Below are 115,343 nucleotides of genomic sequence, written 5' to 3' on the forward strand. Positions count from 1 at the left end.
GTGGATTATAAACCAAAAGGTTATGATTACAAATAATTTCTATAAAAAAAAGCCGGTACAACGTCCGGCTTTGATATTTTTATAAACTAGTGCTTAGTTCAATAACTCAGCTAATTTTGCTTCAAGTTCTTCACCTCTTAGGTTTTTAGCAACAATCTTACCTTCTTTATCTAATAATAAAGTAAAAGGAATGCTTTGAATACCGTAAGTGTTAGCAACGTCACCTGTTCCGTCAATTAATTGAGTCCAGCTTAAACCATCCTCATCAATAGCTTTTTTCCAAGCTTCTTCATCTCTATCTAAAGAAACGCTTAACACATCAAACCCTTTAGCTTTGTATTCATTGTAAGCTTTAACAACATTAGGGTTCTCCTCGCGACAAGGCTTACACCACGATGCCCAAAAGTCAACCAATACGTAGTTTCCTTTTAAAGAAGATAAAGCAATATCAGCGCCATCAGCTGTTTTAAGCGTAAAATCTGGAGCAACAGCACCTATTTCAGTAGCTAATTTAGCTTCAGCAGCTTTTTCCATTGGCTCAACAATATCTTTAAGAGCGGCCACATATTTGTGCTCTCCTAGGCTAGCTTCAAAAGAAGTTATTAAAGCTTTGAATTCATCTAATTCAAACTCGCTAGCAGCTTGCAATGCCATGTTAGCACCAACTACGTTAGTGGTATTGTTTTTAACAAACTGAATGAAATAAGCTTTTTGCTTTTCCATTATTTCTTCAACTTCTTTTTGAATAGCAGCAATGGCTTCTTGGTTTCCAGAACCCATAGCTTGTTGGTATTCTCCTTGAATTACTTCCATTCTGTCTTTAGAAGGAATTCCATCAATGAAAGAAGTATAGATATCGGTGTTTTTAGAACCTGTTATTTTAGCTTTGTTAAGCTCTTTTGCATCAGCAGTAATTGTAATATTCGCGTTTTCGCCAAAAAATACAATTGGAGCTCTATTGTCATCAATAAAAATTAAATACAATTGAGCTTCATCTTCAACGCCTGTAAAAGTAAATTTACCATCAGTAACAACTGCAGTATCTTTTGGAGCAGGACGACCACCTTCAATTGTTTGAAGAATAGCTTGTCCTTCAGCAACGCCTTCAATAGTACCGTTAATTGTGTAATTTTTTTGCTGACAAGCTACAAAGCTAATTGCAGCAATAGCAATAATTAATAATTTCTTCATTTGTTTTTTTGTTGTATCAAGTAAAATTACTTAATCGTTTATTTTAGTTATTTATTTTTTTAGTCGTACAATAATAGTCAGATTTTTACATTCTGCCACTACCTAGCCACAATATCTTTTACGTGATTTCCTTTAAAATATTGCCTTATATGTGGGTTTTATCCCTTATAGTATAGTTCGAGTAGTTTATGTGCTGCCGCAAAGGAGCTAATTTCATCATTAAGTACCTGATTTTTAAATTTATCAATTTCAGGTTTAATCTCATTATTGGTGTAAAAGTTGGCCTTAAGTTGTTCATTAATACTCTCAAACATCCAATACTGACTCTGGTCTTTACGTCGTGCATCAAAGTATGAATTGGCCTTGGTGTTATTAACGTATTCTTTAACCATATCCCATAAATTGGCAATGCCCTCGTGGTATAATGCAGAACAGGTTTCTACCCTCGGCGACCAACCTGATTTTGTAGGCGGAAATAGGTGTAGTGCACTGGTATATTCGGCTTTTGCCATCGATGCTCTTTTTTGATTGTCGCCATCGGCTTTATTTATAGCAATGGCATCAGCCATTTCCATAATACCACGCTTAATGCCTTGTAGTTCATCGCCAGCTCCGGCAAGCATAATCAGTAAGAAGAAATCGACCATTGAGTGTACCGCCGTTTCAGATTGACCCACACCAACGGTTTCAATAAATATAGTATCAAAGCCTGCCGCTTCGCATAAAATAATGGTTTCTCTGGTTTTACGAGCAACTCCTCCAAGCGATCCGGCCGAAGGGGAAGGGCGTATGTAGGCATTGGCTTCGCCCGAAAGCTCTTCCATGCGGGTTTTATCGCCTAAAATACTTCCTTTTGATCGTTCACTACTAGGGTCAATTGCTAATACAGCAAGCTTGCCACCGTTTTTCACAATGTGCATTCCTAGCGATTCTATTAAAGTACTTTTTCCGGCACCGGGTACACCTGTAATCCCCAATCGAATTGATTTACCCGTAAATGGCAAGCAACGCTCAATAATTTCTTGGGCAATTTTTTGATGCTCAGGTTTAGAACTTTCTACTAATGTTACTGCCTGACTTAACAGAGTGATATCTCCTTTGCGGATACCTTCAAAAAAAGTATCAACACTCGGTAGTTTTCGTTTGCGTTTTAAGAATCTTTCAGCCGCAGCTTTATTTACTATTTCAATATTTTCAACTCCCTTATTAACATTGAGGTTTTTAAAATTTGGGTCGTTTTCTATATGATGATCGTCGTGCTTAAATCCAAATTGATCGTTATTCGCCATAATATACTTTACGGATTAATTGATTTGCAGCAAAAATACTGCTTTATTTTGGTAATTTATCAGAAAGCAAAACGGAATTTAGTTGAACATGTTCAATGTGTAGCGTTAAAATTAAAACAAAAAGAAAAGCTTAGCTTAATAACTTGGCGTACTTAAAACTGTAGTTTAAAATATTCTTTAATTTTTGGTTACTAATTATTTTGTAAGGAGCAGTACTTTCTTCTTCTAGTTTGTGGTTTTCTCTGCCTACTTTTTTCATTTCTTGTATGTAATATTCGCCGCGAGTAGGGTGCTCGTCTGCGCAAGCATTTAAAACTTGTCCGAATATATTTTTAGTGATGATTAGATGAAGAATAGCTAAACAATCATCGCGATGAATCATATTTACATATCCCTTGGGGTTGCGTATGATATTATCGGGTCTGATAAAATTCCCCGGTTTGCGTGTATATCCAATAAGACCAGCAAAACGAATTATGGTTGTTTTAAAAATAGGGTTGTTAATAAACAGTTTCTCTATTTCGGCTAATGGGCCGTCGTTGGTAGGGGTTTCTTCATCTACAATACTATTACTTGCAGTATATACCGAAGTAGAACTGATGAATATTACTTTTTTAATAGTTGATTTTTCGATATGCTTTATCAAAGAACGATACGCCTCAATGTTTTTTGATGTAATTGCAATTAATAATACCTCTGAATCAAGAAAAGGCTCGATGTTATCATTAATATCTTCGGTGTTTATTACAAAAGCATTAATGTTGTTTTGCTTTAAAGTATCTAGTTTCGCAGTACTTGTGCACGAACCGTTTACTTTATAACCTTTTTTTAGGAGCTCTTTTGCGAAAGGTAAACCTAACCAACCACAACCCAGAATACTTATATTTTTTGTCATTTGTATTAATGTTTGATTTATAAACTAATAAAGTTACGCTTTGTTCCACTTCGTTTTTTATCTGGCCTATAAAGTTAATCTAAGTCAGATATATTTATATCTAAGCTGTGAAATTTAAGCACAAATTTAATGATGAATAATTAAATGATTAAATTACGTCGGTTTTAAACTTTTTAAAACCCTAAGAAAATCTATATCGTGGAAGCAGTATTAAATATTATAAAGCGCAAGTTGATAAATCCTCTTAAATATAATCATATAAAAATAGGGTTAAGGAGTAAGGTAAAATGGTACGGAAATAAGTATGGTGGTTTTTATCTTAACCCTGATTTATTAAGTGATCAATCTATAATTTACTCCTTTGGAATAGGGGAGGACATTTCATTTGACCAATCCTTAATTGAAAATAGACAATGCAAGGTTTATGGATTTGATCCGACTCCTAAGTCTATTGCTTGGTGCATGAATCAGGATTTGCCTGCTAACTTTCATTTTTATCCATTTGGTATTTCTAATAAATCGGGTAAAGAAATGTTTCATTTGCCTAAGAATAAAGATCATGTATCGGGTAGCTTGGTTTTACAAGATAATGTTTCGGATAAAGATATGGTAGAGGTTGAAATGCAGTCTTTTAGCGATATTGTTAAAATGCTAAAGCATGACCGTATTGATGTGTTAAAGATGGATATTGAAGGCTCAGAGTACAATATTATTACAGATATTTTACAATCGAGTGTAGAGATAGATCAAATTGCCATTGAGTTACATGAGCGTTTTTTTGATGATGGTAAAGATAAAACTATTCAATTAGTGAATGATATGAAGCACAATGGATATGACTTGTTTGCTATTTCAGATTCCTACGAAGAGGTTTCCTTTGTAAGGAGAGATGCTTTGAAAAATTAATAAAAACCACCTGTTTATATTACAATTATATAAACAGGTGGTTGATCCGTTTTATTGCAGATCGATGTTTAAAGAAACAAATACATTTCTGCCGGGAGCATAAATAGGGGTAGGGTCACTGCCCTTAACAGAACGACTCAAGTGTTCGTAATAAGCTTGATCGAGTAGGTTATGCACTCCAACCGTAGCGCTACAAAATTTCAAGAAGCGATAGGATATTTTGGCATCTAACAATGTAAATGAAGGTGTTTTAGTTTCTCCAAATTCTTCTGATATTCTATCTTGTTCAATAACATGGCGTATTGAAACTATTGGAATTAATGTGTTATTAAAATATTTACCCATCAAGGTATACCTTATATCCAGAGGTGCAATTTCAGGTAGAGGCTCATCTCGTTCTAAATCTTTACCATATGTATAAGCCAAGCTCAAATTATGCTGCACCCCCCATGCAATATCCTGTTGCCACGAAGCTTCGAAACCTGTTTTAAGCGCATTATTTATGTTTATATACTGGCGAACACCTGGGCTGCTCGGCATTTTCGGATCTATGTTAGGGTCGATAACTGAAGAAATGTAATCTTGAAGATAAGCAGCAAATACATCAAAACTAATTTGTGTTTTAGGTTGTTTAAATTCCCAAATTATATCTGCTTGATTGTTAATTTCCGGATTAAGATCTGGGTTACCAATCATTTCGTAAGGATCTAAACCTACAGGAAAAAAGTTAATGTAACTTTCCGTTAAGCTTGCACTTCTCTGCACTCTACCCAACCAAAAACTGAGGTTGTTATTGGCATTTAATGCTCTGTTAATACCTGCGCTAATGCCTGGGTTAACCTGCGTTTTTTCTAAATCATTATACAAAGATGCAAAGTTAGTATCGGGGTCGTTGGCTTTACGCTGATTCAATTCTAAACGACCAGATAAAGTGTACCTGAAGCTATTTTGAGTTATTGAATATTCTGCAAATAATCCTGTTTTACTAATTTGAGCATCTTGCCATACATTATCTTTGATTGTATTGCCTTGCATTTCACCCATAAGCATATTACGTGTCCGTTCACCATCGGCATTTTCAAAACGATAATCCGCCCCAGCGTACAAAACGCTATTATTAAAACTCCAGAAACCTTCTGTTCTACCTCCATAGGCTTTAGTATTAGCTTTGGTATCTGCATTAACCATTCTGGGGTCTAGTTTTTTACTATAATTATCCATAGTATGATCAACGAGAGATCCATAAACTAAAGTTTTCCAATGCTGGAGGTTTTTATTATTGAAGTTTAATTCGTGCTGTGCATTTAAAATCCAAGTATCATCCGACCTAAGATCCATTGCTAAAGCTGGGAAGTCGACATCTTTAGCAATATTATTAACAGCAGAAAAACTGAGGTTCTGAGTTTTGCTTATTGCCACCCGACCGTTAATGCCATAGCTGTAACGCAAATAATCGGCTTGCACAGTGTTGTTGTTTCCATTTTTATAGTCATTGCCTTCAGAATATGCGCCCAATATGCCAATATTATATTTTTTGCCCGATAAGCCAACCAATGCTTCCGTTCTGGTTTGATTTCCGTTGCCCTCATAACCCCCAGTAGCCCTTCCATAAACATCTGCTTTATCAGAGTACTTTAGTTTACTTTGCTTAAAGTTAATGGTACCACCAACTGCATTTCCATATCGCAAGGCGTAGGGGCCTTTTAATATTTCAATTTCACCAATTGTATTGGGCGAGATTTGGCTCGAAGGCGGATCCATTCTATTGGGACAGGCAGCTATTGCATTTTGACCACCATTAATAATAATATTGAGTTGTTCATATTTAAAGCCTCGCATTACAGGATCAATTCCATAACTACCACTTTTACGGATACCATTTATGGCAGGTATTTGGGTAAGTATTGAAGCACCATCATGTGATAAGTTATCTTGATAAGATAGTTGGATATTTTGTTCGGTATCTTTATGATCATGCATACCAATTACAGTTACCGGAAATAAATTCACTTCTAAGGGCGCACGTTTTATTGTACCTTTTTGAGCAGCAGTATTGAGCTCTTGTGCATTGAGCGACCAAGTTCCGTAACTAAGGTGCGAAAGTTGGAGCGTGCTATTATCATCGAGTTCAACATTAATTAATCCTTCAGAATCGGATGAGCCTTTAGCATTATTATATTGAAAGTTGAGGCCAGGTATTGCTTTATTGGTGTTGGCATCAATAACTTTAATTTTTGTTTGAGCCTGTGTAATCAAACTCCAAAGGCATAATAATATTATACCGAATATTTTAGGGTTTATGTTACTTTTCATGTGTTTAGAATTTACTTTTTAATAGTTACATGAAACTGTCAAATCAATTTTAATTTGGGCACTAGTGGCACTTTTATATTAAAATATCCATGTTCGTTTCATATTTCTGTTTACAGATGATTTATGCAAATTTTATCTATCTCGTAATTGGATAGAATGCTTCCATTCAGCATGCTAGCTGTTCTTTATTAATGCAATAAATATCATATTAACTACTACAATCCAGAAGATTGTGATTAAGAATGTAGTAAGTGAACTAATGTTAAGCCATCTGTGGCGGTCGAAATAATGAATGAAATCGAATGTAATTGTAGTAATTGTTTATTTCAATCCAAGTATGTAGACTGTCTTTACACATTGATGAAATTGAAATAATTTTGGTATAGAATAAATCTATGTTAAAGTCCTTTTTCTGATTAGGGATGTTTTGTTTATCCGTTTCTTTTTGTTGGTTTTGCTTTTTCTTTAGTTGGCAACAACCCTTACAGCTTGATTCCTCGATATCTTTCTCAATACAAAGGTTTTTTGCAATATAATCTTGATTCAATTTAAAGGAAAGGAATATTGTAGCATGCTTAAAAGTGCCAATTGCAACGATAAGAATTAAGAATATGGAAAATATTCGTTTCATGCTTCTGTAGGGAACTATTTTTTTTGAATATACGATTAATCGGATACAATTCTAATGTAACAAACCTCTAGCTTACTAATTTGTTGAGTAAGCCCTTAAAAATAATCCCATGAAATGGATAAACAGCAAACCAATATACTCTTCCCCATAAGCCATTCGGACGGAAAGTGGCCGTTTGTATTAAGGTATTTTCATTTGCATTAAACTCTAACCATGCTTCGCCCGGTAATTTCATCTCTGCAAATAATAATAAACGACCTTCTTCTTTATCAGCATAAATCACTCGCCAAAAATCAAGAGCATCTCCAACATATATTTCATCTTGGTTGGTTCGGCCTCTTCTTAAACCTACACCACCACTTAGCAAATCCATAAAACCTCTAATTTTCCAAAGCCAATTGGCATGATACCAGCCAGTGTTTCCACCTATCTTCCATACCTTATCAATAGTATTTGAGATGTTTGCAGAAGCTCTTTCTCGTTTATCAACAAAACAACCAAAAGTTGGAATATTTATAAAGTCTGAAACTTTAAATTCAAGAGTTCCGTTAACAATAGCATCTTTCCAACTAGATATAATTTCGTTTTGCTCAATTCTAATAAATGCTTTTTTAATGGCTGTTTTATACGATAGGGGTTTAATTCCAATAATTGAATTAATATTACTGTCCTTTGCAATCACTTCAACCTTCATACTATCAACCAAGGCAGATGCCAATTTATAAGTGGTTGTGGTAACAAAATACAGCCAGTAAGATGATAAACGAGGTGTCATTACAGGAATACTGATGATCGTTCGTTTTAAATATCGCACAGCAGCAAATTGCAGCAGCATTTCTTTATAGCTTAATACTTCAGGACCACCAATGTCAAAACTTTTATCATATACACTCTCATTATCTACAGACTGAGATAATATTTTAATTACATCAGTAATAGCTATGGGTTGGCATTTGGTTTTAAGCCACTTGGGAGCAACCATAATGGGGAGCTTTTCTACCAAGTCGCGGATTATTTCAAATGAAGCACTTCCTGAACCAATAATAATACCTGCTCTAAATGTAGTGAGTGCAAATTTACCTTTCCCGAGTTCTAATTCTACATTTTTGCGCGATTGCAAATGAGGGGATAAGTTTTTGTCATTAATAATACCGCTTAAATAGATCACTTGTTTAGCCTTAGTATTATTAATGGCATTGGTGAAGTTTCTTGCCGATTTAATTTCAAGTTCTGCATAATTCTTGGCTGCAGACATGGAATGCACAAGGTAGAATGCACAGTCAATATCTAATGGGATATTATTTAGTGAATGCGGATTGAGTAGATCAACTTCAATAATTTCAATTTTACTTTTGAGTGAGGCTATAGGTGTAAAGCGTTTCATATCTCTTACACAGCAAACTACTTGGTGACCTTGATTCACCAATACAGGTAATATGCGTTTACCAATATATCCTGTTGCACCTGTAAGAAGAATTTTCATAGTGTTTTTTTATAAAGCGTTTGAAAATGTGGTGATTGCTTTGTTGAAATCATCGTTTAGTTTATCGTCGATAATACCTTTTTGATCATCAAAGTTATCGTAAAAGGAAGGTAGTGAAAATGTTGCTATTGTATTTGAGTTGCTATGCGCATATGTTTTATGTGCTATGTTTAAAACCAACGATGCTCCATTGGGCCCCGGAGAGGTTGATAAAAGAAGCATGGGTTTGTTATTCCACACATTTTTATTGATTCTGGTAACCCAATCGAAAATGTTTTTATAGGCAGCGGTATATGCGCCATTGTGCTCAGCAAATGAAATAATATAAGCATCTGAGCTTTGGATTATATTGTTGATTTTGTGTGCTAATTCAGGTATCTCAACTTGTTCCTTATCGATGCTGTAAATAGGAAGTTCAAAATCATTTAGATCGATTAAGGTAATTTCGGAATCGTTAAAAAGTTTGGCTGCAAATTGACTGAATTTTTTATTAATGGAGTTTTTGCTACTACTTGCTCCAAAAGCTAAAATTTTTTTACTCATAATTTATTTAGTTGAAATGTTAGAATAAATCATTCTGATATCTAGGGAAACAAGCATTAAGCTTTAATAGTTTAGAATTATTTTTTGTTTAGCTGTAACTTATGGTCATAGGAAGGCGTCTCAAGTATATAATCTAAAAAAAATATTGATATGAAAACTTTAGCATCCTTAATTATACTTTTTAGCATAACAGTAACTCTAAGTGCACAAAATAAAAGGTTCGATATAAACGAGGAATTTTCTGGAATAAAAGAAATTGAAGTGGATATGGTTTTTTCAGATGTATTTGTTGACGAGTCAGGATCGGATAAAACTGAAGTTAACGGATACGTTGAATGGGAAAATGAGAAGAAAGAATACAGTATCACTACTAAGAAAAGTGGATCTACGTTAATTGTTAAACTGATACACCCAAATAAAACAAAAGGAAATTGTGAGGGTAAGTTGTATATAACTACACCTAAAAATTGCGAATTGCAAATAAATACCGTTAGTGGTGATATAAATGTTTCAGGAGTAGGTAATGATGAATTAGAATGCAATACTGTTTCTGGTGATATTAGATTGAATAATATAGCTTGTGATGTAGAATTAAATACGGTGTCTGGAGATATGAGTGTAACAAATATTGGTGGCGATGTTGATACCAATACTGTATCAGGTGATGTTGAAATAAATAAAGTGAAGGGTGATTTTGAGGGGAACTCTGTTTCTGGTGATTTTGTGATTAGAGAGTTGAAAGGAAAAAAGAGTATTAGCACCCTATCGGGTGATGTTGAGTAGTAGACAATTGGGTAATTAATAGTGTATTTAAAGAAAGGCATCAACAGTTTATACGTTGGTGCTTTTCTTTATTATACAGCTTAATTATTTTATTTTTATCTTAATTCTAATTGAACCACATTTTCAACATGGTGCGTATGTGGAAACATATCAACAGGTTGAACTTTGGTAACTTTATATTTATGATCCATTAATCCCAAATCACGCGCCTGTGTGGCTGAGTTACAGCTAACATATACTATGCGAGGAGCATTTGTTTTTAATAAGGTATTCACAACATCTTCATGCATTCCTGCTCTTGGAGGATCTACAATGATTGTATCAGGCATTCCATTTTCGCTAATAAATTGCTCATTAAGAATGTCCTTCATATCACCAGCATAGAAGCTTGTGTTGTCTATTTTGTTATTTGCCGAATTTAGTTTCGCATCTTCAATAGCCTCAGGAACGTATTCTATACCGACTACCTTCTTAGCCTTTTTAGCAACAAAATTTGCAATGGTTCCTGTGCCTGTGTATAAATCGTACACAATTTCATCCCCCTTAAGTTCAGCAAAATCGCGTGTTATCTTATACAGCTCATATGCCTGATCTGAGTTTGTCTGATAAAAAGACTTCGGTCCAATTCTGAACTTTAACTCTTCCATCTCTTCAGTAATGAAATCTTGACCATTATAGCAGATAATATCCTGATCGCCGATGGTATCATTTGCTTTCTCGTTAATCACATACATTAACGAAGTAATTTGTGGGAATTCAGTTTTTAAATGCTCTAATAAGCCTTCGCGTTTTTCAACATCTTCATGATAAAATGCTACTATAATCATTACTTCTCCGGTAGAAGTGGTTCTGATAATTAATGTTCTTAAAAAACCTTCGTGATTTCTGATATCGAAGAACGTAAGACCATTGTCAAGCGCATATTTTTTGATGGCCAATCTAATGCTATTTGAAGGCTCATCTTGTAGCCAGCATTTTTTCACATCGATAACTTTATCAAACATACGAGGTACGTGGAATCCTAAACCATAACGCTCAAGTGATCCCTCTTCCATTTGCATTTCGTCATTATCGAGCCATCTTTTATTAGAAAAAGTATATTCTAATTTATTACGATAGAATTGAGTTTTCTCAGAACCAACAATTGAATCAACTTCAGGAAGCTCAATTTTGCCTAGTCGTTTTAGGTTATTCTCAACCTCGCGTTGTTTGTATTTTAGTTGTTCAGCGTAGGGTAGTGGTTGCCACTTGCAGCCACCACATTTTCCAAAGTGCTCGCAAAATGGTTCTACTCTAATATCAGATAAGGTATGATATTGTGTTACATAGCCCTCAAGATAGTTTTTACGTTTTTTATTAACCTGCACGTCAACAATATCACCAGGTACAGCATGTTGAATAAATAGAACTTTATCATCTATCTTAGCCATTGCTTTACCTTCTGCAGCTACATCTATTACCTCAACCTTTTCAAATAGCGGTTTTCTTTTTCTTGATCTTCCCACAATATCATTTAATTATATTCGGCGCAAAGATAAAAAAAAGGTTACCACTTAGTAAGTGATAACCTTTATATTTTTTACTCTTCAGTTCCGAAGGGGTTGTGTTCAAATGAGCTTGAAGTCTCCGTTGGGCCAGAAGCAGCAGTCTTTTGTGGACCAGGCTTATCTGGAGGAGTAAATTCACTCATTAAAATCATTGATATCTCAGAGTCTACTGAAATAACTTCAATTTTTGGATTGGTATAAATTAGTTTGCTCATGATTATGTCAAATATATTATTTTTTTAGATATATCTTTTGTGAAAAGCTATTTTTTTCTGACGTGACCCTAACAATAACTATACCGTAATAATCAACAATAAAGTTATTCATAGTATCAGAGTTTAGTTGTTGCGCATGGATTTGACGTCCTGATATATCATAAATAATGCAGCTTGGGTTTATTAGCGAAGGTGTATTAATATATACACTGTTGTTTAACGAGTAAATCAAAGGTTTATTGTCGTCTTTTATTTCTTTATTATCAGTAGAAGTAGATGGTTTTATCTCAATTTCAAATCTTTCATTAAAAGTTCCATTCTTTGTGTAGAATTCATATTCAGACCCTTGAGTCAGGGTTATTTCTTGTTCACTTACCTTATCGGTTAGTGTAATATCAATTTCACCTTCGATATTTTTAAGTTCATTAAGTTGAATTTTATAGGTACCCTCTTTGCCTATTTTGTAACCAACATTTATTGTTTGTCCTTCGTTGTAACCTGAATAAACATCAATAACAAAGTTTTTATCTTCTGCGACTGTATATAATTGCAATATCTCCGCATTACTAGAGAAGCGTCTTTCGGCATGATGCGTATAGTTGTTATTATCTGCAGACTCCTTAAAAGCAATCAAATAATCATCTGCAATATTATTACTATTTATCCCTTTAAAGCGAATTTGTTCTGTAGTTCCGTTACTTGCAGTTGTTGATTTTAGATAAGAGTTGTTACTTATAACTCGTGAATTTAGAGGAATGGTTACTGTGCCTTGTGTTTCAGATTGGTTAACTTGTACCCAGAATGCGTGACATGACGGTATATAACTTGGCTTCGATCCTATTGTGTTAACATATAAAGGATCCCCTCCTAGGTCATCAGCAGGAGTGTATACAGCGAAAATACCAGTTAAATTGTCTAATATATAAACATGTGGATTCATTTCACTTGATAATTCAACAAAATCCCAATCAATACCACAAGGAAATGGGTTACCCAGTAAGTTCCATCCATAATTATTTGGAGAGCTTGTTCTATAGGTATCAAGAGGACCAACTTCAGAATTATTTATTGTACCGTTAAAACTAATGACTTCATTAGCGGATCCGTAAGCAATATAACCTTCTCCAGGAGTCATAGCTTCGTTACTTCCTAGCAATTCCCATGTTCCACCTGAATATGCATTTCTTCGGTATACGCTGTTGGTTATATTTGAGTTATTCATTGTGGCACCTGTAATAGGAGGTGATATGTAAAGCCCTTCAAGTTCTCTAGCAATTAGCTGTTGTATATCTACATTAGCATCAGTAGTTGTTAGCGTTCCGTTTAACAATAAGTTAGCATTTCCGATATTTTCATCGATTGATGAACCAAGTGTTAATTCTTTTGCTACAGTAATGCTAGCTCCGCTTGTTACTGTAAGTGCCGCACCTGCATCTATTTTTAAGTTTCTAACATAATGGCTACCGCTACTAACTTCGGGATTGTTCGTAGTAAGCGGAATATGTACACTAATCCCCTCTGCAAATGTTCCTGTCCAATTATCGTCATCTGAAATATCGCTTGAAACCGATCCATTCCATGTAACAAGGCCATCTGTGGTAAAATAAGAACTAAGCCAAGCTGTTTCACCACCACCTGTAATACCCTTTAAGGGAGCAATTGTGGTTGTTATTTTTTCATATTGAGGTAATGTGCTGGTTGGAGTTATTGTAATAGTTGTTTTGTCGTTACTGACTACAGCTGTATATGGAATATCGATACCTTCGTTCTGTAAAGTGATTAGTGAACCTAAATCAGCATCAGTTAAATCAGTACCATCGGTTTTTTGCACTCCTTCACTGTAAATTATGCTTACAATGCTATATACGCTAATCCCATCCGATTTATCTTCAGGACTGAATGTGGCTGTAGGCATTAAAGTCTCCGTAGTAAAATTCCAATCACTTGGATCGGAAATACCACCAAAAGCTACATCATTTGTATTTAGTATATATCCGTTTTCTATCACCACATAGTAATCGGTATTGTATTCGAAGTTGGGCGGGTTTATAGTTACCGTATTTCCAGAAACCTGTACAGCATTATTACTAGTTGTAAAAGTAGTAAAATCACTATCGTCGCTAGTATATCTAATGTGGATTGATCCTGAAGTCCCTTTTTTGATTTCTTCATTGAATTCAATTTCAAGACTTTGGTTTATTAGAACTCCAGTTGTATTTGGTATTGGGTTATATGAGATGATTGAAGGTGGTGGTAGTGAAGCTTCGGTTGTAAATATCCAATAATTATCGTCCCAAATTTCATCAAAATCAACATCATTTATTAATATATATCCAGTGCTGTGATAAACTGAGTATAATTTATTGTTTTTAAGACTGAATGTTGATAAGTCAATTGTTAGTAGGTTATCTTCAAATTGCATTTCGGGATCATCTAAACTAATGACATGAAAATCTTCGTCAGATTCTATGGTGAATTCAAAATTTCCTCTTCGGTCTCTCTCTAATACAATATCATCAACATCATTAAAAGATATTGTTAAGATGGGGTTTATAGTTACATCAGTAGCTCCTATGGCAGGATTGTATACTTGCCCCCCAGCACTTTCACTAATAAATAATATTAATAAGGCAACTAGAATCTTTAAATACGTCTTAGTCTTCATATAACCAATGGTTGAATTTGTGTTTTTATTAGTAGGTTTAGTTTTTATATTATAATAAGGTGAGTTTGGCTAGATAATCGTAATGAGGGCCGTCTGCAATCTTCTCAATTGCAAACCCATTCTGCTTTGCATGAAATTTTAATGATTCATCATCAATAAAAAGCCACTTAAAAGATTCACCTTCAGTATTCTTATATTTCATCTTGTACGCAACTTCTCCATAATAGTTATCATTAAGATTGATAAGCATACTCCCATCATCATCTTCAAATAGATAACGTAGGTCGCTACTGTCTATTATTACTGATCCTATGGGAGATAGTAGCTCTTTGCATTTGTCAAAAAATATTTTTAAGCCATCAATATCTCCTGCTATACCAATTCCATTCATTAGCATTAGTATGGTATCGTATTTAGTATCTGTTGGTAGCTGAAAAAAATCGTTATGAATAATATTTTTAATACCTCGTTGTTGCATTACTCTGCATGCATTCTCACTTATTTCATTGGCAGTAACGTCTTTGTTTATTTGCTGTAAATATAGTGCATGGCTTCCTGCTCCAGCTCCAACATCAAGAATCTTCCCCTTGCTAATAGTCAGTGCTTTCTTTTCAATATCAGGCATTTGGTTGAATGGTCGAAATAAATATTCAACAGGTAAAATATCGTCCTCAGTAATATTTGATTGTACAATTATTTCTGCATTTTTTGTTCCTGAAATGTAATCAAGGCAAGCGGTTCCCAAGGGATCTTTTTGAACACCCATATTTTAACTATAATTTAATGCTAATTTTGAAGTGTCAAAAATAAAAAAATACTATGATTTATCTAGCTCCTTTACAGTCTTATACCAATTTATTTTACATAAAAGCTTTTAGTAGTCATATTGGAGGTGTGGATAAATATTTCACACCGTTTTATCGTGTTGCCAAGGATGGGACTTATAGTGTTGAAAAAGAGTTGTTAGCAGAGGAAGGTGTGCGCATTGTTCCTCAAGTGTTATGTAATACAGCCAAAGATTTGAATAGTTTTGCCAAGTGTATGATTACCAGAAATTTTGACGAAGTTAATTTAAATATGGGTTGTCCATTTCCGATGGTGGTGAATAAGTGCCTAGGAAGTGGTATTTTACCTCATCCTGATTTGGTTGATGAAATGCTTTCTGGCTACTTTAAAGAAGGTTTTGATATTAAACTATCTGTTAAATTACGCTTGGGAAAAATAGATGCATCTGAGTTTAATAAAATATTAGAAACGCTTAATAAATATCCAATAAGTGAGCTTATTATCCATCCTCGTTTGGGGTTTCAAAAGTATTCGGGCACGCCTGATTGGGATACATTTGAGGAGTTCAAAGATCAATTTAATTTTCCCGTTATCGGAAATGGTGACCTATTATCAAACACCGATGTTGAGAATAAATCATCAGAACATGCTTGGGTAAATGGTTGGATGATAGGAAGAGGACTTTTAAGAAATCCTTTCTTATTGCAAGGAGTAGAATATGGAACGTTGGATTTTTATTTGAAGATGATGGAGTTTCATAAAAGTTTTAGCGATGTCATTAAAAGTTTAGATGATGTGAAAAAACTAAACTTACTGAAAGTGTTTTGGGAATATCCTTTAGCGGATACAGTTGAGGGAAAGCGTCTGTATCGTAAGCTTCGCAAGTTAGGGTCTTACTCAGATTATTCAGAGTGGCTCACCAAGTTTAAAAGTCAATTTATTTTAGGGTAAATCCTATCGGAATATAATTGTCCATACTCATGCAAACCGCAGAAGAAAATTGTTTGGCATTGCTGATGATGTAATCTACTTGCTTATCGTTTATAGTTGATATATTGTTCTTTAGGAGTCCAAGTTGAATGATGCTATAAATAATACCTGCATTAAAGTTATCGCCAGCACCAATTGTACTTATTGGGGTTATTTTATCGCTTAAGTAGCTTTTGCTATTGTCATTGAAAATAGCATCAATACCTAAAGCATTTTTAGTATAAATAAATAAGTGGCAATTAGGATTGGTATTTTGGTGAGACTCTATAATATCTCTGGCATTGAGGATATTTAGAAAGTCTTCGTTGCTTCCCCTAATTATATCTGCCGATAATAAGTTTTCTTTTACAAACAGAATTCTTTCTGAGTCATTGGCACCATCTTTTTGTCGGTAGTTGGGATCGTACATAATAGTTGCCCCTGCACTTTTGGCCCTGTTTATAATACTTTTAACTTGTTTTCGTATGTTTTTATCTATGGCATATGAAGACCCATAAAGTAAAATATCACCCTCTCTGAAGTCAGGCAATTCAATATCTAATCTAGTTTTAGGATAATTTTTGTAAAACTCATAGCTAGCATCATTATTCTCATTTAAAAATGCCATGGCTACTGCAGATTGGCCATTGTTATGCTGTTGAATATATTGAGTAGAAACGCCATTTTTATTTAAAAAGGAAATGATAATTTCTGAGATATTATCATTTCCTAATTCTGATATAAAATATGTTTCTACGCCCATGCGAGCTAAGGAGATCATACTATTTAAAACAGAGCCTCCAGGCTTTGCAGCTTGTGGAGTTCCGTCTTTAAAAATAATATCATAAACTGTTTCGCCTAGCCCAAATACACGCATGGTTTTTATTTAATTAGTTTTGATATTGTTTTGAAAGTATCACTTCCGGCAGCACGGCACAATTCAAAAAGAATCGATTCGGTGCTTGATACAATAATACCTTCTTGAAGCATTCTGTTAATTGCAATTCTTTTATTGTCGGGATTACGCGAGCCTATGCAGTCTTCTATAATAATTGGCTGAAAGCCATTTTCTTTTAGGTCAATCGCAGTTTGTAGGAGGCAAATATGCGCTTCAATTCCGAATAGAATTACAAAAGGAGCTTCTTTATTAAAGTCAGCTTTAAAAGGAGCGTCATCATAACAACTAAAAGCTGTTTTTTCATAACTATCACAATTGGCTAGGCGTGTTGCTAACGATTCAATGGTATTGCCTAAGCCTTTTTTATATTGTTCGGTAACTTTAATGGGTACACCAAGTGCTATGAGCCCATCAATTAATATTTCAGTATTTTTCTGAAGTACATTGTTTTCATGTATATGAGGGAACAATCTTTCTTGAATATCAACAGCGATAGCTTGTGTTTTGTCTTTTAAAATTCTCATTAGTATGCTTGTTTATTTGTGCTAATATATAAGTGCTTAGTGTGTTTATAATTCGATAATCTCGCTGGCATCGTACCTTGAGGTAAGTTTAACGTTGTGCTTACTTGAAAATCGGTCGAAAGCCTTTAATGCGATATCTCCTCTATTATTATCTTCTGAAATATGAGATAGTAGAATATATTTGAGTTTATCAGAAGCATGCTGGTCGATCAAATCAGCAGCTTGGTCATTTGATAAGTGCCCGTTTGATCCAGAAACACGACTTTTTAAATGAGGAGGATATTTGCCTTTTATAAGCATTTGTTCATCGTAGTTAGATTCTAAGAAAATGCAATCGCATAAGGCAGTATGTTGTTTTACATTGTTGCAAGCTTCTCCTATATCTGTAAAAACGCCAATGTTTTTATTGGCAACTTCTACTCTAAAGCTGCAAGGCTCAATAGCATCGTGTTGTTTTAGAAAACTATGTATTTTAAATGATCCTATCTCTACGGTTTTTCCAGCTTCAAATATTTCTACTGTATTAGGGCGCATCGTAAAAAAGCCGCGCTCAACAGTTTTACGCGTGAGGTATACTGGAATGTTTAATTTTGAATGTACCATTTTAGCACCTCTGTAATGATCAGAATGCTCGTGAGAAATAAATAAGGCTTTAAGCTTTGTTGGGCTGAGTCCTTTTTTTTTCATTCGCTCAACTATTTGTCTCCTGCTAATCCCGGCATCAATTATTATGGCTTCATCGCCAGATTCTATATAATAACAATTTCCGTTACTACCCGAAGCTAAGGCACATACTTTAATCATACAAATGGTAATGTTGTTTTAATATTGCCAACAAAACTAATAAATATTACTTCGGATCAACTATATCTCTAATGGGATTTTGAGCTAGGATGCTTTATGTTTTATTGTTAATGGTATTTGTTATGCGAGTGTAAGTGAAAACGGAGGTCGGGCATGAAATGCCGAGACCTCCGATACACACAGGAATTGTTGGGAGGAAAAAAATTATTGATATCGTATATAGTTTTTTAACTAATGAGTCTTTTTTCTTCGCAAGCAAAGATGTAGTATTAATACTGCCTCAACGTTACCCCTCTGTTACGAATATCTTAAATAATAAATTCGTGTAATTTGTTTGGATGTGACATAATGACTTGCGAAATGGATTTTACAGGTCATTGTGTCATATGTATTGTGTCTAGATATGTCAATTTTACATAAATATGATGTTGGTACGGCAATTGAAATAAATGAAGCAACAACATATTCAAATAAGTAAAAATTAAATAATAGGAGATTTTAGAGATGACACTAATTACAAGAAAACAAAGAGGACTAGATTCAAAGTTAAATGAATTTATGGGTGGAGATTTTTTTATGACTCCACAAGGTATGTATTCAGGAAATAAAAGCGTACCAGCTGCTAATATTTATGAGGATGAAAATTCTTATAGTATTGAGTTAGCCGCTCCTGGTCTTAAAAAGGAAGATTTCAGTATTGAGTTTAATAATGGATTGCTTAGTATTTCGGCTTCTGTTGAAGAGAATACTCAAGAAGGAAGAAAGCAGACCTTAAGAGAATTTAATTATTCTAGCTTTAAAAAGAGCTTTAAAGTTGCCAAACAAAAGGTAGATGATTCAAGCATTGAGGCAGAATATTTAAATGGAGTTTTATCAGTTTTACTTCCAAAAAAAGAAGAAGCAAAAATGAAACCTAAAAGAGTTATTGAGATTAAATAAGGTTTGTTTGTATTAGTTTGAGAAAAGTTAGCCAACCGATTTAGTTCGGTTGGCTTTTTTTATGATTCAAAAATAAAAATCGTAAACTTAACTAGTTCAGAATATATTGCTCAACAACCTCAGCAACACCATCATCGTTGTTCGAAGATACAATCGCATCCCCTTTATCTCTTAATTCGGGTGTTACATTATCTACCCAAACACCTAAGCCAGCATATTCAACCATAGTTAAATCATTACCAGCATTTCCTACTGCAATAATTTCCTCTTGTTTAATATTTAGGCGTTCGCCTAAGCGTTGAATACTTGCTGCTTTATCAATGCCTTTGGGCATTACTTCTAAAAAGAAAGGTTTTGAAATAGCCACACTCAAATCTGTTTTATCAGCTTTTAAAAGAGGTTCTATATTCTTTAGTTTAATAGGGTCTTCTAATAAAATACACTTTACAGCGGGTTCTTGCACTTCAGCTTTAAAACTTGGCACCTTATTAATAGGCATCCCTGTTAAATTTTTCTCAACATCAATATATTCCGATTCTGTTTCGGTTAATATTTCGTTGTTCTTATATGTTAGTATATGTAAGTTATTGTTCTTGCTATAATCGTACAGGTCGTGTATTTCTTGCTTGTTAAGGGTTTGTTCAAAAATAGATTGCCCATTTTTTATATCAGTAATAATAGCACCATTGTATGAGATGATGTATGAACTGTATTTAGCCAACTCTAATTCTTCGGCATATTGCATCATAGCCTGAGTCGGACGTCCTGAAGCCAATACAACAAATACACCTTGCTCTTGGGCTTTCATTAAACATTGCTTATTGCGCTCTGAAATACTATAATCGTCTCTTAATAAGGTGTCATCTAAATCTAACACCAACATTTTATATTGCATATCATCAAAATTTTGGAGCGACAAAAATATAAAACTTTGAGCAATGCTATTATAATTAGAAGGTTATGTTTTGTTAAAAGAGGCTATAATAAACCCTGTTTCTTTTTTTACCTTTGCGAAATCTAAAAATAAAGTATTGATGATTGATAATTTAGAACAAGGGTATTTTGGCATTGGAATTCAGAACGGGAAAACACCTGAAAATTTAGGCGTTTTATGGCGTTCGGCTCAGAATATGGGGGCAAGTTTTATTTTTACCATTGGTAATAGGTATGCGAAACAGGCGTGCGATACACATAAAGCGGTTGGAGCCATGCCTTATTTTCATTACGATACTTTTGATGAGTTTTATAAACATCTGCCTAAAAGTGCCATGTTAGTTGGGGTAGAGCTTGATGAAGCTTCGGTTGAGTTAGAAACTTTTGTGCATCCGCGCAGATGTGTTTATTTGTTAGGAGCTGAAGATCACGGTTTATCTAAATTAGCCATTGAAAAATCGCATCATTTAGTAAAATTTGATACGCCCTTGAGTTTAAATGTATCTGTAGCAGGAAGTATTGTAATGTACGATAGAAGAGCCAAATTGAAATTACAAGTCAAGTAGCGATTATTGGATTTTAATCTTTACTTAATTCTAATAGTTGTAAGCAAGTTTGCCAGTTACGCGTTGTAGTACTTGTTTTTAATTGCTTTTCGAAGAAATTATTGCCCATTTTAGATTTGTGGTAAGCGGTATGACAAAATAGATAAATGGCTTTTGGAGCTACGTGAAATTGATCGGGATTAAAATTGAAAGTATCTAGTTTTTCTTTTGTTGCGGAGTCTATTTTACCTTTCGAGAAGGTGATTAAATGCTTTTTAAGATCTTCATGAATCAAATAGGGGTATTGATCAATTGTTTCTTTTAATTCCGAATGGCGCATTACTATTGTAGGAACTTCAAAATCATAGTGGTTTTTAATTACAGTCTCTATTTTTAATTCAAGTTCAGAATTCGTAAGATCTTCTAGAATACTAAAAATAACATTACCACTTTGTATATAGCTTGTAACATTAATGAGATCGTTGCTACTTAGCAGCGTTTTAAGGTCGGCCATTAGTATCTTTTTATGACCTCCTACATTAATACCTCTTAACAGAGCTATGTATTTTTCCATTTTATACCTGTTATCCATTTGTATATAAAGGTAGGTTTTTATAGAATATTAAATGCACATCTTTTTATTGGTAGATAATTAAAGCCTTTTTGTAGATGAATTTTCTTGATTGGTCGTGTTTTATTATTCATCCTAGCTATTATCTGTATTATTGTATTTCAGAGCTATAATCTAAACGAAAAAATGGGCTTAAGAAAAGTAAATATCTATATAATTATAATACACTGTTTATTCTGGGCCTTGTTTATTTCAAGCCCATTACTTTTTTTCTTTAAGGTAAATTTTAATCTGTTTCTAAAACCTCAATTCTATATTTTACATTCCTTTATAATTGGGGTTTTTTATACCAATTACTACTTATTAATACCCCATCTTTTTTTTAGGAAGAAGTTTGTATTATACTTTATTTCAATAATCGCATTACTAGCGATAAATGTTTATTTCGTAAATCAAATTGAAGGTGATTTTTTTGGGCACCCGCCTTATATTGGTGAAGAAGCATTGGAAAAGCTGGGGTTGATAAATGATTTTAAGCCACATGGTAAGCCTCAGTTCTCCACGGTGTTTTCTATTATTTTAATAGCTGTAGGTTCATGCGTTAGAATTACAAGCCAATGGCTGCACGAGGAGAAGGAAAAAACGGCAATAAAAAAAGAGAAAATAAGTGCAGAACTGTCCTTTTTAAAATCACAGATCGATCCTCATTTCTTTTTTAATACCCTCAATAATATCTATTCGTTAGCACAACTTAAGTCTGATAAAGCACCGCAAACCATTCTTAAATTATCAGAGCTTATGCGTTATAATATTTATGATGCAGATAAGGAAACTGTTTTGTTAAAAGATGAGATAAATTACATTCAAAATTTTATTGATCTGCAGCGAATTAGGCTGGCTAAATCTGTTGATATTGATTTTTATGTAATGGGAGAAATAGGTGAAAAAGAAATAGAGCCCTTATTATTTCTTCCTTTTATAGAAAATGCATTTAAGCATGGAATTGATTATGCTAACAATTGTTCTATCGATATTGAAATTGTGGTTGAAGAAACAGAAATAAGTTTGTTGGTTATCAATAGTGTTTTAAAGGGAGAGAGACGCAGTTCTTCGCACTCAGGTGTTGGGTTAAGTAATATTCATAAGCGTTTGGAGTTATTATATAAGAACCGACATACATTGACTATTGCCGAAAATGAAAAACGTTTTATGGTAAAATTAAAACTAGATATTGATGAGAATTAATTGCTTAATAATTGATGATGAGCCCTTGGCTCAGGATTTATTAGAATCGTATATAAACAAAATACCGTTTATTAATTTGCTTGCAAAATGCTCATCTGCTCTTGAGGCTTTAGATTTATTACGAAATCATTCTATCGATTTAATCTTTTTAGATATTCATATGCCTAATATATCAGGTATCGAATTTATTAAAAGTATAGAAACAAGACCGTTGTTTATTTTTACAACTGCATACTCAGAATATGCCATTGAAGCCTTTGATTTAAATGCTGTTGATTATTTAGTGAAGCCAATTCCGTTTGATCGTTTTTTAAAGGCAACCAATAAGGTGGTTGATTATCACAATATCAAAAATAAAACTGCGCTTTCAGAGCAGCCTGCCCCTAAGCCAGCAATAAAGCCCGATTATTTGTTTGTAAAAGCTGATTACAAAGAGAAGAAGGTGAACTATAAGGATATTTTATACATTGAAGGATTAAAAGATTATATCAAAATACATTTAAAAAATAAGCAGCCTTTGGTAACGCACAAGTCATTAAAGAGTATGTTGGAGACATTGGATGGAATGGGTTTTGTTCGAATTCATAGGTCGTTTATTATATCTATTCAGCATATAAAATCTATTACTAAAAATAGGGTTGTTATTAATGAAGATTGGATACCAATAGGAGATAACTATAAAGAAGCTTTTTTGAGGCAGATTAAGGAGTAGGAATGTTGTTTGTAATTATAATTTGCGTAATCATTTTATGTGCAAAATTCTATTGTCGTTATCAATTTTCTACGCTGTAATTCTAATCAATTACAGCATAGAAGATTGTTGTTAATTTAATTTCTGCTTTTTAAACCATTGTTCCATAATTGATAAACTGAGGTTCATACCATAATAATCTTCGGTAATTAAGGTATTATCATTTGTGCCTCTTTTTCCATAATTAAAATTTAGGTTGAGGTAGGAGTCCTTATTTCTAAGAGGCACAGCCACACCTAGGTTTATTCCTCTATCAACAATGGATTTACCTTTTACTTTTAAATAAGTATCTTCATAATATCCCCCAAGTTGCCAAATATATGGTGCTGCCCTTTTGCTTTTCGTATTTGTGTACTCTAGTCCAGCGGCAAATTTATGACTGTCTTTATAGCTTACTTTTACACTGGTATATTCAATATTACTCCATTTCTGTAACCTATAATCTATAGCTAATTTAATTCCGCTTTTATTTACCCAAGCTACACCACCAGCCATCATACTTGGCAGTTCATAGTTATCTCCATCAATATCTTCAATTATGCCTGCACCACTTGTGCTAGATGTGGTAACGCTTCGCGAGGAATTAAAATTGACTTCGGGGCTGTATATTCCTCCAATACTAAAAGTATTTTTAGTAGTATTAATGTGATATTGAAATCCGGGTTCAAAATAGATTTGTTTTAAGTTATCGGCATAATTTAATTCAAGTTCACCACCGATTTCACTATCGTTATAGTATTCTGTTTTTTTAATTTGTCCGAATAAGTATGAGAACTTCAGACCTAGCGAGAAGTTTTTGAATATAGATATTGAGTTTGATATAAACACTTCATCAATTCCTCCGCTACCCTCGTAAGATTTGTTTATCTCGCTATTTCCACCATCAATATAAGTGCTAGAAGTAACATTGTAGCCTATTGATGAAAATTGAGATATCCCTATGCTTGTATTAATAATAGGAGAAAGTTTAAATGCCAAAGCTATGTTGTTTAAGCCTCCCGAAACGGCACTTGCATCTCCTGAAGAAGAGGAGTAAGTGGTTGAGTTTATTCCGAGGCCTATATCAAATAACATTTCTAAGCTATCTACACCTGATAATGAAGCAGCATTGAGAGCGTTTATTCGGTTGGTAGTAGGTAGGGCTATTCCTGCTCCTCCCATACCTTGATTATTGCCGAAACCTGAATTTTCTATTCTACCTACTCCAAATGATGAATATGGTGATAGTGAGTTGGTTTGAGCTATTGTTATTTGTACCCAAAGAATTGAAAAATATGCAATGTTTTTAAGTACCCTTATTGTCCTGTTATTCATAAATACTATTTAGTAGTAATAGGTGTATAGTTTAAATTTTGGTGTAAAATCGGTATTTTCGTCACCACCAATTGCTAAGTTTTTAACGGTTGATGCTTGGTCGCTTCCATTTAAACTCACCAATAAAGCAAAGTCAGGGTCGAAATATCCGTTTAATAATTCGTTGATAATATATTGAGTAATGTCTATTGAGTAGTAGTATGATTCTTCATAATCATGGGGAGTTTTTACTAACGAGAACGATAATTCTGTGATACCATCACTTCCTACTAAAAAACCGGTTGCTGCATTGGTGTTATTGGTAGTATAAGCTGATAAGGATAAGGGTAAATTGTAATCATTAGCTTCAATGCTTTGTTTTGTAGGTTCCAGAATGAGCTCAGCTTTTATAATCTGATTTAATAAAACAAGCTGAAATACGTGAGACAATCCAGGAAACATTACTTTGGTCATTACTCCTGTTCCGCCTTCCAGAAATACGGTGTTATTGGTCTGTAGACTGCCAATGTCCTCTCTCTGTGTGTTTAGGTCTTTTAATAAACTAGTGCTCCTATCTGATTGGATATGATTGAACTGATTGTTTGAAACTTCAATAGGGAAGGTAGCCGTAAATTCAAGTTTCTCGTGTTCTACTCTGTGGTAATACATTTTTAGTTTAAGATTCTCCTCATTTGCCAAAAATCCCACAATAGCATCGTTTTCATCACTTTTAAATACGATGCCTTTTAAATATTCAACAAAGGATGTTGCGTCCCCAATTTCGTCAGCATCCTCTAAAAATAAATTAAACAAACGTGTACTAAACTCATTTTTAAGTTTAAATTCATACTCATCGCCACTATTGGGCGAAGGATAATAACTGACCTCTCCAATAGCTTCATCAACAACAGAAAAAGTAGTGGTGTTATAAAAGATACTTTCGTCTAGATCATCCAAATCAGTTTCTAATTCGTGTATCTTAAAAGATAAAATTTGACTGGTATCACCTCTGTAATATTGGTTATGTTTAACGCATATTGTTATAGAATCTAACACATCCTCATCAGTAATGATTTCTGAGCAGAGACCTAACCTAAAAATGGCGTCAGCTTGGATTTTACCTGTTTCGTCGGAGTTGTAAGCTCCAACTAATGCTACACCTGTATTAGAGGTTTGTATAGAATCGATGTGTACGTTGCTTAATTTAATTGAAAGTGTATCTATTAAAACGATACCGGATTCTGAGTCGACGAAATCTTCGCCCAATCGAAGCATGCTCACATCATCATCGCCGCAGGCAAAACATAATTGTGCAATAATAATGCAATATAAAGTCAGTTTAATATTCATATTCTTAAGTTTTATGGAGGCAAAGGAAATTACTTTTGAGCTTAGGCTTCTTAAAAAGTAGCTTATGACCTGTTAAAATTCGACTAATAGCCTGTTTTGGTCGCTAACCACTTGTTTAAAAATCGAGGTTAAAAGGGTGTGAATTTTAGTTCGGTGATAATCAGTGATATGTATTTTCGGTAGACTGTTTTTGTCATTTCAGAGAGAAATTTAAATCAGATAGAACGAATAAAATTCCCTATTAGTCGATGTTTCTCGGCTTTATATCTATGTTATAGTTAGCCACAGTAAAGGGGGCTATATTTTTGTCATCAGTAAAACATAAACTAACTATTTAAAGAACAAAAGATGATGAGATACTCCTTAATTATAACTGCCGTTTTGGTAACATTCGGATTTGTTTTTGTGAGTTGTAGCGATGATGATGAAGATTACCTGGGTAACTGGATAGAGTTATCAACATTTGAAGGAACTCCGAGAACAGAAGCAGTCTGTTTTACCATTAATGATGATGCTTATATAGGCACCGGATACGATATTGAGAATAAGGATCGGTTAAATGATTTTTTTGTATATGATGCGAATAAAGATTCGTGGACTCAGATAGCTGACTTCCCCGGTGTGGCGCGTAATGGGGCAATTGCTTTTGCCTCTGATAAAAAAGGATATTGTGGTACTGGTTATGATGGAAGTGATAAGTTACAAGATTTTTACGAATATGACCCAGAGGCTAATGTTTGGACTCAGAAAGCCGATTTTGCTGGGACAGCACGCTATGGTGCCATTGCTTTTTATGCCAATGGTAAAGGTTACGTAGGTACTGGTTACGACTCGGGAAACGTTGCTGTTCGTGATTTTTATCAGTATGATAGTGAATCGGACGTGTGGGAGAAGAAAGCAAGTGTGAAAGGAACATCGCGTAGGGATGCAATGTGCTTTGTAATCAACAACGAAGGTTACGTTTTAAGTGGTCTTAGTAATGGGGGTTATTTAGACGACTTTTATAAGTACGATGCAGATAGTGATGAGTGGACTGCCTTAAATAGGTTATCAGATTATACTGATGATTCTTTTGACGATGATTATACTATGGCTAGATATAAGGGCAGTACCTTTGTTATGGGCGGACTGGCATATTTAACAGCAGGTATTCAAAGTAGCAATAGTGTTGAAACCTGGGAGTATAATCCTTCTTCAGACAGGTGGACTCAAAAAACGGACTTTGAAGGAGCTGGTAGAAATGGAGCTGTTGGCTTTACGGTTAATGGACAGGGATATATAGCCACAGGGGGTAATGGAAGTTATTCGTTTAATGATTTATACATTTTTAAGCCATATGATGAGTATGATAGCGCAGACTAGATATATTATTACAGTTATTGTTTTAACTCTTGTACTAGCGTGCTCGCCCCAAACACCAAAAGCTGCCGCAGATAATGTGAATTTAGAAGTTTTTGGCGAAGGTGAGAAATGGGGATATGAAGTATATGTGAATAACAAAGTATTTATCTGCCAGAATATTATACCTGCAATACCGGGCAAAATTGCTTTTAAAAGCAGAAAGGATGCTGAGTTAGTAGGTAATTTAGTAGCGGATAAAATAAGAAATAACGAAATACCAAAAGTAGAAGTAAGAGAGCTCACTTTATTAGGTATAAATGAATCACTATAGTTAGGTTTGGTTTTGGTTAAGCTGTTCTGATATGCTAGGTATCAGAGCAGCTTTTAACTAATAGGTTCCTGCCAATACCATTTCTTTAGCTAATTGAATTGCTTTTTGTTCTCCGCAAAGTTTTGTAACAATAGCTAACGAAAAATACATTGCAGCTCCAGGGCCTTTTGCCGTAATAATATTCTTATCAACTTCAACAGCCTCTCCTGTAATATTTGCACCTTCAAGTTCAGCTTCAAAACCAGGGTAACAAGTTGCGTTTTTACGTTTTAAAATTCCTAAACTACCTAATACTATTGGAGCAGCACAGATAGCAGCAATTGTTTTTCCTCTTTTGTTAAAACTAGCAACAAGTTCTTTTAATTCAGTATGTTCGTTTAGGTTTTTTGCTCCTGGCATTCCTCCTGGCAAAAGTAAGAGTTCCGCATCTGAGTATTTACTATCACTAAATAGTGCATCAGTTAAAAATGTAACATTATGAGCACCTGTTACTTCCTTTTTTTCGCTAATAGAAACAGTAACAACATCCAATTCAGCCCTTCTTAAAACGTCAAGCGGAGTAATAAGCTCTATCTCCTCAAAGCCATCAGCAACGAATATATAAACCTTTTTCATCTTAGATAATATTTTATGTTATGAGTAATATTTCCGAATATATAATATTTTATCCTTAATAAAGAGGTTTATAACCTTCTCCATTAAGAATAAGTGCAATTCTAATAAAAATAATACAATATCTTCAAGATTTAATCTCATAACAAATTGGCATTCTATGGTGTTATTAGGTATATGGCTTGGTATTTGATGTCAACTGAGTAATTATTGATATATTTGCCCAATTAATACGGAGAAATAATGTTTTTATATAGAGGTGATAGAACTGCTATTGTTGGTAAAGAGGGGAAGATTTCATATAACCTTTTAGGGAAAAAAATAAATGCTTTTAGTAATTTATTTAATGCAGATTCCACAAATAAGATTGCCATATACTCTGAAAATAGGGTAGGATGGATATATAGCTTTTACGCAGGTTGGATTAATAATGCAGTGGTAGTACCAGTTGATTTTATGAGCACCTCAAGTGAAGTGGCTTATATATTAAATGATTGTACTCCTGAAGTTATTTTTACTTCTGAAGAGATGAAAGCTGATCTTCAAGAAGCTTTGAAAGAAGTGAAGTATAAACCGACTATAATTATTATTGATGATTATGAAGCGGTGGTTGAAAATTCAGATACAGACTATCCGGTTATTGATCCTAGCTTGGATGCTACATCAGTAATTATATATACATCGGGTACAACAGGTAGTCCTAAGGGTGTTATGTTGTCATATCAGAATATTTTGGCAAATATTCATGCTGTTTCTGAGGATGTTAAAATATTTCGACCTCAAGATCGAATTTTAATGTTGCTACCATTGCATCACATTTTTCCTCTTTTAGGTACTATGGTTATGCCTTTATATTCAGGAGGTACAATAGCGATGTCTCCTAGTATGGCTTCTGAGGATATTATCAAAACTTTAAAAGAAAATAAGGTTACACTTTTAATAGGTGTACCACGATTATTTAGCGCTATACGTAAAGGTGTAAAGGATAAAATTAATCAAAGTAAGGTTGCAAAGCTGTTATTTTCTATTGCAGAAAAAGTGAATTCTCCTTCGTTTTCAAGATTTATATTTAAATCAGTCCATGATAAATTTGGAGGAAGCATTCGCTATATGGTTTGCGGAGGTGCAGCATTAGATTCCGAAGTTGGAAATGACTATAAGGCGCTCGGTTTCGAGGTTTTAGAAGGGTATGGTATGACTGAAGCAGCTCCAATGATTACCTTTACCCGACCAGGTTTTGTTAAAGTAGGCTCTCCTGGCTTTCCATTACCATCGTGTGAAATTGATATTAAAGATGGTGAGGTTACAGCTCGTGGTAAAAATATAATGCAAGGGTATTATAACCGACCAGAAGAAACGGCTGAAGTTATGAAAAATGGTTGGCTACATACTGGCGACCTTGGGCATTTTGATAAAGAGGGTTATTTACACATTACTGGTAGAAAGAAGGAAATAATTGTATTAAGTAACGGTAAAAATATCAATCCTGTTGAGATAGAAATTAAGTTAGAGCGATACGCAGCTTTTGTTAAGGAAGTAGGGGTTTATCAAAATGGTGATCAAATACGAGCTATTTTGGTTCCTTCGGATGAATTATTATTTAAAAATAATAATGTTGAGGAGCTTCAAAAACAATTAAAATGGGAGGTTATTGATAATTATAACCAGCAATGTGCACCGTATAAAAAGATAATGGACTTTACGGTTTTTGAAGGTGAGCTTCCGCGTACTAGGTTAGGTAAAGTGCGTAGGTTTAAACTAAATGAGTTAGAATCAGAGCTTGTAGCAGAGCCTATTGTAACAGAACAAGTTGATCTTAAAGAGTACAAAATATTATCAAACTATTTAGAGCAGGAGAAAAACAAAAAAGTATTTCCACACTATCATCTAGAAATGGATTTAGGAATGGATTCGCTTGATAAAGTAAGTCTTCAAGTTTTTATTCAATCCACTTTTGGTGTAAATATAGAGCCGGTAGATCTTGTTAGCTTTAAGGATCTTAAAGAGTTGTCATTTTACATAAATGAGCATAGAAGTAAAATGAGTGTTGAGAAAATTGACTGGACTAAGATTCTTAAGGAGAAAGTAAATCTCTCGCTACCAAAAACATGGTTTACAGGTCGTGCTTTGGTAAAAATGTCAAAAGTATTTTTTAAAGGATATTTCAGATTAAAGGGAAAGGGTTTAAATAATATACCTAATGAACCTTGTATTATAGCGCCAAATCATCAAAGTTACTTTGATGGCTTGTTTGTTGCCTCTTTCTTGAAAAGTAATATTATTAAAAACACTTACTTCTATGCAAAAGAAAAGCATGTGAGTAGTAGGTGGCTTAAATTTCTAGCAAATAGAAATAATATTATTGTAATGGATTTGAATAAGGATTTAAAAGAGTCCATCCAAAAAATGGGTGAGGCACTTAAAAAGAAGAAAAATCTCATTATTTTTCCTGAAGGAACCCGAACGAAAGATGGTGACTTAGGCGATTTTAAAAAGACCTTTGCGATATTGAGTAGAGAACTTAATGTACCCATTGTGCCTGTTTCAATAAAAGGTGCTTTTGATGCTTTACCAAGGGGAACTTATTTTCCGAAACCTTTTAAAAAGGTAATGGTAGAGTTTTTAGAACCGGTTTTACCAAGTGATAATACTTATGATAAAATTAGTCAGTTGGTATATAATAAAATTAGTTTTAAGCAGAAGCGTATTAAGGCTTAGCATAAAGATATTATAATAAAAAAGCGTTATAAGAGATTAGTTCTATAACGCTTTTTTTATGCTTTGAAGTTTGTATGATTTAACTTTCTTTTTCTGGTTGTTCTTTGTCCTCGTTAGATTTCTTATTGCGGCTAAAGAGGTTTTTAATAAGCTCTCCAAATTGCCTTAGCAAAGGTTTAGATATTTCAGTAAAAATGGTGGTAAGAATATTTGCAGGACTAAGGGCCTCTGAAATTTCCATCTTTTTAATGAGTAATTTCTTCTCTGTTAATTTAAGTTCATAGTACAAACGAACCTTTTCGTTTTCAAAATCCTCAAACGACTCAATATTTCTAAAATTATTAGGCTTCATAATCATCGTGTTTTTGGAAGAACATTCTAGTAATAGACTTGATAATTGGCTTCTGAACAACTTTTTTTCTCATTAAAAAGAATACCAAAGCAAGTAAAGCATAGATAGCTGCGATTATTAAAAAACCTAACTCAGTACTGCCCAATAAGCTGCTTAAAAAGTGACCTCCTGCCAATGATAACATCAATAAAGTGAAGAAGCTGAAGTAGGATAGTACTACAATTATTGCTGTAGAAGAGAATAATCTACTAATATCTTCCGCTATTTGAAGTTTAGTGAGGTTTATTTTATTTTGAACATATGATTCCACCTCTTCAGATATTTCACTGGCCTCATTACGTATCGTTTTTTTTAGATCCATCTAAATAAGATTTGTTTTAGCTTATGTATTGGTTTGGTATTTTTAAATAAGCCTAAATTGAATAATTCATGAAAAATAGAAAAATCAATTTAGGCTGCAAAAAATATTCATACGATATTAATTAGTTTGCACTCGTTTCAGAAGCTTCGGGGGCTTTTTTTGCTTGTGAGATAAGTTGTTCAATTTTAGATTCTAAATTGCCCATCTTTTCCTTTAATTCATCTTTTAATTCGCCGCCTTTACTTTTAATTTTTCCTTTAGTTACTTCTAATTCTTTCTCAAGGTCGTCTAATTTGTCCTTAATGTCTTTACGAGTTTCAGTTCCTGTTTGTGGAGCATAAAGTAATGCTGCAGCAGCGCCTAAAACAGCACCTGCAATAATTCCACCTAAAAATAAGCCAGTATTTTTCATGATTTAAACTATTTAATTGTTATAAAAATATAAAGTAATATTACGTATAATGTAATATGTTTAATATCGTAATTATTGCTTGTAATATCAAATAAAACATAAAAGCTTTTGACACATTTGTTTTGATTAAAGACGAATGAAGGTTATTTTTGAACGATGTACTAATATTAGCATTTAATATATTGGTCTTATAAATACCTGAAATCATAAATAAACGATATATATCCTAATGGAGACTCAAAATGAGCTAAGCGCTATAGAACGTAAAGAAGTTATAAATAAATATAGAAGTCTTCTTAAATCGAGTAAAAATATTTTCAATAAAGAAGATCTAAAAGAGGTTCGTACTGCAATGTTAATGGCCTTGTCTCGAAAAAAAGAAATTCGAAGAAAAACCGGTATTCTTTCGGCAGTACACTCTCTTGATGTAGCCCAAATAGTTGGTTCTGAAATAGGTTTAGGAAGAACATCAGTTACATGTGCTTTACTTTATGATTTGTTGCGAAACGACGATATGGAGAAGCACGAAATATCTGAGATATTTGGTGAAAACGTTGAGGCAATAGTTAGTGGTTTGCTTAAGGTTAGGGAGTTGTATGATAAGGATACATCCATTGAAACAGATAATTTCAGAAAATTATTACTCACATTTGCGCAAGATGTACGTGTTATTCTTATAATTATAGCCGACCGATTACAGGTTATGCGAACTTTGCATTTACTTGATGAGGAACGCCAGCATAAAATTGCTGCTGAGGTTGGTTATTTGTATGCCCCAATGGCACATCGTTTAGGTTTATACGCCATAAAATCAGAAATGGAAGATTTGGTAATGAAGTTTACCAATAGAGAAATGTATTCTTTCATTGCCAAAAAACTGAATGAAACTAAGCGCGCTAGAGATAAATATATTGGTGATTTTATTGCTCCCTTGAAAAAGGAGCTTACTGATATGGGATTGAAATTTGATATAAAAGGTAGAACTAAGTCCATACATTCCATTCATAATAAAATGAAGAAACAAAATACGCCTTTTGAGAAGGTGTACGATTTGTTTGCCATTAGAGTTATATTGGATAGTGAAGGAAATACTGAAAAGCCCGATTGTTGGAAAGTGTATTCTGTTGTAACAGATAAGTATCAACCCAATCCATCTCGTTTGAGAGATTGGCTTTCAATACCAAAATCAAATGGTTATGAATCTTTACATACCACGGTGTTAGGGCCAGAAAAAAAATGGGTTGAAGTTCAAATTCGTACCAATAGAATGAACGAGGTTGCTGAAAAGGGACTGGCTGCACATTGGAAATATAAAGGAGGCTCAGGTGAGAAGGGAATGGACGAATGGTTAAGTAATATTCGCGAAGTCCTTGAAAATCCTGAAAGAAACGCCGTAGATTTTATTGATGATTTTAAATTGAATCTTTACGATGAGGAGGTATTTGTTTTTACTCCTAAAGGAGATTTGCGTCGTTTACCCAAAGGAGCTACAATATTAGATTTTGCCTTTGATATTCATTCAGAAGTAGGAAAGAAATGTACTGGAGCTAAAATTAATGGTAAACATGTATCCATTAAGCATGAGGTTTCTAACGGAGATCATATTGAGATTATTACGGCTAATAATCAAGTGCCACGACCTGAATGGGTAAATATTGTTGCTACTAGTCGAGCAAAAACAAAGTTGAAGCAAACACTTCGAGAAATTGAATATAAGGAAGCAGAATTTGGTAAAGAAACACTGGTACGACGCTTGAAAAACTGGAAAATGGAGTTAACTGATCAGTTAACTCATCAGTTGGTAAAGCATTTTAAAACAAAAAGTATCAACGATTTCTTTAGAGATGTTTCAACCGGAGCCATTGATGTAATGTCTGTGAAGGAATTTATCCTTCATAAAGACGATAAGGAAAGTGAAAAGCCAATTGAAGAAATAGCTTCTTTGAAAAGTGCGACTAATTTTGTTGTTCAAGAGGATGAAGAGAGTCAATCTTCAGATGTTTTAATGATTGATAAGAATCTGAAAAATGTTGATTACTCATTAGCAAAATGTTGTAATCCGATATTTGGTGATGATATTTTTGGCTTTGTAGTAGCAATTGGTGGTATTAAAATTCACAGGAAGTCGTGCCCGAATGCTCCTGAGATGCGCACTAAATTTGGTTATAGAATTGTAAATGCACAATGGACCGATGGGGCTTCGGCTAGTTTTCAGGCCACATTAAAAGTTACCGGAACTGATGATATTGGTATAGTAAGCAACATTAGTCAGGTTATTACAAAAGATATGAGTATGAAGATGCGTTCTATTTCAATTGATTCCAATGAAGGAAGTTTTGAAGGGTCTGTTACCGTATTTGTAAACGATACCAATGTGCTTAATACTTTAATTAGGAAGATTAAAAATGTTAAAGGAGTATACGCTGTATCAAGGATTGATAGGGCATAGTTAATTGCTATTGTTGAAGATAAAAAAAGCGGCTATGCCGCTTTTTTATTATGTGTTAATTTAATTTATAAGTTTTAACCCAATCGATATCAAAAGAAAGTGGTAACCCATTTTTTGGCTCCTCTAAAAAGTGAGTGCTAAAGCTGAGGTACATTGGATCTGTTGGAATGTTATTGGTTTCTGTGTGAATTGTTGAACCATTAATTTTCCACTCTAGCTTATTTTTGCTCCATTCAAGCGAGTAAATTAAATACTTACTAGTTGAGGTTGGTGCGTTTAGTGTTTTCTCGTTAGCTTGAACTTCATTATTTTGTTGCCAAAAGTTTCCTACAATTGATTTGTTGCTTGATTTTCCAGACTTACAGATGTTAATTTGAGGTGTTACAGTTTCTGAGTGTAAACTAAAAATATGCTGAGCATCTTTATTATGGGTAAATTTAATTTTAGCTTCAAATTTACCATACTGTTGACGAAAACTTTGGCCAGTATTAATAATACCTGAAGTAAGGTTAAATTCTTGGGGTCTAAATCCAATAGCAGTATCCCATACTTTACCTGTACATTTCTCAGTTTTGGTAGTGATTTGCGCACAGTTATTTGAAGTGCTTACATTTTTATCGGTAAAGAACTGTTTTTCATTGGCCTGTACATAGTTATCATTCAGTAGAGTTTTACCCCAAAAGTAACCTGTAAGCCATTTGTTTTTATCTAATGTGTTAGTGCTAAATTGCTCTTCAAAAGTCAACGACCATTTGTTAAGCTCCTCAAATGAATTATTATTCTGAGTTTTAAAAAACCAGTTTAAATCATCGTTCTTTTCTAGGCTCGTAAACTCTTCTATAAGTTTATGTTCTTCAGAGTTTTTATAACGGTTTTTATCCGTCATATGAGCTTTTATTTCAGTGAACTCTTGTGATACAGTATATTCTTTTAGTTCATAATACTTAATAACTTCTGCAGTTGATTTTAATTCTTCTGCTTTTTCGTTATTGCCTTTACTTAAAAACTTATTATATCGCTTAACTATTCTAGATCGCTTTAAAGCTTTAAATTCTTTCTCCTTTGCAAAAGCTAGAGTGTCTTTGAAACGCTCTTTTTTTAACTTTTTCACTTTCGAGTTAAATTCTGGGCTGTTAACAATATCTTTTAATTCATTATACCTTAAAAGTAAGTCCGATTTTTCTATTTCTGTAAAGCGTTCAAAGTCTAGTTCTAATTGTTTAATTGAAGCTTCAAATTTATCGGTTGAAGGAATTTTGTTTCCAAAATTAATTCCAAATATACTGGCCATGAAGATTGATTTTGATTTAAATTATTAAAAGTTGTACGCTAAAAATGAAAAATGGTTTTAATAAAATGGATGAATAATTATTATTAGTTCTATAAGAAGCTGCTTTGTTATACTAAGTGTTTTATTATAAAATAGTTTAAGTAATGTATTGGTACCTACTCCGAGAAAAAAGTATTGAGATGTCTTATGACCCTCGTAATTATTCAGAATATAGTATTGCACCATTCATTATATTTTATACTTTTGTGACCGCTAATGCGAAAATAGCTCAGTTGGTAGAGCACGACCTTGCCAAGGTCGGGGTCGCGGGTTCGAGTCCCGTTTTTCGCTCCATTAATTTATTGAAAACAATTTCATGTTTTTAATTAATGCCCAAGTGGTGAAATTGGTAGACACGCAGCCTTGAGGGGGCTGTGCTCGCAAGGGCGTGAAAGTTCGAGTCTTTTCTTGGGCACTGAAAACTCCCGATTGATTTAGTTCAGTCGGGAGTTTTTTATTCAACTCAAATTTCTATATCCTGCATGGCTAATCCTAGTCTTTCTAATCCTAGTCTTTTTTCTTAATCATTTTACTAAAGTACTCGGATTATTAAAGTTAAAATTGTAAGCATATTTAATATGCTGAATCATTTGAAACTAAGAGTTTATACTTAGCTATTCAATAATATGATATTGAATGTAGCTTGTATTATTTTTGCAAGTGGTGTACACGTTTAATTACCTATTGGTAATTTTTGGGATTATATATTGTTGTGTTTTATAACAATAGCGATGCAGTAGTCCAATCAGTACAACGAAATAACTTTATTTAATAAAATGTGCTGAAACTGACATAAGTAGTGCATAAAACTAGATTAGTATATGCAAATCAATAATTCAAAAAAGAAATGTTAAATTTTTGGTAGGGTAGAATGTTTTTCGTGCGGATAGTATTAGGAACATTGAAAAAGGAAATGATGACATTTTATTAAAGGTATTGAAAAAAGAACTGGTTTAAAGGTATTTAAAATCTAATTTCTGTTTTTAGAAAAAAAACGTATAGTTATTGTACATGAATTCCGTTTGAATTCATATCAAATTTTCAAATATATTCAATTATGAAAAAGATTATAATCATAATGGTGTCTCTAGTTTTGTTATTGACACAATATTCAAATGCTCAAAACAGAAGGAATGCAAAGTATAATGCTAGAAAGAAGAAAACAATAGTTGTTCATAATAAAAGGCATGCTCATGCTCACCGAAAAAGAGTTAAAAGAACCAAGGTTGCGCATTATCATTACCGCCATTTGCCAAAAAGAGGAGCGATTGTGAAATCAATGCATGCCGATGCTCGGATAATAAAACATAACGGAATAAAATATCGATTTTATTCGGGAGTTTGGTATATGCCCAAAGGCAATAATTGGGTAGTTGTAGGTTGTAAAAAAGGTGTTAAAATACGTACACTGCCTGTGGGTTATCAAAAAATTGTAGTGGGTCCAAAAACATATTATTACTATTATGGTACGTATTATGTGATGCGAAGTAAAAAATATGAAGTAGTTGAAGCTCCGATAGGTGCGGAAATATACTCCTTACCTGAAGGAAACAAAACTGTAAAGCTTGAAGGAAGTGAACACTATGAGTTAGATGGTGTCTATTATATGCCAAGCATAAACGACCAAGGGGAAGAAATATTGATAGCTGTTAAAAATAAAGATTAACCAGAAAGACAATCAAAATATTACCCTAAATCTTCTTGATTTGGCTGTTTTTAAAAGATAAAACCCACATTAAAAAACGTTTTGAAATAACTGGTACAGATTCTGTGAAGACCTTATGGAGATTTTATCCATACTCACATAATGCTAAAAATATCAATGTAGCTATGGCTATACCTCGGTTTTATTCATTACAGAATCTATAAATAATTCATTTTCTTATCAATCATTCAATAATGGGTTCTAACAAAAAAAGGTATAAAACAATTAAGCTTTATACCTTTTAATTTTTTATAAAAAATATTAGTTATAAACTTGTGTTACATGCATTTTACCAGAAATAGTTTCAGTATACGTTTCTTCTTCTGAAAAATCGTAATCAAGATTAGTTCGAACAGCTTTAATATTAATTATGGCCGTTCCTTTTTCGGATTTTACTTCACCGTTTACATTATAGGTATAGTTATAACTTGCCTCTACTGTAATCTCAGTTTCCACCAATACAGGCTCTCCATCATCGCCAATCACGGGTTCTCCTTCTTCGTCTATTAAGGGCCACATAATTACTTCAGGTTCAGTTATGACTTCGATAGCATCAAAACTCATATTGTAACTTTCTTCATCCGTAAGATCCTCCCGTCCAGTTATATCTGCTGATCGAGTGCTAATACCTTTGGTGGTAATTACTAAATCTTTTGTTTTATAAATATTTAGTGTAGCAGTTAATTCAACAGGTGAGTTTTCGTCGTCAGGATCAGTTTTTTCGTATTGTTGAATCTGGTAAACGTCAACCAGTACGGCATCAGGAATGCTATTTTCATTACTTTCGCAGGCTATAAAAATCAATGCAATTGCTATTGTTGCTAAAATATTTTTCATGTTTTTAATTTAACTTTCTACAATATACTGAGGGACCTACAGATCCCTCAATAATAGAATTATTTATTCGGTAGGACGTACTTCGTATTCTTTAATACTAAAGTCATCAAAATACATTGTGGCCTTACCTGGATTTGTATCGTGGTTCGCCATACGCCAATCTAACCGACGGATTGAATTTGCTGAATCCCAATAATATGGTTCTCCATTGCCTTTGTCCTTTATCCAACTAAATTTAGCCCATTCATCGAGTACTTTATTAGAATCGTGCCAAGTACCTCCAGGTCCATTAGGGTTAAACCAAAACATATTATGATGAAAGTTGTTTGATTCGCTCTCGCGGTAGTACATGTAGGTTATTTCATAGTATTTACCTTCTTCAAATGCTAAATCTGATGGACTACTAAAAAGAGCCCACGTTTTAGCTTCGGAACCTGATTGTACTTTTAATGAGTAGTTACCACTTGCTTTTCGTTCGCTGGATATTTCTATTGATCCTTCATTAGCACTGCCTAGTACCCAATTGTCGCCAAGCGTTCCACTTTCAAAGCCATATATATCTTTGTCGGCAGTTAAATCAACAATATGCATTCGTACATTTTGGTCGGTAAAATCACCTAAAGTACGTTCATCTATCGATTTTATAGTTCTGCCTGACCATGATACTGTTATTTCATCAGTGTTGTAAATAGGTTCCGTAAGTGTTAGATCTATATAGAATTTAACATCCTCATTAACTTTAGCAGAAGCAACGTCAATTACTTTGTTAATTACACCAGCATCCTCATTGTTTATGGTAACAGTAAAGTTCTCTTCTTCATTTTCGAAGGGTGCAACTTCGCCATTTAGCGTAATCTGTATGGTTTCATCTTCCAATTCTTTAGGAGTACCTGAAATCATAAAGGGTGCAGTAGATGGTTTTACATGAACAATTAATGGCAGGTAGGTTAATTTACTAGCAGAGGGTATTTGTTGTCCTTGTGAATTATTCCCATTGCGGTTCACATTTATTGTTGTTTTATAATCGCCAAGTTGAAAGTAGCTAGCATTAATAGTTTGTCCGCTTGAAGATTCTGGAGTTCCCCCTTCAAAATTCCAGTAACGTCCAGTAGGTTCACCTAAAACGGTATTATCTACAAACTGAATGGATTCACCAGCTTCTATTTCTTGCACAGGCCAAGAGGCACTATCATTAATATCAATAGTTGCATCAGCAGTTAAATCTACAATAAGTTGATCGTTATAATAAACTTTTACTGCTGGCTGAATACTATCATATACCTTAATCATAAATGTAGTATCAATAATCCATAGTTTTTTTTCTTCATTAAAAATAGCTGGGAATGTGTCTGTTCCTTGATACTCAACATACTTTGTAAATTCGTTGTATAAACGTATACCTTGATTGCCTGGTTTGGTGAAAAGTAAATGAACGGTTTTGTCTTCACTTACAGTATCTTGCTCACTTTTTGCAAATTTGAAGTAGTCTTCTTCATGACGATCAATCTCTCCTTCTAATTGTATTATACCTGAAGAATCAGCATAGGACCATTGATGGGTTATATACCCTTGTGATAAATCGGCAAATGACATATAATCATTTATGCTTTTCATCTTAATGTATTGGTTGTTTGCATCCTTTGGTAAGAGCCAAACTGCGTCAGCAAAATCTGATAAAATGTCGGTCTCTTTATTGCAGCCTATTATTAAGGTGAATAGGGCGATAACTATTATATTGATATTTTTCATTAGTCTAAATATTAATATTTATAATCTAATCTACGTTAGGGTTGGTTTGAGACTCATCAACAGATATTGGCCAGTAAGCATGTATCTCTTTAATGTAGTTTTGAGCAGCTTGCTCAAAATCGATTAAGGTAGATCCATCGCCTGGGTTAGCGCCACGTTCGAGAGCTGCATATTTAGTTTTACCACCATAGGTATATGCTGCAGTATGATATCTTTCGCGAGATAAAAATTGGAATCTTTCTTTGGCAATACCCCAACGAGTTAAATCGCGTTGACGAATGGCATGTCCTTCTAAGCATAACTCTAGGGGACGTTCAATATACATAAGATGGTCCATTAGCATTGTAGCATCATATGATATCTCATCAAAGGCAGTGTAAGTGGGGTAGTTGTTGGATCGTAGGCCGATTAACTCTAAAGCAGAACGATCGCGAACTAAATTAATATAATCGATTGCTTCACTTGTACCACCATCATTATTTCCTCCTTCAATTAAACACTCAGCATACATTAAGTACACATCAGCTAATCGCATTAAGCGAAAGTTAACACCAGAGCGACGTAATAAATCATTTTCGTTTTCAACAATATCCCAATTTGAGTTTTTACGAAAATAGCCAAACTCCAAATTATTGAATGCTGATGTTTCAATAGGTTTATCACCATAGTAATTTAGATATAAATCATCAACGAAAGCGATTGAATGTGAGGCACGCAAAGAGTAGTTGCGGGTAACTTCAAATCCATCGTCGTTAATTACTTTATTTCGAGGATCTTCTTCACTAATTTTTTCTTCTTTAAAAGCCATTGCTAACCAACAGCTTGGTAGTATAGTTCTGAAGCCTCCGGTGCTTCCTCCTGAGAAACCTTGACCGTATTGGTTATACATCCTCTTATCTGCATTGGTTTCTTCTGTTTTTAAATCAGTATCGTATGATATTTCAAAAATAGACTCTTGATTAAATTCGCCATTCGTTGTCATATTCATACTTACATCAACTAAGTCATAAGGGCCATTTTCTATAATATCTTTAAGATATACTGCTGCCATTTCGTAATCAGCACCATTAGGAATATAAAGATAGCTTTGAGCTAAAGCCATTGCAGCTGCTCCTTTTGAAGCTCGGGCTGCAGCTTGTGGGTCATCTGCTAAACCATCGGAATAATCTGTTCTAACAAAGGGAAGGTTTTCGTATGCATATACTAAATCCTCAGTGAAGAATGCTCTAACGACTTCTTCTTTTTGTAGATTTTGGTAAAAATCTTCTTGTGTTTCGGGCACAAAATCGTACATAATTACTTCTCCTTTGTTAAAAGAGTTGTGAACCCAGAAGTGGAATAGGCCTCTGAAAAATCGAGCTTCACCCATTAGTAGGGTCCATTTTTCTATGTCTTCTTCTGTTTCCATATCTTCTCTAATTCCATTAAGGCCAGCAATTACTTGATTTGAACGGAAAATACCTTTGTAAAGGTTATCCCATTTGTTGCGTAAAGAAGGCATTGTATTGGTGAAATTTTGAGCATATACCATACCGTTGTCACCATTTAAATTTGGGCGTCCAAAGCCGGGCCATCCTAAATCAGACCGAAGTGTTTCTGTGTATACCTCTAAGGTATTTTGGTGACGTAATGAGGCGTACACAGATATCAATCCGCTTTCGCAGTCTTTAAGGTTTTTCCAATACTGGTCAGTAGTATTCTCATTTGGGTTTCCTTGGGTTAAGAAGTCATCGCAGCTTTGTAGTGTAAAAAGAGCGAGTATTGCTACAGCTATGTATTTTATTTTATGCGTCATATCTCTTCTAGTTAAAATTGGGTTGTTAAAAATCTAACTGAACACCGCAGCGGTATTGTGAGGCAATAGGGTAATTACCTTTATCAAGTCCTCTTGTAGCTAATCCATTACCACCAACCTCAGGGTCGTAACCTGAGTAGTTTGTGATTGTTAAAGGATTGTCAGTTGCTATATACACACGAAATTTTCGAATGCCAATATTGTTTAAAGTACTTTTAGGAAGTGTGTATCCTAAAGTAACATTACGCAAACGAACAAATGAACCATCCTCAACCCATATATCTGCCCAATCAGCAGAGTTTTGGTGTGAAGATCCACGGTGAGCAGGTATAGTTGTGTTTGTATTACTTGGTGTCCATTGGTATATCATATCTTGGTGGGTTCGTTCTTGCATGGCATATAAACGAGAACCATTTATGATATCGTTACCTACAGATGCATACCACTGCATAGAAATATCAAAATTTTTATAGGATGCATTCATATTTAGGCCTAATTCAAAATCGGGCATCCCGCTACCACCATATACTTTATCAGCTTCGGTTAGTTTGCCATCACCATCAGTATCAACATACATTAAGTCGCCTAGTTTCGCTGTAGGATCGAGTTGTTGATATTTTGCCAGTTTCTCTTCGGTATTGGCTATGCCATTAGTAGGCATTACAAAGAAAGCACCTGCTTCATAGCCTTCTTTTAATCCGGTAATAACATAGTTGTTATTCACTGCATATCCATTTGAAAATGGATAAATATCAGTGTCGCCACTCATGCGTGTTATGGTATTTTTATTTTTGGTGAATGTACCGTTTACTCCCCAACTAAATTTACCAGATTGACGCCAACCAGCAGCTAACTCTATACCTTTATTTACCATATCTCCAGCATTTAGTATTACACTTTCACCTCTACCTGCTCCTGTTGATGTTGGTAACAGTAGGGAGAATAACATATCGTTTTTATTTGATTGGTATATATCGGCAGTAAATGTTAATCGGTTTTTTAACAAACCCATATCGATACCAATATTACTCTGAATAGTTGTTTCCCATTTTACATCAGGGTTGGCAAACCCGGTTTGGATATAACCAAGCATCATATCATTGCCCATCGGATAATCATATCCGAGGCCTACGGTATTTGTATAACTATAATCTGCAAAATTTTGATTTCCGGTTGTACCTATACTAGCACGTAATTTAAATGAGTTTACTGTTTGGGATATTGACGACCAGAAATTCTCGTCAGCAATATTCCATGCTGCAGATGCCGAAGGGAACATACCCCATCGGTTTTGTTTAGCAAATCGTGAAGAACCATCTCTACGTAAACTTGCACTTAGCATATAGCGTCCTTTGTAATCGTATTGAAAGCGGCCAAGCATTCCAACTAGTGTATTTATTTTATCTTGATCGTAAGGACTGGTACCCGATCCTGCGTTAGGATCTGCAGTACCACCATTAATCACATACACGCCATCAAAGGCAAGATCCATTTTACTGGCCCAAAAGTGTTCGTTGGTATATTTTTCGGTTGAGAATACTCCTAATAATTTAAATTTATGATTATTAATTTTTTTGGTGTATGTTAATGAATTTTCCCATGTCATGGTAGTTTTATTGGTACTCCAATTTTGAATTTTTGAACGAAAATCGGGTCTAATTATTTCATCGCCATTTGCATCAAAAATATTCATTGGCGGATTCACTCGTTTTCTATTGCTATTATAAAAGCTAGCGCCAAACCTACTATTAAAATCAAAGCCTTTAGCAATGTTGTATTTAACATTTAGGTTACCATTGAATTGTTGCCCAGTTTCTACATCTGTTTGCAAAAACTTTTTCATCATGTTACCCATAGTGGTAGCATTTGTTTCGTTAGAACCTTCGCCTACAGTTTGGTCGGGATCAAGGCTTGGTTGAAAGGGTTTGTATTTATAGGCATCGTATAATAAATTACCTGCTTGTCGTTCGCGCTCATCAACTCGCATCCCTAGGCCTAATGTGAAGTTCCATTTTCCTTTTTTTATGTGGGTGTTTGTTCTTAAGTTAAAGCGTTCGTATCCAGAGTTTAATAGAATACCATCCTGATTAAAGTATGACCCAACTAAACTAAAACGTACATCATCTTTACCCCCTGAAATAGAAACACTATGATTTTGAACAATGGCATTGTCATTCTGTACGGTGTTGATAATATTAGTGTTATTGGTGAAATTTGCAGGGTTTTGTTGCAGTGCGGTCCAGATATCATCAGAATGTTTTGAATTATTATTCTGTTGAAATTTGTACTCAGAGTACCAATAATCTTCAAATCCCATTAATGGAATTCCTGAAGTAATTTTTTGAATACCCATGTAGCTATCTACTGATACTTTTACAGTGCCAGCTTCACCCTGCTTAGTGGTAATTAATATAACACCACCAGCACCCCTAGTACCATAAATGGCACATGATGCCGCATCTTTTAATATATCAAGCGTTTCAATTTCGTTATTACTTAGGCGTGGATCTCCTTCTTGTGGAATACCATCAACTACAAAAAGAGGAGCATTAGACCCTTCGATAGAACTAATTCCTCTAATTTGTATGTTAGATCCTTCGCCAGGAGCACCTGAAGCAGCTTGTACATTAACCCCAGCAACTTGTCCTTGCAAAGCAGTACCTAAATCGGCTGTTGCCATTCGCGTAATATCTTCTGATTTAACTTGGGTAACGGCACCCGATATTTCTTTTTTCTTTTGTGTACCATAGCCAATAGCTACTACCTCGTCAAGGCCAATGTATTCAGGTTCGAGAATAATGTCAATGCGCCCGCCCGTTATTACTTTCTCTGAATTTTTCATTCCAACAAAACTAAATACAAGCGTTTTCCCTCTGTTAGCTTTGATATTAAACTTACCGTCAAGATCTGTTATTGTACCATTTGTAGTACCCTTTACAACAACACTTGCACCCGGTATTGGCAAGTTATCTTCAGCACTAATAACAATACCTGTTATAAACGATTGCTGTGCAAATATTGATGTACTCAAGGTACTAAGCAAAAATAAGAGTAGCCATTTTTGCCGTGTTTTAAATAATTGTTTTAGATTTTTGTTCATGTCTTAAAATTGTAATGTTTTACATCTGAATTTTAAGAGCTACGAGAGTTTTGCTTTGTTGAGGTTAATTACAAAGCTTTTTATTGAATTATTAGGTTGAAGGTTGCTTAGTTTGTTAGTCGGCCATTTGTAGTAATTTTGTTTATTATTTATAGTTAGTGTTATAATATATAATTACAGTAGTTACATGTTTTACTATTGACTGGATAATTAATCAGGGTGTTTTTTTTCAATGGAATAACATGCGGATGATTTTTTGGTTTTATTTTTACAATGTTAAACATTTTTTCACATGTCAAATATATAATAACGGATCAGGATATTAAGGTGATAATGAATTAAAATTACGGGTATTTTTATATTAGTTGTATAATATAAGCGGGAAGTAAATATGTATTATAAGAGAGGTGGAGTTTTTATACTTCTGAATTTAAGTGAATTGTGTTTGTTTTGAGGTGAATTTTACACTTTGTGTAATATCCGTTATGGGTAATTTAAATATTGATTAAGCAAGCATATTAATCTTTAAGTTTTATCCTTAAGTAAGTATAAATAAAGCTATGCTTTTAGCCTTGTAATAAAGACTAAAAGAAGTTAATTGAATAAAGTGTATCTAGTAGGTTATCGATGTAAAATCTGCAATTTAATTTGAGTGTTACTTTTATATATATCTATAAAGGAGTATTTTAATGCTGTTAAAGATGATCAATCAAGTTTATAAGTCATGTTAAATTAAGAATATGACTATTGGGATTGTGTAATTTTGCATTTGCGGTATTAATAATAGTTTGACAGTATGATAAAGAAATTGATAAAATCACTATTAAATCATCACTTGTATGATACTATATTAGGTAAAAAGGAGTATGGGAAGTTTGTTGTAATTTCTCGCTCACGTACGGGGTCAAATTTGTTAGTATCTTTTTTAAACAATCATCGCAAAATTCGAGCTTTCGGAGAAAAGTTTGTATATCTGCATAATAGAGATACTAACTCTATCTATAATGAAATTTTCAGAAAGAAATCTACCAAGATAACCGGGTTTAAACTCTTTTACTATCACCCTTTAGATTCAGATGATAGATCTATATGGGAGTTATTAAAGAATGATCAGAGTATTAAAATTATTCACTTGCGCAGGCGAAATGCATTAAGAGCATATCTATCTCAGAAAATTGCTCAGAATACAAAAGTATGGGTAAACTCTGGGGATAATAATGTGGCAACAGATACTAAAAAAGTGCATTTAGATATTGATGAGATGTTTAATGATTTTGAAGATACCAATAATGATATCAATCAAACCAAAAGTACTTTTGATAAGCACCAAATGATTGAAGTGTTTTACGAGGATCTTATTCAGGATAGAATTGAAACAATGAACCGTATTTTTGATTTCTTAAATGTTTCGAGGATTCAAGTTAAAACAACAATGAAGAAACAAAATCCTGAAAAAATTAAGGATCTTGTTATTAATTATGATGCGTTAAAAGAGAGGTTAATTAACTCTGAATATTCATTTATGTTAGAAGAATAATTGACTGCGTATACTAATCATTCGTTTTTTGCTATATCCATATTAAAGTAAAAAACGCACATTTGTAAATAACAATATCTTATTCCGTTATCTCTAGTATTTCAGTATTAATTACTACTTTAATTAAGCTAATATTAGCGTATCGTAACTATCCTACTAAATTTATGCACACCCGGCTTAGCGATTGAAGCGGCATCCTTTGTGAGCCTTCGTTTTGGCGAGCAAAGATATAGTGAAAAGCGCGCCCCTTGGGGAAGCCCCGCTAATAATAACTTTTAATAAAGTTGTGTGTTTATAACTAAACAAGTCTCTTAAAGCTTAATTTTGGAGTCAGATATAAAAAGTATGAGCAATATAGAAATACGTACCATCGATGTGGTGCAATATATACAGCCTTTGCGAGAAGGAGGTTCGATGCCAGCCATTGTTATGGCCGATGATGGTTTTCAGTATGTGCTGAAATTTAGAGGGGCAGGACATGGAAAAAAGATGTTAGTATCGGAGTTGATTGGTGGAGAGTTGGCACGTGCTATGGGACTTAAAGTACCTGAATTAGTGTTTATGAATTTAGTGGATACCTTTAGTAAAACGGAACCTGATGAGGAGATTCAGGATTTATTAAAGTTTAGTGAGGGCCTTAATTTAGGTTTGCACTTTTTATCGGGTGCTATCACTTATGATCCCTTGGTTTCTATAGCTGATTCGATGAGTGCCTCGAAGGTGGTGTTGCTAGATAGTATGATTAGTAATATTGACCGAACGGCAAAAAATACCAACCTGCTGAACTGGCATAAAGAATTGTGGCTGATTGATCAGGGGGCAAGCTTTTATTTTCATCATAATTGGGAAACATGGAAGAGTCATCTCGATCGTACTTTTCCTTTGGTGAAGGATCATGTGCTTTTAGAGCGTGCTGAGCATTTAGAAGAGGCTGTTAAAGAGATTAAGCAAGTGGTTACAATTGATAAGATTACTGAAATAGTGAATACAATACCAGAGGAGTGGCTTACCGATGAGTCGGAACCGCTTAATGCCAGCGAAATGCGTGCGGCTTATATTCAATTTTTAACTACCCGATTATCAAAAATAGATATATTGGCAAAAGAGGCTGAAGATGCAAAATAGAGTGACTTTTGAATATGCCATTATTAGGGTGGTACCCAAGGTGGAGCGCGAAGAGTTTTTTAACGTTGGTGTGTTGGTATTCTCGAAACGTAAAAAGTTTTTGGGGATTAAATATTTAGTGAATGAGCAAAAGCTCAATTGCTTTGCTTGCGATTTAGATTTAGATACCATTAACAGCTACCTGCAAGCATGGGAGAAGGTTTGTAAGGGCGAAGCTAATACGGGCCGTATTTGCGATATGGAATTATCAGATAGGTTCCGTTGGTTGGCAGCAACACGAAGCACGGTTTTGCAGACCTCAAAAACACATCCGGGTTTAAGCGATAATCCGGCAGAGGATTTAGAGCGCTTGTTTACCGAGTTTGTTTTATAAATAACATTAATCCAATTATACAATCATGAATTTAAAGTTTCCCCTATTAGTGGCATTGATGATGTTTTGCATTGAAGCAATACATGCCCAAAACGTATTAAGTCCGGCAGATTTATTGAGCCTAAAGGCCAGTAGAACTGTGCAAATGCATCCTGATGGTAATCAGCTGATTTATGCGGTTTATACACCACGTACAGCCAATGAAAAACCAGGCGGTTCGCACGGAAAATATATGTTGGCCAATTTAAAAACAAGAGAATCTAAAGCCTTGTTTGCCGATTCGCTTAAAGCCTATTCTCCTTTATGGAATGCAGCAGGTGATGCCTTGGCATTTAAAATGGTGGTTGAAGGTAAGGTTCAGGTATTTGTTTCTGTTGGCGATGATTTTAATCCAATTCAGGTTACCAATGCTATTAATGGCGTTAATACTTACGCTTGGAATCCTGATGGAAAAAGCTTTGTGTACACTTCAACTTCCCTCACTACGGATAAAGAGAAAGAATTGAGAAAACGCGGTTATGGTTTTATATTTTATGAGGAAAATCTTAAAAACGATAATCTGTTTAAGGCTGATTTTGACGCAGATTACAAACTAATTAAAGAAACGCAGCTAAGTAAAGATGTAAATGTATGGGATTTTTCTTTTGATAAAGCAGGTAAGCAGTTGGCTTATACTGCTACGGAATTAAAGTTAATTGATCAGAAATATATGTTTCGTAAAATTCACATTTACAATTTAGAAACACAAAAACTTACTCAAGTAATTGATAATGTGGGTAAATTGGGTAATTACGATTTTAGCCCGAATGGCGAGCAGCTTTGTTATACAGGTGCATTTAATATTAACGACCATGGAGTGAGTACGCTTTATACGGTTAATGTTGATGATGGAAATATTACCAATGTAACACCAGAAAAATACAAAGGACATATTGCCTGGGCCAATTGGAAATCGGACAAGGAGTTGATTTATTTAGCGCACGAAGGTGTGTATCCTAAATTATTCTCTTATAAGCCTAAAGGCGATAAGCGCACATTATTATTAGACGCAAAAGAGGCTGGTGCTATTTTTAGTACGCCAGTGTATTCTTCCGATTTTAAAGCGATGGCATTTACCGGAAATACACCTTCGGATATGTCGAATATTTATACTTGGGATGGGAAGGGAAAGCCAAGCATATTGAGTAACATAAATCCAGAGTTGGCATCTAAAACATTGGGCGAACAAGAGATTGTTAGTTTCGAAGCTCGCGATGGTTTAAACATTGAAGGTTTATTAATTAAACCCGTTAATTATAAAGAGGGAGAAAAATATCCGTTGGTGCTTTATGTACATGGCGGACCAGAATCGCATCATTCTAATGGATGGCTATCACGTTATTCAACACCCGGTCAGGTAATGGCAGGTAAAGGATACCTAGTAGCCTATATTAATTATAGAGCAAGTACCGGTTATGGTGTTGATTTCGGAATGGAAGGATTTGGAGAGCCTGCAGGCAAGGAGTTTGATGATTTAGCTGATGCGATTGATTACTTGGTTAAAGAAAAAGGTGCCGATAGAGATAGAGTAGGTATGGCAGGTGGTTCATACGGAGGTTATGCCTCGGCTTGGTTTGCCACGTATTATACTGAGTATGTAAAGGCAGTAGCCATGTTTGTGGGTATTTCAAACATTATTAGTAAAAAGGGAACTACCGATATTGCCTACGAAGAATTATATGTTCACAGCGGAAAACAGCTTGAGGAGCAATGGGAAATGAACTTGAAGCGAAGCCCAATATATCATGCCCATAAAAGTAAAACGGCTACTTTAATTTACGGAGGTGCTGTTGACCCTCGTATTGATCCAGGCCAAAGTAAAGAGTTGTACCGCCGTATGAAAATGAATGGGCATCCTGCTGTGCGCTTGGTGCAATACCCCGGCGAAGGGCACGGTAATAGAAAACAAGTGGGACAAATTGATGTATTATACCGCCAGATTGATTGGTTAGATTGGTACGTGAAAGATTTGAAACCATTGGATGGCCCAATGCCAAACCTAGATATTAGCGATAAGTATGGCTTAGATTGGGCGTTTTAATGTTGAATGGAAAGTGCAGTAGGTGAAATAATTACGCCTACTATTTAAATAGTATTCTTAATCTCTAGATATAATAATTGATGAAAGAAATAGATAAATCAAAACCAGTTTTAGTAACAGGAGCCAATGGTTACGTGGCCAGTTGGTTGGTGAAAATGTTACTTAATGAAGGAATTACTGTTCATGCGGCTGTGCGTAACCCAAATAACGAAAGTAAAATTGCTCATTTAAAAGAAGCCGCTAGAGGTGCTGCAGGGAAATTACACTTTTTTAGAGCCGATTTATTACAAGATGGCTCATACCAAGAAGCTATGGAGGGTTGCGAGTTGGTTTATCATACGGCTTCGCCTTTTACAATGGATATTAAAGATCCTGTAAAGGAATTAATTGAACCCGCAGAAAAAGGAACGGCTAATGTGCTTTATTCTGCATCAAAGATTAATACTGTAAAAAGGGTAGTTGTTACCAGTAGTGTTGCCGCCATATATACCGATGCAATCGACTCGGTAAATGCACCTAATGGTACGCTTACCGAGGAGATATGGAATAAAACGGCATCGGTAGATTACCAACCTTACTCTTATTCAAAAACATTGGCTGAGCAGAAGGCATGGGAAATAGCTGGTGCACAAACGCAGTGGGATTTGGTTACTTTAAATCCATCTTTAGTATTAGGTCCGGCTCTAAACCCTAAAAATACTACATCAGAAAGTATGAATATATTAAAAATGCTTGGTGGTGGCGAAATGAAAATGGGCGCTCCACGCATGGGTATTGGTGTGGTAGATGTTCGCGATGTTGCCGAGGCACATTTTAAAGCAGGTTATACACCCGAAGCGAAAGGACGTTATATAACCTCAGCTCATAATACTGATTTCCTTGAAATGGGAAAAGTGCTTTTGCCTAAGTATGGCAATGCTTATCCACTGCCTAAGCGAGCAATGCCAAAATGGTTATTGTTGTTAATAGGGCCATTAGCAAATAAACTATTTACACGTAAGTGGATACGAAATAATGTTGATGTTCCTTTTAATGCAGATAACTCTAAAATAAAGAAAGAGTTGGGAATTGTTTTTCGTCCGTTTAAAGAAATGATGGAAGAATCGTTTCAGGTAGCTATCGATGAGGGGATACTTAAGTCGAAATAGTTTATTCTATATGCATATAAAACAAAAGGATGCTTCTTAATCATGAAGCATCCTTTGTTATTTATAATAGCTAGCTATATTCAGCTTAGAATATAAAACTCCTAAAAGTCTAAACTAGTGTAAAGCACAAAACTATTGGCTGGTATTTGAATAGTAATTTGTTTGTTGGCTTTAATATTGGTTTCAATTGCTTTTGGGAAACCATCTTCATCAAGGCTTCTTTCTCCATCGATATATAAAAAGCGTTGGAAAGTTGTATTGTTTGGAATAGCTATACTAAAAGTTTGTTCTGTTTCAGACGTGTTTACAAGCGCTATTGAAAGATCATCGCCAGAAATACCAGCAGTTAATCGTACGCCATCAATATCTAACTCTTCTGTTTTTAATATTGAACTACCTACAGGAAAATAACGACACATTAAAGACCAAGTATAAAACCAAGGGCGCATTTCCTCTTCTTGTGGATTGTTGCAAAGTTCAGTTCCTAAGCTATTCCACATTCCCCAGCGCTTTAATTTATTTTTGTCGCCAAGGTCGCCATCGGTATGCATTGCATCATCAAGTGCCCAAGCAGCCGTTCCAGAGTAACCTATGTTCATGGCTTGTATAGCAGCATCTGCCATATCAATACCGTAGCTATAGTCAAATATGTCCATCTGGCTGTCGATACCTGCATGTGGATCTTGTTCAATGCGTGCTTTGTTTTCTGGTTTTCCTGTGTGGCAACCTAATTCACCAAATATGATTTGCTTTCCTTTTTCGAGTGGATATTTCGCAGCGCGACTATTAAATTTAGCGAATTCTCCATTCTGTAACGATTCAGTACTGGTGTAATCATGTACCTCATAAATACCCATGTCAGCATCTAACTGTTTGGCACATTCATCAACCCACTCAATACCGGTGTACTCAGAGTCAGGATTGTCGTGAAGTGTAACAGCATCTGGGCCAGCTACAGATACATACTCAGCTAATCCGGTCTCTCGAATTTTGCTCGCCAACAATTGAGCACCCTCGCTCCACTCTTTAAAATTACCATTGGTGCTGGCCCACGTTCCATTGGGCTCGTTTACCAAGTTGTAATATTTAATACAGGTATAGCCTTTGTCAATAATAAAGTATTGTAATGATTCAATAATAATATCAATCCATTTAGGATCGTTAGCACCACTGAACTTATCCCCTAAATTTTCTGCAACATCATGCACATGAAAAGGCGTTCCCCATTCACCTAATAATACCGTCATGTTGTTTTTCTGAGCATAGCTTAAAATCTTTTCTAGAGCTTCAACTTCTGGGGTGTCAAAATTTACAATAGGATTGTTTGCTTTATCAAAGCCAACTAAATAACGCCAGTTTGCCTGATAAACAACCCTTAGTAATTTAGGCTGCATATAATCTAAGCGCTCGTAATTCATTTGCCACTTATCTTCAGTCATTAGCTTGCCCCAATCCGAGTTTTCGGTAGAGGCATGTGGGTAGGCATCCCATTGTACGCCATTGCCTATAAAGTTGTTTGATATTTCGTTATTAGGGTTAATGGTTATAATAGCTTCGTTTTTAGGTGAACAAGCATATTGCGAGAGTAAACAGGTGAGAAGGCTTAGTAATTGTATGATTCTCATAACACTGAAATTTATTTGTTTGTAGTAATTTATTCCTACAAAAATAGATAGCCTGTAAGATTGTTCTAGTGATATGGAGTTCAATATTGGTGATAAGATGAAAGTACTATAAGGTATAAAATAGAAAAGAGGGAGCCTATGCAAGACTCCCTCTTTCTGTCAGCGTTTAAAGCTGAACTTATTTTGTAAACTGATACAAGTAAACGGTATCTCCTTCTTTTAAAGCTAAGGTATAATCATTACCTTCTTTTAATTCAGAAATATCTACCTTATTAGTATAAGTCTTTTTGTCTCCTATATATTCTTCTTCAACGGCTTTCTTAGTATTTCCGTCATATATTCTAAGTTCCAAAGTTTCCTTTTTAGGATTAAAATGACTTACTACTAAGTTGTCATTATTCTCTTCCATAAAAACTTTAGAATTTTCAGGCTGATCTTTCTCAATATTTATAATGTTGTGCATGTGTTGCCCATCAATAAAAACCAATGTTTCTTCGTAAGCTTCACCATCAGAATCTAATTCAACTTTGTATACACTAGCACCCCATGGGTCGATGCTTACTTGTTCTTGAACAAAGTCTTTACCTTCCATCGATTCTGATAATATAACACCGCCAGTATAGGAGTCTTTAATTTCTAAAGACTGATATTTAGCGTCGTCATTCCATACAGATACCACATATTTATCATCAACTTGATTATGATACACCATAACTTTATTACCTGCTTGTGAACTAAATCCGAACACTACCATTGCTGCAATTGCTAAAAAATTTTTCATCGTATATAATTTTAAATTGATTATTAACTTCATAACAAGTAGTATAAATACTATGCCATGCTAGCAGTGGTAAAATGTTTATTAACAAGGCTTAAGGTATGTTAAGAGTATTGGGGTGTTTTTCTATTTTGTTAACAATATAAATGTCATTTATTAACAAACGGTATTAATTATTAGTGATTTAGGCATTCGAGTTGCCTAAAGTAGCGGAGGGTTACGAGAGTGAAGGAATCATTATTAGTGGAAAAGCTCAATGCCTGATTGCATAGCTGTAGTTAGGTAAAAAAAGATGAAGTCAATTAAATCATATCGGTAGCCGCAGAGTTTTAATACAGCTTCATTTGTAATATAGTTGGTTATCTTTAGTGTTGCTAAATTTTAACAGTGGACTTAATAAAGTGTGTTTCTTGTTCGTACATATCTATTAATTATCCTCAGCAACAGATGGGGTTGTTTAGCTAATTAGTATAGGTGTTTGGTACATAAGGGGATTTTATTTCTTTTGAAGGTTCTTTAATAAGCCAGCATTGTTTTTAATACCCGATTTTTTTAATCATTAGTACCCTTTTAGTGATAAGCGTTATTAATATTTTGGCACTATAATAATTCTTAAAAATTACTCGCTATGAAAAGCATGCTGAAACAAACTATTTATGTCATCCTATTTCTATTAATAGGAATGAATACATTGGCTCAAAAGACAATGCCGAAACATATTCAGAAAATACATGATAGAACCGAGGAGATGGCGATTATTATGGATCTTACTGAAGATCAGAAAGCTAAGATTTTAGAAATAAAAATGGCTACAGAGGCCGAAAGAATCACGAAAATTTTAAAGAAGTACGAAATAGGTACCGAAGAGTATATTAAAGCCATTAAGGAGTTGTATCGTAATAACTCATTAAAGATGAAGGCTGAAGTAAGTGTTGAACAGTGGAAGAAGTGGCAGCAGCGACCAAATAAAGGTTAAGATTTTTATGGAATTCTTTAACAAAACCTAATGCTGAATTGGATAGTGTAATTTTAAGTAAGGTGTGTTTTCACAAATTTGCGTTATCAATTCAATAGTATTAAAATAAGATTCTAAATAAACATTTTTAATTCGAAAGAACATTATGAAACATTTAATTAAAGGGATTGTGGTAGCCTTCGTGCTTATGGTATCAATTAATACATACGCGGAAGAGTTAAAACCGAAGCAAAAGCAAAAAGTAGAAGCTTCAGTTAATGAAATGACCGAGATTATGGGTTTAGATGCTGATCAAAAGGCAAAAATGCTTGTGCTTAAAACAGAACAAGAGAAAGCGCGTATTGCCATTGTTGCCAAATATGAAAAAGGTGAGGAGCGTACTGCTGCAATAAAAGAAATGTATGCACAATATGGCAAAAAGCAACGTGCTATAGTTACTCCTGAACAACAGAAAAAATGGAAGAACAGACCAAGAAACTAATTGTTACTATTATGTAATAATATTACGAAAAGGCCTAGTTGATAGGTCTTTTCTCTTTTAGTCTAGTTTTTGTTAGGGTTTGTTTTTGCCAAATGCCCCCCATTTATACTAACGTTATTAACCATTGTTTACATTGATGAATTCTATTTTTGGAATATTCATTAAACTATTAAAAAAAGTATATTTTATGAAACGAAAATTACACACTTTGCTTGCTGTATTATTTGCATTAAACTTGGGGTTAAGTGCCCAAAATATATTAAGCGATGAATTAGCAAATACTGATGGAACGATTGGAACTGATCAGAGTGATGCTAGCCTTTTGTGGATAGATGCTCCTAAGAAAACAGGAGGGGCAGCTGCTATTGTTGATAACCCTACTGGAGGAACCGATAAAGTATTGCACCTAACTTCAGATTCAGATGGACAAGCCAACGCCGTTAGTTATAATGAGTACGGAAGCTTTGATTTAATTGTGGGAAAAACCTATACAATGAAATTTGATAGATATTATGTTCCTACAGAAGAATCTAGCAATAGTACAGGGGAAAAATTTATTATGCATCCTAGTACATTTAGCGGTATTACAAATGGAGGTACTCAAGTAACGCCAAATGTGCTTTTTGAAAATGTTACACCAAATGTATGGTCTGCTAGTGAATATGAGTTCGTGTATACCGATGATACTAAAGCTGAAGGTGATGTTGTTACTCATTACATTAGAATGCAAATAAACCCAGGGGCTTGTGATTTATATTATGATAATTTTTATATCGAGGAAAAATTACCAACTTATGAAGTTACTTTTAATGTGAACCGTACTATTGATGCAGAAGATGCAGGAGACAATGTTTGGCTTACTTTTGATGAGACATCAATTATATCAAAAATGGATACAGATACTGAAAATTCAGTAACATATACTTCTGTTTTGCCAGGGACTTATAAATGTGTTGCACTCGGAAAAGGTTATTTACCACTATTTGATGAAGAAGTAGTTGTTGTTGATCAAAATATAACAATAGACCTAACTATTGAGCGTGATGTAGATAATGTAGATGGCCAATTGGTATTTTATCCTAATTATACTTCTGATGAAAGTATTGTTGATAAGGAAAATTCAGAAAAGAAAGATGAAAGAGCAGGTTCTACAATTGTTCTTAAAAAAGGTGATGATGTAATTTATTCTAATACAGGAACAGGATATTGGATTGGTAATTTGAATACTGTAGGGGCAACTGCTGGTCAAATTTACACTTATCGTATGGAGTACACAGGTACGCTTTTTTCAAGTCATCCTGAGGTGGATACTCCTCCTGCAGTTGGAAGCCTAAAACCACGCGAAGGTTTTATACCAGCAACAACTGATTTATCAGCCAACAATCTTAATTTTTATAAGTATTATGGGTGGTTTGATGCACATTTTATAGTAACAGATGTAGATGGAAATGCAATTAATGCAAAAATATCTATTACTGAAGTAGGCCTTACTGATGAAGCAACAGGAGCTAATGGTATTTATATGGCAGAATTAGAAGATGATGGTACTACTTATAATTATACGGTTACAGCTGATGGTTATCAAACTAAATCAGGTACTATATCACAAGATGTAGATGTAACTAGTGACAAATTAATTGAAATTACATTAGATACGGCTACAGGTCTTGATAATGATATCAAATCAGGCATTCAGGTATATCCAAATCCTGCCTCAACATTATTAAATGTTGCTGCGCCAGAAGGAAGTCAAATTAGTGTTATCTCAATTGCAGGTTCTAAAGTACGCTCTTTATCTGCCAATGCTACAGTAACTCAAATTGAAGTATCTGATTTGGCAAAAGGAATCTACTTAATTGAAGTAGTTAGCAACGGAACTAAGCTTGTTGAGAAAGTTCAAATAAACTAATGAAGGTTAATCTTTACTTTAAATTCATCGTTTAAAGTATCGTTATTTTGTATTACTTTAGGAAGGGCCTCGGAAACGAAGCCCTTCTTTTTTTTGCCTCTATATTGTGCATGTTTTCGGCGCTTAACTAATTATTACCCCATTTTCTCCGTTGTTTTTACCCATGTAAGTTTATTGTATATACATAATTTAACACTTGAAAAAAATAATTAAAAAGTATTAAATTATGAAAAGAAAATTACACTTATTATTAGGGTTAATTTTAATGTTAAGTGCAAGTATAAATGCACAAACTGTATTATTTGATCAAGGTTTTGAGGATGCAGCTGATATAGCTAGTAGTTCAATATGGGAGAATACTTCTAAAGGTAGCGGAACTGCTGATTACTCTTCAGAAGAATCTGCAACAGGCAGTAAAAGTATAAAAGGTATAAACCCTGATTCTAGTAATGGTAATCAAATGAGGTTTGCAAGTAAGGGTAGTTCAAATTTATCTTTTACAGCCGGAGTTACATACTTGTTCAAATACAAGAGGTTTTTGGCAGTAGGCACTGATTTAGCAGGAGGCGATAAGTTTTATTTGGGAGCTAATGTTACACAAGTAAATAATGCGACAAACTTACTTGACCCAAGTCGAAAATGTAATTCTTTTTCCGGAAATCCTACAGGAGAGTGGTATGAGATGGAGTTTGAGTGGACTGCCGATACTGATTACACTAATACATATATTCAGTTACAGGTAAACCCTAAAGAAGGAACATTTTATTACGATGACTTTTATATAGAGGAAAAAGCGTTTGAGCCATCTGTAACTTTTAATATTACACGTCCTGCCAGTGAAGCCCAAAATGTATGGATTTCAATAGATGGAAGAACACAATTAGTTAGCTCAAAAACAGACCCTGTTGAAACACAAACTGTATTTACAGGTATGGCGGCAGGTACCTACACGTACTATACTTTAGGGAAAGGTTATGTAATGAACTCAGGTTCTGTCACTATAGAAGCAGATGCTGATAAAACTGTTGATATTACAATAGAAGATGATGCCGACAATGTTGAAGGTCAATTGGTTTTTTATCCTAACTATAGTTCAACAGGGCCAGTTGGTAAACCTAATAGCGAAAAAGCAACAGAAAGAGCAGCATCTACATTTGTTCTACTAAAAGGCGACGATATTATTTATAATTATGCAGGTACAGGATATTGGGTTGGTAATTTAAATACATTAGGTGCAACAGCCGGTGAAATATATGCATACCGTATGGAATACACAGGAACGCTTTATTCAAGTCATCCAGATGTAGATAACCCTCCAGCAGAAGGTAGTTTAAAACCTCGCGAAGGTTTTCTACCTGCCTTAACTACGTTAAGTGCTAATTCTACCGGATTGTATAAATATTTCGGATGGTACGATACCTATTTTTTAGTTAAAAATGAGAATGGTGCAGTTGTTTCTGCAACTGTAACTATTTCAAATGGTGGTATCACCGATGAATCTACCGATTCTAACGGAATTTATAAGGCTGAGCTAGAAGACAACGGAACAGTTTATAACTATTCTGTATCAGCAAGTGGTTATGTCACTAAAACGGGTACATTAGAGCAGCTTGATGCAAGCGTAACTAAAGATATTCTTGAAGAAGTAATTTTAGAAGAAGACGGTTCCACAGCCCTTGATCCACAAAGCAAGTTACTCACTAATGTATATCCAAACCCTGTATCTAACCTTCTGAATATTCAAGCCCTTGAAGGCAGCCAAATTAACCTTATTTCGGTAGCCGGCTCAAAAGTACGCTCTGTAATTGCAACAAGTGCAGTGAGTACTATCTCGGTTTCTGATTTAGCAAAAGGCATTTATTTGGTTGAAGTAATTAACGGAACAAACAAAGAAGTACAAAAAATACAAGTCAAGTAATCACTCATTTACAAACATAAAAAATAGGCCATCGAATTTAAACGATGGCCTATTCTTTTTTGCAGCAAATTCCAGCTATTCACTATAGCCTTGTGCTTTTGTTTTAAGTATTGCTAAGCAGTGCGTGTGCTTCCTGCGGTCGCATCCGCCAGCCAAGCACCACTAAAAACAAAAGCCCAAGGGCCGCCGTTACTATCTGGGCTGCTCAGTACTAACAATGCGGCAGTAATGCTTATTAGAATATGTTTTTTTAGGCTTATTATTTATGCGCCTCGTTAGTTTGGAAAAATTTCTTTGCCCTGCCTTTGCCGGCAGGCAGGTTTGGGCAAACAGCCCAATGTTATAACTAACTATCCTTTATGCTCTCCTTAATTAGCTTTTCTATCTCTTCAAGCTTGCCCAGCGGAATAGAATTAATGGTTTTAACCAAGTTTACTTCTTCCGAAGGCAGTTTCATTTGATACAGCGGATGGTTATTATCCACGTTACTATCGTTATTAGGTATCCATTGAATAAAATCGTTGGGCGTGCATTTTAATAATAAGCACAAGTGCTCAATGTGGTGTAAGTCGATACGCAACACCTTATTGTTTTTAATACGGGTGGCCAAGTTGCCTGAAAATCCATGCTTAAGTAAAAAACTATAAGGTCTGGCTATTCCACGTGCCTTAAAAATGCGGTCAAAGTTATATTGTAACATAGTATATGGTTTTATGAAACCTTAATTTACTATAATTATTTAAACTATTATACTTCCTCTCTATATTTAGTTTGCTCTACTCTAATTAAATATACTTCTACTCTAGTAATAACACACCATATTCGGCTCTAATATACTTAGTCTCCATGATCATATACCTAAGACCTAGAATTGTATCCTTACGACATAGAGATTATCACTTAAGACCTAATATTATAAACTTCAGACTTAAGTTTACCGCCTTATACCTTAGTATTATACCCTTATGACTGAAAATTTATTTTAATTGCAAGGTTATTATTTCGCATTGAAAGTGAATTAGTAATGATTATAATGGATTTATATAAGTTAGACAATAATTAATAGAAGGTTAACAAGTTTATGGAGATAGTAATAGTGATTAAATAATAAAAGAAAGTGGATTTGTTTTAAGTATAGGTGGTTTTTATGTTTTTGTTAAAGGTATGCCATTTACTTACGAGCTTGCAGTGGACTAAACCTATAGTGTTTATGCAGGCGGTGTTTGCGTGAGCGATAGGACTGGCATCCTTTGTGAGCCCATTATGGCGAAGCAAAGATAGAAGGGATAGCGCGGCCCAGAGGGACACGCCCTAGGGAAAAAAAGAAAGGTTCAGCCTTAACTGAACCTTTGGTGATGTTTATTGGATGTGTGTATTGTGTTGTGCATTAAAATATGCATTTGTTTTTGCCTAAAGCGGACTTATATGAGCTACTTCAATAGTAGTTCTTCCCAATAAATTAATAAATCTTTATCGCTAATGTTAGGATCTAAGCCGCGTTTTTTAAGGCTAGTTTTTAAGTAGGCATCTGACGATTTTTTAGCTTTCAGAGTAGTTTCTGGGGCCTCAGCAATTCTGTTTTCTTCAAACTTTGGCATTTGGCTTTCTAGCTTTTTAAATAGTTTGTTTTTAATGTTGGCGTAGTCCTTTTTGTTGGCCAAGTTATTCAACTCGTTGGGGTCTTGGTTTAAATCGTATAGTTCAATTTCAGGACGAGTTGAGGCCATAAATTGGCTGTACGGAGCTTTTAATTTTCCGCTTTTGTAGTACTCGTGATACAATGTGTAGGCCGGATATTGTAATCTTTTGTAACTGCTCAGTTGCATGTAGGGCTGATTTGGCATTCTATTCCAAATTAATTTGTATTGTCCATCGCAAATACTTCTGATGTTATCTGGGGCATCGCCAGCTCTATCTCTGAAGGCATAAATGTATTTGCGCTTGTTGGGTTTTTTGCCCAAAAGATCGATGCCTTGCATGTGTTTGGGCTGTTTGATATTGGCCATGGCGAGGGTAGAGGCCGCAACATCAATCAGGCTAATTAATTGCTCATCAACAGTGCCTGCATTTTTGCCATCGGGGTAACGCACAATAAGCGGAATGTGTATACCACCTTCGTACAAAAATTGCTTGTCGCGTAGGTGCGGACGACCATGATCGCCAAATAATATGACAATGGTGTTGTTGGCCAATCCTTCTTCTTCGAGGCGTTTTAATATTTGCCCCACATAATTATCGGCATGCTGCACGCTCTCTAAATACCAAGCCCAATCGGCTTTCAGAAGTGGGTAATCAGGGTAGCACTTGGGCATTGAAACAGTTTTGTAATCTATTGGGTGCTCCTTGTCGTGATGAAAGGTACGGTGTGGATCGTTAATTTGAATTTGTGCAAAGAAAGGCTGCCCTTCAGCACGTGTGTTCCAATTAATATCGTCGTACTCTATTTTATTGGTAAAGTTGTAATCGCCCTTGCCCTTCACTTTAGGATTGCGGGCATTTCCGTTGATGCAATAATAACCAGCCTCCTGAAAGTAGGTAACAATGGGTTCAATGCCTTGGGGTAATGGGGTTTTGTCGATGGTGCGGTGATCGTGACTGTTAACGCTTGGCGGATACATACCCGTTATCATTGACGATCGACTCGCCGAGCACACTGCGGCATTTGAGTAGGCCTTGGTAAACCTAATGCCTTCACTGGCTAATTTATCCATGTGCGGCGTGTATACATCGGGGTTGCCATAGCAGCTCAGTTCGGCACCTAGGTCGTCGCCATTAATCCATAAAATATTCGGTCGGTTTTGTGCTTGTATTTGTATGCTAAGTAGCACGAGGAGTGCTACTGCTATTGAATTAAGTAATTTCATTGCTTTGTTAATTTAGTTTTGTTGTATGTTTTAATGGGCAGCCTATATTCTATTAGACTGCGCTATCTAGACTTACTTTTGTGGATATTCCTTAGTAATAATAAGTGGTATTTGAACATTAAATGAATGTCGTACTTTATTGGCATCTAAGGTATCGGCAGCGCAGAGTAGGGCTACGGGTTCACCATTTTCGATAAATACCTGAGGGCGTTCGAGGTGCGTGAATTGTTGCGTGCGCCCATCTTCCCAAGTGAAAATACGTTCTGATATTTCAAAATTCTTGGCTTTATTCCAGTGTATGCCATCTTCCGAATCGTAGTGAACCAATGAGAATAAACGCTTTTTGCCTTCGTGGCGGATGCGTTTCACAACGGCTCTAAAGCGGCCTTCTTGATACCAAATGTATGGATCTTCGGCAGGGAAGTGTTCTCCCGGAAAAGTAAATACCGGATCAGGAAACTTCTTAAATGGTCCGGTTGGTGTATCGCCAATGGCCACGCAATGTACAACGGGTCCGTAGTTCGGAGCGGGGCGTTTTTTGCTTACACCTTTATATACCATAAGAATTTTTCCATCGGGCATCTGACAAACCGAAGGGTTTGAAGTTACAGCTGCATCGTAGGCTAAGCTATCGTGTGTAATATCCAATACCGGTTCATCAAAGCGTTTCCATGGCCCGTTAGGACTATCGGCAACAGCCACTCCAATACGTTGATTGTTGCGGTGTAGCCAATTTATACGGTGCTTCCCTGGGACTCCAACAATTTTACCATCGCCGGTATTTCCCATGTGGTATAAGTAATATTTGCCATTAAATTTATGTACGGTTGGGTTGTGCGTGCACATGCCATCCCAATATTCAACGCCTCTTATAGGCAATGCTACATCTTTAAATTTAAAAGGGCCAAACGGAGAATCGGAAACGGCATGGGCAATTTCAGAATGTGAAACCCAAACCCAACCCGGCGCTTTTGGCCAGCGCGAATAAAACATGTGGTACAAACCATCTTCGCCTTTTACCAAGGAACCACCCCAATGGCTTAAACTGTCACCTCCGCTAAAAACGGAACGTTTCTCTACTTTGCCAAATTCAATTTTATAATCGGGATTTCCTTTTTTAGGTTGAGAGCAAGCAAAACATGCTATGGCGAGAAGAGCTACAATTGTTTTTTTCATATATCTTAATTTAAGTTCTGTTATTAATATAAAGCATAGTGATTTCTTCTACTGTAATACTGTTACTACATTTAAAAGTATGGTTAAATGATTTTTTATTAGCATCTTCACCTGTTCAATTGCAAAACAAAAGAATGAATAACTTATTGCGTTGATAAGTAGGTTTTTATAAGTTGGTAAAAAAGGGTGTTCATAGTGTTAAAACAGAATAAAATTCAAAATAAATTAATGGTTTTGGTTGAACGAAAGTTTAACCATGGCAAAAGAAAACTTTGGAAGAATAAAGACTTTGAAAGTTTGAGTTTTGAGATTCATCGTGATACTAAAATTCTGATTAGTGTTGCTACTTTAAAACGTTTTTTTGGTAAGGTTAAAACTGCCGACGATTATAAACCGCAGCAAACGACCCTAGATGCTTTAAGCCTTTATGTTGGGTATATGCCTACTGATGATACTCCATTTACACGAAGAAACAGATGGTTAGGAGCTGCAGCTGTGGTAGTTATTGTTATGGTAGCAGTATTTGTAATCAGTAACTTAACTAAAAATAGTACTACTCTTGCTCCTTCAGGAACCATAAGTTTACTTAAAACAGAGGGTAAATGCCCTACTACCGCCTACTTTAGCTATACTGTACCGGAAACAAAGGAGCCATTGTTTATCGATTTTGGAGATAAATCGCGCAAGTATAATATCACTGCCGATGGAAAATGTTCGCATTTTTATGCCTATCCAGGATATTTTAACGTGACTTTAAAAGGTGATAAACGCAACAGCTCGGATACCCTTAAAGTGTTGGCTGGCACTGAAGAGTGGAATGCTTTGGCTTATTATTTTAAATTGGAGAATAGGGAGCGTTATTATACCATACCAATGGAAAACTGCATCAAGGATGGTATTTTTTATGCTTCAAAAACTGATCTTCAAAATATTGGGGTCAATACCAATGAGGTTGTGGTTGTTAAGCTCGATAATTACAAGGATACCGGTAAAAGTGGGGATCAGTTTATATGTACATCCACTTTTAAAAATGTTTCCGATTGGGCTGCCGTGCAATGCTATGCAACGGTTATATCAATTGTGGGAGAAAACGGAAAAATAGAACTTAAGTTTGTAGGAGAGGGCTGTAGTCGTTTTTGTGAAATGACCTTAGGTGAGCAATCATATGATAATATCAATAACGATTTAAATGGCTTTGTGGTAAATCCAGATAATTGGATTGATATGATGCTTGTTAATAAAGAAAAAGTAATTGATGTTTTCGTTAATAAAGAGCTCGTTTTCACAGGGAGTTATACCGAGTCAATCGGAAATATAATGGGCGCTTCAATTTCTTTTAACGGAAGTGGATCGGTCAATAACTTTATGCTTAAAACCTTAGATAATAAAAGTATAATTACTACTGACTTTTAGAGGTCTTCAGTTTTAATAGAAACAAAAAAAGCTCCCCGAAGGAAGCTTTTAATATCTTATGTAATTTGTTATTATAATGCTTGTTCAAGGTCTCCACCTATGTCAGCTTCTCTATAACCTTCAAAAGTAATTTTGAATGAGTGAGCGTGCTGAGTTGGTAAGTTTTTAGGCGCTTTAATAACAAGTCCTTTAGAGTTTCTTTCCCACTCTAGTTTCTCATCGCTACCTAATAAGCTCACGTTTTGGATAGGGTTGTTAACCACACCTAAATCAGTACTGAAAGTTTTAATTACAATATCATTTTTAGGTGAATCCATAATGATAGCATACATTTCAGTATCAGACTTTTTAGTAAAGCGAATATCTGTATCTTGGTATACGATCTTTTTGCGCTCAATTTTATGACCACCTGCAGGTAAACGTGTTGGGCCTTCACCAAAGATTGTCCAAGGACGAGTTTTGTAAATAGCATCTCCATTTACCTTTAACCAATCTCCCATGCCAATTAAAAGGTCTTTCATTTCCTGAGGAATAGTACCGTCTGGGTTTGGTGGCACGTTAAGTAGCATGCTACCGTTTTTAGATACAATATCAACTAAGATATCAACCAACTCATTAGTGCTTACAAATTTAGCATTTGAACGATAAAACCAAGCACCTGGCGAAGTATCAGTAATCCATGCCTGCTCTTTCATTTGATTCGGACGACCACGTTCGTAATCTCTAATGGCAGTTTCTTCTGTAAAAGTAGTTTCTTTAAATAATACAGCTACATCTTTATTCCACTCAATACCTTTGTTATAATAGTATGCTAAGAATTCCTTTCTGCATTCTTCAGTCATATTTTCTAACCACCAGTCAAACCATAGTACATCTGGTTGGTATACATCAATATACTCTTTCAACTTAGCCCACCATTGCTCATGAAATTCAGCATCAGGCATCTTGTCGTCCATTGTATGTTTGTTGGTATAAAGATCGTAATCTTTAGGGTCAACTTTTCCATACATGTGCGCCGGAGCGTAATACATCCATGTAAACGCGTGGTGAAATGAAGCTAAAAATTTCATGTCGCGTTTTTCAATCTCTGTTTTTAACTCTTTAGAAACGTCAATACCACCGTAGTTTACAGAGTTCCAACGTGTAGCTTTACTATCCCACATGGCAAAGTTATCATGGTGCATAGCAACAGGACCAGAAAATTTAGCTCCTGATTTTTCAAATAACTCAGCCCATTCAACCGCATCAAAGCCACTAGGATCGAAGTTTTCGATTAAATATTTGTAGCCATACTTTTCTTCCTCAGTAGGGTCTCCAAATAATTCAGTATGATGAAGGTAATTAGATGTTGGTTTGCCATTGTTTTTACCTGTGCTCCAGTTTGGGATTCCATCTTTTCCATACATGATCATACCATGCCAACCACCTAAATATTGGTGAGGCTTCATGTCAACAAATGCTTGAGAAACAGGTCCCCAGTGTGCATAAATACCAAATTTAGCATCTTCGAACCATTCTGGAACTTGGTTAACAGTATTTAGTGACTCCCAGTCAGGAGTAAATTTTGTTTCGGCCTCGGCCTTTTTATCACAGGTGCTCTGACCACAGCTAGCTAATAGTAATGTACCAGCTACTCCAACCATATAAACCTTTTTAAGTGATTTTCTTAGTATCATAAATAGTTATATTAAATATTCGTTATTTCAACACAATGTAAAAGTATTGTAAAACCTCAAGAACTAAGGGGTAGAAAAAAACAGTAAAACGGAGGAATTTTAGAAAAACGAATGTAATAGTGTACTACTGCGTAATTACCCCCGCATATATAGAGTGTTTTACACGCCATCGATCTATACTTTTATAATAATTTTAGCTAAAAATATTTCTTATTATGAATTTACTCAGAAGACCTATTAAAATTTTAGCACTGTTTGCAATGTGTGGCACAGTATTTAGTTGCACGCAGAAAGTAGAAAAGAAGAAGAAACCGAATATAATTTATATCATGTCTGACGATCATACCACTCAAGGAGTAGGTGTATATGGAAGTCGTTTGGCAGCCTTAAATCCAACTCCGGTTTTAGATAAGTTTGCCAACGAAGGAATGATATTTGAAAATTGTTATGTGACGAATGCTATTTGTACGCCAAGTAGAGCTGCAATAATTTCGGGACAATATAATCATACCAATGGTGTAATCGACTTAGAAGGACACATTGACGATAAACAATATTTGCCCGAAGAGTTAAAAAAGTTGGGTTATGAAACTGCAATAATTGGTAAGTGGCATTTACACACTGAGCCATCTGCTTTTGATTATTATAAAGTACTAGTTGGACATGGTGGCCAGGGTGAATATTTCGATCCTGTTTTTATAGAAAAAGGAATGGAGTATGAATTTCCGGTAACTAAAAAAACTAAAACTATTAAAACAAAAGGCCATAGTACCGATGTGATTACTGACATCACAATTGATTGGTTAAAAAATCGTGATGATTCAAAACCATATTTCTTGATGCATCACTATAAGGCCCCTCACGATATGTTTGAGTTTGCCCCAAGATATGCCGATTATCTTGAGAATGCGCATATGCCTGAGCCGGCTAGTTTATATGATAACGAAAATAATGGTTCGGTTGGTACTAAGGGATACAATGATGAATTGATTCATGTAATCGGATCATCAGTTTCGCACCGTAATACCATTCGTAATATGGGTATGCATATGGACATTGATCAGGATATTGCAGACCCTGAGTACACCAAATTAACTTATCAAGAATATATCAAACGCTATTTGCGATGTGTAAAAGGTGTGGATGATAATTTAGCACGTTTATTCGCTTATCTTGAAGAAAGCGGCGAATTAGATAATACCATTATAATTTACACAGGCGATCAGGGTTTTATGTTAGGAGAGCATGATTATATTGACAAACGCTGGATGTATGAAGAGTCTATGCGTATGCCTTTCATCGTTCGTTATCCTGAGGGTATAGAGGCTGGTATGCGAACAGATGCCATTATCAATAATACAGATTTTGCGCCTACTATTATTGAGATGGCAGGTGGTGAAACACCTGATTATATGCAAGGAAAAAGTTTCAAATCTATTTTAGAAACAGGCGAAGAACCTGCTGATTGGCGCGATGCTACTTATTACCGTTATTGGATGCATATGGCACACCGTCATGCTAACCCAGCACATTTCGGAATTAGAACAAAAGATTATAAACTGATTTTCTTCTACGGAAGATATTGGGTTGATACCGATGATCCGAATGCTACATGGAATAAGAAATCATGGGGTAACGATTTTACAAGACATACACCTCCAGCTTGGGAATTATATGATTTAAAGAATGATCCTAACGAAATGAATAATGTATACGGTAATCCTGAATACAAAGAGATTCAAGATCAGTTGAAAATCAAACTTAAAGCTTTACGCGAAGAGGTGGGTGATACAGATGAAAACTATCCTCATATTAAGAAAGTGGTTGATGCCAATTGGGATAAATAAGCGGATACGTGCAAATAGTTAGCGCATAAGTTTAAACGATTGGTACGTATATAATTTACTTTTACACATTAATTAGGGATAATCCTTAATTCAATTAACTAAATAATGCAAAAACGCTATTAATCGTTTAAACTTAAAAAAGTTATACATGAGAAATCTATTGTTAGTAATGTGTGCCATCATTTTAATGTCATGCAGTGTTAAGCCTAAGGAGAAAGCCAAGGAGAAAATAAAGTATGAAGCCGACTGGGAGTCACTTAAGCAATATGAAGTTCCAGAATGGTGGTTGAATACCAAATTTGGTATTTATTTTCACTGGGGGCCATATTCTGTGCCTGCACATGAAACGGAGTGGTATGCCATTCATATGTACACAGAAGGCCATCCGATTAGAGAGTATCATGAAAAAACTTATGGGAATCTAAAGGATTTTGGTTACAAAGATTTCATCCCAATGTTTACTGCTGATAAATTCGATGCCGACAAGTGGGCGGAATTGTTTAAAAAGTCAGGTGCGCAATTTGCAGGGCCAGTTGCAGAACATGCCGATGGATTTGCCATGTGGGATAGTGAGTTAACCGAATGGGATGCCATGGATATGGGGCCAAAGCGCGATGTTGTTGGCGAAATGGCCAAGGCAGTTCGTAAGCAGGGCATGAAGTTTATTGCCACTTACCACCGCCATTGGTTATATGCTTGGTTTCCAACATGGGATAAAACAACAGATGCCAGTGATCCGGCTTACGAGGGATTATATGGACCATATGTGCCTGAAGGATCGTTTGTAATGGCCACAGGAGATTATCCAAATCCTCCAAAAAAAGAATTTCATGAGGAATGGTTGGCTCGTTTAGATGAGTTAATGGACAAGTATCAGCCAGATATTATTTGGTTCGATAATAAAATGGATATTATCGAAGAGGATTATAGAAAGCAGTTTTTGGCTAACTATTATAACAAAGCTCAAGATTGGGGACGCGATGTAGTTTGTACTTACAAGTTTGAAGATATGGCTGTAGGTACTGCTGTATTGGATTTAGAGCGTTCACGAATGAGTGAGAAGAAGGATTTTCCTTGGTTAACCGATGATTCTATTGATTGGAAAGCATGGTGTGATATTTCTGATCCAAAATACAAATCTACAAATCGTTTAATCGATTTCTTAGTAGATGTGGTTAGTAAAAATGGAGCTGTACTTTTAAATATTACGCCACGTGCTGATGGAACAATTCCAGAAGGTGTTGAAACTCGTTTGTTAGAAATGGGAGAGTGGTTTAAAGTAAATGGAGAAGCTATTTTTGATACGCGACCATGGAAAATTTACGGTGAAGGCCCACAAGAAATTGTAGAAGGTCACTTAAGCGAGGATAAAAACCCTGAGGCTGTAGCAGAGGATATTCGATTTACAACTAAAGGTGACGATTTATATGCCATTACAATGGCATGGCCAACAGAAACTATGAACATTAGAAGTTTGGCTAAAAAAGAAGGTTTGTTAACTAAAAATATTAAATCCGTTAACCTTTTAGGTTATGAGGGTAAAATTAAATGGGAGTTAACAGAGAATGGTTTACAGGTTGAAATGCCAGATACCAAACCTTGTGAGCATGCTTTTGCTTTAAAAATTCAATTACAATAGTATAATTATATAAGAAGGCTTGCGTCATTAATTTGTCGCAAGCCTTTTTGTTTTTATAAATACGTATTTATGAAAAAATATATTGCCTTTATATTAATGAGTTTAACGCTCATTTCTTGTCAGTCTCCTGAGAAGCAAACTCGAGTAGTGGAAGATTTTAATTTTGGTTGGAAGTTTCATTATGGAGCTATAAAAGAAGCTGAGCTAGCAGGTTTTGATGATGCCGATTGGCGAGATGTAAAGTTACCGCACGATTGGAGTGTTGAACATTCTTTTACCCAAGAAAATACAGGTGGTGCAACCGCGTGGCTTCCTGGAGGCATTGGCTGGTATCGTAAATCGTTTAAAGTAAGTAAGTCATCAGAAAATAAACTCACATGGATTGAATTTGATGGTGTTTATACCAATTCTGAAGTGTGGATTAACGGACATTATTTAGGCAAACGACCATTTGGCTATGCACCTTTCAGTTACGATTTAAGTGAGTACCTAAAATATGGCGAGGTAAATGTAGTGGCTGTGAAAGCCGATAGAACTGCCTTTTTGGATAGTAGGTGGTATCCAGGTTCAGGCATTTATCGAAATGTTAAATTAGTTAGCGCAAATAAAACGCATATTCCACAATGGGGAACTTTTGTAACCACTCCCCAAGTATCAGCTAAGCAAGCATTAGTAAATATTCAGGTTACAATCAAAAATGCGGCAGAAAATACTATTGTTCGATCTAAACTAATGCACAATGGCTTGGATAAAGCTGTTACCGAGACTGTACTTAAACTAACAGTGCAGTCAGATAGTGTAATTGATCAGCGTATTAAACTAGATTCACCATTGTTGTGGGATACCGAAAATCCAAATATGTATTCTCTAGTGTCAGAAGTATATGTTAATGAAGAATTAGTTGATGAGTACTCTACTCTCTTCGGAATTAGAGAATTTAAATTTGATGCGGAAGAAGGTTTTTTCTTGAACGGAAAAAACATGCTTATAAAAGGTGTTTGTATACATCACGATGGTGGTTTAGTTGGAGCTGCTGTTCCTAAAGGAGTTTGGAAACGCAGGTTGCAAAAGTTAAAAGACGCAGGTTGTAATGCCATCAGAACCGCACACAATCCTCCATCCGAAGAGTTTTTAGATTTATGCGATGAAATGGGATTCTTAGTTCAAGATGAAGCTTTCGACGAATTTCAGAATCCAAAGGATAAGCGTAAGAACTATAATCAACAGTCAGAAGATGCCGAAACCAAAGGGTATACTGCCCATTTTGATGAATGGAGTAAACGCGATATACAGGCAATGGTACTGCGTGATAGAAACCATCCTTCTATTATTATGTGGAGTATTGGTAACGAAATTGAATGGACTTTCCCTCAGTATGGTAATGCAACTGGTTATTGGGGAAGCAATAAAGTGGGTGATGTAAACTATTATTGGGATGAACCTCCTTTTTCTATCGAAAAAATTAAGAAAACCTTTTTGGCTAAAAATGAGAAGGACGCTTGTGCACAAACAGCTCAAAACTTATCAAGTTGGGTGAAGGAACTTGATTCTTCGCGACCAGTTACGGCCAATCTAGTAATTCCATCGGTTAGTTTAATAAGTGGATATGGAGATGCTTTAGATATCATCGGTTTATCTTATCGCCAAGCAGTTTATGATTATTGCCGAAGAAACTATCCTGATAAAGTAATTTTAGGTACCGAAAATTGGGCTCGATATCATGAATGGAAGCCTGTTGTAGACAATGCTTATATGTCGGGAATATTTATGTGGACTGGGATTGACTATATGGGAGAATCGAGAAGCTGGCCAGTTAGAGGAAGTGGTAGTGGCTTGCTTAATTTTGCGGGCTTTGATAAACCTTCATACCATATGTTTAAATCTTTATGGAATACAGAACCGCACATATATATAACTACGCAAATAGAAAAAGAATCTCCATATAAATGGGATGCTCTTAAAAAGCAGGTTGTAGAAAAAGAAGAAGGATGGGCAGCTCATCAAAAATGGAGTTGGCAAAATGTAAATACTCATTGGAATTATAAGGCTGGAGAATCTATAATGGTTGAAGTTTATACCAACCAAGCGGCGGTAGAGTTATTTGTGAATAACAAATCCTACGGTATACATAAACTTGAAGATGTTACGGATCATATTTTAAAGTGGAATGTACCATATAGCGATGGGCAAATAAAAGCAGTAGTCATAGATAATAAAACAGAACAAATAATTAGTACTTCCTCAAAGGCCGTAAAAATGTCTGTTGTTTCAGATAGAAAAACTTTATTGGCAGATGCTTATGATGTAGCTCATATTGAGGTACAATTGTTAGATGAGAATGGCTCTCCGGTTAAACACCTTGAGAGTGAAGTTGAATTTGAAATTACAGGTCCTATTAAATTATTGGGGGTTGATAATGGTTCACCTCGGAGTGTGCAAAAATATCAGAATAATAAAGTGATAACTTCTGAAGGTAGATGCTTACTGATTGTACAATCGACTAATGAAACAGGTGTATCTCAAATAACGGTAAAAGGTGAAGAATTAAGAGAAACAAAAATTTCAATAGAATGTAAATAAATCATTATATTGCCCAGCACCTAAAATTGGTGTTGGGTTTTTCCTAACACTACCTATGCCATATTGCTATGAAAGAATCTACACTCGAATGCGAATATGTTTTAGACTCTGATATTTCCTTGCTCAAAAAGCTTGAAAAAGGCGATAGAGCTGTATACGAGAGTGTTTTTAATTATTATTATCCAATCCTAATTAAATTTGCCGAGGGGTACGTATTTAATAGGGCAATTTGTGAAGATATTGTACAAGATTTTTTTGTGTGGTTATGGGAAAACAGAAAGCAACTAAAAGTAAGAACTAATTTAAGGTCTTATTTCTATCAGGCTATCAAAAATCGTAGTCTCGATTATTTGAAACATCTACAGGTTACAGATAAATATAGGGTTCTATTTATACAGGCAAGTATGAATGCTCAATTAGAAGAAGAGGAGCCTGAGAACGAAGTTCTTTTTAATAAACTCTCCTTAATAATTAATCAAATGCCACCTCAAATGGCAGAAATAGTGAAGGCAAAATATTTTAGTTCCAAAAAGATTGAAGAGATTGCCTCGCAACTCGACATATCCGTTAATACTGTAAAGACCCAGCTTTCAAGGGGTAGGAAGAAGATTAAGGAGTTTATATCAACCATTCTATTATTGTTTACTTAATCCAATTTGTGTTGATTGTTAAAAAGTATAAATAAAAAATAAAATTTGTGTCATCCTTTTTTAGGTGCTTGTCGTCTTATATACAAAGACACCTAATAAATGGATAAAAATAACATAGACTATCATATACTTTGGAAAAAATTTAACGCTAGTGTTTCAAAACAAGAGCAACAGTTAATTGACGATTGGCGCAGGGTTTCACCCAAACAAGAACAATTATACAAAGATGTTGAAGCCTTTTATTCTGAAGACTCAATTAATCTTACACCTAATTTAAATCAGCAAGAAGCCTTTAAAAACATATCAAATCGGATTAATAAGCGAAGGTGGTATAGTATTTCGGCTGCAGCAAGTGTTATTTTAATTCTCGGACTATCTGTTCTTTATTTACAAAGTAAAATATTTTCAATTAATGAGCCTACTATAATAGCTCAGAATAGTTCGACACAAATTACTCACGGTGAAAAAAAGGCCGTCCTTATTTTAGAAGATGGCACTGAAGCTGTAATAACTCCCGAAACACAGTTAGAGGTTAATCAAGGAAGTTCTTCCCTTCAACTTTCAGAAAGCGGCTTATCTTATAAAGAGCAAAAAAGTAAAAGCATTAAAGAAAGCTTCAATACCCTTATGATTCCGCGTGGAGGTGAGTTTTACCTTGAGCTTTCAGACGGAACAAAAGTTTGGCTAAACTCAGAAACCAAGTTAAAATACCCAGTAGCATTTGTAAATGATCAAAGAGTTGTTGAGTTAACTGGTGAGGCATATTTTGAAGTAGCAAAAGATAAGGAACATCCATTTATTGTATTATCAGGCAACCAGAAAGTTAAGGTTTTAGGAACTCAGTTTAATGTTAATAATTACGATGGCAACCCTTCTATAAAAACAACCTTGGTTGAAGGAGCAGTAGAGGTAGTTACTAATTCAGGTGAGTCTATAAAATTAAACCCTGGATACCAATCTGTTTACGATATAAATACTAGTGAAATTGCTTCGAGTAAAGTAAATGTATCGGAATGTATTGCATGGAAGAATGGAATATTTCAATTTTCAGACGAAACATTAGTACAGATGCTAGGAACGCTTGAGCGATGGTACGATGTTTCTTTTAATTATAAAAATGATGTTTTAAAAAATATACGTTTCACAGGAAAAATGAAAAGATATGAGTCCTTAGAAGAAGTACTTGCAATTATTGCAAAAACAAACGAAGTGAGCTTTACAGTTGAAGGGTCACAGGTGTTTGTTAATTAAAACAAAAAGAAGAAGGTGTAATGCGGCAACATCACACCTTCGGAGTGTTTATAATCCAATGTATTAAATTAAAAACAGCGCAAAGCTATGAAAAAAACATCAAAGTATTTGCCTCCAAATGGAGGTACCCTAAATCTGCGTATGAAATTTATTCTTTTTTTTATTCTAGCCGCCTACATAAATGTGGATGCGAGCACCTATGCTCAGGATACACGCTTGTCGGTAAATTTAAATAACGCTAGTGTTAACGAAGTGTTAGAAGCCCTTGAGCAACAAAGTGAATTTACATTTATGTATCGTTCAAATTTGTTTGCTACAATAGATAAACAAAATGTAGATATTGAGAACGTAACAGTATATCAATATTTAGATGATTATTTGGTACCGGAAGGTTTTGAGTATGAGGTTGAGGATAAAACAGTGATTATTAGAAATGCAACAAATGCAAGTTTAGCGCAACAAGAAAATAATGTTACTGTTACCGGTATTGTTAAAGACGATACTGGTGCAACATTGCCTGGAGTAGCTATTCAAATTAAGGGTACAACAACCGGTACCATTACTGATATAGATGGAAAATACACCATATCTAATTTATCAGGTAATGAAGTTCTAGTGATTTCGTTTGTTGGTATGCAAACTCAAGAAATCCCAATTAGCGGGAAAACAATAATTGATGTTATTCTGTCGCCGGATGCAGTAGGTTTGGAAGAGGTAATCGCAGTAGGATATGGAGTTAAAAAGAAGAGTGTGGTAACAGGCTCTATCAGTAGTGTGAGCTCTGAAGATTTAGTACAAAGTAAACCCTCCAATATTAATTCCGCTCTTAATGGTAGAGCAGCAGGTGTAATTGTTTCACCAGTATCTGGTCAACCAGGAGCTTCACCTCAAGTTAATATTCGTGGAGTAGGTACCAACGGTAATTCAAATCCACTCTATATTATTGATGGATTGCCAATGAGCGATATGAATGCGGTTAATCCTAACGATATAGAGAGCATGGAGGTTCTTAAAGATGCGACTTCAGCAGCAATATATGGAGCTCGTGCCGCCAATGGAGTTATTTTAATTACAACAAAAAAAGGTAAGGCAGGCCAATCTACTTTAACTTATGATGGTTTTTATGGAGTACAGAATGCCTACCATGTGCCTGATATGATGAACTCAGATCAGTATATCAATATGGTAAAACAATTTCACGATAATGATAATCCTGATCAAATTGGAGCCTATCCTGATTGGATTCAATCACTTGATCCATCTATAAATACCAATTGGTTTGATGAAGTTACAGAGCCAGCAAAGGTTACGGAGCATAATATAACAGCAACCTTTGGAAGCGATAAGGGTAGTACCTTATTATCTATTGGTTATAGAGATCAAGATGGAATTATTGGTGGTGATAATTCTTACTTTAAAAGATATAGTGCAAGAGTTAATACAACTCATAATGTAAAAGAGTGGTTAACCGTAGGAGCAAATATGAATGTGCAGCACATTGATAAAGCTAGTATTTCAATGGGTGTGAATGGATACAATACTGCAGGCTACGCTTTTATGATGGATCCAACCACTCCTCCACATGCAGGCCCTGGAACTGCGTTTCCTGATTATCCAAATTATGATGATAGAGGATATGGGGTTACTGCTAGTAATGCAACACGTATGTGGAATCCACTTCATTTTATGGAAGTTCAAGATGGTAACCGAGAAAATAAAACGGATCGTCTTTATGGTAACACCTATCTACAAATAGAGCCCATTAAAAATTTGATTATAAAAACTGATTTTGCAGCAAATATTAGTAACAATAATAATAAGAAATATACTCCAGCTTATAATCACAGACCATCACAGGTAAATAATTTTAATGAAATTTCTCAAAACAGTAGTAGAAATACATTCTGGCAATGGGAAAATACAATTACTTATTCTCACTCTTTTGGAGATCATAACCTGAGCGGATTATTAGGAACTACAGCCTCAGAAAATACCTATGCTCAAATGGGCGGTAGTAGGCAGAAACTACCTGGTTTCGAGGCTGAGAATAATCCAAATTGGTGGTACCTTGATGCTGGAGATGTTGCAACGGCAACAAACACGGGTAAGGCTAATGCAATGCATGCTTTGGCATCTATTTTTGGTCGTGTAAGTTACGATTATAAAAATAAATATATGGCTGAAGTTGTTGTTCGTCGTGATGGTTCAACCAATTTTGGGCCTAATAACAGATATGCTGTATTTCCAGGTGTAAGTGCCGGTTGGAATATTAGTAATGAGGATTTTTGGGATTTGGCAAACTTTGATGTACTTAAAGTTCGTGCAAGTTGGGGTCAAAATGGTAATGAGGCCATCGATCCATTTTCATATACATCTATTATCAGCAATGATTATTTTTATATGTTAGGAACCAATACAACCATATTGCCAGGTTCTGCTCCTCAAAACTTGATTAATGAAAATGTTCGTTGGGAAACTAGTGAGCAATTCAATGTTGGGGTAGATATGGTTTTTTACGGCGGTAAGCTACGAGGTAATATTGATTATTACACCAAGAATACAAAAGATCTACTACTTACACCAATTATGGAAGATATTAGAGGTAATGATATTCCATATTATAATATTGGCGAGGTTAGCAATAAAGGACTTGAATTTCAGGTGACGTACAGAACTAAAATAGGAGAAGTAGACTTTGGTGTTTCTGCCAATGCATCTTATTTAAAGAATGAAGTAGTGGCAGTAGGTAATGAAAATGGTTTTATTGATGGAGGTCAATGGCGTACTAATGCTGAATATACTACAAGAATGGAAGTGGGCAAGCCAATGGGATATTTTTACGGATATAAAACTCTAGGAGTATTCCAAAATCAACAAGAAATTGACAATTATAAATATAGCGATGGTACCTTAATTCAGCCAAATGCTAAACCAGGAGACCTTATTTATAAGGATACTGATGGTGAGGGCGGCATTACTGATAATGACAGAACAGATATTGGTAATCCATGGCCTAAGTGGACCTATGGATTAAACCTTAATGCGGGATGGAAAGGGATTGATTTCTCAATGTTTATAACAGGTAAAGCTGATTTAGATGTAATGGCTTGTCATTATCGCTCCGAATTATATGGAGATGTTAACCTACCAACTTTTTATAATGATGCTTGGCAGAAAGAAGGCGATAATACCAATTTCCCTCGTTTAGCAAATGGAAATTTTCAAAAGCCGTCTGATATATTTATGTACGATGCTTCTTATCTTAAAATTGGAACCCTTGAGCTAGGGTACACATTACCAAAAGCCTGGACAGATCAAGTTAAACTATCAAATGTGCGATTTAGTGTTGCGATGGATAATGTAGCCATATTTACCAAGTATCCTTTCTTCGATCCTGAAGTTGGTGCAATGGAAGATGATGTGCTAACTACAGGACTTGATAGATCTATTTATCCACAAGCTCGAACAACTAGAGTAGGGCTAACTGTTAACTTTTAATTGTAAATAAGATGAAGAAAAAGATAATATATTTATGTTCATGCCTTGCCATTTTATTTTCGGCATGTTCAGATGAGTTTTTAACTAACTCACCAATTATGGGTAGTACAGAAGAGGGCTACTATCAAAGTGATGAGCAAATGTTTAATGCCTTAATGGCTGTTTATAATGCCATACAAATTGATAATGCTTTAGCTCATTATGTTCCTTTCGGAGAAATAAGATCTGATAATGCAAAAACAGGAGGCGGTAATGCAAATGATCAGGCTGATATGCAGCGCCTCGAAGACTTTACTAATACCGATGTTAACTATGTGTCAGCAGGTTTGTGGAGCAGATCATATACAGGTATTTATCGTGCAAATTTATTAATAAATGCAGAGTACGATAGTGAATTGGCTCGATTATATAAGGCTGAGGCAAAGGTATTACGGGCTTGGTTTCATTTTGATTTATTGCGTACTTATGGCCCATGCTTTATTAGTTTAGAAACAAATTATCCTGATAATTTCGAATTTATTAGAGATACCAGAGAGAATGTAAATAAACAAATTGAGAAAGATTTGTTAGAGGCTATCCCATTGCTCGTAACTAAACATCCGGATGAAATGGTAGGTAGATTAACTCAAGCCTCTGGCCAAGCCATATTAGCTAAAACCTATATGTATTGGGCCGATTGGGATAACGATAATAAGAGTATTTTTGATAAAGCAATACCTTTATTACAGGAGGTAATGAAAGCGCACTATACATTAAGTAATGATTATGCAAGCTTATTTGCACCACAGGCAGAAAATAATAATGAAAGTATTTTTGAGATACAACGTTCTACGCAATCAGGAAATTATCAATTAGGAAACCATTGGGTTATGTTTTGTGGTCCTCGAAATTTAGGAGATCATCCAGATGTACTTGCCGGTTGGGGATTGTGGGTTCCTCAAATGAATTTGTACGATTACTTTTTAGAAGAGGATGCTGTGAGAAGAAGTACAGCATTGCTAACCTACGATGATTTGGTTACCAAGCCTAACGAAGAAGGGCATGATGTATCATGGGAAACAGGGGCCTATAATCCTGAAGATTTTGAAGGTCTAGAGCAAGGTAAATATGTAAATTGGAATCAAAGCGTATACACTGTAGTGGGTAATTTGATACGAAACCGTCCAGGTAATGAGCGATTAATTCGCTATGGTGAAATTTATCTGTTGCTAGCAGAATGTCACTTACGAGGATCAACTCGCGATGAGGCTGAAGCAAAACGCTTAATCGATGACTTGCGTGTGGCTCACGTTGGAGGAGGTGATGCCTCAAAATGTATGAGTGTTGATGAGTTGATGACTGCCTATCCTGATCGTTTCCCAAACCCATTAGAGGTTTTGTGGTACGAAAGACGCTGCGAACTTGCCGGAGAAGGCGACCGTTGGTACGATTTAGTTAGAACAGGAAGAGCTGCTCAAGTAATGGGTGCTTTATATCCTGATGCTTGGGATGATAAAGATTATTACATACCAATTAGCCAAGTAGAAACAGGGGCATCAGGTGGTTCTTTAACTACTTATCCTGATGAACCAGTGCCAACTCCTCCTGTATATTAAAATATACGTTAACCCTAATGGAGAGGAACTCGCAGAAATGCAGTTCCTCTTTTTTTACTTTTATAGTCCTTAATATGATATATCGTAAAACGTGAACTATTCGCTGTCGGTTCATATAGATTATATCAACCGAATGTCCACTCGCCAGATATCAAATACAAAAAAAGCACATACAGAAATATTGTACGTGCTTTTTATCAATTATAAGTGGTATTATCTATTTCTATCTCTAAGTCTTTTTATAAAATTCCAATCGTTATCTTCTAAGCCGTTACCATTTGTGATTTTCCAAACACAATCCTGTAGATACGAGCATATTTCTTTGTAGTCATCTAAATCTTCATCAGTAAAATCAGAAATATCAATTCTCTTATTTTGTAAGGCAGTAATAACATCTAAAATAATTTTACAATCAGTTATACCTTTAAGGTTATAGTTTACTCTGTATGAAGTTCCTCTTCTACCTTTATTGATACAATATAAATAGATCTTGGCGGTTATTGTTTCTTGCAACTCTTCAAATATAAGTTTGATATCTTGCATTACAATACCATTTTGGCTCTCTTCATCATCAGATTCAAATACACATCCTGCAGGAAGAAAAATTTCTTTACAATTTGAATTTTTCTTTCTAAAGGTCATCTTTAAGGCCATCCAATCTCCGCCACTACCTCTGCAGTTATTTCTATATCCGAATCTAGAAGATGACTTTAATGCGCTTTCTTCAAAAGTTGTAGTAATAACAGGGTCGTCAATACCTTCAATACTAACAAGGGTTACACCTTCCGGTAAAACAAATGGTGCTGATACTTGTAACTCACCACCGGCTTCTCCCATACCTGGTATTGAACTTGGAGTTGTATTTGAGTTATCATCTTTTGCACAACCAACAATAATCAATAATGATATGCAGAATAAAAGAGATTGTTTAATCATAATTTAAAAATTTGGTAATTATTGGAAGAAAATTACGATTACCCAACAAGAAGTTCAAGTCGTAGATTAATTCGATGGATTACATTGAATAATCTTAAGATATACTTATCCCATTATTAACGAGTGGTTTAGTGTGATTGTTTAATTATAGTATGATCATTATTATTGATGAATTGCTTGAATATAACGGCAAACGCATTGAAAAGGAATTGTATAGCACAAATGACTTGTATAATGCATTTTACTATATGTATTAGCGGCTTTAAGGTTGTAAAATAAAATAATAGTTCCTGCAAGGTGTTGAAAAAGATTGATTTATAAGTTATCAATCCTGTGAGTAATTAAGTCAGCCATAATTGGATCTTGTCCGATAGGTGAAGTAAACTTAATTTTACAACCTTTAAATTGCGTCTCTAAATTAGAGATCATATTCGGCACATCATATCTAATATGAATTCCATTATTATAGACCATAGTAATGGCATCTCTCAAAGAAGGAGAGGCTATCTCCGTATGGGTACCGATTACTTCTTTATATTTATTTTTAGCTTTTACGGCATTAACAGCAAAGTTAAAATCTTCAATTGTAGCTTGTGATTTATTGCCATAGCAAATTATAATTCGAGTGAAATTTGTCGTGAGTTTTAAAGTAGAACTCTACTATAATCAATAAGTTTACCTTTGAAATAACGTTCTTAGTATATAAGGTTTGAATTTACTTTAATTAGATTCTCCTCAAGTAAGTTTACAGATTTAGAACAAATGTTATTTGTACACGATAGACAAACTTTTATTTCTGGTTTATGAGATCTAATTTTATTGGCAATATCAATAATCTTGATGGCATCCTTTTTAATGATTCTGCTTTTAACTTTTTTAACGATGCTTATTTCGGTACTAGATAATTGTTCAAGCTTAACCCTTGAGGACAGGCCGAATGTTTGTGGTGCAATATTCATAATTATTTATGATCTCCAGATTTATAATACCATGTATTGTTTTCCTTCACAAAATAGGAGTTTTCATGAATGTCCTGTATTTGGTTATTCTCGGTAAATACAGCCTTAAATTCAACCCAGCCCTCAGTATCGTTTTCGTCACCACTTTTGGTACTAATTATATTCAGGCTGATCCAATTAACAGATTTAGTCCATTTTAAAATGCTCTTGCGTTCTTTGGTAGGGCGCGTAGATTTATGATGAGAGTTCATTAAATAGTTGATGTCGGCTATTACAAAAGCGGTATATCTTGATCGCATCAAGGCTTCTGATGTATTTGCTTTAGCTGTACCGTTAATTATAGCTTGGCAGCACTCTTCGAATGCTTGGTTTGAACCACAATAACACTTTTTCATCTGGTAAAAATATATAATTTTTAGAGCATAAAAAAAGCTGCTTGATGGGAATAAGCAGCTTTAATATATGAGTGGTGAATTATACCAAAAACATCATCTAATTTATTTATCAATCATTCAATAATGCATTTGGTATTATTTACTGAATCACTTTTCCTCCTACAGGAATAATCGTTTTACCGGCAACATCATTAATAATAATTGCAGCCATCATATACCACGCAGCTAATGCACAAATGATAAGATCAATTGCAGCAAGTGTACCTAATTCAGGGAAACCAAAGTGTTCAAGGTCTAATAAAATGAATCCGATTAATAAAGTGGCAAAAGTAAAAGCCATAGCTTTACTAATTCTTAAGGATGCAATAAATAGAATTACAGTATATAAAGTCCATGCAACAAGGTAGTAACCTACATCTGTTCCACTTGATTTATAAACATCAAAGTGGTTTAATATCCATATAATACCTAGTCCAATCCAAAAAGATCCGTAACCAACAAATGCACTATAACCAAAGTTATTGCCCATTTTTTGTTCCTGAAAGCCAGCAATCATTTGTGCTAAACCACCAAATATAATACCCATAGCTAAAACAGGACCATGTCCCATTAAACCTAAATTATGAATTTGTAAAAGTAAGGTTGTTAAACCAAAGCCTGCTAAACCAACTACTGCTGGATTTCCATTTTTCATTATAAGTTTCTTTAAAATTATCAGCCGGCAAAAGTACGTTTTGCAATTAAGCTACTCAAGTGCAAAAGTGTTAAAAAGTGTTTAAAAGACAATGTTACCACGATTTAATTAATTCAGGCTTAGGCGAAAATAAATCTTCGAGTAAATTAGTGTCTCTAAAAGTAAAGTTTACAATGAAGCTTGATTTATCACGATTGTATTTAGGGTAGAATTTCAAGTCCACTTCGAATGTTGGAATTACTAAACTCTCATTTTTTATTCTGAGCGTTAACCCATGTACAGATACCACATCTATTTTTCCTTCAAGAAAATCATCATCAGAAATTAAGCCAATATCCGTAAATGGAGTTAGTGAAAAGTTAAATCCAATTACTTGGTAAGGAATATGAAAAGTAGGTCTGTATTCTAAAGAAAGATAACTTTCACCTTTAATTTCGTGATCTTTAAACCTAACAATATTATTACTGTAACGCAATAATTGATAGTACCTACTATTATGAAGGGTATTGAAATTAACAAATAAAAAGTGCCTGTAATCTGAATTTCCAATTTTTAATAATGGACTAATATAGGTGGTTCGGAGTTTCATAAATACATCTTCCGCAGCCCCATTGTTGTAAAAACTAGCAGCCTCAATATTTAAACCTAACAAACCTTTTTTCGGTCTAACCATTTGCATTGCATAATCAACACCAATATATGGCCTAGTGTAATACTGGTTCCACATATATCCACCTGTTGCTTTAATTCGGTAACCAACAGGAATATCCTCAGTAATCCCAAAACCTTGTACTTTTTGGGCTTTAAAAAAGTTAATTTTTTGAAGCATTGCAGTTGATAACGACATATTCCAATCGTGAAAAATGTAATTAGAATCCGCTGAAACAAAAGGGCGATCACTATAATTTTGTTGAAAGTAACGGGTTGAAATACTTAAATTCGGGTTGTTTCCGGTTGAAGAAAATAAAAACGTTTTACCAAGCCATGCATCATAAACTTTGCTTTTATACGGAGTGTGATAAACTGAATCAATTCCATCGTACTCATGTTTCAATGTTTCTTTTTTATCTATATAGGAGATGGCACCACCCAATTCCATATCAGTAGTTATAAAAGGCCGCTCAACTAGCAATTCCAAATTATCTTTTTCGTAATTATAAATTCTAGAAAGTCCAGCATCAATAAAAGTACCACTAATATTGCGTGCCAAATACTTGTAACTGTAACCCAAATCTGGACTCTCATTAATCTTGTGATGTGCACCAAGTTCAATGTAATGGCCTAAACCCATAAAGTTTCTCATGTTAGGAGAAATAGAGAATTCATCTGTTCCATTAGTTTTTATCGAGATATCGTATGGGAGTATGTCTTTTGTGATAACCTCAATATCAACACTATCAGATAGTAGGTTATTCTGGTGAATTACAATTCTGGCATCCTCAATATAATTTAGTTGACGCAGAAGCCTTTCGTTCTCTGCCATTTGCCAAGGATTTATTTTATCATTCTCGTCAAAACGCAGATTATTACGTATAACATTGTTTTTTGTTGCTATGTGATTTTTCTTTAATTCCTGTCCAATTCTTGATAATGAATATCTGGCCGTATCTGTAATAGTTCCGTTAAACATTTCAACTTGCTTAAACGAAATATTTCTAATTACTTTTCCTTTAAATTGCTCAAAGTAATGCTGAGAAGCCGTGTATTCTTTTTCTTTGGAATCGTTTTTATAGGCACCTCTCCAAAGCTTATGATATTGATCTATCCGTTCTTCAATCTGCTTTTTTTTCTTTGGGCGCTTCTCATAATACACATTACTTCTGAGTAAGAAATTACGTTGTAGTTTATAGCGTTGATTCTGTGGTAAAATAACAATGGAATCACTAACGCCAAAATAGATAGTATCTGCACAAATCATCATCTGATTGTATGCTACCCTGATGGTATCCTTATTCTGAGCTTTAGCATGGGTGCCAAAAAGAACATAAATACAGGTTAATATAAATAAGAGATTTATTCTCAAAATAAGGTTTGCTTTTTTATCAAAGAAACAAAAATACCTAATTCTCTTATAAGTACATCCGTAAATTTCTTAAATATATTAAATCAGTGTAATTCTATATGAAGTTGTTTAAAGTTGTCTGGAAATTTAGAGAGTGACATATTGGTTTTCATTAACAAGGCTCAATTTTTTTTGCATAGCCATAGCTACGGAATAAAAATTAGCTGAAGTCAATGAAATCAAGATGTTACTCGCAGTTTTTCAGCACGACTTTAAACAACTTCTATAATAAGCTAAAGTTCAACTTTCTTTCGGTTAAAAAAAATGAGTAACAGAGAAGTGTTGAGTAATTAGAAATTAAATTTTCAGCTTCTGTAATAAATATTAATCTTTATATTTAGACTAGGATTTTTTTTGTTGTGTAGTTCTCATACTTATTTATGGAGCTACAGAGAATTCTTTCCCAATTTCTTAAAGATCGTCATTCATTTATTATTTAATGAAATAAGCATGTACACAAGTTTTGCAATTATATCAGTTATTGTATTATTATACAGTTTACTTGCCGGAAAAATAGAGAAAGCCCCAATTAGCGGACCTATGGTGTTTCTTTCTCTTGGTATGATTTTGGGCCCCTTAATATTTCATGTTTTAAATATTCATATCGGATTAGAGCAGTATAAGGTTTTGGCTGAATTTTCGTTAGCGTTGGTTTTATTTACAGATGCAGCTAAATCAAACCTCATAATTTTAAATAGAAACAGACGAATTCCTTATCACCTGCTACTAATAGGTCTTCCTTTAACAATACTGTTCGGATGGCTAATTGGCATACTCATATTCCCCGATTTCTCTTTTGTCGAACTCGCAATTTTAGCAACAATTTTGGCCCCTACCGATGCTGCTCTTGGCGAGCCGGTGGTTAGCAATAAACAAGTACCCACAAAAATACGTGAGGGAATTAATGTTGAAAGTGGCTTAAACGATGGTATTTGTGTGCCAATTTTACTGCTATTAATTACCATGCATTCAATTCAAGCAAATGAACATATTACAATAACGTATGGCATAGGTGTATTTATTAAGCAAATAGGTTTGGGATTCTTAGTGGGAGCAGGGGTCGTTTTTCTGGCTGAGACTTTGATGAAACACGGGTTTAATAAAAAGTGGATTGAAGATAGTTGGAAGCCAACCATTATAATAATGATTGCTATAACCTGTTTTACTCTTAGTCAAGCCATTGGCGGAAGTGGTTTTATAGCAGCCTTCGTTGGAGGTTTGTTTTTCGATCATCGCTATAAAGATAACAAACTCGAATTGTTGGTAGGAGCGCACGGATTAGGAAAAATAATGACGGCTATTGTGTGGGTGGTTTTCGGAAGTTTAATAACAGTTCATATCATTCATCATATTACTTGGGATATACTGTTGTATGCATTGGCCAGCCTAACAATTATCCGAATAATTCCTGTATTAATGTGCTTGTTATCTAATTGTTTAACCAAATACCAGAAGTTTTTCATCGCATGGTTTGGTCCGCGTGGTTTGGCAAGTATTGTATTTGCAGCTTTAGTCTTAGAAGAAAAATTACCTCACGGAGATACCATTGTATTAACCGCATTTTCTACAATCCTGCTAAGTGTTTTCGCTCACGGAATTTCAGCAGGGCCAATGGCAGCCGTATTTAAACAAAAAGAATAGTTTTTTCAGGAGCTTCCCTTTCAGGTCGGGCTTTTCACTATATCTTTGCTTCGCCATAATGGGCTCACAAAGGATGCCGTTTCAATCCCTAAGCCAACATTCAATCCTAGAAATATTTGTAATACTAATAATTACACAATAAATATCAAACCATATTTTAATGTAATTTGAAACAAAAAGCTACATCTATTCTTATCTTTAATAAATCAGCGTACTAACGAATTTCAATCGTATTTTTGTTAGTCTAGTGCTGATTGGCTAAAACTTACATTATTCAGAAATGAAATTAGATAACGCATCTATTATATTATTTGATGGAAACTGTGGTTTTTGTTCCAAAAGTGTTCTCTTTATTATCAAGCACGATAAAAAGGGTATATTCAAATTTGCGTCACTTCAATCAGAGTTCGGCAAATTAATGCTCGATAAATTTAGTTTAGAGAAAAATACAGAATCAGTAGTTTTAATTAAAAATGGAGCGGCCTTTCAAAAATCAGCAGCTGCTCTTAAGGTGGCTAAAGAATTTACATGGCCATTAAAATTACTTTATACGTTTATAATCATTCCCCCTTTTATTCGCGACTTTATTTACGATATAATTGCAAAAAATAGACATTACATTTTGCCTAAAAAGCAAGTTTGTGATCTTCATAACACAAAGTATTCTAGTAGGTTTATAAATGTGTAAACGCAAGGGTGAAAAAGTTTGATAGTTAATCAATATCTCGTTAAATTTAGTCTGTCAAAAATAAAAGTACTTTTTGTAGTCACTGAATGGATTTTTTTTCATATTTTCGCGCAATTTTTTTACTGAAAGACTATGGCTAATATCATTAACGAAGTATCAAGGACCTTTAATGAGTACCTTATTATTCCAGGATTAACAACTAAGCAGCATACGCCTGATAATGTTAGTTTGCAAACTCCACTGGTAAAGTTTAAAAGAGGAGAAAAATCGAAAATTACTTTAAATGTACCTTTCGTATCTTCAATTATGCAATCAGTTTCTGATAGCGGAATGGCCATTGCACTTGCTAAGCAAGGTGGCTTATCATTCATTTTTGGTTCTCAGTCAGTTGAAGACCAAGCAAGAATGGTTCGTGAGGTAAAAAACTATAAAGCAGGTTTTGTTGAAAGTAGAGCAAATATTACTCCTGATTCAACTTTAGGAGATATAATTGCCCTAAAGCAAAAAACAGGTTTTTCTAATATTGGGGTAACATCTGATGGAACTGCAAACGGGAAATTCTTAGGCGTTGTAACAGGTAGAGATTACAGACCAACAAAAGATAGCCACGATAAAAAAGTAAGCGAGTTTATGACGCCTGTAGAGAAAATCATTACAGGTAAAGACGGTATTTCTTTATCAGAAGCTAATGATATAATTTGGGATCATAAATTAAATACACTTCCAATTGTTGATGACGAAGGCAATCTGAAATATTTTGTTTTCCGTAAAGATTACGATAATCACAAACAATATAGCAACGAACTACTAGATGAAAATAAACGTTTAGTTGTTGGTGCAGGAATTAACTCTCGTGATCATGAAGAAAGAGTTCCTGCCTTAGTTGAAGCAGGGGTTGATGTACTTTGTATCGATTCTTCTGATGGATTCTCAGAGTGGCAAAAAGTAACCATTGAGCAAATTAAAACAAAGCATGGCGAAGACGTACTTGTTGGAGCTGGTAATGTTGTTGACAGAGAAGGCTTTTTATACCTTGCCGAAGCTGGTGCTGATTTTGTTAAAGTTGGTGTTGGTGGTGGTTCTATTTGTATCACACGCGAAACCAAGGGTATTGGTCGTGGCCAAGCAACGGCATTAATTGAAGTAGCTAATGCTCGTGATGATTATTATGCTCGCACTGGAATTTACATTCCAATTTGTTCTGATGGTGGTATTGTACAAGATTACCATATGACTTTAGCACTTGCTATGGGTGCCGACTTTTTAATGATGGGTCGTTATTTTGCACGTTTCGACGAAAGTCCTACTCGTAAATTAGTTGTAGGTGGTAGTTATGTGAAAGAATATTGGGGCGAAGGTTCTAATAGAGCACGTAACTGGCAACGTTACGATATGGGAGGAAGCAGCAATCTTAAATTTGAAGAAGGTGTGGATAGTTATGTACCATATGCCGGTAAGCTAAAAGATAATTTAGAAATTACATTGGGTAAAGTTAAATCTACTATGTGTAGTGCAGGTGTAATTAATCTTCAAGAACTTCAAACCAATGGTAAATTAACAATGGTTTCATCAACAAGTATTATTGAAGGTGGAGCCCACGATGTTATCGTAAAAGATTCTAACGGAAACTAAATAGATTTCTATAAAATATTATTCTCCTCGTGGCCGAAAAATGCTACGAGGTTTTTTATTTTATATAAATATTGGAGTCGTATATTTGCCTGATTCACAGGGCTTATTTTAGGTCTTTATAAATGAGCAAAATGGTTGTTTATGTTATAAAATCATTAGCTATTATAAAGAATAGAAAAGTAAGTGGGTGATGTCGGTAAAATTTGTACATTTGTTTTGCTTTTCGGTAAAATGAATGAGCAACTAGCAAGAAAATATTGAAAAAAATTAAAATCATAAAGTATATAAAATGATTATAGAAGCTAAAACTCGTGGGTTTATTTGCTTAACAGCGCACCCAAAAGGATGTGAGCAAAATGTGATCAATCAAATTAATTACGTTAAATCAAAAGGTGAAATAGCCGGACCAAAAAAAGTATTGGTTATTGGTTCATCAACAGGATTTGGTTTAGCATCAAGAATAAGTAGTGCCTACGGATGTGGCGCTTCAACAATAGGAGTTTATTTTGAAAAAGATCCTAAACCAGGAAAACCTGCAAGTGCTGGATGGTATAACACTGCTGCATTTGAAAAAATTGCACAGGCAGATGGTTTATATGCAAAAAGTATAAACGGCGATGCTTTTTCAAAAGAGGTGAAGCAACAAACGATCGACTTAATCAAAGAAGATTTTGGAAAAGTTGATATGGTAGTTTACAGTTTAGCTTCTCCTTTACGTGTTCATCCTGAAACTGGTGTTAAGCACCGTTCAGTATTAAAACCTATAGGAAAGCCTTACACAAATAAAACGGTAGATTTCCATACAGGAGAAGTATCTGAAATTACAATTGAGCCATGTTCAGGTCAAGAGGATATTGACAATACAGTTGCTGTAATGGGTGGCGAAGATTGGGAAATGTGGATTGATGCTCTTAAAGAAGCTGACGTTTTAGAAGAAGGTTTCCTAACAATGGCTTATTCTTACATTGGCCCTGATGTTACAACTCCAATTTACACAAACGGTACTATTGGCCAGGCTAAAAAACACTTGGCAGAAACTGCTAAAGTATTATCTACTAAATTAGAAGGGATTAAAGGTAATGCTTACGTTTCGGTAAATAAAGCACTTGTAACACAAGCTAGTTCTGCAATTCCAGTAATTCCATTATATGTTTCCTTATTATTTAAGGTGATGAAAGAAAAAGGAATTCACGAAGGTTGTATTGAGCAAATACAGCGTTTATACGCTGATAAGATGTTCAAAAATGGCATTGATGTTGATGAGGAAGGTTTTATTCGTGTTGACGATTGGGAAATGCGAGAAGATGTTCAGGAGATTGTTAGCGACCTTTGGGCTAAAGTAGATACTGAATCATTAAAAGAATTAGGTGATTTAAGTATGTACAGCGACGATTTCTATAACCTATTTGGGTTTAAAGTAGAAGGCGTAGAATATGGTACTGATATTGATGAAATGGTTCAAATACCAGGATTACAATAGTAGTACTATACTCCAATAATATATTAAGGGTAGAGATGATTCATTCATTTTCTACCCTTTTTTTGTATGCTCTTGTTTCGTATTAGGGCTTTAGCTTATATTTGCCGCATTGTGAGTAAACAGACTGAAATAGCACCATGGAAGCATAAAGAAGGCTTCGAAACTTTGTTCAATGATCATTATGAATCATTGGTGGCTTACGCCTGCTCGTTTGTTGAGGAGTATGATGCAGCGGAGGAATTGGTACAAGAGGTGTATTTTAAATTGTGGACGCAACGTGATAAAGTAAATATTAAAAGTACGGTACGTGGTTATTTGTACAGTATGGTTCGTAATGCATCATTAAACTTAATTAAGCATTTGAAAATTACAGAGGAATATAAAAACGACAATAAGCTTAGTATTGAGCAATTTGAACAACAGGTTTCTGATGCTGCTGAACTGAGTGACTTACAAAAAAAGATAAAGCGTAGCATAAATGCTTTACCGCTGCAGCGGAAAAAGATTTTTTTAATGAGTAGGTACGATGGCTTAAAATATCAGCAAATTGCCGATGAGTTAGGCATTTCTATTCGCACTGTTGAGAAACAAATGAGCGCAGCTCTTAAGTTTATGCGCACCGAGTTGGGAGAGTTTTTAATGTTAGCTGTGTTCTTTTTTAATGGAAATTAAATTAGAGGGTAGGGTAAAAGTAATTTGAGTTGTCGTGTTAATGAGAGATACTAATTAATAGTTTTTGGAAGAACAAAATACACATATTGACGAAGCAAAATTAGTGGCTTTTTTAGAGGGCCATATTACTGCGGAAAGCCGTAAGGAGGTATTACTATGGCTTGGCGCGAGTGAGAAAAATCGCTCTTATTTTGAAACCGTAGAGCGTCTTTGGCTCGAGTTAGGTAAGATGCCAGATATTCAAGCTAAAGTTGATAAGCAAAAAGCCTGGAGTAAATTAGAGCAACGAATTAACAGGTTTGAAGATAAGGAAGCCAAGCATAAGAAAAGAAAACTAAGCTGGTTTGTGGCTGCGGCTGCGGCATCCATAGCATTAATTATATCACTCTACCTCAAGCCTACTGTCTCTCATTCAGAGATGGAAATATATAACTTCGCTAATGCGGATGCTAATAGCTCAATTAATGATACGCTTCCTGATGGTTCATTTGTAACTTTAAATATAGATGCTTCTATTCGATATGCGCTTAATAAAAATGCCAACCAAAGAGAAATCAGTTTAAAAGGGGAAGCCTTTTTTGACGTAAAACATGATGCAGAACGTCCTTTTATTGTGGATGTACCACTCGGGAGCATAAAAGTCTTAGGTACCGAATTTAATGTGGATGCCACGGATACAACATTTATAAAAGTGGCATTATTAAAAGGGTCGGTGTCTTTAAATTACCAGCGTAATAATAGTTCAGATATAAATATCCTGTTAAAACCTAATGAAGAGGGGATTTTTGATGCCACGCGTGATACTTTATTCAAACGAAGCATGGCGCCGCTCAGTACTTATTGGTTAAATAAACAGATCCATTTTAATGGAACTGAACTTAATGTAGTATTACAAAAGCTTGAAGAAGCTTACGCTGTTGATATTGATTGGAATATTGCTGAATTTGAGGATATCTTATTTACCTCTTCGTTTAATGATCAAACAATTGATGAGGTACTGCAAGTTATTGCCAGTACTTATAATTTAGAATTGCGTACTGTTGCGGATGATCATTTTGTGCTTTCAATAAGAGACAAGGAATAGATGTTTAGTTTCAAAATAAATATAGTTTTAGGGATTCTTGTTGTGTGCAATCTATTTTGTTTCAGCATGAATGGTCAAAGTATGTTGGATACGAAACTATCTATCAATATAAATGAACAAGCTATTGAAGCCGTTTTTAAAGAAATAGAAGATCAGTGTGAAGTTCGTTTTGCTTATAATCCATCTATTTTTGAGGAAGATAAGCTTGTCACTATAACTGTAGAAAACCAAACATTAGAGTATGTTCTTAATCAAATACTAGGTAAAGACATCACCTATAAATTGGTAGGTAAACACTTGGTGTTGCAACTAAGAAACGCCAAGCAAGAAAAAGGAAAGAGTGATGCTTTAAAAGGAACCGTGTTTGATGATGAGGGCAATTTATTAGATGGTGCCATCGTGTTTTCATTGTATCAAAATAAAAGTACCATAAGTAATAATGGAGCTTTTAGTCTAAAAATAAAAAACGATTTAGCTTCTTATGACATCAGTATATCGCACCCAAATTTTAAAGATACCTTATTGCATTTTACGCAAACTCCTGAAGATGCGATCAGTGTTTATTTAACACGCTTTGAAAAGGATACGCTGCAGTTTCAGAAATTTGAAAATAAAAGCATCAGCAAATTAGATATTAAGCCCATTAATAATATTGGTATTGTTGATTTTGTGGTTCCTGAAGAAAAGCGTTATATATCAAGCTATCTGCCATTATTAGAAACTGTACCAGGTCAGGTTTCAGTAATTCCATCCATTAGTACCAATGCTTTGCATAGTGGTACTGTTAAAAGTAAAATATCACTGAATGTTTTAGGAGGATATACAGCTGGAGTAGATGGGATTGAACTAGGAGGCTTGTTTAATATAAACTTGGGTGGAGTAAATGGTTTGCAAGCTGCTGGCTTATTTAATATTCTTGGAGAAAGTGTTAATGGTTTACAGACTTCGGGTATTTATAATTTGAGCCAAGGAAATATGCGTGGCTTGCAAGCTGCAGGAGTTGTAAATACAACACTTGGTAAAGTAGATGGAATGCAAGTTTCTGGCTTGTTGAGTTATGCTGGTTCAGATGCCAATATTCAGATATCTGGACTGCAATCGGTGGCAAAAAATAATAGTATACAGGTTTCTGGTTTAGGCAATACATCTAAATCGACAAAAGGAGTACAAATAGCGGGTGTTTATAATATAGCCGACTCTTTAGCCAACGGTATTCAGGTGAGTGGGGTTTTTAATAAAACAAAGCTTCTTAAGGGGGTTCAAGTTGGATTGGTAAATTACAGTGATACCATCGAAAATGGTCTGCCAATCGGACTCGTTAACATCACCCGTAAGGGGTATCAGCGTTTGCAAATAGAAACAAATGAGTTATACTATGCGGATGTGGCTTTAAAGACTGGTTCGGAGCACATATATAGTATTTTAAAAGTTGGAGCAGGTAGTATTTCTGATGTAGGTTTTGGCATTGGCTTTCAGAGCAGCCCTTATAAAACAGTAGCCCTTAATTTAGATATGGTAGCCTCCGCAGCTTTTGATACCGAAAGAATTAATGAAGCCAACCTGCCTTTTTATGGTGGCTTGTTTAAAACATCTCTGTCGCTTGGTTTTAATTTACGCAATGGAATGGGCTGCTACCTTGGCCCTAGCTTTAATATATTTGTGCCCAATAGCAAGGACTTGAGCCACCTTGAGTTTCATGGAGCCATACCAGAAGAATTGTATTATGGGCAGCATATTATTCAATCGTCCTATCAAGATGGAGTTGCTAAAGCTTGGCTTGGCTGGCAATTTGGTTTCCGCTTTTAATAAAGAAACCCCACTAAAATACTTTAGCGGGGTTATATAAAAGGACAATAAACAGCGCCTCTTTATTTAATCGAACTCTGGTTGTATGTAGTTACTTACTTATACAAAGTATCGATACTATTATTTTACAATGAGCTTTTGTGTACTAACATCTTGCCCATGCTTAATTTTTACAATGTATAAACCAGGTTTAAGCTCATTAGTATTAATACTTACTTCGCTATTACTGGTTGTTTGTTGATAAACTGTTTTACCAGTCATTTCAACAAGTTGAATTGTAAAATCTTCATCGTTATAATTTGTGTTGATACGTAATGTATTACCTTTTAAAGGATTTGGGAAAATAACAGGCTTGTTAAACGCGCTTTTTTCTTCTGATTGGAATCCTGTTTCTACTGATGCCGATTTAAGTGTTGTATAGCTCACAACCAATTGAGGTGCTGTTGCAGAGTTTTCTTTGCTTGCAAAAGCAACATCATTTCCTTCAGTTTGTGTAAGCACAAAACTTACCTCTTCATTAGGATTCAATGATGAAGTATTTAAACTGCACGAATAAGTACTGCCAATAGCATACGTATTATTTAAACTTCCTAATAGTGCTCCTTTTGATGGGGCATTACTTGTTGTAAGATTAGTTTCAGACCAGTTATTGCTATCTCCTAAATTAATATCGATATTACCATTTCCAGAATCACCTGAGCAAGTTAGTTTTAACTCGGCTTTGGTTATGGTGCCACTGATAGAGCCTAAATCGTACATTAAGTAGCCCGTACGTTTATTAGGTTCTATGCGTATTATATCCGCGTTGTACGCAGTACTTCCTTGTAAGTAAGCATCGTTTATAGGTGATAGCGTTACGGTTTGTGTTTCAGAACCTGTATCTGTTTTTGTAAATTTAATCCAATTCAGATTTAGATCTCCACCATCAAAAGTAGTTCGTAATATTTGATTGCTTCCTTCGTTTAGTGAAATATCAGCTAATTTAACAGTCTCAAAGTTTGACCAACCACCAGTATTCGGACAGCTAATTGAACCCAAATTTGTACCATTAATAGATAATGATATACCTTTACTTGTTGTAGTTGTAGCAATATTTGCTTCAATATCGTAGGTTCCAGATTCAATATTAACGGTATGTTCTATCCACTCGCCATCAACGGTCCATCCTATATTTATCTCTCCATTTTTAGTTTCAATATCTACACCTTCACTTGTGCGCATAACATCTCCACCTTTGTTTGTTGCATCAGAATCATGGTAGGCTATTCCTTCGCCGCCCGTGTCAAACTCCTCTGCTTCTATTGTGCCTGGAATACTGCGAGCTGTGCCACCATATGGTGCTTGTTCGGCCGGCGGTGTTGTACTATCGCCATTGGTTACATACTTGTCCCAAAATGTACTAATGTTTGTAATAGAGCTTGATAAGTCAAATATCCACCAATTTTCTACGCAATCTGAAAAATCTACGCCACCTTCTGCAATTGTTGGGTTTTCCCACGATGCATCATATTCATCGCACACTCTTTTTGCTTCAGTCCAAGCATCACGTGCGTATGTATTAGGGTTACTCGACGCTGTGGCGCTTTCAAGATACGATGTGTTTTTGTTATTAAAATTGGGTGTATTGTTAGTTCCATTACCATCTTCTATTTTATGATAATCTGTATTGGATTTAATCCACGAAAGTTTGCTATCGTTGGTCTGTTCTTCGTTCCACTCGCTATGCTGTACCACTACTACATTTGATTTAATAAGCGATTCTGATATGCCTTCGTTAATCAATTGATTGCACCAATCATAAGTAATATCCGATTGTCCGGCCTCTTGCACAAATACCTTTCCTCCGGCATTTAAAATTGGTTTTACTTTAGCTACAATCCAGGTAACAGAATTATTCCAATGGTCGTGAGCGTTTGTCCATATAACATCTTCTTGCCCAAACAACATATTGTAAAGTCCGGGTACTGCCTCGGTAACAAATGTTCCACCTTGTTCTCCATAAGCACCTGCAACCACATAATGGTTTATGTTGGCAAAATCGGCGTGCTGTAACATGCAACCTAATGCTGCCGCCGAATGTACATCATCTTCATCGGGTTTTAAATCGAATTGAGCCAATAATAAGTCCGTATTACTATTAAAGTAAGGACGTTGTGCACTTGTATTTTGCACAAAGGTTCCAGCAATAATTATTGCTGCGAAAATTAATTTTAATGATTTAATCATTGTTGTGTTTTTTTTCATTAATACTGTTTGGGCGCTGTTTTATACCGCATGTATAATGCATTAATTGTTGTTAATTAATCCATGTATACTTTTGGTATAGCCTATTTAGAAAATTTATGTGTTTTCTGTTTGAATATGTTAATTAGTTAGTGTGTGTTAATTAACTAAAGTATTATGTGTGTTAGTTGTGTTTTGGTAAAACAAAGGCACTAGCTAAAGTGCCTTATTAAACGTTATTTTTTCTTAACTATAATCTGTAATTTTTCTAGTAATTGCGGTTTGTCGTAAAGGGCCACTTTAGCTATTTGTTTAAAGTCGTGCATCCAATCATTAAGCCTATCAACCATTATATCTCTGTCAACGGTGGCTTGTTGTGCTTCACCTTTTTCGAGCATTATTTTTTGCTGATAGTTTGCTGTTTGATTTACTTTGTTTAACGAACTCTCAAGTCTTTCGGCAGTACAACCAAAATTGCTGGCTTTGCCTAGCCAAACTTCATTATCTAATAAAATTTGATAAAAATTAATCATCTGATTTATGGCACTACTAAAGGTGCGCTCGCGTTTGCCGTTTAGTTTAAGTGTAAAATAGGCATCTAAATCATTTTTAAAAACTACGCGACATATGCTCAAGTGTTGCAGGTATTCTTGTTGAGACTGTTCTAACTCATTAGTTTTGCTTTCTTGCGCTTTGGCCACATCACCATATTCTTTATAATACGTTTGATTGGCAGTAATTGCATCGTTTAGAATTAGCTTGCCAGTGCCTAACTTTTCAGGGGTATAACCAAATTGGCTTAGGGATGCTGAAATGTCGGGATCGTTAATCGAATTGTTAATTCGGAGTGTAGATTTTTGAATGAGTTCATCGATTTTAGCATTTGTTTTAATCATTTTTCTAGTATTAAGGGTTAATTTATCAACTGTAGTCCGTTTTTTTATGCGGGATCTACATTTTTTATATTGTGATCACTTTATTCTGCATGTGCACCAACTTTGCAGCCTTTGCACCACTAATTTTTACTTCTGTATCATCATATTCTGACATTGTACTGCGTACCTTTCTCTTGCACCGCTCGCTTTTGCCTTTGTACCATTTATTTTTGCTTATGTACTTGGTACAAGAGCAGAATTTATGGTACAAGAGCGAAATAATGTGGTATAAATAGAGAAAAAGTAATCTACAGAGTGAAGATTGTTGGTGTAATGGTTACTACTTTGAAGAGTGGAGTTGCGGAGTTTGGGTTTTTCATAATATAGGTTTGTTTTAAATGGGCATATGTTTTTAAATGAGTAACTAAGTTAGTTTTTATATTGATAACTACAAATTTTAATGTGTATTATGTTTTGTGTGAGTGATTGCAGCGGCATCCTTTTTGGCCTTTTTCGGGGCAAAAAGATATAGCGAAAAGCACGACCCGCAGGGGCACACCCTAATTAAATTAAAAAAAACTTTAGAAGGAGGGGTGGGGGAAAATTGTTTTGAGTTGTCGTGATAATGAAAGACGCTTAAAACAATTTATTATTATTAAGATTAGGAAAATGAAAACAAGAATTATAACAGTATTGGTATGGGTTATTTTATTTATGCCAAATATATATGCTCAGAAGTCGGATAGTATTTTGGTATCAAAAACAGACTCAATTGCCATGCCTAAAGCACAGGCTACTATTATTTATCCGTGGGGAACCAATGGCGAGGCATCGATGAAGAAAGCGAATAATGTATCGTTTAACTTGTTTTATGGTGTAAACGGAGGTTTAGATGGTGCCGAACTTGGTGGCATAGGAAATCATAATTTAGGAGATGTAAAGGGTGCACAGTTTGCCGGCGTTAGTAATATTACTAAGGGTAAAACTACGGGTGCCGCTTTTGCAACGGCAGTAAATGTATCAAGTGATTCGGTGCGCGGGGCATTATTTTCAGGAGGTGTTAATTATTACCAGCATAGTTTGAATGGAGCTGTTTTTGCACCTGTTAATGTGGGTGTAGGCAATGCAAAAGGTGCGCAGCTTGGTGTGGTTAATGTGCAAAGTAAGCGTGTGGATGGAGCTCAGGTGGGCGTAGTAAATTATGCCACAAATGTGAGTGGATCGCAAATTGGCGTGGTAAATACTAGCGATAGTATTTCAAGCAGTTTTCAGTTGGGTGTGGTGAATTATACTACCAAAGCAAGCGGTTCGCAACTGGGTGTGGTGAATGTTGTGGGCAATGATGATGGTGTTGTGCCTATTGGTTTATTTAGCGTGGTTGGCAATGGTTATTTTGGTTTGGAGCTGAGTACTTCTGAAATTTACCATACTACGCTGCAATATAAAATGGGTGTGGATGCTTTTTATAATATATTCTCGGTAGGTCTTCTCGACTATTCAAATTTATCGCAGTATTCTGTTGGTTATGGTGTGGGTACGCAAAAAAGATTGGGTAAGCATCATTTATTAGGAATAGAATTGGTGGGGCACCAAATTGTTGAGGATAATGAATGGGATGTGGTTAATGTTTTGGGTCAGATTAATTTGGATTATACTTTTTTAATTACTCAGAATATTGGCATAAACTTCGGACCAAGTATTAATGGATATTATACCGAGCTTAATAACGGCGGACAATGGGGAAATATTGATATGCCCTACGATCCGGTTTTAGAGCATGAGTTTGATAGAGGCAAACTGTTTGGATGGATTGGTTTAAACGCAGGTTTAACCATTAGATTTTAGAGATTGATGGAATTCCAAATATAAATTTAGATATAAGTTATAAGCGAACAGTTTGTTATTCGAATGACGTTTTTCTTAGACTTGTATTTAGGCGCCTCGTTAGACCGGCCTCTTTACAAAAGGCTTTTGTTTTATTTGGAGCTTTAGTAAGACTGGCTAGCTGAGAGCTTTGCTCTTAGATCCGCCAGCCGCACTTAAGCTACCAATAAATAAGAAAGTTTTTTGTAAAGCAGCCTTGAATTTCTTTGCTTCCGTTTCTTGCTTCAAGGCAAGAAATGAAGTTGGGCCTACCTGCCGGCAGGCAGGTTTGGGCAAACAGCCCAATACGTGATATTATTTAGAGTAACATTGATTTGAAGCAATAACAAACATTATAATAGAAATACTATGAAAACGAAGATTATCTCATTAGCAGTTATAGTAATCGCAGTTTTATCATTTACATCGTGCGAAAAAATAACGGGCGAAGGTCCTGTTGTAACACAAGAATTAGATATAGATTATTTTACAGGGGTTAGTAATAATACCTCGCATACAGTTAGCATTAATTATGGCGACGCCTTAAAAGTTACAGCAAAAGGAGAGGCTAATATTATTGATAGAATAGAAACTTATATTGATAATGGCGTGTGGAATTTTGAACTTAAAAATGGGAACTACAAAAACTATAGCTTAAGTATTGAAATTACAATGCCAGAAATTAATTATGCGCAAATGAATGGTTCGGGTAAAATTGAAGTTTCGGATATGTTGGCTACCGATGTTACAGAGGAGTTGACCTTAAAACACAATGGCTCGGGCCGATTAAATGTTTCTAATATGGAAGATTATGCGGCTATATATTGTAAAGGTCAGGGTAGTGGTTCTATTACATTATCAGATATTACTATGGATGGTTCTGAACTTAAGTTAGAGAACTCGGGAAGCGGAAATATTAAAATTAGTAATAGTACCCTAATTGCCAATCAGTTTTATGCCAAGTCGGAAGGCAGTGGTGAGATTACTATTAAATCATCCGACGATTCGTTTTTTAATGTGGCAGATGTAAACTCTAGTGGATCGGGTTCAATAGACGTAGTGAGTGCTGTTGTGAGTAAATGGTCTTCAACACAAAATGGATCGGGCAGCGTTAAAGCGCATGTAAAAGACGAATTGAGTGTTACCATAAACGGATCAGGAAGCTTTAAATATAAAGGAAGCCCAACTATTTTAAAACAAGAAGAAAATGGCTCGGGTAGTGTTGGCCGACTATAGTAATACCAAAAACACCATCAATTTATTTATCAATCATTTAATAATGTATTTGGTATAAATTATTTGTTTTTAGCATGCTCTGCACCTTATAATTGAGAGGGATTACTTTATAGATATGCAGAAAAACAGTCTTAAGACAAGAATAAGTTATTTATAATTGATAAGAAAAAGAATAGCGTAACTGCATAGTGGTTACGCTTTTTTTATGCCCAATTTTAGAGGGATACAAGTTTTGAAACTAAAAAAGTAGTTGAATAATTTGTTCAACTAAAATATTAGTTATAAGTTTGAACTATTAATTTAGTTGAACGATGAAAGAATTAACAAAAGCAGAAGAACAGGTAATGCAGCAACTTTGGAATTTGGGCGAAACCAATGTAAAAAGCATTATTGAACAAATGTCGGAACCCAAGCCGGCATATAATACAGTATCCACCATAGTTAGGATTTTAGAAAACAAAGGTTTTGTAGATCATAAAAAGGTAGGCAAAGGATATGTGTATTTTGCCATTGTTACCAAAGAAGCTTATAAAAAGAAGTTTATGAAGCGTTTTATGTCGCATTACTTCCAAGATTCACTTAAAGATTTTGTTTCCTTTTTTGCTAAAGAAGATAAGATGGATATAAGTGAGTTGGAAGAGCTAATGAACGAAGTTAAAAACGATTTGAAAAATAAGGAGGATTAACATGGAAACCTTTATAGCATATCTTATAGAATCCGCTTTAATATTAGGAATATTAACCCTCTTTTATAAGTCGTTTTTGCACAACGAAACGCTTTTTAAATTCAATAGGTTTTACTTGCTGATGTCTGTTGCACTGGCAACAGTAGTGCCCTTTTTAAGTTTTTCTTTAGGTACCAAAAGTGCTGGAGTGGAGGCAGATAATTTTAGTAATTTACTGGGTACGGTTAATGTTTACGCCAATAATGTGCGCGAGTTAATTGTGCCTGTAGTAGCTAAAAGTAACATGTTTAAACTCCTTTATGTGTTGGGAGCAGTGGCATTGTTGTGTAGGTTGCTTTGGGGATTTATCCGATTGGGCGGATTATCTAAAAAAGCAAGCTGGACAAAGGAGAATGGTGTTAGAGTGGCCAATTTGCCTGGGCGCTTTAATCCTTTCTCGTTCTTTCAAATTATTTTTGTGAATCAAACCCTTTACTCTTCGTCCGATTTAGAGAAAATAATGATTCACGAAAAAGCCCACGTTCGATTAAAACATTCTGTTGATGTTATACTGTTTGAGCTATTATTGATAGTTCAGTGGTTTAACCCCTTTGTATGGTTCACTAAATTTTTATTAAAGGAGTTACACGAGTTTCAAGCCGATAAAACTGTATTAAAAAGCGGTATGCATGTTGGCGAGTATAAATTGTTGTTGCTTAACCAGGTCACAGGTGTCCGCTTGTTTCCGGTTAACAACCTAAATCAGAGTATCACTAAAAAACGATTTAAGATGATGACTAATAAAACATTAAAAAATATATTACTAATTAAATCAATTGTGGCTGTTGCCGTTTTAATAACTATTTCTACATTTTTTGCATGTACCAATAGTGATGAAGGGCCTGAATTAGCTGAAGAACCTCAATCATATTTAAATGTAGACCTTGATGAGGAGGTGTATTTTTTAGCCGATGTTATGCCTCAGTTTCCTGGAGGAGATTTGGGATTAAGAGAGTATATTGCTTCCAATGTTCGTTACCCTAAGGAGGCTCAGGAACAGGGCAAAGAAGGTAGAGCGTATGTACAATTTGTTGTTGATAAAACAGGGACTATAAAAGACGTAAAGATTGCTCGTTCTTCAGAATGTGCTTCAATTGATGAAGAAGCAATAAGAGTAGTATCGGCGCAACCTCAGTGGCAACCAGGTATAAAAGACGGAAAGAGTGTAAACGTTTCTTATACTGTTCCAATTAATTTTGTACTTAGAAAATAGAGTGACTTCTATTTATTAAAATAATAAGTAAAACAAAAGAAAAGACAATGCAAAGGCTGCCAAATGGTGGCCTTTTATACTTTTATTAGGTAAATGCTTGCTTATTAGAGTGAGTTTAATTTCAAATCACTATTTTTGCGGCTTAAACAAAAAGTACATGTCAATTATCTATACCCCGCAACAATATAAGTTAGCAGATAAAGCCCAAGAGAATTTTATTGATGCCGATGAGATTCATCAAATATTAGAGGCGGCAAAAAGCCCTCATGCTGATGATGTCCGTCGTATCATAAGCAAATCCTTAAACAAGGCGCGCCTTTCGCTTCAAGAAACAGCTGTGTTACTAAATGCGGATAGTCCTGAATTGGTGCAAGAAATTAAAGACGCTGCCAAGGAATTAAAAGAGCGTGTTTACGGTAAGCGTATTGTGCTGTTTGCACCACTTTATGTGGGTAACTTATGTATTAATAATTGTACTTATTGTGGTTTCCGTAACGAGAATAAGGATCAAAAAAGAACCACGCTTACGCTAGATGATTTAAAACTAGAGGTGAAAGCCCTTGAGGATGCCGGACATAAGCGATTGATATTGGTTTATGGCGAGCACCCAAAATACGATGCTAATTTTATAGCTGAAACCGTTAAAACAGTTTATGGCGTAAAGCATAAAAATGGCGAAATCCGTCGCTTAAATATTAATGCTGCTCCACTTGATGTTGAAGGATTTAAAACTGTGGCTGATGCAGGTATTGGTACCTACCAGATATTTCAGGAAACCTACCATCGCGAAACCTACGATAAAGTGCATAAAAGCGGTCCAAAGAAGGATTACGATTGGCGTGTTACAGGCTTAGATAGAGCCATGACAGGAGGCATCGACGATTTGGGCATTGGTGCTTTATTGGGCTTGTACGATTGGCGTTTCGAAATTTTAGGTTTGTTGCGTCATGTGAACCATCTAGAGTCTGTTTTTAATATCGGTCCGCATACCATTTCATTTCCGCGCCTGCAAGATGCCTCGGGCATTGATGTCGATTCAAAATGGAAAGTATCTGATGCCGATTTTACCCGATTAGTGGCCATCCTCCGATTAGCAGTTCCTTATACAGGGCTAATACTAACCGCTCGTGAGCCAGCCGAAATTAGAGATGAGGTATTGCAATATGGCGTGTCGCAAATAGACGGCGGAACCAATATTGAATTAAAAGGCTATTCGGCCGATGAGGATGAACAAAACTTGGATAAAGAGCAATTTGTAATTTCAGATAACCGCAGTCTTAATGAAGTGATGGACGAGCTGGTCCAGAAAGGTTTTATCCCATCATTCTGTACGGCATGTTATCGTAAAGATAGAACGGGCGAGCACTTTATGGAGTTTTCGGTACCCGGATTCATTAAACGTTTTTGCCAACCCAATGCCATGCTTACTTTGGTGGAGTACCTTGAGGATTATGCACCTCAATCCACTAAAGAAAAAGGATATAAACTAATAGAAGAGGAACTCGCTAATTACGAAGATGAGCGTTTTAAATCGCGCTTATTACAGCGTTTAGAAAACATAAAAAGTGGCACCCGCGATTTATATTTTTAGTAAGAATTCATTCTTACAATAAAAATGCCCCTATGCTGTGAAGTGTAGGGGCATTTTTGCTTTTATATCCTCAGTGTAAATTCAGTTGTAATATCGGAAATGATCGATTATTGATTGTTTTTGTATTTATTTAAAAATAGGACTCTTCATAGTTTTACATCCTGTAAAGAAGTTTAAAATATATCATTATCTAAAATATTTAAACAATGAAGAGTGCATTGAAAATAAGCTTTATTGCAGTTCTGTTAATTACAGTTACACAGCTGCATAGTCAAAAGAAATTTAAAGCCAACTGGGAATCCCTATCTCAATACGAATGCCCTGAGTGGTTCCGCGATGCTAAGTTTGGTATTTACACACACTGGGGTGTATATTCTGTACCAGAGGATGAATCGGATTGGTATGGAACTTATATGTACACCGAAGGACATCCTAATAATACCACTCATAAAGAAAACTATGGCGACCCAAAGGAATTTGGATACAAAGATTTAGTACCTCTTTTTACAGCACCTAAGTTTGATGCCGATGAATGGGCTGAATTATTTGTGGAGTCAGGAGCTCGTTTTGCAGGTCCTGCTGGCGAACATGCCGATGGTTTTTCAATGTGGGATTCAAAAGCAAATCCATGGAATTCGGTGGATATGGGACCTAAACGCGATATTGTTGCCGAGCTAGAAACTGCCATTCGAAAGCGAGGATTAAAGTATGTTGTTAGCCTTCATCATTCGTGGCTTTGGGGTTGGTTTCCCACATGGGATGAGAATACCGATTGTGCCGATCCTGCCAACGAATCTTTATATGGCGAAAAAGTTGCATCAACCGCATGGAGAGTTGAAGGTGAACGTGGATATTACAAGGTTGATCCAATGCCAAGTGCCAAGTTTGAAAAGTTGTGGCTTGAGAAAGTAAAAGAAGTTGTTGATGGTTATAATCCTGATTTACTATGGTTCGATAATCGAGTTCAAATACTTTCAGAAAAAGTTCGCCAAGAGATGATGGCCTACGCTTATAACAATGCTGCGAAGAACAATCAGGAGTTTGTATTAACATTTAAGCGACCAGACTTTCCTTTGGGTACAGGAACTGTTGATTTAGAACGCAATCGAATGCCCGATATTTATCCAGAACCTTGGTTAACGGATAATTCTATATCTAAACAAAAATGGATTTGGCATAAAGATCTAAAATGCTATCCAACCAATAACCTTATTGATGATTTGGTTGATATCGTGAGTAAAAATGGTAACCTATTATTAAATGTAGCGCCAAACCCTGATGGTACTATTCCTGAGGATCAGAAGCAGAGATTGAGAAAGATGGGGCAATGGTTGAAGTTAAATGGTGAGGCCATCTACGAAACTCGTCCTTGGCTAGTGTATGGCGAAGGGCCTACCGAAACAAAAACAGGTCATTTAGCAGATATGCATTTCGATGGATTTGGTGATGAAGATATTCGTTTTACAACCCGTAATGGACAATTATATGCCATAGCTTTAGGATGGCCAAAGTCAAATGTGCTTTCAGTAAAGTCCTTAAGTTCTACTTCATTTAATGGAGATATTAAGCGTATCGAGTTAATCGGATCAAAGAGTAAGCTAACTTGGGAACAAACTAAAACGTCTTTAAATATCCAATTGCCATCGGCAAAGCCATGTGAGCATGCTTTCGTATTTAAAATTAATTAGCTATGAATTCTAATAAGTTACGAATTGCTGTTCGCAAGTACGATCCCTTTGAATCTGCCATCGAAAAAATATGGCAGAAATTTAAAGGTACTACAGCTTGCCCTCTTGAGCTTGAGATAGTCCTTCTTGATTTGCATCCCTTGTATGAGGAGATCATTGTTAAAGATGGACTAAAAAACGGGGATTGGGATATTACATTTATCAATACCGATTGGATTACTGAGGCGGTTAAAGATGGTCATGTTGAAAAGCTAGATGCCTATATAAAAAGGTCTACGCCTGATTCTTATCCTGAAAATTGGTCATCATCGCTTTTGCAGATGCAAGAGTTTGATGGTTCTGTTTATGGTTTGCCTATGCACAATGGCCCCGAATGTTTGATTTATAGAAAAGATCTTTTTGAGAGTGCACAGGAGAAAGAAGCCTTTAAAGTCAGATATGGTAGGGAACTAGAAGTACCATCAACCTGGGATGAATTTAATGAACTTGCTTTGTTTTTTCAACGCCCTATTGAAGGACAATATGGTACTGTATTCGCAGCTTATCCTGATGGACACAATACTGTATTCGACTTTTGCTTGCAAATGTGGACCAGGGGAGGAGAATTATTAGCCGAAGATGGAGCTGTTATTCTAAATTCAGAGCAAGCCATTGCGGGGATGAAGTATTATCGTTCAGCCATAAAAAATACAGAGATGGTGCATCCTAAATCATTTGATCTTGATTCTGTGCAATCAGGGATGGCATTTGCCAATGGAGAAGTGGCTATGATGGTAAATTGGTTTGGCTTCGCATCAATGTGCGAGGTTTACGATAAATCGAAAGTAAAGGGAAAGGTTGATGTTGCCTATGTGCCTGCTGGTGCAGGAGGGGAAGGTGTTTCCTTAAATGCCTACTGGTTATACGCATTAGGCACAGGAAGTAAGCACAAACAAATTGCCTACGACTTTATGCGTTTTGCCATTAATGCCGAAAATGATAAACTTCTTACTTTGGAAGGAGGAATTGGTTGCCGAAAATCAACGTGGATAGATGCTGAAGTGAATAGTGTTGTTCCTTATTATTATAAATTAGAAAAGCTTCATAAAAATACCAGAGCATTACCAAAGCTGGCCCATTGGCCAAAAGTAGCCAGCGTAATTGATAAATTAGTATTAGAGGTAATTAATACAGAAAAAGATATTGAAGATATATTAAATGAAGCACAACTAAAGTTGGATGCTATGTAAGTTCAAAGGGGAATCGGAAATTGCATATAATAAATTTTAAGGTTGTGATTATTAGGAGCTGCATTTAGGCGCCTTGATGTTTTTTCCTTAGTTTTTGTCATCAAGAACAAAAAGTAGGTCAGGGTTTGGGATGAAATCCCAATAAGTAAAGTCGTTTAGGATAATATTGAAAAAAAAGAGTTATAGGATTAAATTTTAAATTAATTGATATGCCAGAAAATACACCAATAGAGAATCACAAAGATATTAAGCTTTATAATACAGAAGATTGGCTTTATGAGGATTTTGTAATCGGACAAAAAGATCGTTCCATTAGTAGAACCATCTCCGAAGGAGAATCGATGACATTTAACGGTCTTGTGCTAGATATGCACCCATATGTTGGCGACCAGAAGTTTGCCGAAGAAGAGGGGCTATTTGGCAAAAGACTTGTTGCAGGTGCTTTGGTATTTAGTATGGGACTTGGCCTTATGGCCAATAACAATGTAAATACTTTTAGCTATGGATACGATAAACTACGTTTTATTAAGCCAGTGTTTATAGGTGATACTATTTATACCATTAGAACGCACTTAAACAAGCAAACTAAATATGATAAAATGGGACTGATAACTGTAAGTTATGAGGTTTATAAACAGCCGGGAGAGTTGGTTTTATATTGCGAACACCTACAAACGGTTAAGTATAGGAACCCTGAAAATATAAAGAGATAACAATTTTAACAATGCAAAAAGGGATACCATTAGGTGTCCTTTTTTTATACCTTAATCTTATTTTATAGAGTTGCTGAATTGTTAATTACAATTGATATTCATTCTTAAAATTAATGCTGTTTTTATAGTCTCTAGGAGATTGATGTATATACTTTTTAAAAACTTTTCCGAAGTTTGTTGGGCATGAGAATCCGCATAAATCTGCTATCTCTCCAATTGGTTTTGAAGAAGTATCTAGCAATAGTAGCGACTTTTCTATGCGTTGTTTGTTAATATAGTCGAGTGGCGTTTGATGGGTAAGCTCTTTAAATTTTCTAGTATAATGATCAGGTGAGAGATGACATAAGCTGGCGAGTTGACCAATGGTTATATTTCTTTGAATGTTACTGTGTATGTATTTTATTGAGTGAGAAATCCGATTGTGTACTTCGCTTTCTAAGTTCATTTTTGGAGTGCTAATAAAATCAGAGATTAATAAATCTAGCAATCCAGCTGATTTTAAAATGTTGCTTGCATCACTAATTTTATTTTTATTGATTCCAAGCTTCATCCTTTTCTGATAAACATTGGGGTTACCTGTTGGGAGATGCATCCCTCTGTTTAAATCGTAAAGTTTTTTGAAAAAACTAAAATGATGTGGTTCTGCTTTTATTTCATTAATAAAATTAAAAAGCTGATAAATATTTAATCCATCAGATAGTTTAATTGAGAAAGTGGCATAATATTGCTCCATATATTTGGGGCATTTATACGTACACTGAATAAAGCTAGGAACCAAATAGAGGTATCCTTTTTTAAGTTTTAGCGATTTATCACCTATCAGCATATGGGCTTCTCCCTCGGTTATCAAATACAATCGCGAAAAAGGGCTAATGATGTTTTCGTAATTCCACTCTTGCCCCAATGTACAGTGTGCAATGGATGAGAGATTATAAGAGATATTATTTAGTAAGCTTAAAATATTCATGTGTCAATGTGTGTAGCTTAAAATTTAATTGGGATAAGTATTAATTGCTGATGCAAAATAATTAGAATATCGGAAATAATTTATTTATTCCTTAGGGTATATAACAAAAAAAACGAGCACCCTAATAAGGCGCTCGTTCTATTCAAATGCAACATTAATAATTCCATTATTAAATGATGTATTACATTCTTCTGGTTGGTTTTCGGCTGTCTCGGGTTGTATTATAAAGACTCATTAATTGTTTTACCTTTTTAGCATATTTAGGATTGTTGATATAGTTGAGCTCTTCATGTTCCCAAATATTGGTATTTAAATCAAAGAGAGCAATTGGCGTTCTTTTACTATCTGTTTTATCACGCTTATCAAACTGTACAATTAATTTCCAGCCATCCTTTACAATCATACATTCTTTCTGAGAACCTCCTTGTAACATTACATAAGGGCGAGGTTTATCTTCTTTTTCTTGTAGCAAAGTAGGGTATAAGTTGTATGAATCTAAAGCACCTTCACCCTCAATGGTAGTGCCTGTAATGCCAGCTAGAGTTGCTAAAATATCTAAACCAATAACCGGATTGTTAGACTTGGTATTTCCTTTAATGCCATTAGGCCACGATACTATAAATGGTACACGACTACCACCCTCGTACGGATCATTTTTACACCCTCGGTAAATGTCGCTAGGCTCGTGACGTGCATTCCAAGTATCTCCATCAACATGCAAGCCGCCATTATCCGATGTAAATATGATAACGGTATTCTCGTAAATACCTTCTTTCTTCAAAGTCTGCACCATCATCGCAAGTTGCTGATCTAGCTCTTTAATCATATCCATGTGCTTGCTAGGAGTGGTTCCTTTTATCTTCACACCATTAAGGTCGTTTGGTGCTTCGTGAGGAGTATGCACGGCTTGCGAGCAATAGTACATGAAAAATGGTTTGTCGTCTTTGGCATGGTTTGAGATATACTCAACAGCTTTGTCGGCAATTAAAGGACCAATATCACTTGGTTGCCAATGAGAGTCACCTAATCCCTCTTTCTTTTCCATTACAAATCCATTACGTTCGCAATATCCTGAATCTATAAGAGCAATCATTGACTCTTCATGTAAAGGATACCAAATGTCATTTTCGTAGGCAGCATAGGGTTCGTTTTGAATTCCAGAAGGAAGCGTAAAGTTGTAATCAAAACCATTTTGACTAGGGCCATCAGCAATAATTTTTGAGATATCAGCTCTCAAATTCTTTTTCCCTTTCCCTTTAACAAGCTTATAAATTTCGTTCGACTTGTCCTGATCTGCAAATCCGGTTCCTAAATGCCATTTACCTATAAACGAAGTATTGTAATTGGCTTGTTGCATCAATCTTCCAAGCGTTAGGGTTGAAGGGGTAAATACAGATTCAGCATATCCACTCCAAACACCCCATGGCAAAGGACTGCGGTAATTTAAGTTTCCGGTCATTATAGCATAGCGTGATGTGGCACAAAGTGCAGCAGGGGCGTGAGCATTGGTAAACATCATCCCGCTTTCGGCCAACTGATCTATATTCGGAGTTTCTAGTTTAATGTCAGGATTGTGTAAGCGTCGGTATTTTGATACATCTCCTACGCCTAAATCATCGGCCAATATAACTATTATATTAGGTTTTGAATTTTTCTGTGCCATAGTAGGCAAAGCTATTAAGGCTATTAATGCAGCTGTAAAAATGCATCTAATTAGGCTCTGAAGTTTATACATACAATTCATTTGTTTATCGTTTAATTTCTTTGGATAAAAGTACGGTAAAGGGACGTAAATTATCGGGGGCAAAATTGCGATTAAATGGAGTAATTTTGATTTGTAAGCCATGTACCATGGAATACATTAAACCTGGATTATGTATTAGAATATCGTAATGAGCATTGAAAGTGCAATAAAACAAGGGTTTATCGATACGAGGCATAGCACGGTTATGGTGAGTTGAGATAAAGCCACGAAGTAACTTGTTTTGTGGCAATTTCAATGCGTAATAGATAGGCTAATGCATATTGCAGGTTAAATTCAAAGGAGCTATTTACCACTAGCTTTTACTATCAAGTTATTTTAATATCACTATTAAGCAACTTCAATTTTCAGTCTAAATTCTTTCGGAGTTAGTTTTTTAATTTCTTTAAAACGACGGTTAAAGTAAGCCAAGTTTTCAAATCCAATTTCAAAAGCAATTTCAGAGATGCTTTTGGGCGTGGTAGCTAAAAGTTCGCAGGCCTTACTTATGCGTAGCATATTTATGTAGTGCGAAAAGGTATGTCCTGTTTGTGTTTTAAAAAAATTGCAGAATGCAGACTTGCTCATGTCAACTTCTTTGGCAACATCATCAATGGCAATGCTATTAAGATAGTTGTTGGCTAAAAAATTAAGAACAATAGCTGTTTTGTCGTTGTATAACTTCTTATTATCGAATTTTACGCTCGATAGTTTCTGATATGAACTATTAGGCAGACTAATAATTTCTATAATCTTAAACAAAGCCACATAGTTACCGATTGAAGGTTCTAAGGTCATACTTTCTAATACCTTAACTACTTCTTTTTTCGTATGATCAAACAATTCGAGACCATATTTCATCTGTTCCAATAAATGAAAGGCCATATTAAACTCAGGAAATGAAATGCTGTTTTCGAATATTGAAGCCGGAAAAAGTACTGCAATGGTTTCAATCGGATATTCTTCATTATCCTGCCCGTTACCCACTACATGAAAATGTGGTAGTCCTGGACCTAGTATTACCAATTCTCCAGTTTGATAATTGTCAACATAATTACCAATAATCTTAGTACCATAGCTTTTCTTTATATAGATAATTTCATATTCAGGATGAAAATGGTGAGGTGCGTAAAAGGTTTTTAGCTGATCATTTTTAACCAAAATGCTCTGGTTGGCAGATTTAATCACAGGTTTTAGAGTAGCACGCATAGTATAATTTAATTATTTGGCTGTAAATATATAAATATTTAAAATATAGTATTACTCTAGCTAAGTATAGTATTTGATGTAATGTGATCGTATCCCTAATTTTGTTTCAGTAATTTAAAGAACTTTAAAATAAAATATACCTCATGCAAAAGTATTATTCTATTCTATCCATAATTGTATGCTTCATTTGCTCTGTGTTTTCAGCAAATGCACAGGTAACAACAAATAATAATGAAACCATAATAAAATACCTATCAGGTACCGATAAAGACAATCTTATAGATTGGGTGTTCTTCGTTTCTGATGGACGAAAAAGTGGTGAGTGGACCACCATAGGCGTTCCATCTTGTTGGGAACAAAAAGGTTTTGGAGCCTACAATTACGGTCAAGATCCCTTAGATGATCGTGCTGAAGAATATGGTTTGTACAAGCATAAATTTACTGTTCCGAAAGATTGGAAAGGTAAGAGTATTAAAATTGTTTTTGAAGGTGTAATGACTGATGCCGAGGTTAAAGTAAACGGTAAGCTTGCTGGCGAAATTCACCAAGGTGCTTTTTACGAGTTTAATTATACTATTAGTAAATTATTAAAGTATGGTGCCGATAACTTATTAGAGGTTAAAGTGAGCAAAGTGTCAGCTAACGAATCTATTAACCATGCCGAGCGTGATGCGGATTTTTGGATTTTCGGTGGTATTTATCGTCCTGTTTATTTAGCAGTGTCACCAAAAGAGAATATTGATCGTGTAGCAATTGATGCAAAAGCTAATGGTAATATATCAGCCGATTTATTTGTTGATGTTTCATCAGCTAATAATGTTTCTTTGGCGCTATTCGATTTAAAAGGAAAAAAAGTACAAGATTTAAAGGTTGAGAACCTTATTAAAGGCGATGAAAAATGGAACGTAAGCGCTAAGGCTTCAAACATTCTGACTTGGAACGCTGAGGAACCCAACTTATATAGTCTTCAAATTAATTTATTAAATAAAAAAGGCAATGTGCTTCATCAAGTCAATCAACGTATTGGTTTTCGTACTGTTGAAATACTTGAAGGTGATGGTATTTATGTAAATGGTGAGCGTATTAAATTTAAAGGTGTAAACCGTCATGCTTTTCACCCATCATCAGGTCGTACTACTTCAAAAGCTTGGAGTATTGAGCAAGCTGAGCAAATTTTGGATATGAATATGAATGCAGTTCGTATGGCACATTATCCGCCTGAAAAGCATTTTTTAGAAGTGTGTGATTCATTAGGGCTTTTTGTTATTGACGAAATTTGTACATGGCATAATCCGATGTTAGATACTAAAGTAGCTCGTAAAATTGTAAAAGAAACAGTAGTTCGTGATGTGAATCACCCATCTATTTTACTTTGGGCTAACGGAAACGAGCAAGGTTGGAATCCTGAAGTAGATGATGATTATGCCCTTTGGGATATTCAAAACAGAGAGGTAATTCACCCTTGGAGTATCTATAAAAAGACAAATACCATTCATTATAGTCATTATCATTCTTTGATAAATGACTCCTACACAAAAGAGAAGATTCTATTTCCAACAGAATTTTTGCATGGCTTATACGATGGCGGACACGGTGCTGGCTTAGATGATTACTGGAATATAATGTGGAATTTACCTTTAAGTGCAGGAGGATTTCTTTGGGATTTTGCCGATGAAGGTGTTGAGCGTACCGATAGAAATAACGAGTTAGATTTACAAGGAAATAAAGCCGCTGATGGTATTGTAGGCCCTTATGGCGAAAAAGAAGGTAGTTATTTTACGATTAAAGAAGTTTGGTCGCCTATCTATATCGAAGATCGATTTATTAAAAGTGATTTCAATGGTATTTTCAGATTAGAAAACCGTTACCACTATACCAATTTGGATAAATGTTCAATGACTGCCAAATGGCTTAAGTTTAATGGGCCTGAGGATCAGGATAACTTTGAAGTGATTGCTGAAAGTAAGGTTCAATTACCAAATTTAAGTCCATCTTCAAAAGGCAAATTTACAGTTGATAAACCACAAAATTGGACTACAGCTGATGCTTTACATTTAACAGCTACTGATGCAAATGGAAAAGAAATTTTTACGTGGTCTTACCCTGTGTCTACCCCAAAGCAAGTAAGTGCGCCTAAAATTGATTATACAGCTAAAGGAACTGTTAAAACAATAACTAGCGATAAAACAATAAAAGTTGAAGCGAGTAATATGACTTATAGTTTCTCTGAAGAAACAGGTTTGTTGCTAGAAGTAAAAAAAGGAAGCAAAGTTATTCCTTTAAATAATGGGCCAATCATCTTAAATCAAAAAGATAAAGTTATTGATTTAAAAGTGAGTGAGCTAGACGGGAAAACGGAGGTTTTGGTCACTTTCGAAGAAAAGAAATGGATGCCAGCTTGGTCTACTATCAAAGAAAAACGTTCTGATATTATTAAGTGGACTGTTCGCGCTAATGGGTTATTAGATTTAAGAGTTGAATTTAAAGGCTTCAGAAATTTAAAAGGTTTTAGAGGGATTACATTCTCATTTCCAGAAGAGGAAGTGGCTGGTATGAAATGGTTAGGAGATGGCCCTTATCGCGTTTGGCGAAATAGAATGAAAGGAACTCGTTTCCAAGTTTGGGAAAACGATTACAACAATACAGTTACCGGCGAATCAGGTTTTGTATACCCTGAGTTTAAAGGATTCTTTTCAAGTCTTTACTGGTCAAAAGTAAAAGGAAATAGAGATAATGGCTTTACTGTATACTGTAAAACGCCTCATACTTATTTGCGAATGCTAACACCACAGGAACCTAAGGAAAACAGAAAGGGTAAAACGCATCCTGATTTTCCCGAAGGAGATATCTCTTTTCTGATGAACATATCTGGTATGGGTACAAAGTTTGATTATCCGGAATCAACAGGTCCACACGGAAATAAAGAGCACTATTTCGGTAACGATGATGAGCCTATTGTACTTGATTTAACTTTTGAATTCTAATAACAGCAACTCATATTCTTTGGCACTTGTCTTATACGCATGCCATAATAAAATGATATTATCATGAAAAATATTTTTTCTTCTTTTCTTATTCTTACCGCTTTATTATTAGGTAGTACAGGAGAGTTATTTGCGCAAAATACAACCCAAATAAAGTACTTATCAGGAACAGGAAAAGACCATACAGTAGACTGGAGTTTCTTTTGTTCTGAAGGAAGGCAAAGTGGAGAATGGACTAAGATAGCTGTTCCTTCTTGTTGGGAATTACAAGGATTTGGGAACTATAACTATGGTCGAGATTATAAAATTCCAAAAGAATATCATAAGGAACACGGACTTTATAAACACACCTTTAATGTTCCTGCGGATTGGAAGAATAAAGAAGTAAAAATAGTATTCGAAGGTGTAATGACCGATTGTGAGGTGAAAATTAACGGGAAGTTAGCTGGAGAAATTCATCAAGGTGCATTTTACGAGTTTAAATATTCGATTAGTAAACTAATTAAATACGGAGCTGATAATTTATTAGAAGTTAAAGTTGATAAGATGTCGTCAAATGCATCTATCAATTCAGCAGAGCGTAATACTGATTTTTGGATATTCGGAGGGATTTACCGCCCGGTTTATTTACAGGTATTTCCCAAAGAGCATATTGAGCGTATTTCTGTTGATGCCAAAGCAGATGGAAATATACAAGCAGATATTTTTGTGGCTTCAAAAAAGTCTGTTGATGCAAAATTAGTTTTGAATGATGTACATGGTAAAAAAGTACAAGATTTAAATATCTCAGATATAAAAAAGGAAGCTGGAAAATGGACGCTTTCTACAAAAGCCTCTAATATTCTTACCTGGAATCCTGAGAAACCAAACTTGTATCAACTACAGTTGAGTTTGCTCGATAAAAAAGGAAATACCCTTCACACAGTTACCAATAGAATTGGATTCAGAACAGTAGAGATTAGAGAAAGTGATGGTATTTATGTAAATAATCAGAAAATCAAGTTCAAGGGTGTGAATCGTCATAGTTTTCACCCAGAGTCGGGACGTACAACTTCGAAAGAGTTAAGCATTGAGCACGTTAACATGATTAAGGATATGAATATGAATGCTGTTCGTATGTCTCATTATCCGCCAGATGTTCACTTTTTAGATGTTTGCGATTCTTTAGGACTATTTGTAATAGATGAACTTTGCACTTGGCATACGCCGTACCTCGATACTGAGGTGGGAACAAAACTAGTTGAAGAACTAATAGTACGCGATGTAAATCACCCATCCATTGTAATTTGGGCCAATGGCAACGAAACAGGATGGAATCTAAAGTTAGACGATCAGTTCGCAAAATGGGATATTCAGCAGCGCGAAGTAATTCACCCTTGGGATTCGTTTAATAAAATGAATACCATGCATTATCCCGATTATTATAAGTTTGCTTTTGATTCTCCTGTTAAGGATAAAATCTACTTTCCAACTGAGTTCTTGCACGGATTATATGATGGTGGGCATGGTGCAGGATTGGATGATTATTGGATACAAATGTGGAATATGCCTTTAGCAGCTGGAGGTTTTTTATGGGATTTTGCCGATGAAGGTGTTGTACGTACCGATAAGGAAGGGATAATCGATTTAGATGGTAATCATGCTCCCGATGGTATTGTTGGGCCTTATGGCGAAAAGGAAGGAAGTTATTTTACCATCAAAGAAGTCTGGTCGCCAATTCATATACCAGTGCGTTAT

Annotated in this window: 90 protein-coding genes and 2 tRNA genes (1 of these 92 cut by a window edge); 48 read left to right on the plus strand and 44 right to left on the minus strand. The window is 35.1% G+C overall.

All coding sequences use genetic code 11. The features are described 5' to 3' along the window. Positions 1 to 93 precede the first annotated feature (93 nt). The 3 genes from A8B35_RS10875 to A8B35_RS10885 all read right to left on the minus strand — a co-directional run bounded on the left by A8B35_RS10875 (position 94) and on the right by A8B35_RS10885 (position 3,375). Positions 94 to 1,191 (minus strand): TlpA disulfide reductase family protein, encoded by a 1,098-nt coding sequence (locus A8B35_RS10875; protein WP_068472805.1) that lies wholly within the window; start codon positions 1,189 to 1,191, stop codon positions 94 to 96. 158 nt (positions 1,192 to 1,349) lie between these two features. Next, complete coding sequence (meaB, locus tag A8B35_RS10880) at positions 1,350 to 2,480, minus strand: methylmalonyl Co-A mutase-associated GTPase MeaB (protein WP_068472811.1); 1,131 nt, start codon at positions 2,478 to 2,480, stop codon at positions 1,350 to 1,352. 130 nt (positions 2,481 to 2,610) lie between these two features. Then, the gene (locus A8B35_RS10885) at positions 2,611 to 3,375 is read right to left on the minus strand and encodes an NAD(P)-binding domain-containing protein (RefSeq protein WP_068472812.1); all 765 of its coding nucleotides are present in this window, start codon (positions 3,373 to 3,375) and stop codon (positions 2,611 to 2,613) included. 198 nt (positions 3,376 to 3,573) lie between these two features. On the opposite strand from A8B35_RS10885, the gene A8B35_RS10890 reads away from it, so the two are divergent. Further along, a complete protein-coding gene (locus tag A8B35_RS10890; RefSeq protein ID WP_068472813.1) occupies positions 3,574 to 4,281 on the plus strand; it encodes an FkbM family methyltransferase in 708 nt (235 codons plus the stop codon). A gap of 51 nt (positions 4,282 to 4,332) precedes the next feature. Here A8B35_RS10890 and A8B35_RS10895 read toward each other — a convergent pair whose 3' ends face one another. From A8B35_RS10895 to A8B35_RS10910, 4 genes are all read right to left on the minus strand, one after another. After that, entirely contained in the window at positions 4,333 to 6,594 is a 2,262-nt protein-coding gene (locus A8B35_RS10895) for a TonB-dependent receptor domain-containing protein (protein ID WP_068472814.1), read from the minus strand. A gap of 262 nt (positions 6,595 to 6,856) precedes the next feature. After that, complete coding sequence (locus A8B35_RS10900; RefSeq protein WP_068472816.1) at positions 6,857 to 7,225, minus strand: hypothetical protein; 369 nt, start codon at positions 7,223 to 7,225, stop codon at positions 6,857 to 6,859. 67 nt (positions 7,226 to 7,292) lie between these two features. Beyond that, positions 7,293 to 8,708, minus strand: coding sequence for an SDR family oxidoreductase (locus A8B35_RS10905; RefSeq protein WP_068472817.1), 1,416 nt, complete (start codon positions 8,706 to 8,708; stop codon positions 7,293 to 7,295). Positions 8,709 to 8,717: 9 nt separating this feature from the next. After that, positions 8,718 to 9,251: an NADPH-dependent FMN reductase gene (locus tag A8B35_RS10910; protein ID WP_068472819.1), complete on the minus strand. Its 534-nt coding sequence runs from the start codon at positions 9,249 to 9,251 to the stop codon at positions 8,718 to 8,720. A 150-nt stretch (positions 9,252 to 9,401) separates the two neighbouring features. Between A8B35_RS10910 and A8B35_RS10915 the strand changes: the two genes are divergently transcribed. Beyond that, positions 9,402 to 10,034 (plus strand): DUF4097 family beta strand repeat-containing protein, encoded by a 633-nt coding sequence (locus A8B35_RS10915; RefSeq protein ID WP_068472821.1) that lies wholly within the window; start codon positions 9,402 to 9,404, stop codon positions 10,032 to 10,034. Between the two features lie 95 nt (positions 10,035 to 10,129). On the opposite strand, the gene rlmD is transcribed toward A8B35_RS10915, so the two are convergent. The 4 genes from rlmD to A8B35_RS10935 all read right to left on the minus strand — a co-directional run bounded on the left by rlmD (position 10,130) and on the right by A8B35_RS10935 (position 15,227). After that, positions 10,130 to 11,539, minus strand: a complete 1,410-nt coding sequence (gene rlmD, locus A8B35_RS10920; protein WP_068472823.1) for a 23S rRNA (uracil(1939)-C(5))-methyltransferase RlmD — start codon at positions 11,537 to 11,539, stop codon at positions 10,130 to 10,132. 74 nt (positions 11,540 to 11,613) lie between these two features. After that, the gene (locus A8B35_RS10925) at positions 11,614 to 11,796 is read right to left on the minus strand and encodes a hypothetical protein (protein ID WP_068472825.1); all 183 of its coding nucleotides are present in this window, start codon (positions 11,794 to 11,796) and stop codon (positions 11,614 to 11,616) included. A 16-nt stretch (positions 11,797 to 11,812) separates the two neighbouring features. Then, positions 11,813 to 14,461: an Ig-like domain-containing protein gene (locus tag A8B35_RS10930; protein ID WP_068472826.1), complete on the minus strand. Its 2,649-nt coding sequence runs from the start codon at positions 14,459 to 14,461 to the stop codon at positions 11,813 to 11,815. Positions 14,462 to 14,510: 49 nt separating this feature from the next. Further along, a complete protein-coding gene (locus A8B35_RS10935; RefSeq protein ID WP_068472828.1) occupies positions 14,511 to 15,227 on the minus strand; it encodes a class I SAM-dependent methyltransferase in 717 nt (238 codons plus the stop codon). A 53-nt stretch (positions 15,228 to 15,280) separates the two neighbouring features. Between A8B35_RS10935 and A8B35_RS10940 the strand changes: the two genes are divergently transcribed. Then, positions 15,281 to 16,198, plus strand: a complete 918-nt coding sequence (locus tag A8B35_RS10940) for a tRNA-dihydrouridine synthase family protein (protein ID WP_068472829.1) — start codon at positions 15,281 to 15,283, stop codon at positions 16,196 to 16,198. On the opposite strand, the gene A8B35_RS10945 is transcribed toward A8B35_RS10940, so the two are convergent. The 3 genes from A8B35_RS10945 to A8B35_RS10955 are packed head-to-tail and all read right to left on the minus strand — an operon-like array spanning position 16,185 to position 18,442. Then, positions 16,185 to 17,093 (minus strand): PfkB family carbohydrate kinase, encoded by a 909-nt coding sequence (locus A8B35_RS10945; protein ID WP_068472830.1) that lies wholly within the window; start codon positions 17,091 to 17,093, stop codon positions 16,185 to 16,187. The two genes, A8B35_RS10940 and A8B35_RS10945, sit on opposite strands and share 14 nt — an antisense overlap. A 5-nt stretch (positions 17,094 to 17,098) precedes the next feature. Then, positions 17,099 to 17,638: an isochorismatase family protein gene (locus A8B35_RS10950; protein WP_068472832.1), complete on the minus strand. Its 540-nt coding sequence runs from the start codon at positions 17,636 to 17,638 to the stop codon at positions 17,099 to 17,101. A gap of 45 nt (positions 17,639 to 17,683) precedes the next feature. Further along, a complete protein-coding gene (locus tag A8B35_RS10955) occupies positions 17,684 to 18,442 on the minus strand; it encodes an MBL fold metallo-hydrolase (RefSeq protein ID WP_068472833.1) in 759 nt (252 codons plus the stop codon). Between the two features lie 504 nt (positions 18,443 to 18,946). Between A8B35_RS10955 and A8B35_RS10960 the strand changes: the two genes are divergently transcribed. After that, positions 18,947 to 19,381: an Hsp20/alpha crystallin family protein gene (locus A8B35_RS10960; RefSeq protein WP_068472835.1), complete on the plus strand. Its 435-nt coding sequence runs from the start codon at positions 18,947 to 18,949 to the stop codon at positions 19,379 to 19,381. Positions 19,382 to 19,472: 91 nt separating this feature from the next. Here A8B35_RS10960 and A8B35_RS10965 read toward each other — a convergent pair whose 3' ends face one another. Further along, complete coding sequence (locus A8B35_RS10965; protein WP_068472837.1) at positions 19,473 to 20,276, minus strand: Cof-type HAD-IIB family hydrolase; 804 nt, start codon at positions 20,274 to 20,276, stop codon at positions 19,473 to 19,475. Positions 20,277 to 20,415: 139 nt separating this feature from the next. Between A8B35_RS10965 and A8B35_RS10970 the strand changes: the two genes are divergently transcribed. After that, positions 20,416 to 20,880, plus strand: coding sequence for an RNA methyltransferase (locus A8B35_RS10970; protein WP_068472839.1), 465 nt, complete (start codon positions 20,416 to 20,418; stop codon positions 20,878 to 20,880). Between the two features lie 13 nt (positions 20,881 to 20,893). On the opposite strand, the gene A8B35_RS10975 is transcribed toward A8B35_RS10970, so the two are convergent. Next, positions 20,894 to 21,433, minus strand: coding sequence for a DUF1697 domain-containing protein (locus A8B35_RS10975; protein ID WP_068472841.1), 540 nt, complete (start codon positions 21,431 to 21,433; stop codon positions 20,894 to 20,896). 516 nt (positions 21,434 to 21,949) lie between these two features. Between A8B35_RS10975 and A8B35_RS10980 the strand changes: the two genes are divergently transcribed. Beyond that, positions 21,950 to 22,675, plus strand: a complete 726-nt coding sequence (locus A8B35_RS10980) for a sensor histidine kinase (protein WP_171973191.1) — start codon at positions 21,950 to 21,952, stop codon at positions 22,673 to 22,675. Then, a complete protein-coding gene (locus A8B35_RS10985; RefSeq protein WP_068472844.1) occupies positions 22,665 to 23,387 on the plus strand; it encodes a LytR/AlgR family response regulator transcription factor in 723 nt (240 codons plus the stop codon). The genes A8B35_RS10980 and A8B35_RS10985 overlap by 11 nt, the downstream gene beginning before the upstream one ends. Before the next feature lie 111 nt (positions 23,388 to 23,498). Here the strand turns inward: A8B35_RS10985 and A8B35_RS10990 are convergent, their stop codons facing one another. After that, complete coding sequence (locus A8B35_RS10990; RefSeq protein WP_068472845.1) at positions 23,499 to 24,740, minus strand: hypothetical protein; 1,242 nt, start codon at positions 24,738 to 24,740, stop codon at positions 23,499 to 23,501. 9 nt (positions 24,741 to 24,749) lie between these two features. Further along, positions 24,750 to 26,069, minus strand: a complete 1,320-nt coding sequence (locus A8B35_RS10995) for a DUF4270 family protein (RefSeq protein WP_068472848.1) — start codon at positions 26,067 to 26,069, stop codon at positions 24,750 to 24,752. 348 nt (positions 26,070 to 26,417) lie between these two features. On the opposite strand from A8B35_RS10995, the gene A8B35_RS11000 reads away from it, so the two are divergent. Together A8B35_RS11000 and A8B35_RS11005 are read left to right on the plus strand one after the other, a co-directional pair. Next, complete coding sequence (locus A8B35_RS11000) at positions 26,418 to 27,431, plus strand: Kelch repeat-containing protein (protein WP_083634417.1); 1,014 nt, start codon at positions 26,418 to 26,420, stop codon at positions 27,429 to 27,431. After that, entirely contained in the window at positions 27,415 to 27,741 is a 327-nt protein-coding gene (locus A8B35_RS11005) for a DUF4907 domain-containing protein (protein ID WP_068472850.1), read from the plus strand. Before A8B35_RS11000 ends, A8B35_RS11005 begins: the two co-directional genes overlap by 17 nt. Before the next feature lie 57 nt (positions 27,742 to 27,798). On the opposite strand, the gene A8B35_RS11010 is transcribed toward A8B35_RS11005, so the two are convergent. Beyond that, positions 27,799 to 28,356, minus strand: a complete 558-nt coding sequence (locus tag A8B35_RS11010; RefSeq protein ID WP_068472855.1) for a DJ-1 family glyoxalase III — start codon at positions 28,354 to 28,356, stop codon at positions 27,799 to 27,801. Between the two features lie 240 nt (positions 28,357 to 28,596). On the opposite strand from A8B35_RS11010, the gene A8B35_RS11015 reads away from it, so the two are divergent. Beyond that, positions 28,597 to 31,071, plus strand: a complete 2,475-nt coding sequence (locus A8B35_RS11015) for an AMP-binding protein (RefSeq protein ID WP_068472857.1) — start codon at positions 28,597 to 28,599, stop codon at positions 31,069 to 31,071. A gap of 79 nt (positions 31,072 to 31,150) precedes the next feature. On the opposite strand, the gene A8B35_RS11020 is transcribed toward A8B35_RS11015, so the two are convergent. The 3 genes from A8B35_RS11020 to A8B35_RS11030 all read right to left on the minus strand — a co-directional run bounded on the left by A8B35_RS11020 (position 31,151) and on the right by A8B35_RS11030 (position 32,196). Further along, positions 31,151 to 31,423: a hypothetical protein gene (locus tag A8B35_RS11020; protein WP_075602906.1), complete on the minus strand. Its 273-nt coding sequence runs from the start codon at positions 31,421 to 31,423 to the stop codon at positions 31,151 to 31,153. After that, entirely contained in the window at positions 31,413 to 31,784 is a 372-nt protein-coding gene (locus A8B35_RS11025; RefSeq protein ID WP_068472860.1) for a phage holin family protein, read from the minus strand. The genes A8B35_RS11020 and A8B35_RS11025 overlap by 11 nt, the downstream gene beginning before the upstream one ends. Before the next feature lie 121 nt (positions 31,785 to 31,905). After that, on the minus strand, positions 31,906 to 32,196 hold the full coding sequence (locus A8B35_RS11030) for a YtxH domain-containing protein (protein WP_068472862.1): 291 nt from the start codon (positions 32,194 to 32,196) through the stop codon (positions 31,906 to 31,908). Positions 32,197 to 32,425: 229 nt separating this feature from the next. Between A8B35_RS11030 and A8B35_RS11035 the strand changes: the two genes are divergently transcribed. Beyond that, complete coding sequence (locus A8B35_RS11035; RefSeq protein WP_068472864.1) at positions 32,426 to 34,645, plus strand: RelA/SpoT family protein; 2,220 nt, start codon at positions 32,426 to 32,428, stop codon at positions 34,643 to 34,645. Positions 34,646 to 34,700: 55 nt separating this feature from the next. Here the strand turns inward: A8B35_RS11035 and A8B35_RS11040 are convergent, their stop codons facing one another. Next, positions 34,701 to 35,936: a glycoside hydrolase family 16 protein gene (locus A8B35_RS11040; RefSeq protein ID WP_068472866.1), complete on the minus strand. Its 1,236-nt coding sequence runs from the start codon at positions 35,934 to 35,936 to the stop codon at positions 34,701 to 34,703. A 257-nt stretch (positions 35,937 to 36,193) separates the two neighbouring features. On the opposite strand from A8B35_RS11040, the gene A8B35_RS11045 reads away from it, so the two are divergent. The 3 genes from A8B35_RS11045 (at position 36,194) to A8B35_RS11055 (ending at position 37,641) form a co-directional block, all read left to right on the plus strand. Then, a tRNA-Gly gene (locus A8B35_RS11045) sits at positions 36,194 to 36,269 on the plus strand. 37 nt (positions 36,270 to 36,306) lie between these two features. Next, positions 36,307 to 36,390: transfer RNA gene (locus tag A8B35_RS11050), tRNA-Leu, on the plus strand. Between the two features lie 642 nt (positions 36,391 to 37,032). Next, the gene (locus A8B35_RS11055) at positions 37,033 to 37,641 is read left to right on the plus strand and encodes a DUF6515 family protein (protein ID WP_068472868.1); all 609 of its coding nucleotides are present in this window, start codon (positions 37,033 to 37,035) and stop codon (positions 37,639 to 37,641) included. A 300-nt stretch (positions 37,642 to 37,941) separates the two neighbouring features. Here the strand turns inward: A8B35_RS11055 and A8B35_RS11060 are convergent, their stop codons facing one another. The 4 genes from A8B35_RS11060 to A8B35_RS11075 all read right to left on the minus strand — a co-directional run bounded on the left by A8B35_RS11060 (position 37,942) and on the right by A8B35_RS11075 (position 45,161). After that, positions 37,942 to 38,517: a hypothetical protein gene (locus A8B35_RS11060; RefSeq protein WP_068472870.1), complete on the minus strand. Its 576-nt coding sequence runs from the start codon at positions 38,515 to 38,517 to the stop codon at positions 37,942 to 37,944. Positions 38,518 to 38,580: 63 nt separating this feature from the next. Next, positions 38,581 to 40,266: a PKD domain-containing protein gene (locus A8B35_RS11065; protein WP_068472872.1), complete on the minus strand. Its 1,686-nt coding sequence runs from the start codon at positions 40,264 to 40,266 to the stop codon at positions 38,581 to 38,583. 25 nt (positions 40,267 to 40,291) lie between these two features. Further along, entirely contained in the window at positions 40,292 to 42,061 is a 1,770-nt protein-coding gene (locus A8B35_RS11070; protein WP_068472874.1) for a RagB/SusD family nutrient uptake outer membrane protein, read from the minus strand. Positions 42,062 to 42,086: 25 nt separating this feature from the next. Then, positions 42,087 to 45,161, minus strand: a complete 3,075-nt coding sequence (locus A8B35_RS11075; protein ID WP_068472876.1) for a SusC/RagA family TonB-linked outer membrane protein — start codon at positions 45,159 to 45,161, stop codon at positions 42,087 to 42,089. A gap of 796 nt (positions 45,162 to 45,957) precedes the next feature. Between A8B35_RS11075 and A8B35_RS11080 the strand changes: the two genes are divergently transcribed. The 5 genes from A8B35_RS11080 to A8B35_RS11100 all read left to right on the plus strand — a co-directional run bounded on the left by A8B35_RS11080 (position 45,958) and on the right by A8B35_RS11100 (position 51,424). Further along, on the plus strand, positions 45,958 to 46,698 hold the full coding sequence (locus A8B35_RS11080) for a sulfotransferase (RefSeq protein WP_068472878.1): 741 nt from the start codon (positions 45,958 to 45,960) through the stop codon (positions 46,696 to 46,698). A 345-nt stretch (positions 46,699 to 47,043) separates the two neighbouring features. After that, complete coding sequence (locus tag A8B35_RS11085) at positions 47,044 to 47,823, plus strand: HipA family kinase (RefSeq protein ID WP_068472880.1); 780 nt, start codon at positions 47,044 to 47,046, stop codon at positions 47,821 to 47,823. Then, a complete protein-coding gene (locus tag A8B35_RS11090; RefSeq protein ID WP_068472882.1) occupies positions 47,813 to 48,196 on the plus strand; it encodes a DUF3037 domain-containing protein in 384 nt (127 codons plus the stop codon). Before A8B35_RS11085 ends, A8B35_RS11090 begins: the two co-directional genes overlap by 11 nt. A 25-nt stretch (positions 48,197 to 48,221) precedes the next feature. Then, positions 48,222 to 50,276, plus strand: coding sequence for a S9 family peptidase (locus A8B35_RS11095; protein ID WP_068472884.1), 2,055 nt, complete (start codon positions 48,222 to 48,224; stop codon positions 50,274 to 50,276). Between the two features lie 80 nt (positions 50,277 to 50,356). Continuing rightward, entirely contained in the window at positions 50,357 to 51,424 is a 1,068-nt protein-coding gene (locus A8B35_RS11100; protein WP_068472886.1) for an NAD-dependent epimerase/dehydratase family protein, read from the plus strand. Between the two features lie 101 nt (positions 51,425 to 51,525). Here the strand turns inward: A8B35_RS11100 and A8B35_RS11105 are convergent, their stop codons facing one another. Together A8B35_RS11105 and A8B35_RS11110 are read right to left on the minus strand one after the other, a co-directional pair. Further along, on the minus strand, positions 51,526 to 53,049 hold the full coding sequence (locus A8B35_RS11105) for a cellulase family glycosylhydrolase (protein WP_068472888.1): 1,524 nt from the start codon (positions 53,047 to 53,049) through the stop codon (positions 51,526 to 51,528). A 178-nt stretch (positions 53,050 to 53,227) separates the two neighbouring features. Continuing rightward, complete coding sequence (locus tag A8B35_RS11110; RefSeq protein ID WP_068472890.1) at positions 53,228 to 53,830, minus strand: hypothetical protein; 603 nt, start codon at positions 53,828 to 53,830, stop codon at positions 53,228 to 53,230. A 625-nt stretch (positions 53,831 to 54,455) separates the two neighbouring features. Here A8B35_RS11110 and A8B35_RS11115 point away from each other — a divergent pair. The 4 genes from A8B35_RS11115 to A8B35_RS11130 all read left to right on the plus strand — a co-directional run bounded on the left by A8B35_RS11115 (position 54,456) and on the right by A8B35_RS11130 (position 59,111). Then, on the plus strand, positions 54,456 to 54,803 hold the full coding sequence (locus tag A8B35_RS11115; protein WP_068472892.1) for a hypothetical protein: 348 nt from the start codon (positions 54,456 to 54,458) through the stop codon (positions 54,801 to 54,803). 145 nt (positions 54,804 to 54,948) lie between these two features. After that, the gene (locus A8B35_RS11120) at positions 54,949 to 55,284 is read left to right on the plus strand and encodes a hypothetical protein (RefSeq protein WP_068472894.1); all 336 of its coding nucleotides are present in this window, start codon (positions 54,949 to 54,951) and stop codon (positions 55,282 to 55,284) included. Between the two features lie 187 nt (positions 55,285 to 55,471). Continuing rightward, entirely contained in the window at positions 55,472 to 57,193 is a 1,722-nt protein-coding gene (locus tag A8B35_RS11125; protein ID WP_171973192.1) for a T9SS type A sorting domain-containing protein, read from the plus strand. A gap of 226 nt (positions 57,194 to 57,419) precedes the next feature. Then, positions 57,420 to 59,111, plus strand: coding sequence for a T9SS type A sorting domain-containing protein (locus A8B35_RS11130; RefSeq protein WP_068472898.1), 1,692 nt, complete (start codon positions 57,420 to 57,422; stop codon positions 59,109 to 59,111). 346 nt (positions 59,112 to 59,457) lie between these two features. Here A8B35_RS11130 and A8B35_RS11135 read toward each other — a convergent pair whose 3' ends face one another. The 3 genes from A8B35_RS11135 to A8B35_RS11145 form a co-directional block, all read right to left on the minus strand. Next, positions 59,458 to 59,811: a helix-turn-helix domain-containing protein gene (locus tag A8B35_RS11135; protein WP_068472900.1), complete on the minus strand. Its 354-nt coding sequence runs from the start codon at positions 59,809 to 59,811 to the stop codon at positions 59,458 to 59,460. 730 nt (positions 59,812 to 60,541) lie between these two features. Next, entirely contained in the window at positions 60,542 to 61,975 is a 1,434-nt protein-coding gene (locus A8B35_RS11140; protein WP_068472902.1) for a sulfatase family protein, read from the minus strand. 72 nt (positions 61,976 to 62,047) lie between these two features. Continuing rightward, positions 62,048 to 63,151 carry a glycoside hydrolase family protein gene (locus A8B35_RS11145; protein ID WP_068472905.1) on the minus strand — a complete coding sequence of 368 codons (1,104 nt, stop codon included), beginning with the start codon at positions 63,149 to 63,151 and terminating at the stop codon, positions 62,048 to 62,050. A 195-nt stretch (positions 63,152 to 63,346) separates the two neighbouring features. Between A8B35_RS11145 and A8B35_RS11150 the strand changes: the two genes are divergently transcribed. Continuing rightward, the gene (locus tag A8B35_RS11150; RefSeq protein ID WP_068472907.1) at positions 63,347 to 64,564 is read left to right on the plus strand and encodes a hypothetical protein; all 1,218 of its coding nucleotides are present in this window, start codon (positions 63,347 to 63,349) and stop codon (positions 64,562 to 64,564) included. A 71-nt stretch (positions 64,565 to 64,635) separates the two neighbouring features. On the opposite strand, the gene A8B35_RS11155 is transcribed toward A8B35_RS11150, so the two are convergent. Further along, on the minus strand, positions 64,636 to 66,240 hold the full coding sequence (locus tag A8B35_RS11155) for an alpha-L-fucosidase (RefSeq protein WP_222844142.1): 1,605 nt from the start codon (positions 66,238 to 66,240) through the stop codon (positions 64,636 to 64,638). Between the two features lie 215 nt (positions 66,241 to 66,455). On the opposite strand from A8B35_RS11155, the gene A8B35_RS11160 reads away from it, so the two are divergent. The 7 genes from A8B35_RS11160 to A8B35_RS11190 all read left to right on the plus strand — a co-directional run bounded on the left by A8B35_RS11160 (position 66,456) and on the right by A8B35_RS11190 (position 79,300). After that, positions 66,456 to 68,087 carry a sulfatase family protein gene (locus A8B35_RS11160; protein WP_068472909.1) on the plus strand — a complete coding sequence of 544 codons (1,632 nt, stop codon included), beginning with the start codon at positions 66,456 to 66,458 and terminating at the stop codon, positions 68,085 to 68,087. Between the two features lie 148 nt (positions 68,088 to 68,235). After that, positions 68,236 to 69,726, plus strand: coding sequence for an alpha-L-fucosidase (locus tag A8B35_RS11165; RefSeq protein ID WP_068472911.1), 1,491 nt, complete (start codon positions 68,236 to 68,238; stop codon positions 69,724 to 69,726). Positions 69,727 to 69,795: 69 nt separating this feature from the next. Then, positions 69,796 to 72,306 carry a glycoside hydrolase family 2 TIM barrel-domain containing protein gene (locus A8B35_RS11170; protein WP_068472913.1) on the plus strand — a complete coding sequence of 837 codons (2,511 nt, stop codon included), beginning with the start codon at positions 69,796 to 69,798 and terminating at the stop codon, positions 72,304 to 72,306. 68 nt (positions 72,307 to 72,374) lie between these two features. Then, positions 72,375 to 72,956, plus strand: a complete 582-nt coding sequence (locus tag A8B35_RS11175; RefSeq protein WP_068472916.1) for an RNA polymerase sigma-70 factor — start codon at positions 72,375 to 72,377, stop codon at positions 72,954 to 72,956. Positions 72,957 to 73,055: 99 nt separating this feature from the next. Continuing rightward, the gene (locus A8B35_RS11180) at positions 73,056 to 74,207 is read left to right on the plus strand and encodes a FecR family protein (RefSeq protein WP_068472918.1); all 1,152 of its coding nucleotides are present in this window, start codon (positions 73,056 to 73,058) and stop codon (positions 74,205 to 74,207) included. Between the two features lie 87 nt (positions 74,208 to 74,294). Further along, complete coding sequence (locus tag A8B35_RS11185) at positions 74,295 to 77,705, plus strand: SusC/RagA family TonB-linked outer membrane protein (protein WP_068472920.1); 3,411 nt, start codon at positions 74,295 to 74,297, stop codon at positions 77,703 to 77,705. An 11-nt stretch (positions 77,706 to 77,716) separates the two neighbouring features. After that, the gene (locus tag A8B35_RS11190) at positions 77,717 to 79,300 is read left to right on the plus strand and encodes a RagB/SusD family nutrient uptake outer membrane protein (protein ID WP_068472922.1); all 1,584 of its coding nucleotides are present in this window, start codon (positions 77,717 to 77,719) and stop codon (positions 79,298 to 79,300) included. A gap of 213 nt (positions 79,301 to 79,513) precedes the next feature. Here the strand turns inward: A8B35_RS11190 and A8B35_RS11195 are convergent, their stop codons facing one another. From A8B35_RS11195 to A8B35_RS11220, 6 genes are all read right to left on the minus strand, one after another. After that, positions 79,514 to 80,236, minus strand: a complete 723-nt coding sequence (locus tag A8B35_RS11195; RefSeq protein ID WP_068472924.1) for a hypothetical protein — start codon at positions 80,234 to 80,236, stop codon at positions 79,514 to 79,516. A 315-nt stretch (positions 80,237 to 80,551) separates the two neighbouring features. Then, on the minus strand, positions 80,552 to 80,710 hold the full coding sequence (locus A8B35_RS23885) for a sirohydrochlorin chelatase (RefSeq protein WP_139314869.1): 159 nt from the start codon (positions 80,708 to 80,710) through the stop codon (positions 80,552 to 80,554). A gap of 221 nt (positions 80,711 to 80,931) precedes the next feature. Further along, positions 80,932 to 81,195 (minus strand): hypothetical protein, encoded by a 264-nt coding sequence (locus A8B35_RS11205; RefSeq protein WP_068472926.1) that lies wholly within the window; start codon positions 81,193 to 81,195, stop codon positions 80,932 to 80,934. 2 nt (positions 81,196 to 81,197) lie between these two features. Next, positions 81,198 to 81,590, minus strand: a complete 393-nt coding sequence (locus tag A8B35_RS11210; RefSeq protein WP_068472927.1) for a YchJ family protein — start codon at positions 81,588 to 81,590, stop codon at positions 81,198 to 81,200. Between the two features lie 139 nt (positions 81,591 to 81,729). Then, positions 81,730 to 82,284: an acetate uptake transporter gene (locus A8B35_RS11215; RefSeq protein ID WP_068472929.1), complete on the minus strand. Its 555-nt coding sequence runs from the start codon at positions 82,282 to 82,284 to the stop codon at positions 81,730 to 81,732. 94 nt (positions 82,285 to 82,378) lie between these two features. Then, positions 82,379 to 84,307 carry a hypothetical protein gene (locus A8B35_RS11220; RefSeq protein ID WP_068472932.1) on the minus strand — a complete coding sequence of 643 codons (1,929 nt, stop codon included), beginning with the start codon at positions 84,305 to 84,307 and terminating at the stop codon, positions 82,379 to 82,381. A 489-nt stretch (positions 84,308 to 84,796) separates the two neighbouring features. Here A8B35_RS11220 and A8B35_RS11225 point away from each other — a divergent pair, with 489 nt between their 5' ends. The 7 genes from A8B35_RS11225 to A8B35_RS11255 all read left to right on the plus strand — a co-directional run bounded on the left by A8B35_RS11225 (position 84,797) and on the right by A8B35_RS11255 (position 93,349). After that, on the plus strand, positions 84,797 to 85,987 hold the full coding sequence (locus A8B35_RS11225) for a cation:proton antiporter (protein ID WP_068472935.1): 1,191 nt from the start codon (positions 84,797 to 84,799) through the stop codon (positions 85,985 to 85,987). A 280-nt stretch (positions 85,988 to 86,267) separates the two neighbouring features. Continuing rightward, positions 86,268 to 86,675, plus strand: coding sequence for a thiol-disulfide oxidoreductase DCC family protein (locus A8B35_RS11230; protein WP_068472938.1), 408 nt, complete (start codon positions 86,268 to 86,270; stop codon positions 86,673 to 86,675). Positions 86,676 to 86,807: 132 nt separating this feature from the next. Beyond that, positions 86,808 to 88,307, plus strand: a complete 1,500-nt coding sequence (locus A8B35_RS11235) for an IMP dehydrogenase (RefSeq protein ID WP_068472941.1) — start codon at positions 86,808 to 86,810, stop codon at positions 88,305 to 88,307. Positions 88,308 to 88,596: 289 nt separating this feature from the next. Further along, positions 88,597 to 89,787 carry an enoyl-ACP reductase FabV gene (fabV, locus tag A8B35_RS11240; RefSeq protein WP_068472944.1) on the plus strand — a complete coding sequence of 397 codons (1,191 nt, stop codon included), beginning with the start codon at positions 88,597 to 88,599 and terminating at the stop codon, positions 89,785 to 89,787. A gap of 111 nt (positions 89,788 to 89,898) precedes the next feature. After that, positions 89,899 to 90,459 carry an RNA polymerase sigma-70 factor gene (locus A8B35_RS11245; protein WP_171973193.1) on the plus strand — a complete coding sequence of 187 codons (561 nt, stop codon included), beginning with the start codon at positions 89,899 to 89,901 and terminating at the stop codon, positions 90,457 to 90,459. A 64-nt stretch (positions 90,460 to 90,523) separates the two neighbouring features. Next, positions 90,524 to 91,543, plus strand: coding sequence for a FecR family protein (locus A8B35_RS11250; protein ID WP_068472947.1), 1,020 nt, complete (start codon positions 90,524 to 90,526; stop codon positions 91,541 to 91,543). 66 nt (positions 91,544 to 91,609) lie between these two features. Further along, positions 91,610 to 93,349: an STN domain-containing protein gene (locus A8B35_RS11255; RefSeq protein WP_068472950.1), complete on the plus strand. Its 1,740-nt coding sequence runs from the start codon at positions 91,610 to 91,612 to the stop codon at positions 93,347 to 93,349. Positions 93,350 to 93,469: 120 nt separating this feature from the next. On the opposite strand, the gene A8B35_RS11260 is transcribed toward A8B35_RS11255, so the two are convergent. Both A8B35_RS11260 and A8B35_RS11265 read right to left on the minus strand, forming a co-directional pair. Continuing rightward, on the minus strand, positions 93,470 to 95,575 hold the full coding sequence (locus A8B35_RS11260; RefSeq protein WP_171973194.1) for a carbohydrate-binding domain-containing protein: 2,106 nt from the start codon (positions 95,573 to 95,575) through the stop codon (positions 93,470 to 93,472). Between the two features lie 233 nt (positions 95,576 to 95,808). Beyond that, positions 95,809 to 96,468, minus strand: coding sequence for a hypothetical protein (locus tag A8B35_RS11265; protein ID WP_068472956.1), 660 nt, complete (start codon positions 96,466 to 96,468; stop codon positions 95,809 to 95,811). A gap of 648 nt (positions 96,469 to 97,116) precedes the next feature. Between A8B35_RS11265 and A8B35_RS11270 the strand changes: the two genes are divergently transcribed. The 8 genes from A8B35_RS11270 to A8B35_RS11305 all read left to right on the plus strand — a co-directional run bounded on the left by A8B35_RS11270 (position 97,117) and on the right by A8B35_RS11305 (position 106,705). After that, a complete protein-coding gene (locus A8B35_RS11270; RefSeq protein ID WP_068472961.1) occupies positions 97,117 to 98,292 on the plus strand; it encodes an LA_2272 family surface repeat-containing protein in 1,176 nt (391 codons plus the stop codon). Positions 98,293 to 98,679: 387 nt separating this feature from the next. Continuing rightward, the gene (locus tag A8B35_RS11275) at positions 98,680 to 99,546 is read left to right on the plus strand and encodes a GIN domain-containing protein (RefSeq protein WP_068472964.1); all 867 of its coding nucleotides are present in this window, start codon (positions 98,680 to 98,682) and stop codon (positions 99,544 to 99,546) included. 311 nt (positions 99,547 to 99,857) lie between these two features. After that, positions 99,858 to 100,232, plus strand: a complete 375-nt coding sequence (locus tag A8B35_RS11280; RefSeq protein ID WP_068472967.1) for a BlaI/MecI/CopY family transcriptional regulator — start codon at positions 99,858 to 99,860, stop codon at positions 100,230 to 100,232. A gap of 1 nt (position 100,233) precedes the next feature. Then, the gene (locus A8B35_RS11285; RefSeq protein ID WP_068472970.1) at positions 100,234 to 101,484 is read left to right on the plus strand and encodes a M56 family metallopeptidase; all 1,251 of its coding nucleotides are present in this window, start codon (positions 100,234 to 100,236) and stop codon (positions 101,482 to 101,484) included. 157 nt (positions 101,485 to 101,641) lie between these two features. Next, positions 101,642 to 103,075: a [FeFe] hydrogenase H-cluster radical SAM maturase HydG gene (gene hydG, locus A8B35_RS11290; protein WP_068472973.1), complete on the plus strand. Its 1,434-nt coding sequence runs from the start codon at positions 101,642 to 101,644 to the stop codon at positions 103,073 to 103,075. 206 nt (positions 103,076 to 103,281) lie between these two features. Further along, positions 103,282 to 104,763 (plus strand): alpha-L-fucosidase, encoded by a 1,482-nt coding sequence (locus A8B35_RS11295; protein ID WP_068472976.1) that lies wholly within the window; start codon positions 103,282 to 103,284, stop codon positions 104,761 to 104,763. A 2-nt stretch (positions 104,764 to 104,765) separates the two neighbouring features. Next, complete coding sequence (locus tag A8B35_RS11300) at positions 104,766 to 105,992, plus strand: ABC transporter substrate-binding protein (RefSeq protein ID WP_068472979.1); 1,227 nt, start codon at positions 104,766 to 104,768, stop codon at positions 105,990 to 105,992. A 209-nt stretch (positions 105,993 to 106,201) separates the two neighbouring features. Further along, positions 106,202 to 106,705: a MaoC/PaaZ C-terminal domain-containing protein gene (locus tag A8B35_RS11305; RefSeq protein WP_068472982.1), complete on the plus strand. Its 504-nt coding sequence runs from the start codon at positions 106,202 to 106,204 to the stop codon at positions 106,703 to 106,705. Between the two features lie 85 nt (positions 106,706 to 106,790). Here A8B35_RS11305 and A8B35_RS11310 read toward each other — a convergent pair whose 3' ends face one another. From A8B35_RS11310 to A8B35_RS11320, 3 genes are all read right to left on the minus strand, one after another. Beyond that, positions 106,791 to 107,672, minus strand: coding sequence for an AraC family transcriptional regulator (locus tag A8B35_RS11310; protein ID WP_068472985.1), 882 nt, complete (start codon positions 107,670 to 107,672; stop codon positions 106,791 to 106,793). A 181-nt stretch (positions 107,673 to 107,853) separates the two neighbouring features. Further along, positions 107,854 to 109,407: a sulfatase family protein gene (locus A8B35_RS11315; RefSeq protein WP_222844143.1), complete on the minus strand. Its 1,554-nt coding sequence runs from the start codon at positions 109,405 to 109,407 to the stop codon at positions 107,854 to 107,856. Between the two features lie 357 nt (positions 109,408 to 109,764). Beyond that, positions 109,765 to 110,622, minus strand: a complete 858-nt coding sequence (locus A8B35_RS11320) for an AraC family transcriptional regulator (RefSeq protein ID WP_068472987.1) — start codon at positions 110,620 to 110,622, stop codon at positions 109,765 to 109,767. 143 nt (positions 110,623 to 110,765) lie between these two features. Here A8B35_RS11320 and A8B35_RS11325 point away from each other — a divergent pair, with 143 nt between their 5' ends. Both A8B35_RS11325 and A8B35_RS11330 read left to right on the plus strand, forming a co-directional pair. Continuing rightward, a complete protein-coding gene (locus tag A8B35_RS11325; protein ID WP_068472990.1) occupies positions 110,766 to 113,606 on the plus strand; it encodes a glycoside hydrolase family 2 protein in 2,841 nt (946 codons plus the stop codon). Between the two features lie 63 nt (positions 113,607 to 113,669). Next, positions 113,670 to 115,343 carry the 5' portion of a glycoside hydrolase family 2 protein gene (locus A8B35_RS11330; RefSeq protein ID WP_068472992.1) on the plus strand. Its footprint extends 1,161 nt past the window's final position, so the window shows 1,674 of its 2,835 coding nt (coding positions 1-1,674); its start codon is at positions 113,670 to 113,672; the stop codon falls past the right edge of the window.

This window comes from Saccharicrinis aurantiacus, from assembly GCF_001660705.2.
In the GTDB taxonomy this organism is placed as follows: Bacteria; Bacteroidota; Bacteroidia; order Bacteroidales; family Marinilabiliaceae; genus Saccharicrinis; species Saccharicrinis aurantiacus.

Bases quoted from the DNA above. Each gene is read 5' to 3' on its own strand.
- A8B35_RS10875 (WP_068472805.1), bottom strand. From the start codon at position 1,191: ATGAAGAAATTATTAATTATTGCTATTGCTGCAATTAGCTTTGTAGCT.
- meaB (WP_068472811.1), bottom strand. From the start codon at position 2,480: ATGGCGAATAACGATCAATTTGGATTTAAGCACGACGATCATCATATA.
- A8B35_RS10885 (WP_068472812.1), bottom strand. From the start codon at position 3,375: ATGACAAAAAATATAAGTATTCTGGGTTGTGGTTGGTTAGGTTTACCT.
- A8B35_RS10895 (WP_068472814.1), bottom strand. From the start codon at position 6,594: ATGAAAAGTAACATAAACCCTAAAATATTCGGTATAATATTATTATGC.
- A8B35_RS10900 (WP_068472816.1), bottom strand. From the start codon at position 7,225: ATGAAACGAATATTTTCCATATTCTTAATTCTTATCGTTGCAATTGGC.
- A8B35_RS10905 (WP_068472817.1), bottom strand. From the start codon at position 8,708: ATGAAAATTCTTCTTACAGGTGCAACAGGATATATTGGTAAACGCATA.
- A8B35_RS10910 (WP_068472819.1), bottom strand. From the start codon at position 9,251: ATGAGTAAAAAAATTTTAGCTTTTGGAGCAAGTAGTAGCAAAAACTCC.
- A8B35_RS10915 (WP_068472821.1), top strand. From the start codon at position 9,402: ATGAAAACTTTAGCATCCTTAATTATACTTTTTAGCATAACAGTAACT.
- A8B35_RS10925 (WP_068472825.1), bottom strand. From the start codon at position 11,796: ATGAGCAAACTAATTTATACCAATCCAAAAATTGAAGTTATTTCAGTA.
- A8B35_RS10930 (WP_068472826.1), bottom strand. From the start codon at position 14,461: ATGAAGACTAAGACGTATTTAAAGATTCTAGTTGCCTTATTAATATTA.
- A8B35_RS10935 (WP_068472828.1), bottom strand. From the start codon at position 15,227: ATGGGTGTTCAAAAAGATCCCTTGGGAACCGCTTGCCTTGATTACATT.
- A8B35_RS10940 (WP_068472829.1), top strand. From the start codon at position 15,281: ATGATTTATCTAGCTCCTTTACAGTCTTATACCAATTTATTTTACATA.
- A8B35_RS10945 (WP_068472830.1), bottom strand. From the start codon at position 17,093: ATGCGTGTATTTGGGCTAGGCGAAACAGTTTATGATATTATTTTTAAA.
- A8B35_RS10950 (WP_068472832.1), bottom strand. From the start codon at position 17,638: ATGAGAATTTTAAAAGACAAAACACAAGCTATCGCTGTTGATATTCAA.
- A8B35_RS10955 (WP_068472833.1), bottom strand. From the start codon at position 18,442: ATGATTAAAGTATGTGCCTTAGCTTCGGGTAGTAACGGAAATTGTTAT.
- A8B35_RS10960 (WP_068472835.1), top strand. From the start codon at position 18,947: ATGACACTAATTACAAGAAAACAAAGAGGACTAGATTCAAAGTTAAAT.
- A8B35_RS10965 (WP_068472837.1), bottom strand. From the start codon at position 20,276: ATGCAATATAAAATGTTGGTGTTAGATTTAGATGACACCTTATTAAGA.
- A8B35_RS10970 (WP_068472839.1), top strand. From the start codon at position 20,416: ATGATTGATAATTTAGAACAAGGGTATTTTGGCATTGGAATTCAGAAC.
- A8B35_RS10975 (WP_068472841.1), bottom strand. From the start codon at position 21,433: ATGGAAAAATACATAGCTCTGTTAAGAGGTATTAATGTAGGAGGTCAT.
- A8B35_RS10985 (WP_068472844.1), top strand. From the start codon at position 22,665: ATGAGAATTAATTGCTTAATAATTGATGATGAGCCCTTGGCTCAGGAT.
- A8B35_RS10990 (WP_068472845.1), bottom strand. From the start codon at position 24,740: ATGAATAACAGGACAATAAGGGTACTTAAAAACATTGCATATTTTTCA.
- A8B35_RS10995 (WP_068472848.1), bottom strand. From the start codon at position 26,069: ATGAATATTAAACTGACTTTATATTGCATTATTATTGCACAATTATGT.
- A8B35_RS11000 (WP_083634417.1), top strand. From the start codon at position 26,418: ATGATGAGATACTCCTTAATTATAACTGCCGTTTTGGTAACATTCGGA.
- A8B35_RS11005 (WP_068472850.1), top strand. From the start codon at position 27,415: ATGATAGCGCAGACTAGATATATTATTACAGTTATTGTTTTAACTCTT.
- A8B35_RS11010 (WP_068472855.1), bottom strand. From the start codon at position 28,356: ATGAAAAAGGTTTATATATTCGTTGCTGATGGCTTTGAGGAGATAGAG.
- A8B35_RS11015 (WP_068472857.1), top strand. From the start codon at position 28,597: ATGTTTTTATATAGAGGTGATAGAACTGCTATTGTTGGTAAAGAGGGG.
- A8B35_RS11020 (WP_075602906.1), bottom strand. From the start codon at position 31,423: ATGAAGCCTAATAATTTTAGAAATATTGAGTCGTTTGAGGATTTTGAA.
- A8B35_RS11025 (WP_068472860.1), bottom strand. From the start codon at position 31,784: ATGGATCTAAAAAAAACGATACGTAATGAGGCCAGTGAAATATCTGAA.
- A8B35_RS11030 (WP_068472862.1), bottom strand. From the start codon at position 32,196: ATGAAAAATACTGGCTTATTTTTAGGTGGAATTATTGCAGGTGCTGTT.
- A8B35_RS11035 (WP_068472864.1), top strand. From the start codon at position 32,426: ATGGAGACTCAAAATGAGCTAAGCGCTATAGAACGTAAAGAAGTTATA.
- A8B35_RS11040 (WP_068472866.1), bottom strand. From the start codon at position 35,936: ATGGCCAGTATATTTGGAATTAATTTTGGAAACAAAATTCCTTCAACC.
- A8B35_RS11055 (WP_068472868.1), top strand. From the start codon at position 37,033: ATGAAAAAGATTATAATCATAATGGTGTCTCTAGTTTTGTTATTGACA.
- A8B35_RS11060 (WP_068472870.1), bottom strand. From the start codon at position 38,517: ATGAAAAATATTTTAGCAACAATAGCAATTGCATTGATTTTTATAGCC.
- A8B35_RS11065 (WP_068472872.1), bottom strand. From the start codon at position 40,266: ATGAAAAATATCAATATAATAGTTATCGCCCTATTCACCTTAATAATA.
- A8B35_RS11070 (WP_068472874.1), bottom strand. From the start codon at position 42,061: ATGACGCATAAAATAAAATACATAGCTGTAGCAATACTCGCTCTTTTT.
- A8B35_RS11075 (WP_068472876.1), bottom strand. From the start codon at position 45,161: ATGAACAAAAATCTAAAACAATTATTTAAAACACGGCAAAAATGGCTA.
- A8B35_RS11080 (WP_068472878.1), top strand. From the start codon at position 45,958: ATGATAAAGAAATTGATAAAATCACTATTAAATCATCACTTGTATGAT.
- A8B35_RS11085 (WP_068472880.1), top strand. From the start codon at position 47,044: ATGAGCAATATAGAAATACGTACCATCGATGTGGTGCAATATATACAG.
- A8B35_RS11090 (WP_068472882.1), top strand. From the start codon at position 47,813: ATGCAAAATAGAGTGACTTTTGAATATGCCATTATTAGGGTGGTACCC.
- A8B35_RS11095 (WP_068472884.1), top strand. From the start codon at position 48,222: ATGAATTTAAAGTTTCCCCTATTAGTGGCATTGATGATGTTTTGCATT.
- A8B35_RS11100 (WP_068472886.1), top strand. From the start codon at position 50,357: ATGAAAGAAATAGATAAATCAAAACCAGTTTTAGTAACAGGAGCCAAT.
- A8B35_RS11105 (WP_068472888.1), bottom strand. From the start codon at position 53,049: ATGAGAATCATACAATTACTAAGCCTTCTCACCTGTTTACTCTCGCAA.
- A8B35_RS11110 (WP_068472890.1), bottom strand. From the start codon at position 53,830: ATGAAAAATTTTTTAGCAATTGCAGCAATGGTAGTGTTCGGATTTAGT.
- A8B35_RS11115 (WP_068472892.1), top strand. From the start codon at position 54,456: ATGAAAAGCATGCTGAAACAAACTATTTATGTCATCCTATTTCTATTA.
- A8B35_RS11120 (WP_068472894.1), top strand. From the start codon at position 54,949: ATGAAACATTTAATTAAAGGGATTGTGGTAGCCTTCGTGCTTATGGTA.
- A8B35_RS11125 (WP_171973192.1), top strand. From the start codon at position 55,472: ATGAAACGAAAATTACACACTTTGCTTGCTGTATTATTTGCATTAAAC.
- A8B35_RS11130 (WP_068472898.1), top strand. From the start codon at position 57,420: ATGAAAAGAAAATTACACTTATTATTAGGGTTAATTTTAATGTTAAGT.
- A8B35_RS11135 (WP_068472900.1), bottom strand. From the start codon at position 59,811: ATGTTACAATATAACTTTGACCGCATTTTTAAGGCACGTGGAATAGCC.
- A8B35_RS11140 (WP_068472902.1), bottom strand. From the start codon at position 61,975: ATGAAATTACTTAATTCAATAGCAGTAGCACTCCTCGTGCTACTTAGC.
- A8B35_RS11145 (WP_068472905.1), bottom strand. From the start codon at position 63,151: ATGAAAAAAACAATTGTAGCTCTTCTCGCCATAGCATGTTTTGCTTGC.
- A8B35_RS11155 (WP_222844142.1), bottom strand. From the start codon at position 66,240: ATGATACTAAGAAAATCACTTAAAAAGGTTTATATGGTTGGAGTAGCT.
- A8B35_RS11160 (WP_068472909.1), top strand. From the start codon at position 66,456: ATGAATTTACTCAGAAGACCTATTAAAATTTTAGCACTGTTTGCAATG.
- A8B35_RS11165 (WP_068472911.1), top strand. From the start codon at position 68,236: ATGAGAAATCTATTGTTAGTAATGTGTGCCATCATTTTAATGTCATGC.
- A8B35_RS11170 (WP_068472913.1), top strand. From the start codon at position 69,796: ATGAAAAAATATATTGCCTTTATATTAATGAGTTTAACGCTCATTTCT.
- A8B35_RS11175 (WP_068472916.1), top strand. From the start codon at position 72,375: ATGAAAGAATCTACACTCGAATGCGAATATGTTTTAGACTCTGATATT.
- A8B35_RS11180 (WP_068472918.1), top strand. From the start codon at position 73,056: ATGGATAAAAATAACATAGACTATCATATACTTTGGAAAAAATTTAAC.
- A8B35_RS11185 (WP_068472920.1), top strand. From the start codon at position 74,295: ATGAAAAAAACATCAAAGTATTTGCCTCCAAATGGAGGTACCCTAAAT.
- A8B35_RS11190 (WP_068472922.1), top strand. From the start codon at position 77,717: ATGAAGAAAAAGATAATATATTTATGTTCATGCCTTGCCATTTTATTT.
- A8B35_RS11195 (WP_068472924.1), bottom strand. From the start codon at position 80,236: ATGATTAAACAATCTCTTTTATTCTGCATATCATTATTGATTATTGTT.
- A8B35_RS23885 (WP_139314869.1), bottom strand. From the start codon at position 80,710: ATGGTCTATAATAATGGAATTCATATTAGATATGATGTGCCGAATATG.
- A8B35_RS11205 (WP_068472926.1), bottom strand. From the start codon at position 81,195: ATGAATATTGCACCACAAACATTCGGCCTGTCCTCAAGGGTTAAGCTT.
- A8B35_RS11210 (WP_068472927.1), bottom strand. From the start codon at position 81,590: ATGAAAAAGTGTTATTGTGGTTCAAACCAAGCATTCGAAGAGTGCTGC.
- A8B35_RS11215 (WP_068472929.1), bottom strand. From the start codon at position 82,284: ATGAAAAATGGAAATCCAGCAGTAGTTGGTTTAGCAGGCTTTGGTTTA.
- A8B35_RS11225 (WP_068472935.1), top strand. From the start codon at position 84,797: ATGTACACAAGTTTTGCAATTATATCAGTTATTGTATTATTATACAGT.
- A8B35_RS11230 (WP_068472938.1), top strand. From the start codon at position 86,268: ATGAAATTAGATAACGCATCTATTATATTATTTGATGGAAACTGTGGT.
- A8B35_RS11235 (WP_068472941.1), top strand. From the start codon at position 86,808: ATGGCTAATATCATTAACGAAGTATCAAGGACCTTTAATGAGTACCTT.
- fabV (WP_068472944.1), top strand. From the start codon at position 88,597: ATGATTATAGAAGCTAAAACTCGTGGGTTTATTTGCTTAACAGCGCAC.
- A8B35_RS11255 (WP_068472950.1), top strand. From the start codon at position 91,610: ATGAATGGTCAAAGTATGTTGGATACGAAACTATCTATCAATATAAAT.
- A8B35_RS11260 (WP_171973194.1), bottom strand. From the start codon at position 95,575: ATGATTAAATCATTAAAATTAATTTTCGCAGCAATAATTATTGCTGGA.
- A8B35_RS11265 (WP_068472956.1), bottom strand. From the start codon at position 96,468: ATGATTAAAACAAATGCTAAAATCGATGAACTCATTCAAAAATCTACA.
- A8B35_RS11270 (WP_068472961.1), top strand. From the start codon at position 97,117: ATGAAAACAAGAATTATAACAGTATTGGTATGGGTTATTTTATTTATG.
- A8B35_RS11275 (WP_068472964.1), top strand. From the start codon at position 98,680: ATGAAAACGAAGATTATCTCATTAGCAGTTATAGTAATCGCAGTTTTA.
- A8B35_RS11280 (WP_068472967.1), top strand. From the start codon at position 99,858: ATGAAAGAATTAACAAAAGCAGAAGAACAGGTAATGCAGCAACTTTGG.
- A8B35_RS11285 (WP_068472970.1), top strand. From the start codon at position 100,234: ATGGAAACCTTTATAGCATATCTTATAGAATCCGCTTTAATATTAGGA.
- hydG (WP_068472973.1), top strand. From the start codon at position 101,642: ATGTCAATTATCTATACCCCGCAACAATATAAGTTAGCAGATAAAGCC.
- A8B35_RS11295 (WP_068472976.1), top strand. From the start codon at position 103,282: ATGAAGAGTGCATTGAAAATAAGCTTTATTGCAGTTCTGTTAATTACA.
- A8B35_RS11300 (WP_068472979.1), top strand. From the start codon at position 104,766: ATGAATTCTAATAAGTTACGAATTGCTGTTCGCAAGTACGATCCCTTT.
- A8B35_RS11305 (WP_068472982.1), top strand. From the start codon at position 106,202: ATGCCAGAAAATACACCAATAGAGAATCACAAAGATATTAAGCTTTAT.
- A8B35_RS11310 (WP_068472985.1), bottom strand. From the start codon at position 107,672: ATGAATATTTTAAGCTTACTAAATAATATCTCTTATAATCTCTCATCC.
- A8B35_RS11315 (WP_222844143.1), bottom strand. From the start codon at position 109,407: ATGTATAAACTTCAGAGCCTAATTAGATGCATTTTTACAGCTGCATTA.
- A8B35_RS11320 (WP_068472987.1), bottom strand. From the start codon at position 110,622: ATGCGTGCTACTCTAAAACCTGTGATTAAATCTGCCAACCAGAGCATT.
- A8B35_RS11325 (WP_068472990.1), top strand. From the start codon at position 110,766: ATGCAAAAGTATTATTCTATTCTATCCATAATTGTATGCTTCATTTGC.